Here is a 115,343-nt window from a genome sequence, read left to right on the forward strand (position 1 = left end):
GTTGGGGTGAAGAGGATGAGCAGAAGTGCCTAAAGGTTTATTCCAACTGCTCTAAGGTGGAGCTTTTCCTTAACGGGGTTAGTTTAGGCGTGAAACAGCGAGATTCCAAAGACTTTCCATGTGCGGGTCTACGTTGGAACACTGCCTTCAATCCTGGCATGAACCATGTGCAGGTCATCGCTGAGAAGGAAGGCATCATCGTGAAAGATGAGATGACCTTCAATTACCAGACAGAGACATGGGGGGAGCCAACGGAGCTTCAGCTCACGTCAGTGAAGCAGGATGATGGTCGTATCTATGTGGAAGCGTGTATGTTTGACGAGAAGGGTGTTTTTTGTCCGGATGCTTCTCATTTCATTCGTTTTGGACTTAGCGGCGATGGCAAGCTGCTTGATGGTCTTGGTACGATCCATGGCTCGAGGCTTGTACAGCTGGCAACTGGACGTGCGGGGATTTATATCGATCCACTAGGTGGAAGTGCAGCTGCCATCGGTGAGACTGCGTTCATTTCTGCGGGGGGACCAGCCATGGCTGCGGTCAAAACAGGCAAGGTAGCTCATCTACCGACTTCGGTAGTCAGCGCGAAGTGTGAAGGCATGGCTACTGCTTTTATCACTTTATAATAAAACCAAAGGAGCGAATCGAATGGAGAACAAGACAACGATTCAAGCTGACAAGTGGAAGAACGCGGCAAGCATGAAGGAAGCACTGCCCCTCGTATGGGAAGCGCTGCAGGTTAAAGTAGATAGAATGATCGAGCAGTTCGGGGATAAATCTCCGCATGTGGCTAAGGCAGACGGTATCTACGATGACATGCGGCACGATTGGTGGACATCCGGTTTTTGGCCAGGCATCCTATGGATTATGCACGAAATGACCGGCATGGAGCATTACAAAAAAGCGGCATGGAGCTGGGACGAGAAGTTTGAAAAGAAGATGATCGAGGCTAACAACTACCATCATGATGTAGGCTTTCAATTCTTGCCGACGGCAATTATCAAATACAAGCTGACAGGTGATCAGGACGGTAAGCGCCGGGGGCTGTTCGCGGCAAACTTCTTAACGGGACGCTTCAATCTGGCTGGTCAGTTTCTGAGAGCTTGGAATCAAGAAAAAATCGGTTGGTCTATCGTAGATTCGTCTATGAACCTTTCCATCTTGTTTTGGGCTGCTCAAGAGTCGGCTGATCCACGGTTTGAGCATGTAGGCAAGGCGCATGCTGATACGGTGGTGGATCACTTTATCCGAGAAGACGGATCTGTGAATCACATTCTTAGCTTTGACCCTAGGTCGGGTGAACTCATCGAATCTCTTGGCGGGCAGGGGGCAGGACCTCACTCTTCTTGGAGCCGTGGGCAAGCATGGGCGCTTCATGGTATGGCCAATACATACCGTTACACAGGCGATGCCAAATATCTCCATGCGGCTAGACGCGTAGCGCACTATTTTCTAGCTTGCTTGCCTGAGGATTATGTAGCGCATTGGGATTTCCGCGCAGCCGAATCATTAGAGGGTCTCCCGCGCGATACGTCTGCGGCAACCTGCGCTGCGTCTGGTTTGCTTGAGCTGGCTGATGCACTCCCATCCGTAGAGGGCGCGCTCTATCGACGGGCAGCAGAACGGATCCTGCTTTCCTTGACCCAGAACTATGCGACATGGGATCAACCGGAGCATGAGGCAATCCTGCTTGGCGGAACTGGCAATTTACCCGCTGGGCAGAACATTGATGTTTCCTTGATCTATGGAGACTATTATTACGTTGAGGCTATTGCAAAGCTGCTAGGCTGGAAGAATCGAATTTTCTAGAAAACAGGCATGTGACCTGCTGATTTCATGATGGAATTAGCAGGTCACAGGTCAATTGCTTTTACATGTGTAAGGCGTAGAAGGATAGTAGCCGCAGGGGAGGAACCTGATGATGGGGATCTTAAAGTTAAAGAAGGAACAATGGAAAGATTACTTTGATATGGACAGAATTCTCCATGATGCGGAGGAATCGCTTCACGCCCCGATGATCCATTTAACAGATCATATTGCTTTTGGAAGTCCAGGAGGTTTGCATGATTATTATTCGAATGGAGACTACTGGTGGCCTAATCCGGATACGAAGGATGGGCTGCCGTATATTCGCCGCGATGGTGAAAGTAATCCTGGCAATTTCGATCATCACCGGAGCACGCTGCGGCTTATGAGGTCGCATGTGGTTAGGCTGGCTTCGGCCTATCGGATTACGGAGGACGAACGGTATGCGGCAAAAGCGATACAGCTTTTGAAGGGGTTTTTCTTGGATGAACAGACCCGAATGAATCCGCATCTGCTGTATGCCCAAGCGATTCCTGGCGTATGTGAGGGAAGGGGAATCGGGATTATCGATACACTTCATTTGATCGATGTTACGGTTGCCGTTGAAGTTCTACAAAGAGCATTGAGTTTGGAGGAATCTACAAGGTTGGGCATAGTGGACTGGTTCTCCAATTACTTGAATTGGATGAGCACGCACCATCAAGGTATGGAGGAAAGGGACGCGTCCAATAATCATGGGATCTGCTGGTTCGTGCAAGCAGCGGCATTTGGACGGATGACTGGAAATCAACAAATGCTTGTCTTTTGCCGGGAACAATTCAAGACTCGTCTGCTGGCTGAACAAATGGATCAGAACGGCAGCTTGCCGAGGGAATTGGCGCGAACTAAGCCTTACGCCTATTCCATCTTCGCATTGGATAATCTGGTCACTCTCTGTCATATCCTATCGACTCCGAACGATAACCTATGGGATTATCAATTACCCGATGGAAGGGGAATCCGGAAGGGAATTGAATTTCTGACACCATATTTGATGAATAAAGCTGCATGGCCATATAAACATGATGTAGAATGCTTTGAAGAGTGGCCTGTCGGGATATCATTTCTATTATTCGCGGGGCTTGCTTACGAATCTGATGATTTGCTGAAGCTGTGGCACGAGCTGGATAAAAGCCCGACGAGTTCAGAGGTGCGTCGAAATATGGCCATCCGACAACCACTGCTTTGGTTATAAGAATGTGGAGGCAAGGCCGCGAAGGGATGTCTGGTAACTGAGGACACTCCCTTTTTTTACGTTTACATCCATATTTGAATAGCCAGATTAGGTAATGAGGGTGTGGAGTTTCGATTTTAAAGATGAATTTACGATTATGAAGATTTATTATCTCCATGATTTATATAAAATTGAGGGAGAGTGCGCACTCGAAGACAATGAAAGGAGCTTAAAGGTTAATAGGGATTGGTTGATGTGAAAATGAAATCAAGGGAGATGTATGAATGGGAAAAGGAAAAAAAGCAGGCATTGTTATGTTATTGGTTAGTTTGTTTCTTGCCATGATCCCTTTTTCAGGTTATGCGGCGGACGCTAAATTGTCGGTTGCGACATCAGGCGTGACTGCGAGTGCGGATGATGGGAATGTGCCTGCTAATACGGTGGATGGAAGCTTAACCACACGCTGGTCTGCTAACGGCAATGGGCAATGGATCAAGTACGATTTGGGTTCGAGTGTCAAGGTCTCCTTCATTAAGATTGCATTTTTAAGCGGGGATACAAGAACTTCCAGTTTTGATATTCAAACTTCCACCGATAACGTGAATTTTACAACAGTTCAGGCTAACGTGACCAGCAGTTTGAATACAAGCTTACAGACTTTTGACTTCCCTGATGTAACGCCAGTCCGTTATGTGCGTATTGTTGGACATGGTAACTCCGTCAACGCATGGAACAGTTATAATGAGGTAGAAATCTATGGTGTTGCTCCTGTTACTCCAGGTGTTCCTGTATCCACATCAGGGGAGTTAACTTCGGCCTTAAGCAGTGCAAGCGCCGGTACCACGATCGTACTTGCGAATGGGACTTACACACAAACTGGCCCCTTCGTCTTGAGCAACAAAAACGGCACAGCAGGCAGCCCTATCACGATCAAGGCCGCTAATCCAGGGCAGGCGATTATTTCTGGCGGGGCTTCTCTCCAAATTCAAAACTCGTCCAATGTCGTTATCGAGGGGCTTAAATTTACAAATACCGGAAATACAGCCCTTCTCTTAGATGGATCCAATAACATTCGAGTTACTCGAAATCAATTCGCACTACAAGCAACTGGAGGAAACCTAATCTGGCTTCAGGTTAGCGGAGTCAATAGTCATCATAATCGAATCGAACATAATGACTTCGGTCCCAAGAGCGACACGGACCCTCTAATTGCTTATCAAGGCGATGGTAACGGGAACATCTCTCAGTATGACGTCATCGAATATAATTACTTTCATGATGTGGGTCCATGGGTTGCTAATGGCAAAGAAACGATACGCCTCGGATTATCGGGAATCTCCTTGTCCAATGGGTTTAATACCATCCAGTACAATCTATTTGAGAACTGCGATGGCGAACCCGAAATCGTTTCTGTAAAAAGCAGTAATAACACAGTTCGCTACAATACTTTCAAGACCTCCAAAGGAGGACTCACCTCAAGACATGGTCATAACAACTCATTTTACGGAAACTTTTTCCTTGGCGATGGTGTAGAGACGGAAGAAGCGGGAATCCGTATTTATGGAAACGACCATAAGATATACAACAATTACATGGAAAATCTTACTGCTAACGCCATTATTCTAGACAATGGTAATTATGACGGAGGTACGAGTGGGTACCCCTCAAATCCAACGGCGGATGACTTGAGAGCGCAGTGGAAAATTTACCGAGCGCAGGTCGTAAACAATACGATTGTTAACAGCACGACGGGAATTATTGTTGGTTCTAGTAAAACGTATGCTACTCAGGACAGCAGAGTGGCTAATAATATCGTTAGAAATTCCACGGGAACCCTCTATGATGAAGTTGTGACCACCAACACCCTATTCGAAGGGAATATGGGTTTTGGCAGCACAGTAAGCAATAATAGTTCGAGGACGGCTGCCCAAATTTGGGGAATAAATCCTTTGCTCACAACTGTAAATGGGTTGCAAAAATTGTCAACCAGCAGTCCAGCGATAAACGCTGCATTGGGAACCTACACCTTTGTGACTGAGGATATAGATGGGGAAACACGCTCCGCCACTGATATTGGAGCAGATGAACGCTCTTCAAGCACATCCTTCGGGAAACATCCGTTGGTGGTAACAGAGGTAGGACCGAATGCGCCTTAAGTAACAAATAGATAGTTACCGAGATGGCTTAAAAAAGATCGCAACAGCCTTAGGCTGTGCGGTCTTTTTTCATTATAAAACTTGATAAAGTGGGACAAGGCAAGTAGAGTTGAAACGTAGGAGATGAAAGTAGGGGGTTATTTGATTTGAAAAAACTGGGTATTGTGATGCTGATCGTCTCTGCGATTGCTCTTTTGTCGGCATTTACGATTCCATTCTTCGTTCATACCGGAAGTGGGATGGCTGGTTGGATCGCTGGTCTTCTTATCGTTAGCGAGATTGCGTTCTGGACAGGCGGCATCATTCTTGGTAAAGAAGTGGCGAGAAAATATAGACGGTACTTAAATCCTAAAAACTGGTCGCGAAAACAGAAAAAATCGAGTAACGATGGAGAATAAAAGAAAAGGTACTTCCAGAAAAATTTAGTTATTTTCTTATTTTCAGGTATACTATAACCTGCAGATGAAGAAGGGGTGGTCCAATGTTTACAATGACAAGTTACACTGTGGAATTAGTGAAAGATCCATTTGGGATTTTGACCGGGCAGCGATATGAATTTCTCATTGATATTGAAGTTGAGGAAGATGATGAGCTTTACTCCGAAAGCGGATTATATATTAGAGCGATCTATAGCGTGGAAGAAGAAAAGTCTGGGATTATGAAGTATGAGCTTTACGAGAAAACGACACAACTCTATTTGGATTTTGATTTAGAGGATGATGAAGTTGCCGCAGTAGAAGCGTTTTGCAAAGAGCACGTTCATGAAGGAAATGAATAAGTAAGTGAATAAATAAGTGAACAGCCATTCGAGATGCGAGCATCTTGGATGGCTTTTTAAATAATCAATAAAAGAAAAAACCCTCACGCAGTAAGGGATTTTTTCAAGCTAATCTTCTCATCCTTGAAGGATGTCTTCCACCTTTTGTAACACATCTTCCGTCAAGCGGATGCCGCTAGCTGCGCAATTTTCAACGACTTGCTCAGGGCGGCTAGCGCCAACGAGGGCACTTGCTACATTGTTTTTTCTGAGAATCCAAGCGATAGCCAGCTGAGAGACCTTAATGCCAAGCTCATCGGCGATTCCGGATAATTGTGACACTTTATTCAATAATGCTTCGTTTAATTGCTTATCGCTCCAATTCTTGCTGCTTGCTCGGCTATCGGCTGCGAAGGGTTGTCCTGCACGATATTTGCCTGTAAGAAGCCCCTGTGCAAGCGGCGAAAAGACAACCTGACCGAATCCCTTGGCCTCGCCAAGTGGGATAATTTCTTTTTCAATGTAACGATTGAAAAGGTTGTAGATCGGTTGATTAACAATCAGCTTATCTAATAGAAGCTTGTCAGCAATTGCATATGCTTCGACAATCTGAGCAGGTGTCCATTCGCTCACACCAATGTAGAGTACCTTGCCTTGTGTAACCAAATCGTCCAATGCACGCAAAGTTTCTTCTAGCGGAGTTTCAGGGTCATAACGGTGGCAATAGTAGATATCAATGTAATCCGCATTCAGTCGACGTAGACTGGATTCGGCCTGTTCTTTAATATGCTTGCGGGATAAACCGCGATCATTAGGACCATCGCCCATCGTATTAAAAACTTTTGTAGCTAGAACATAGGATTCCCGTGGATAGGAGGAGAGTGCTTTGCCCATCACTTTTTCTGCTTCACCACGTTCGTATACGTTAGCTGTATCAAAGAAATTAACACCCAAATCATAAGCTTGTTCAATAGAACGGACGGCAGGATCTTCCCCGACATAACCACCGTATGTGAGCCAACTGCCTAGACTGATTTCACTGACTTTGAGACCGCTGTTACCGAGTTTGCGATATTGCATGTTTGTTAACCTCCTAGTGCAATATGGGATAAGAACTATCTATAGTATAAAGATATTCCCTGGTTTATGTAAGAACTGACAAATAGGTGATTAAGTTACCTGGAGGTACGAGGCATACTTCAAGGTAAGTACATATCGTGATCATCAAGGGGGATGAAGGCTATCTGCTCTGTAGCCAAGAGATAGCTTTTCAAGTAAAATGACTGTGAAAGGAGGAGATATTCATGTTAGCTTCCCTATTTGTTGGCATCGTAGCCATAGAGCATATCTACATTCTAATTTTGGAAATGTTTTTATGGACAACACCTCGTGGTTTGAAAGCCTTCGGCTTGACGAAGGAACAAGCCACGGAAACCAAATCACTTGCTGCTAATCAAGGCTTATACAATGGATTTCTTGCGGCTGGTCTTGTATGGGGACTCGTTCACCCTGATGCATCCATGGGTCGTTCCATTGAGATCTTCTTCTTAATCTGTGTCATTATTGCTGCCTTGTATGGCGGGGCAACTGCAAAAAAGTCGATTTTACTGGTACAGGGTTTGCCTGCGGTCATTGCTCTTCTTTTTGTCCTTCTGTAAGATCACAATACTACATAAGTAAACAGTCATTTACAGACATACATAAGTAAGGTTTTATCGCAATAAATAAGGGAAGTCCCTATAGCTACTTGGGACTTCCTTTATTTATTTAGCCAATTTAGGCATACTTCACTACCTTATTTTTGCCACTTGTTTTTGCTCGATACATGGCTTCATCAGCCTGTTTGATGAGCGCCTCGGCGCTTAGGCCATTCTTATACTTGCTGTAGCCGATACTTGCGGTTACAATCGTTTCCTTCTCAATTCGACTGCGAACGCGTTCTGCAAATGCATCCATTTTGACACTAGGATCAGTCACCATGACGACCATCTCTTCGCCACCGTATCGGCCGGCAATGCCGCATTCTTCGGCTTCTTCTTTCATAATCAGCGCAACCTGCTTGAGCACATCGTCCCCCATCTGATGACCTTGGGTATCATTTAGCTTCTTGAAATTATCAATGTCGCTAAACAAAATGTACACAGGCAAATGCCGTCCAACATATTGCGCAACGCGGTTATAGAAAAATTTGCGATTATATAGACGTGTAAGCCCGTCCGTTATGGATGAATTATAAATGGCCTGCATAAGCTCTACGACACGTTCAAATAGCAGCATAAACAATAGAAAATAATAAATAATCGGTAAGACATTGGCTGCAATGGATAACACAGGTTGAACGTTTCCATACATATAGGCATTTACAAGGTGGACAGATTGAATGAAAAAGTAAACCGTCAGTGCCAGTTGGTATTTGACCTGTTGTCCGATGTACGGTGGGATCGTGTAGAAACATAGGAAGATCAGCACAAATACATAGAGCTCAAGACCAATATCCTGAAGCAATCTAACTTGCTCTTGCGTGCCGCTATACATATTTGGCACACTGAAATGAAGAATTGAAACGACAAAACCCATAATCATTAAGCCATAGAAGAATATGTACTGTTTACGATTCGTGCGATTGTATAATTGATAGATCCCCATGTTAATAAGGATGAACGATATTATTTTAAGCATTAGCCGCATATAGGCGGTTAAACTTGTATCCATATCGCTAAGTGTTAAATATAACTGGAGAAGGTAATGAATGCCTACAATAACTAGTGAAATGGTCATCGACATGTAGCCTTTTTTGCGACGGTCTAGAAATAATCGAAGAGAGATCACGAACATAAGGGCAACAATGACAACGATAATGGCATTCGATAATAATGAAGCTAAATCACCGAAAAGCAGATCAACAACTTTCATACTTTCCTCCAAAATCCCCTGTTTTTCGACATGTAATGAATCTATTATAAAGGAAAATGCGAGAGAGGGATAGAAACGATTGTAAGGGCTCGACAGGTGTTCTCTTTTCTATTCGGCGCACACAAGTTACAATAAGAAGGTAAGCTCAAGGATTTGGGAGAGGGGCTCATGCAATGAACATATTGCAAGCATTGTTTTTCCCCCCGGAACAGCCGGGTGGGGTGTCATCCATGGTTCCCTATATATTGGACCGTTTTAATAAAAAAGGCTGGGAAATGGAATTATTTTCGCTACCTAAGCGGATTCGTGGCAAGGGTACTGAGGAAGTGGAGTTCGCCACTTTTGATTGGCGGAAGTATGCCGGAAACCCGATCGTTGATAAATACATTCAGACGTACAAGGATTATGTTTGGTGGACGAAGTTGAGAATTTCCAAAAAGTATGATATTATCCATGCCCATCATCCGATTGCGGCACTTGCCATGAAGCAGATTTATCCGGAAACACCCGTCATCTTGACCATTCACTCCAGTTTTGAGAGAGAACTTATTTTGAATGGACGTATTCAGGAGAATGGCGTGGAGCATCAATTCCTTACTCAAATTTACGGAGAGCTTGAAGCGAGAGTCGATCAGATGATCACGGTCTCTAACTCGTTCAAGCAATATATGGCGGAATATATGCAGGATAGTGAACGGATAGGCGTTATTCCAAATGGTTTTGATGAAAAGCGTTTTCGTCCGATTTCACATGAAAATCCAGTTACGCAGTTCATAACCGTTTGCCGTTTAGTGCCTGCCAAAGGGCTCGATACACTGTTGATTGCTTGCGGAGAGTTGAAAAAACGCGGTCATCCCTTCGTTTTACATATTATTGGTGATGGACCAAGCCGAGAAGAACTTGAGAAACTGGCGATTCAGCATAATATTTACGAAGAAACAATTTTCTACGGCTATATGCTGCATCCAGAAGAATTTATGCCGTTCTTTGATGTATTCGTTCTGCCATCGCGCGCGGAGGCATTCGGGTCTGTATTTGCGGAGGCAGCACTATGCTGGTTAGCGTTGATTGGAACCGACGTCGGAGGGATTGCTGAGCAAATCGAACATGGACATAACGGCTTGCTTGTGCCGGTTGGTGATGCGATGGCGCTTAGCCATGCTCTGGAAAAAGTCGTCATTGATCCTACTTTCCGCTACAATTTAGCACGAACTGCTTGGGAGAAGGCGAAGAAAACCTACTCATTGAACCGAGTGCTTCGGCAGCTGAAAAGTGTGTATGAAAGTTATCAAGCCGCTGTACAACCAAATGACGATGATAGTGCGGATAGTTAAAAAAGCTGAATAGGAAGGCGTTAGAGCGATGAAACGACTGCGGTTTATGCATGCCGCCGACCTGCATCTGGACAGTCCGTTCAAAGGCATGTCGGCGCTGCCTGAACGGGTTCGTGAGCGAATACGAGAATCAACGTTTGAAGCGCTCAAGGAACTCGTGGCTTTAGCGATACAAGAGCAGGTAGATTTTGTACTCATTAGTGGGGATGTATATGATTTATCCGATCGCTCCTTGCGCGCTCAAATTCGCTTCCAGAAAGCATTGGAGCAATTAGAAGAGCAAGGAATTCCTACTTACATTATTCATGGTAATCATGACCCGGAGGATGGACGTGCCGCGAAGCTGGATTGGCCGGCAGCAGTCCATTTTTTTGCGTGCGATCAAGTGGAGACGATTAACGTGGAAAAGCCGCATCGCGGCGTCATTGCCCAGATTCATGGCATTTCGTATCGAAGCGCTGGGGTAACGGATAATTTAGCTGTTAAATTTAAAGTCGGCCGAGAAAAGGTATGTCAGATCGGCCTATTACATACGAATGTCGACGGTGATCCCGGTCATGACAATTATGCCCCTTGCAGCAAGCAGGATTTGCTTGAAGCAGGTATGAACTACTGGGCGTTAGGCCATGTACATACGAGGAACGTGCTTCATCAACAGCCGGCGATTGTTTACCCAGGGAACCTGCAGGGCCGAAGTATTCGGGAAACAGGACCACGTGGGTGTTACATTGTCGATATGACTGAGTATGGACGAGCTGAGCTCACCTTTCATGCGTTGGATCAGGTTCGTTGGTTCCTAGAGCGGCTGTCTGTGGCAGGCATACAGACAGAGCAGGAATTGAAAGACCGGCTCGGTGAGCAGCTTGAGCGGATTAGAGCAGAGGCGGACGGCAGAGATGCCGTCGTCCGACTTGTTCTGGAAGGGCGCAGCGCGGTGCATAGCTTGCTGCGCAAAGGGCGGGCTCTGCAGGAGCTGACCGCCGAACTGCGTGAGGAAGAAGATGAGCGGAGCCGCTTCGTCTGGGTGGAATCCATTGAGGACCGAACGGCAAGTGAACTCGACCTCGAGGCCTTACAGCAGGAGAAGAGCTTCCTTGGCGACCTCCTGCGGTATTCGGCTGCGCTGCAAGGCGACGACGAAGCGCTTGCTTTGTTTGCAAGCGAGGCGCTGGCCGCGCTGCAGAGCTTGCCGCAAGCAGCCGGTGATCCGGCTGCGGCTGAGCCTGAACGGCTGCTCGAGTGGCTGCGCGCCGCACAAGAATTAGCCGCGGACCTGTTGTCCGCGGATGGGGGGTGACATGGATGAGAATCGTATCCATGCAGGTTCAAGGTTTCGGCAGCCTGCGCGAGCGGCAGCTTGATACCGATAGCCCGCTGGTGCTGTTTTATGGCGCCAACGAAGCGGGCAAGAGCACGCTCATGGGCTTCGTCCGCGCGGTGCTGTTCGGCTTTCCAACTCGTCAGAGCCGGTTGGAACGATACGAGCCGCTGGGCGGCGGCGCCCATGGAGGAGCGCTAACCCTGCTCGATGAGCAGGGTCAGCTCATTCGTGTCGAGCGCTACGATGCGCCCGCCGCAGGCGGCAGACGAGCCTCTGCGGGGCTCGTCAAGGTCACCCTCGGTGATGGCACCACCGGGGGTGAAGACCTGCTGAACACGCTGCTGGGCGGCCTATCGGCCGACCTCTTCCGCAGCTTGTTCGCTTTCGGTTTAACCGAGCTGCAGGAGCTGCGCACCCTGCAGACAGACGAGCTCAGCGGCTATCTATATAGCGCTGGGCTTGGTGTGAGCGGCTCGGCCATTATGGAGGCCGAGCGCAAGCTGACGGCGCAGGCCGACAGCCTGTACAGACCCCGCGGGCGCAATCAGGAGATGAACCGTCTCCTGAAGGAGCTTGAGGGTCTGGAGCAGTCGCTGCGCCGCAGCCGGGACCCCGCAGCCGACTACGATCGGCTGTTGGCGGAGCGCCGCTCCGCGGAGGAGCGCATTGCTGCCTTGGAGGGGCAGCAGGAGTTGCTGCGCGCGGAGCTGCACAAGCTTGGCCTGGCCGGCAAGGCGCGCAGCGGATGGATCCGCTTGCGTCAGATCGGCCAGGAGCTGGCGGCGCTGCCTGCGCTGGCGGGCTTCCCCGAGCATGCCTCGGCAAGGCTTGACGCGCTCGAGGCAGAGCTGGAGCGCATCCATGCGGAGCGCACTCGGCTCCTGCTGCGGCAGGAAAGCCTAATGAGCCAGCTACGCGCCATAGAGCTTGTGCCTGATCTGCTCGAGCATCAGATCGAGCTGAATCATTGGCTGGAGCAAACAGCCATATATGAAGAGAATAAACGCAGCGTGGATCAAATGCGCGTGGAGCAGGAGCACCAACGTGCGCAGGTAGACAGGCTGCTTAAACAAATAGATGTTCACTGGGAGGAGACAGATTTAGCCTCTTTCTCGGTAACGATTTCCCTGCGTGAACAGGTACGAGCTTACAAAGCACAGTTTCATAAGTGCAAGGACAGTGAGCTGCGCGTCAGAACAGAGCTGGAGAGTCTGCAGCAGCAGGTCAAACGCGACCAAGATACGGTAAGGAGCTTGGAATCCGATTTACATAAAAGCGGGGTAAGAACAGATAGTTCAGCCTCTCCCGGTTGGGGAGGAGCAGACCCATCTTCTGCTTTGCAACTTATAGCGAGAGATTATGCGCGCTGGCAGCAGCTTGTGAGAGAGCTTGCACATCAAAAAGAACGCGATGCTGTGGAAAACCAGTTTCAGCTTACTCTGGAAGAAGCAGCGAAAGCTGGCAAAACGGCCTCGAGGAGACTTCGTCAGCGCTTCATATTCATATCCGGCCTATTGGCCGTGTTGGCGCCATTATTGCTGTTATGGCAAAGCAGCTGGGTGGCAGCTCTCTGCGCTTTTCTTTTATTTGCTGGTACTGCACTCTATATGCTTGTTTCTGATCGTGCAGCGACAGAGAATCGCTCTTCCCGAGCGATGACTTCATCCCCGATCAGGGATGAAAGTCTGAGCGATGAACTTCGCTTGCTGGAGCGCCGCCTGCAAGAACAAATCCAGACTTTTGCCCAGCAGCAAACGGGCTATGTTGAAGCTGCGGCAGCATCAACTGCTACTTCGGTGGGCCGTTCCGCATCAATCCCTCTTGAGGTGCTCCAGCCTCAACTGGATGCATGGATGCGAGAAGCTGACCAAAATAAACAACAACGCAGTGAGCTGCTTCGTAAACTAGAGAAGCTGCAGGATACGAAGGAGATGCTGCAATCTCTTCGGCAGCAAGAAGATCAGCGCAGTGGCTATTTCGAGCAGCTTGTGATGGAGTCAGATCAGCTCCAATCGGATTGGAGTCATTGGCTGCAATCGCTTGGACTAAGTTCGCAGTTATCAGTGGACGCTCTGCTAGAAACATTCCAGACGATTGAGCAAGGGCAGGAAAGTCTTCGTCAGCTTCATAAGCTGGAGTCCAAGCTTGAGACATTAGTAACGAACATCGATCACTATGAAAAAACAGTCGGTTCACTTCTTCGGTTTTCACCAGAGGTACGTCAAGAACCCGTATTCGCGCTCAAACGCTGGAAAGAGCAGGAGCAAGAACAACTGAAGCTGCTTGCGGAGAAGAAGCATGGCGAACAGCTTTATTTGGAAACCGAGCAAGAGCTGCAGCTTCTACAGTCAAACGAGCAGCGTACACAAGCTCGGTTGGAACAACTTTTACAGGAAGCCTCTGCAAGTGACGGTGAAGAACTTCGTATTCATCAGAGAGAGCAGGAAGAACGAAGGAAACTGACGGAAGAACAAACATTGCTGGAATCCTCGCTCGAAACGTTACTCAGCCGCTCATTACTTGCCAGCTACACCGAGCTATTGGAAACCCATGGAGAAGATGATATCGCACTTCAAATGGCATCCCTCCAAGACCAATTAACCGCTACTGCCCATGAAACGAATGAACTTCGAGAGGTTGTTGGTAAGCTATCAGGACAAATTGAGAAGCTGGAGACAGGCTCAGAACATGCAGACCATCTTCTTCAAGCCGAAGCTTATAGAGCGACCATTCGACAGCAAGTTGATCAATATGCTGTAGCTTCATTCGCTTCACTGCTAATGAAGAAAGCCCGCGATGTTTATGAGCATGAACGGCAGCCCGGCGTTCTTCTGCGAGCATCGGATTACTTTGCGAAGATGACGAACGGTGCCTTCACCCATGTCAAAGCGCCATTCGGAGAGCAGCGTCTAGTCGCAATACGAACGAATGGAGAGTCGCTTGATACGAGTCAGCTTAGTCGGGGAACGGCAGATCAGCTCTACTTATCCATGCGCTTTGCACTCGTCGAGGAGTATGCTGGAAAGGCTATTTTACCGCTTGTGATGGACGATATTCTCGTCAATTTCGATGAGGAACGGATGGAGAACTGTTTGCGTGTCCTTGCAGACTTAAGCAGCAGGCATCAAGTTCTGCTCTTTACCTGTCACGGCCACGTGCGAGATGCGGCAGCAAGAGTTATTCCCGGAAATCGCTTAATTCGTTTGTAGAAGCGTTAACAATGGAGGAATCGAAAGTGGAATCAGGAAACGATAAGAGGAAAGACCATCGGGAAATTACCTATCAGGTCGGATGGAAGAAGGGGAAGATCGAATGGAATGAAGGGGCATCGGAAGCTTTAGCGGTCAAATCATCCTTGGAAGTTGAGTGTCATGTTGGAGAAAAGCGTCTCCAGCTGTTTTGGCTTCCAGCCATGAGTCTTCCAAGCTGGCTGCTTCTCCCCTTACTTTATTCGCTTCCAGTCTTCTGTTTCCTATTAACGCTTGTTCTCATTTATGGGTTGCGTCATGGCTAGCAGCAAATAAGGGTTGAATAAAGAGGGGGGATCAGCTTTATGAACATGATATTAGCCATTATAGGTGGCCTGCTGGGCCTTTTTGTAACAGGGGTTGGCATATATACAGCTTGGATGGTTCATCAGCTTTGGAAGCAGCAGGGAGCAGCACCAAAACCAGCAGGTCAGGTGGAAATTGCCGTCAAATACTTTTCAAAATGGACGGTCATTGATTACGCAGTAATCTTATTATTTATCATCGGTCTTTTACTGTTGTTAGCCGAGTTATTTGCGGTTTGGCGAGATCAAACGGTTATTGCCAATTTCCATTTCTCCTACCTGCTCACAGGAATCATTATTTCTGCTATGGGCATGCTTCTGTTGTTTGTACGATTGGTTGTCGTACTTGGTTTTATTCAGTCAGGAGCCCTACATCGCACGGTTACGGTTGCGCCAGATCATCAGAACGAGCCAGATAACACTGATAAAGCCAAATAGGGGATACAATGCGGAAAGTAATATTTTGAATCCTATTTGACTGATTAAATAGCTTAGCCCAAGGATACTGACGAGGATTACCTTAGGGTTTAGTTTCACGCGCTGCTGAAGCTGCTGGGACAAGCCGTAAGCGTCAGCAATAAAGGTTGTGAAAATTTCACCGTATATAACGAGTAAATAAGCAACTTGCGGCACGGACCCTAGTCGGGTAATAATATTTCCCATTGGGATCTCGAATTGTGCGATACCTGGCATTTGCGCAGAGAGTGCGTAATGTGCAGATAACAGAAGCAGACCAATGCCTGTACCGCCAAGGAGTCCGCCCCAGTATAGAACAGATCTGTTGCGGATGGATGCTCCCATTGGAACGAGTACGGCTTGGGCCATCGCCAAGTTAAAGGCGGTATAGAGGAAAGGTGCGAACCATATTTTTTCTAACGGATCATCGCTTGTAATGCGCAGCCAGTTTCCTGAAGATGGCGAATGCCACGTATAAACGACGATGACCAAGCTGAAGAGCAGCATGATGGGAACGACGATTGAATTCACTGTCATAATAGCGCCAATTCCGCGGGACAATACGAAATAGGCGAGAACTAATGTCACGAATAGTCCTGTTTGGTAAGAGAGGTGCAGCTGTTCTTCAAAGACCGTTCCGCCCCCGGCGAGCATGACGGTTGTAATCCCAAAAAGGACAATCATCATAAACAAGCTAATGGCATTACCAATTCTATGGCCAAAAATGGCCCGATTCAAATCCTCATAAGATGCTGCCTTCAGATCATGAGCCATCAGCATGAGTTTAATGCCAATCCAGATGAAAAGGATGCTGGATAAAGCAATCGTCAATGTGGCTAGCCAGCCGTAACGTGTGAAGAACTGCAGGATCTCCTGTCCAGAAGCGAACCCTGCTCCAACAACCGTTCCAATGTAGGTAAAGGCAACACGGACGATCTGTGAACCTGTTCGCATAGATTGCCCCGCTTTCTTTCGTTTGATATAGTACAAGGTATGTTCGTGATCCCATGTGCATGACTGGAACTTGGGGCAAGCTCTCGTTTCTGCTAAAATGGGAATGAATAAGAAGAAGTACAATGCGGGAGTGAGTCTTTTGTGAAGGAATTTCTATATGATTTCATAAGTCATTATGGATATATTGCTTTATACCTTTTGCTATCTGCCGGAATCGTTGGGGTACCCGTACCAGATGAAACCCTGATGGCTTTCGTGGGTTCGTTAACGGCACTTGGAGGTCCCTTTGATTTTGGAACAACGTTAATGGTGATATACGCAGGCACGATGACAGGGATGATTGTCAGTTATTTAATCGGTCATCGTGTGGGTAAACCGTTTCTTTATCGGTATGGCAAATGGTTCAAACTAACACCGAACCGGATTGAACGGGCCGAGGGTTGGTTTAAGAAGTATGGGCTCTGGACTGTTTTCTTTGGGTATTTCGTGCCGGGGGTTCGTCATTTCACCTGTTATTTGTCAGGTGTAAGCGGGGTCAAGTTTTATAAGTATTTGTTCTTTGCGGGTACAGGAGCGCTGCTGTGGTGTACAACCTTTTTAACATTAGGGCATTTTATTGGCAGCAATTTGGAGGGTTTATTTCAATTAATTCATAAATATATGGGAATAAGCTTAGTGACTATAGCGGTTATAGCCATTATTGGAACGGCCATTTACTTCCGATTCCGGAAGCGGAGAGCGGTCTGATTCCCATACACATGAAATAAGACCATGAGTGTCATCCTATAAGAGGAGCAATCATGGTCTTATTTTGTATTCTTTGCGGATTAATGGTTAGCGAAAAGCTTAATCGATTGGATGGTGCTCTCATTTGGATCAATGTCGAGCTTAAGTAGTGTTCCTTGCGACTTGTAGGAGAGAACATAGGTTGAGTTGGTGTCCGGTTTGCCTAGAATGGCAATAGCGTCTTGGACTTTCTGACCAAGGCGCAATCCGCGAAGTCCAGGATCAATCTCCGTGGAATGTACATCAACGAACTCAAGGACATCCTTCTTATTGAAGCCTACGGAGAAATCCGTGAAGTCATAGACTTGAATGGCGTCCTCATCTGCATCCATCACGAATTGTTTCTTCGCCTTCCCAAAACGTTCGAGCACTACGTCTTTACTCGTTCCGAGCTTCAAGCCCATCAACGTTGGTTTCTCTTGTTGATACGCATCCTCTGCTTTAATCTTCGGCTTGGCAGTTGGCTTCGCACTCGCAGATAATTGCGGGATGTCCGTTAAATCCGTTTTGGACGTGCCTGCGACTTGTGCCTCGTGTTTGGCCGTGTCTTCCGGTGTTGATGAAGGTGCTGCCGTTGCTGTTGCTACTACGATCGCAGGGGGTGTGCTAACTGGACTCGAGCTATTTTGTACATGGTTAGTTGGATCTATAGTAGGCTGTCCGGAAGGAGCAGATGACTCTTGGCATCCAGCTAACAGTATTGAAGCAAATGCTACTGGCACAAAGCCAAGCATGATAGGTCTAAGCAGGTTGTTCATCGCCATCAATCCTTTCTGCCGAATAATTGGTGTGAATAATACAACATTACTAATCATACTGTTTTCTGGTTCTATTTCAATGCATCAAGTTACCCAAATGTGAGCAATTGTAGACAAATTTCAAAATGCTGAACCCTACATACATATAGACACCTTATACAGAGTAAAAGTTTCACTTCAAAAGAGGGATAATCACAAATTGGGACTTGAAACCTACTTCATCAATATGGTAACTTACTCATAATAGACAGGTTTAGGGGGCTAGAATCATGGAATTGTTAAAACAGCGGATCCTAGAGGTCGGTGTAGTCGTATCGGATCAAGTACTCAAGCTGGATGCCATACTTAATCATCAGGTTGATCCTGTGCTCATCATGGAGATGGGGAAAGAATTTGCAAGATTGTTTAGAGAAACGAAGCCTGACAAGGTGCTTACCGTAGAATCGTCCGGTATTCCGATCGCCTATACGACAGCTTTACATCTTGAGGTTCCCATGGTATTTGCACGTCGGAAGAAGACGTTGACTATGGATCAAGATACATATAGTGAGCGTGTGCCTTCCTTTACCAAAGGGATTGTTACGGACATTATGGTATCCTCTCATTTGCTTCACAAAGGCGAGCGAGTTCTGCTGATCGATGATTTTATCGCTAATGGAGATGCAGCACGCGGATTAATTCGCATCATTGAAAAAGCGGAAGCTGAGCTTGTTGGTGTAGGGATTGCGGTAGAAAAATCCTTCCAAGCTGGTGGAAGCTCCATTCGAGAGCGTGGAATTCGTGTAGAATCCTTAGCTCGGATTTCCTCACTGGCGAATGGTCAAATCACTTTTGACTGATTTTACAATTTGTTCAAGTCTTCCCTCAAACCGATTTATCCTTTATAATGATTACATGGTATGAGAGGAGGCTGACATCTATGGGTATCGAAAATGGTTCCATTGAATATTTTATGACAAAGCTTGGGGAAGCCAAAACACATTTTGAACGTGCGCTTGATTGTAAGCATACAGAGTTTGATGACCTGTATCCGTATATGATCGAACACCCTCAATTTTTCTGGTACAAACGATATGTAGCATGGTCCGAGTTGTTAACGATCGTAAAGCTCTGCACAGAACTGACAATCGAATGGGAACAACATTTCTCCGCCGCACAAGTGGAGTATATTCAGAAGCGCGTAATGTCTAGCAAAGTCCTTGATTTCTGGTACGAGACGAATGATTCGAAGGAACATGTTAGTTAATTTATGCCCATATAAGAAAGAGGCCAATGGATCCGAAGAGGATTCGTTGGCCTTTTTCTATGATATAAACCTGCTAACATGCATAAAAACTCCAAACCTACAACTTTAAGCGCCGTTTCCGCGCTCTCAGCTCTAAAACAAACCTCTACGCCGCCTGAGAGCGCCAAAAAGGTGCTCTCAGCCCGCTTTTCTGCTCCTAAGGTACGCAAAAACTCCAAACTTAAAACTTTAAGCGCCGTTTCGGCGCTCTCAGCTCTACAATAAACCTTACGCCGCCCGAAAGCGCTCAAAAGGCGCTCTCAGCTAGCCTGAGATCTATGTAAAGCATGAGGTTCCTGCGCTTAAATCCTTTTTCCTGAGGAAAGGTTGGCAGAAGAAACACGAACCAGCTAAACCAGTAGAAGTTGCACCGTCAGAAGGCGTCTATGTAAAAAAGTCTAAGCGTAATAAAGGGTAATATAACCAAATAGACACCAATTTTTTTGGAAAAGTGACCTACTTTTGATTAGAGATCAACTGTTATGCTCACTGCCTAAAAAACAAATATCTAAATATTGTATTCAATTTATATTTTTCACATCGAAGGCTTTATCAGCTTTCGTGCAACGTTAGCGTTGAAATAAGAATCGACGCTCCTTCAAAGAACCAGAGGCAGTCATTTTCGGATTGAAGGGAAAAATGGAGTCAGACGCATGCTTAGACTCAAGATTTAGACTTAGACTCCATTTTGTAAAATGTTCATGCTTTCAATATGCCTTTTCGTTTGTTCGGAACCAAGCTTGTGAAGGGTTCGATACACTTCAGTTAAATAATAATCGTATTCCTGATTGGCCTCATTGGAGTAATAGACTTTCCAAGGAAGCCATGAAGTTGCATAGCTGCCTTGTGAGGAGTTATCGGTTTCCTCGAAAAGCTCTTGAAGCTTATCAATTTCTTCTTCGGTTGCCGAGATCTCGAATTCGAAATTAAGTGCATCTTTGTCTTCCAGAACTTCCCCCGTGCCAACGTTGATGTAGTACGTTTTTTTATCCACTATAGAACCTCCCATGGAGTAAGTTTGCGATTTGCGTTAACTTTGTTTCGTCATTAGTTAAGTTAACCTCAGTAAAGCGGTTTTATGTAAAGTTTGAACTAAATGCGAATTGGTGTATGCTTAAGAAGTACATATGAAATGTTGGAGGTAAGATGATGATATCTGAAGAACAGCTTGATCAATATAGAGTTGAAAGCACATTATTGCGTGTTATTCGGGATGTCAGCCCAACGAATGATGTGCGTGGAAGTGTAGTTGCTTGGGATGATGAGAGTGTGTTAATTCGCAAGAAAAACCGCAAAGTAGTCAAGCTCGCACGCAATTATATCTATCAACCATACGAGAACGAAAGACCTCCTGAATTCATGCTTCCGCAGGATCCCATCGAACCAGATGGCGTTTCTGATGACGAATAAGGATTCATGGATAGAATCAATGGAGGTTCCTATCTCTGGGATTCGCATGGACTTGGTTAGTTCTCCCCAAGGTGCTTACTTGCAGATTTGCAGTGAACATCCGCTGCGAACGCTGAATTCTTCGCCATGGGGCGGTGGATTCGGCACGCATAAGGTGATGATGAATCGGCAAGTGGACAAGCTGTATAATGAGGCTGATCCGCTTCGTGAGATGGATGAATTCATCCAGCGTGAGGGTTTGAATCCTCAAGAGACAGCAGGGATGCTAACCGCGGCGAAGGTAAAGGACGTTGGCTACAGCAGCGTTACCTGGGAAACGGGCGAAGACGATGATATCAGCGAATTCGGTCAGAAACTTGCGATGAAGCCAGAGCAGGAGTCACTTCATGTTTGCTCGTGGGTTACGGTGGGGCTGGGGAATAAAGCAAGAGCAGGAGCTGAGCTCCCTTCCGCTTCCCTTTACCCTGGAACAATTAACACAATTGTCGTTATCAACGGTTGCTTAACCGACGCAGCCATGGTTAATGCTGTCATTACGGCAACCGAGGCTAAAGCAGCGGCTCTTCAAGCATTAGGCATCCTCGTTGAGGGCCAGCCAGCGACAGGAACGACTACCGATGCCGTACTTATTGCTGCAACATGCCGAGGCCAGACCTATCGTTACGCGGGTACAGCGACCGCGCTTGGTTACTTGATCGGAAGAACGGTATACGAAGCCATCATACATTCAGGTCAATTGTATGAACAAACGCCCTACTAATCCGTGTGGATAAGTAGGGCATGTTTAATTGGGCTGGGTCTACCATTTTCATAAATGATTCAAGCTTAGTTATTTATGTTCTACGGAAAACTCCGTAGGCAGCAGCAGTTGCTATCGCGCCTAGTCCAGATTCATCCTCATCTTCACTTTTGTAGTTAGGATCATGCACAATGGCTTCAGCTTCACCTTCTGTAAGATCCCTTTGGTTGCCTGTATATTTCGGTTCCAAGGCGTTGATTTCTTCCTCATTCATGAGTCATTCCTCCTTTGCGAATAGGGTTAGGAGTGAAGGGATGAATTATTCACGAATTGTAAAAAGTATCGTTGACTAGCTCTCATTTCCCGTGTTATATTAAGTTTTGTCGCAGCTATTATGACTTTGTTCATAGAGCAGCCGCATACGCGATCATGGCGGAATTGGCAGACGCGCACGGTTCAGGTCCGTGTGGGCTTACCCCCGTGGAGGTTCGAGTCCTCTTGATCGCATACCAAGCAACAACCCTTTCAGATACGTCTGAAGGGGTTGTTTTGTTTTATGAAACGCTGTTCATCTTTTTCAATAATATAGCGACTTTCATGAAAACTAGGTATAATACATAGTATAGATTGTACATCATTACAAAGGGGCTGATGTTTCATGGATAGAACGATTACGGTTACGCATTCTGGAAGTTTTGCTCATGTGCTTCAAACGTTTGCTATTTCCCTGTTGGTTTCCTTCCTAGGGACATTGATCGGTGCAATTGTCGTTCCACCATCGATGATTATGCTTTTCATCATTGCTGAGGTAGTCATGTTGGTGGCAGCAATCATCATTCGTGTTCGCGGCAAACATATCGGCTACGGCTTTCTTTATGCATTTACTGCGATTTCAGGGGTTACTCTGTACCCAGTCATTATGGCGTATGGCGGTATGCTGGGGGCAAACGTCGTATCTGGCGCATTCTTCGCGACTGCAGCAATTTTCGGCGGACTTGCCTTCTATGCTCATCGTTCGCAGCGTGATTTCAGCTTTCTAGGCGGCTTCTTGTTTGCAGGAACGATTGGGCTCGTGCTCATGAGTGTGGTCGGTATGTTCGTTAACTTTGGTTCTGCGATGAACCTAGTATGGTCGATGATCGGCATCTTGATTTTCAGTGGTTGGGTTCTCTATGATGTGGCTCAATACCGAAACGGTGTATCCGCGGAAGAGGTTCCACTCGCAGCATTAAATATTTATCTCGATTTCATTAATCTCTTCTTGTATATCTTGAAGTTCTTAGCCTCAATTGTTGGATTAAACAGGGATTAAACAGATCGTCAGAAACACCAAAAAGCACTTTCGTATCTCACCGTAGGGTGGGAATCGAAGGTGCTTTTTTTAATTTTAAGCTATCTTAGGAGATCGAGCTTAGGCTTGACCTGAACTTGAACGGAATGAAAATAGGAAATATCTCCGCGGAAGCTTCGATTAATTTCGAGCAGGGTATGCAGGATTTGGATGAGTTCAGCATGTTTCAATCGAACGGTCGCTGTTTCCTCCTGCTCGGATCTGATCAATTTGACCTCGAGTAGATGATTGGATTCATCCATTTGAATCTCTAGCTGCTCCGTTAGCAGCATCTGTTTCCACATACAAGCCAACACCTCTCTCTCTCTACTTGCTCTAGTGTATGCTTGGTTAACGTGAATAGAAGTGTAAGACTAAGCTATGATCAATGGATTTTAAAAGAAACAAGCACGATTTGCTTTTTCTGTTCATACAATTTAATGATCCTATAAGGGGAGAGAGGAGATGACCTATGGCGGCTTGCAGCACATGGACGTATAGAGGGATTTCGTCTTCGGTATTCAAAGCCTTACAACAAGTCGGCAGAAAGCAGGGCTTTACGATTCCTAATGCAGCACAAGGCAAGTTCATGATTACGGTGGTTGGCATGAATGTCGGATTTCAATATGCGTGGGATACCAACGCTCATACCTTGTTATTGCAGTGTGATAATAAACCGATGCTGTTAGGCTGCAGCACGATTAAATCTTTTGCAGACAAAATCATTGCGGAGAGTGGCGGCAAACTCGGTTAATACCCTATATCCACCTGTCTTTGGCTAGTTTAAGCTCCTGTCTCTGTGGTTAAAATAGGGATAGAAGGCAGGTGGACATATGGCAAAAAGCGATGATCTGGTTAAGTACATAACACAGCAAGTCGTTACGTATATAGAAACACCAAGGGAAGTTCGTCAGCAGGTCAAAGCCATAAGCAAGGAACAGCGGGAAAGCTGGCAAACACGCTGGTTCGGCATGCTGCCGCTGGCCACAAGGATGCTGATTGATCAGGCAAAACCCAAAAAGATAAAATAACAAAGCCTCTTCACCTATAATCGGGAGATACTTCATCCTGATGATTGGTGCGAGAGGTTTTTTTGTTTATATATCGAATATAGTCAGGACGAACGTACTACCAAAAATTGGGGGAAGAAGTCATAATGAAACTTGAAAAAAAACAATAAGCTTGTCATGATTGGTGATTCCGTTACGGATTGCGAACGATCAAGACCGATTGGCGAAGGATTATTCGGAGCTTTAGGTAAAGGCTATGTTTCTATCGTGGACGGGCTGATCAATGCAACGTATCCAGAGCTTCAAATTCGTACCGTCAATGTGGGTACCAGCGGCAATACGGTACTTGATCTCAAAGCCAGATGGCAAACGGATGTCATCGATTTGAAGCCAGACTGGTTATCTATCATGATCGGTATTAATGACGTATGGAGGCATTTTGACGTACCGCATCAAAAGGAAAAGCAAGTGGGCATTGAGACTTATGAAAAGACGTTAAGAGAGCTAGTCGAACAGACACGTCCTCTTGTCAAAGGGCTCGTAGTGATGACACCCTTTTACATAGAGCCGAATCCGCAAGATGCTATGCGTTCCAAAATGGATCAATACGGGGCAGTCGTGAAACAGATAGCCGAAGAAACGGGCTCCCTTTTCGTGGATACACAAGCTGCCTTTGAACCTGTACTCCAGGCTTACTACCCAGCCTACATCGCTTGGGATCGTGTACATCCGAACAACGTAGGACATACCGTTTTAGCTAAAGCTTTTCTGAAAGCTATTGATTTTACTTGGAAATAACGCGCAAAGCCTTAGACCTCTGGATTCAGCGGTCTAAGGCTTTTTTTACGGAAAAATATGTCCTAACTTTAAAGCATTCTCCAGCAGCACGTAACGTGATCCGACATGATCTAAAGTCAGGTAGGTATCCCCAGCTACCCATTGTTGATAACCAAGAATGGCGAGCGGCAGCGTGACTTGCCCATCATAGAGCTCGGTGACATAGGTTAACTTGGCTTGAGGGTTTAAAGCCTTTTGAAGTTCGCTCAGTTTGGTCACTGGAAGCGGCTTGCCTTTGACCCATGGGAGTCGATCATAAGGATCAAAGGCAGGATATAACGCCGTTTGAACTTTGCTCGACAGATCGGTTGCTTCTGGCTGATCCTCTTTGATCCTCGGGGTAGGGTCCTCTTTGAGCGGAAGCAGCTCTCCGGATTTGGCATCCAAATAGTACGTTTGATCTTGCAAACTTATTTTCCACACAGCGGTTAGCTGGTCCATGTAAAGTCGGTCTAAAATAATCGTTTCATTTTGAACAAAATCGGAGTAAGAAGTAGTAGTTGGAATGAGTTCCTGCTGTACCAAAGAACGATACAGCGTGGTCAAGCTGAATAGCGGATTGTTGCCAGTTCCGTATTCGGTTAATCGGAAGGACCCGTTATCAGTGGCATGTACGATCATGTAGCCAACATCCTGTCCATGATCGGTGAGGATAACCACCCAACCATGTGTGCCTGGCCCGAGAGGATAACTGTTCCAGACTGCCGTCTGCCAGCTTTCAAACCCGGATTCTCGAGCGAGAGTTGTTCGCCAAGTGTTGATCGTAGCGGTCAAAGAGGATTCGCTCCGCAATTCTGGTAATGGCTTCGTCTCTATGTTACTAGCTATCGTTTCCCTTGCCGTCTGCGTATAGCTTGTCCGTTCTACGGAGTCGCCTGCAGAGGTTTGGAGCGGTATGAATAATAAACTGCCCACACTAATGAAGCAAGCCGCCGTCCATGTTGTCCACAGCTTCATCCTCGTTCACCTACCTATCGTTAACCTCTAGTGGTATGAACCTATTAACCTATTGTAATTCTTATGCCTTAAAAAGATTGTTAGAACCTGTAGTGTTAATTTTGCGATGTTTTAGCGACTGACGTCAGTTCCTGGGTGTTCGCCCAGCATTCAAATGAAACAATCCGCAATTGATGACAGATACGACAATACGAGGCTTGTGCTGCCAGTCGATTTCTTGCAGACGGTTGCGGCATTGCGTTTCGATTTCGTTTCTTTTGTCAGGCTCAGCGCTCAGCAGGAGACCGTTGTAATAAGCTTCCACACGATCAATTTCGCTGCGGTGCTGTTCGTTAGCTTCATCGGCCCAAGTATGATCATACGCACTGACTTTACGCTCGAGCATCATTTCAAGAAAATTAATGGCTTTCGGCAGTGAAATTGTATCAGGTAAAATATGACTATTCGCAGGAAGCTTCGGAGATAGGCTCTTGGTAAGCATATGTTTATGAAAATGTTCCCGAATTTCACCGCTATTCAGTTGTATCGCGAGTGAGTGAATCTCGCTTCGTTTGCGGTCGCAAGCAAGCTCTACCTTGTAATTCACGCAGAACCAGGTGTCATAGACAAGTGCGGCATGATAAGTAGCACTCATCGGGAATGGTTCCTCAAACAAATGTACGAAGCGTCCGCGTTCACGGACAATAGTGAACATTTGTTCCAGACGCCTACTGCCGAAGGTCACTTCGTCCTGCGGAAGCCGTTGGGAGATGACTGTCGTAGGTACGAAGCCGAAATAGCGGCCAAGAATGCTGTCTGAGTTTCCGTCAGGTGGCTGGGGAGCTAGTCCCTGGCCATGACCTTGGCTCTGGCTGGGCCCTCCCACGTTAGGTGGGCTTTTGACAGTTGTTGCGGTGGCCTTCGTTTTAGTCTCTAGCTTCATCTGCTCAGGATCGAAGATGAACTTATAGGTCATCGTTTCGGCTGCAGCCCCTGTACGTTCGACGAAGCTCCAATAGTAAGGGCGTCCTGTCATCTCTCTGTCTGCTTCAGGAGAGAGCTTTGCAGTGACGTAAGCTGGTGATTTCTCTAGAATTGTGCAGTTATAAGCTTCAAGAAAGCGCATGACGAACGTGTGAATGTTGCGTTTGTTCATGGCCTTACCTCGATGTTATGCGTACTGCCAACGGCATCAAGAATGCTTTGAAAGGCTGCTCCATATTGTGGGTTCTGTTCAATTTCCGATTTGACCTCAGTAAACGAATGACCTAGCTCATCGATCTTTCTGCGTATATCTTCGCTTGAACCTGCCTCCATGACCATGCGGAACAACGATGTTTCGAGTGAGCCTTTCTTTTCGATCTTCTCGAGAATGGTATCGAGTTGTCCGATAACCAGCTCAAACATATTGATTTTCTCATGCAGCAAAGAAAGAATATGCTCTTCAATCGTGTTTCTGGTTGAAAGGTTATAGATGTTGACATCATGCGTTTGTCCGAGTCGATGTACACGGCCAATTCGCTGTTCAACACGCATTGGGTTCCATGGCAAATCGAAATTAATCATGTTGTGGCAAAACTGTAGATTAATTCCCTCGCCGCCAGCTTCTGTTGCAACAAGAACTTGTACACGATTGCGGAATAAATCCATCATCCAATCTTTTTTACCGCGATTCATACCGCCTCTATAAGGGACAGCTGTTATTTTATGTTCCTTCAAATAATTGAGAAGATACTCTTGGGAGGCGCGGTATTCGGTGAAAATGATGACTTTATCATTAATATCTTGTACGAGCTTCATCGTGGTCTCTGCTTTGGTGTTTGCTTTGATACTGCGAATTAGCTCAACAAGCTCCCATATCTTGGCGCGTTGCGGTGAGTCTTCGGCTGTTTTCTTGAACAAATTGACGAGCGTAATGAATACGGCGTCCCGGGAACTGCAAACTTCGCGCTGGAGAGTGATAAGTGAAAGCATACTGCTGAGATCACCGGCGCTCTCTTGGTACCTGGTTCGAACGAAATTCGTTACCCCATCGTAGAGTGCCTGTTCATCATTCGAGAGTGTGAGAGGAATGTTCCTAACAACCCTTTTCGTATAATGAACACCGCCGTCGCCGCGACGATTACGAATCATAACCTTGGATAGCTCCTGTTGAAGCTGGCCCTCGTTTTTCGGTGTCCTTTTCCCAACCACATAATTGGTTTTGAAGCTGCTATGAATCCCAAGTTGACCTGGCTTGAGCAGGGTGATGAGATTGAAAAGCTCTTTCAGGTCGTTCTGCACCGGCGTGGCGGTGAGCAGTAGGCAATACTTTTTACGCAGCTCGTTCACGAAGGTGTAATTGGTCGTTTTCTTATTTTTGAGCTTGTGGGCCTCGTCGACAATCAACATGTCATATTCAAGACCCATGACAATTTCGCGATGCGGATCACGTTTGGCGGTGTCCATGGAGGCAACAATGACATCGCTTTGCTTCCACATATAGGCTTTTTTATGAGCAACAGCTGGAATGCCGAATTTGCTATTCAATTCCCGGACCCATTGCAGCACAAGAGAAGCGGGTACGAGGATGAGTGTTTTGCGGACCAAGCCGCGGATCATGTATTCTTTTAAAATCAAACCAGCCTCAATCGTTTTCCCAAGCCCAACCTCATCGGCCAAAATAGCCCGGCCACGCATCTCATTAAGCACACGTTTCGCCGTATCAATCTGATGAGCCATAGGTTCAAGCTGCCCTAAATGAACGAGGCACTGCATCTCGTCAAACGTCGAAATAAGCCCCGATTCTTCCGATTCGTAGGCTAGCTGGTACAGCGTCCAGTCGTCCCAAGGACCACCGCCGCGCACACGATTATCCAGCTCAGTAAACCAGTCCCTCTCAAAGTGCATATCAAGCTGATTATGAATGGGGCGAATGTTCTCTTGCTGTTCATGTTGACGCATCGATGTGCCCTCCTTAAGGTTTTGCGTAGCAAAACTGTCTTCGTAAGCGTGAGCTGAGTTCGTATAAAAATGACTTTGCAGGCATGAGCTGAGCTTTCATGAGATATTGAGAGTGAAACAGAACTGGGTTTCAGAGCCGGAAGTTGGCTCCAAGCTGACCAGTTTTACGTCGAATACGTGTTAGTATGTCCAGAAGAGGTGCTTTCATAACTTATCCATTGAAGTTGACGTGAAACTGTTTAGGATAAAAAGTCCACTAAGTGGCGCGCGACACTAACATCGTAAGTATGTACGATTTTATGATATGATATAGGTTGTCTTCGGATAGCAAAGTGGGAAAGGGTGCAGAAAGAGATGACGACATGGCGATTCATACATACAGGAGATCGTTCTCCTGCTGAAAATATGGCATTAGATGAAGCAATATTGACCGCCCACAGTGAAGGAATCGTTCCTCCAACGGTGCGTTTCTATGGATGGAATCCGGCAACGCTGTCGATCGGCTATTTCCAAAAGGCATCGGAAGTCGATCAGGAAGCAGTAGTAAGTGAGGGAATTGGCTTCGTACGGCGTCCAACCGGGGGGAGAGCGGTTCTACACGATAAGGAGTTGACGTATAGCATTATCGTTGCAGAGGACTATCCGGGCATTCCGCGTAATGTGACAGAAGCCTATCGCGTGCTGAGTGAGGGGCTTTTACAAGGATTTCGGGCGCTTGGACTAGGTGCAGAAATGGTGCAGCTTGCGAGTGATGAGGAGAAGGAGAAGTACGCATCCGCTGGATCAGCGGCTTGCTTCGATTCCCCCTCCTGGTATGAGCTGGTTGTTGAGGGACGCAAAGTCGCCGGCAGTGCGCAGGTTCGGCAAAAGAATGTCGTGCTGCAGCACGGCTCCATCCTGCTCGACATGGATACCGATCAACTATTCCGCATGCTGCGTTTCTCAAACGAGAAGGTTGCGGAACGGATGAAGATGAGCTTTTCGAAGAAAGCTGTGGCGATTAATGAGCTGCTTCGGGCGCAAGGGAAAGAGGCGGTGACGCTTAGTCAGGTGGAGGAAGCGTTTCGTCGTGAGATCGCGCTGGGGCTTGGTGTGGAGCTAGTAGAGGAATCATTGACACCTTATGAAATTGAGCTTTCTGAGCGGCTTGTGCGCGAGAAATATGGCACGGATGAGTGGAATTTGCGTCGTTAAGCGAAAGCGCGTGCGAAAGTGCAAAGAAGCACGAACCTTTCTAAGAAAGGTTCGTGCTTTTGTTTGTTTGGAGTTTTGTGACATCATATATCTATTGAACTTTATTGTACAAAAGTACGTTCAAACTCACTATGCAGACTGCGAGTAATCGGACCTGGCGCGCCGGTTCCAATTGCTTTGCCATCAATCTGTAAGATAGGCGTAATTTCCACGGTAGTTCCTGTGATAAAAGCTTCATCTGCCAGCATAAGCTGCTCCGTCGTAAAGGACTCTTCTTTAACTGTGATTTTTTGTGAGTGAGCTAGTCTCAAAACGACAGCCCGGGTGATACCATGAAGGATCAAATGGTTAGCTGGGTGCGTGTAAAGTACGCCATCTTTGATCATCATCAAGTTAGAAGCGCTGCATTCTGTAACAGTGCCGCTGCGATGCAGTACGACTTCTTGCACGCCGTGATCGAGCGCTGCTTGTTTGGCCATAATATTTGGGAGAAGATTAAGCGTTTTGAGATCACACCTCAGCCAGCGGATATCCTCTAAAGTGATTGCATTAATACCATTATGTATTGTAGCGATGGGTCTCCTTACCTCTGTGCAGTAGGCTAGCAGAATAGGCTCAACTTGAGCAGGGAATGGATGTGCTCTGGGAGCTTCGCCTCTGGTGATTTGCATATAAACAGTGCCTTCATTTAGACCATTCTTTTCAATAAGCTGCGTGAGAATATGACCGATTTTTTCAATTGAAAAAGGTAGTTCTATCCGCACATCACTTGCGGTTCTTTGGAGCCTCTGCATGTGAGCAGCTTGCTCGTAAATTTTCCCATGATACACACGGAATACCTCATATATCCCATCTCCAAAATAGTAACCACGATCATCCGGTGAAAGAAGAACGTCCTCCTTGTTGACGAACTCATTTTTAAAAAAATACATATCAACATCTCCTAAGTAAATCCTAGATTTCCATAAAATATCATCGAACAAATGTTCTGAAAAGTAATGAAATGTGTTATTATAAGTTATAGGTTAGCAGAGGAATTAGCGAACGTCAAAACGAGCTGTATAGCCTATCTCATCTTGCTTGGTTGAATGATTAAATATGGTTATTCTGGCCGCGAAAAAGAGAGAATTAGTAAGTAAGGATTAGCTAAAATGATTAAGGGTTGTCTTAATAACGAAATTTGGTTCTTTAGCTATTAGAAGATCAATATATAGTGAGGTATAATGAATTTCGCACACCACATATTGTAATTTTACATAAACTTCATAAAGTGACTTTTATTTTAGTTGTAGCTGAGTATGTAGCTTATTGGGAGGGAATTATGGATGGGGATTGTACAGTCTAATAAGAAGCTGGATGGATTAAGTGAGAAAATATTTTTGGATCGTTATGCACTCAAAAATGCGGATACAAGTGTTGCCAAGGTGGGCGATACTGTTCTCGTTTTGACGAAGGATGACCCTAAATTCCCAGCCAAAGAAGTTGGCGAAATTGTCAGCCGTAATGGCGATACTGTCAAAGTAAAAACACGAAGTGGTGAGACTGTTGAATCCGCAGTGGAAAAGCTCACTTTAAATATTGAGAAGACACCGGAAGAAATGTGGAACCGCTTGGCCGGTGCAATGGCATCCGTAGAAGCAACCCCTGAGAAACGAAAAGAATGGACAGATAAATTCAGATACATCCTTGATGATTGGAAGCTTGTACCAGGTGGACGAATCGCAGCAGGTGCGGATGCAAGTGATGAATTGACCCTATTTAACTGCTATGTTATTCCGTCTCCACACGATAGCAGAGGCGGAATTATGAGCACACTCTCTGAAATGACAGAAATTATGTCACGCGGCGGTGGAGTTGGTATCAACCTGTCTTCGCTTCGTCCACGCCGTTCCGTAGTGAAAGGTGTTAATGGTTCATCCAGCGGGGCTGTTTCTTGGGGAGGTCTGTTTAGCTATACAACAGGATTAATCGAACAAGGAGGCAGCCGTCGCGGAGCACTTATGCTCATGATCAACGACTGGCACCCTGATCTTGAGGATTTCATCACGGTGAAATCAACGATGGGTCAAATTACGAACGCGAATTTATCCGTTTGTGTAAGTAACGCATTTATGAAAGCCGTTAAAGAAGATCTTGAGTGGGAGCTTGTTTTCCCAGATACAACTGACCCTGAATACAACGATAAATGGGATGGGAACTTAGATGCTTGGAAAAAACTAGGTAAAGCCGTCAAGCCTTATCGTACTGTACGGGCACGTGAAGTTTGGCATACAATCATTGAGTCTGCTTGGAAATCAGCTGAGCCAGGTGTCGTATTCCTGGAATACTACAACCAAATGTCCAACAGCTGGTACTTTAATCCGATTATTTGTACGAATCCATGCGGGGAGCAGGGGCTTCCGGCTTGGGGTGTCTGCAACTTATCTGCTATTAATCTATCGAAGTTTTATGATGCGGAAAAGCATGACGTGGATTGGGCAGATTTGGCCAAAGTGGTCCGTTATTCGACTCGCTTTCTCGATAACGTTATCGATAAGACGCCTTATCATTTTGAAGAAAATCGTACGAATCAACAAGGCGAGCGCCGCGTAGGTTTAGGTACTATGGGCTTAGCAGAACTGATGATTAAATTGAAAATTCGGTATGGAAGTCCGGAATCCCTGGTGTTTTTGGACGAAATCTACGGTTTTATGGCTAGAGAAGCCTATCTGGCATCGGCTGAAATAGCTGGTGAAAAAGGGTCTTTCAAAGAATTTATTGAAGATAAGTTCCTTGAGAGCGGCTTTATGAAAAACATGACAAAAGTATTCCCTGAAATTGGCAAAGCGATTAAGCAAAATGGCATGCGAAATGTGACTGTGATTACCCAAGCACCTACTGGAAGTACGGGGACGATGGTGGGTACATCGACAGGCATTGAGCCTTACTTTGCTTTTGAATATTATCGTCAAAGCCGTCTTGGCTTTGATAAACAATATGTGCCGATCGCACAGGAGTGGAAAGATGCAAATCCAGGTCAAGAACTGCCTGACTACTTCGTAACCTCCATGACGTTGACTGCAGAAGATCATATCCGAGCGCAAGCTGCGATTCAAACATGGGTAGACAGCTCGATCTCAAAAACAGCGAATTGTCCTGCAGACTTCACCGTGGAAGAAACGAAACGCTTGTATGAATTGGCTTTTGATCTAGGTTGTAAGGGTGTAACCATCTACCGTGATGGTAGCCGTGATGTGCAAGTATTGAGTACTAGCGCAGATAAAAAGGAAGATAAGAAAGAAGAAACTGCACCTGTGGCTGTTGCCGCGGAAGCCGTGAAAGATGCAGATAGCTTTACTAATCTCTCAGGCAAGCTTGCTGTAGATGTGGATGCGAAGACAGAGCAAGTATTCGATAAACAATATAAACGCCGTCCACAAATTCTACGCGGTGCAACGTATAAAGTGAATACACCATTCGGGATGGCGTACATCACTATTAACGATATGAACGGTACGCCGAGTGAAATCTTCCTCAACGTAGGAAAAGCAGGATCCGACGTGTTTGCGATGTCTGAAGCACTCGGTCGTGTGTGCTCCTTGTTCTTGCGCTATGGGGATCATGGCGATAAAGTGAAGCTGCTCGTGAAGCACTTGAAAGGCATTGGCGGGTCTGGCGCCATTGGCTTCGGCAACAACCGAGTCGAGTCCATCGCGGACGCGGTAGCCAAAGCGCTCGAGCAGCACGACGAAGTGATGAACGAGCAAGACGACGCGCGGAACTACGTGACCGCGACGAGTGAAGTGCTGGATGCGCCAGCACCGGTAGTGGAAGTGGGGCACACGGGTCATGGCAGTAGCGAGGCTAACGCCGCGCCGAAGGACCTGTGCCCGTCGTGTGGATCGGCTTCGCTGGTGAACAGCGAAGGGTGCAAGAATTGTATCAACTGCGGGTATAGCAGGTGTTCTTAGGATTGAGCCAGGGCGGAAGCCCTGGTTTTTTGTTGTGTGGTGTCATAAAAACTGAGAAAATATTTCATGTTTTTGAGAAAAAATTTCTAGAATTAATGATAAATGTATAATTATGCATGGTTATGCACTGATTTGTGCCCTGACCGTTTCGTATTTTAAGCGTATGTTCAGTCAATCGTCGAGTAAGCTTTGTCACGAACACGTCACTCCTAAGGTTTTGAGGGCAAAGTTTGGCAAACTGGTATAAGTAAGGGATTTTCGTTAATTATGGTATCGAGCTTTTGTGAGTTAGTATTATGTGGTTTGAACTATGACAATGTTGTTGGGGAGCTAGCATGCAGGAAACTGCATGCTTTTTTTATATGTGCGACGGGTCATTATACCCATAAGAGAAGTCACAATCGATAAATGAATTCCTTGATTTTTGGATAACCGCCTTCAATTTCAGCCACGGTAGAAAAAACGCCGAGCTGTTGAAGAGTTGTGGTAAGTGGGAGACATTATACCCTACGGAGTGTTCGTTTGACCGCACCTCGATAATTGTTTTTATTTCGTTAGTTATTGTTTAAAAGTAAAAAAGTCGGACATACTAATAAATTAGAAATAATGGAAGGTGATTACTTATTAAAGCCATTGAATTAATTGATCCAAGAGTGTCTAGTTGCATTGAAAATGTGTCCGGAGTACAGAAGGAAAATCATTTGTTAGTTGTTCTTAAGCCTTACAGTGATGAAAGTATATTCGGATATCTTTTACGTACTTTCAAAAAAAATAATTATAAATTTTCTTTATATAAGGAATTGACAGGATTCAAAAAGATGAAAAAGTTCTTCTTTCCAGACGAATTATATAAGTTATCAAGACTTTTATTAAAGGAACAGAATTTACTAGAATGTCATAATTTTTTTCTAAGTGCGACTGAAAGAAGCGTTGATGCAGTTCATGATGCTAATCAAATTCACAGTTATTTTGTAATGATGGAAAAAATCAAAATATGTTGTTCTTGTATTAATTCAAAGAACTACTATAAGAAAGTTTGGGACGTAATTGGATTTACTTGTTGTCCTGAACATCAAACTTTATTAATTGACAAATGTTCTATTTGTAACATTTCTCTTACAATCTCTGTTCTCAAGAACGATTATATCTGTAAGTGTGGCTTCGATTTGAGAAATTCGGTTCAAAAAAGTATTTCTCTAGATGAATTATTGATTTCACATATTGTTTTGGAATTATCACAAAATAGAATTCCGATTTTTTTGAAAAAGCTTGAGGTTAATATCGGATATTCAATTGATTATTTTTTAAATGATATATATTTGATTGCAAATCAAATATGGTTTATTCAAGAAAATACGAAATTAATTCCAAAGATATTAAGCAACGAAAGGATGCATCTATTATTAATGGAAGTTAATAGGGTTTTAGAGAATTGGCCTTGTAATTTTAACCATTTTCTCGATAAAGTAAAGCAATTTAATCATAAAAGATTAGTGGAAGAAAAGGGGATAGCCTTGGAGACTGCTGGTGGACTTAGGGTGGATTTTGGTGAGTTTTATTCTGAGCTTTATAGAAATAAAAGATCCAATAGCTTTTTAAGAAAACAGTTTGAACACTATATTAAATCCAATCTCCAAAACTATCTAATGAGTTTTCAACGTAAAAGAAGAGATTCCTTTTATTTACTAGAAGAATATTTACCTCTCCACGAAGCAGCAAAACTTTTAAATGTAACTCGAGGTACAGTGAGAGCTTTACTAAAGCATAAAATATTATCAGGAATTGAGTATGAAAAAAATAATCTATATTCTGCTGCGTATATAGAACGATGTAGATTATTCGAGGTGATTGAGCAAATACAACATTGTTCTTCATTAAATGAGATGATGGATAAGTTTGGCTTAAACAGACCGGTTTTATTACACCTACTAAAGTATTTGGATTTAAAAAGTTATCTAAATACAAAGGAACATAGGTACCTGCATGTACTATATAAAAATGAGGATATTAACATGGCAATAAAAAAATTTAGAAATGTGTGTATTGAAATAGACCAACAAAATAATTTGATCTTTTTTAAAGATATATTGAAGAAGATTTCGATGTACTCCTTAACAACAGAACAGATATTTAACTTAATAGAAACTAGGAAATTACCTGTTTACCTAAAGAAAGGTGACTTATTCGCATTTAACAGGGTTTTGTTTAATGAGGATGAAGTAATTAAATTATTTAAATCAGTATATTACATAAAGCAAGTACAGAATGAAGTCTACTCTACAGTATCCGCAGGGAAGATTTTAGATAGTCGTCCTGATGATGTAGGTTTTTGGGTGGAGAAAGGGTTTATCAGAGGGGTTAGAAAAAATAGAAGAATTGAAATAAGTAGAAGTGAGATTGATAAATTTACTTGTGAATATGCGATGCAAGATTATTTGAAGTTAAAATACAGAAATCAAATTCCTCCTAGAAAAATTACGCATATCTTATTAAAAATGAACATCAGGCCAATATCCGGACCAAAAGTTGATGGAGGAAGAAAATATCTCTTCAGGAAAAGTGACCTACCTGAGTCTCTAAATTTGAAATAACTGAAGAAAAATTCGGTTCATGTTACGAAATTGCAATAGAACATAAATTATTAGTATAGCTCCTGACACCGTCAGTGTATCCGGACGTCTGATACCATCGCGCACTTCCACGCTTATCGATTCCAAAACATTAACGTAATCTGGACAGATATCATACTAATTATGTTGAAGTCATATTAAAGGTTCAAAAAGGAGAACTGAAACCAGGCAGCAAGGTAAATTAATCAAAATGGTTTAAATCAGTATTTCTTTATATGGACCTGAGAGCTGCGTTCTTTGAAGAGATAAAATGTGTTTATTCTAATGAGCATTCATTGAGTGAGGCTGCTAGAAGTTTGAAAATGAGCAATGGACATTTATCTTATGGGTTAAACATTAAATGGAAAAAAGGATAGTACTGATTATGTTTATCATTTTGATAAATGTAGGGAGCTTTTAGATTTTATAAAAAACATTATGGATTAATGTGTATGGAGAAGGCATTTCACCATGTTTTTTGGTGGGATGTCTTTAATTTTGTTCTTTTTTGGGCTTAGATCGTACTTGTTCTGCTTTACACGATTGACTTCAGAAAGATCTTTAAATTCTTTATATTTGGCTTTTAATATATCTTTCTATTTGGTAGGGGATTATGGTACTGGAATAAGTTTAAGTCATTCTATTTAAGTCAATACTTTTATCATAAATTATGAAATCAACGGAGGTGAAAATCATGCCCTACAAACCAGCTCGAAAAATCAAGCCGAAAAGAAAAGGCTTCCGCGGGAAAGAACCATTTTTAAAAACTGGCGATATGATTCATTGGGAAAGTTTCCTTGAAAGAAATTTTATAAGATTAGCTGACTTTGATCAGCGTGTTATAGAAATTTTTTATCAACCGGAGTGTATTGATTATTTAGTGAATGGTAAGAAGCATAAATATTACCCTGATTTCAAATTAATCTTAGAAGATAATCGTGTCTTATTAATAGAAGTTAAAGCTCTTCGATTTAAAAATCACCCCAAAAATATCATTAAATATGAAGTGGGGCGACAATTTTGTAAAGCACGCGGGTGGCATTACGAAGTATTCACAGAAAATGAGATTAATCCCAAACATCTTCAAGCTAACCTTTCTTTGCTTCGTCATTTAGGAACCCAAGAGGTATCAGACACAATTATGGATCGTATTCTGGAGAAACTGGGATTAAAATCGAAAATGTATCTTTTTGAATTAAGGGAATCTTGTGCTGAAATAGATGAAGAGAGTTTCTATAAGGCAGTTTATCAATTGATTTACCTACAAGAGATTTCAACAGATCTAGTTAATGTAAAGCTATCTGACGATTCGATTTTAAGTTTTTCAGTCGAGGAGGAGATAAGTTCATGCTCATAGATTTCAAGTATGGTACGCAATTTCGAATTGAAAAGAACACCTATGAAGTACTCCGGCACAGAGATGATGATGTTGAATTGCTTAATATAACAAACGACACAAAGGAATTACTGTCTCTTAATGATATCTTGGCTGCTTACAACGAGAAAAGGTTAATCATTCTGCATGAAGGTCAAGAATCTAACGTAATTGAATACAGTACAAAGGATTATACTGATGTTCAATTAGATATTATGGATAAACGGTATAAGGCAATTGAGCCTATTATTGAACGTAAAATAAGCCCATCTCAGATAAAGGAGTATGCTGAAAACTATCCAGAGGAATTAAAACCAAATGGCTCGATTTCTCCCGCGTCAATTTATAGATGGTTAGATTTATGGTATAAGCGAGAGAACAAATTAGACTTAATTCCACAAATAAGGGGGCCAAAAGATCATCGAGTCTCTAAAGATGTAATGATTGAAGCTTCTCGCATCATTTTAAAATATGGAAGTAAGGCGGAATACGTTTCCATTAAAGATGAATATAATGTACTTGAAGCTGAAATAAAAAATATTAATTTGACCAGAGAAGTTCATAAGCAGCTGGAGATTTTTTCAGAATCGACATATCGAAGAATACGGAAGGAAACGGTTGATACATATGAGCGAGATAAAGAGCTCATGGGGAAAAATCAAGCCGATTTAAAGCACAATGGTGTACATTCAAATGCAAGAGCAACACGGCCTCTTGAATGTATGGAATGTGATTGGACACCAATTGATTGTTTAATTGTCGACTTTGAACTTGACGAGTTATATCGTCCATGCCTTATGTATGGAATTGATCAGGCTGTGGGTGAACCGATGGGATTTAATATCATCTTTAAAAAGGAGCCTAATGCTGGTGATTGGAAACAATTAATTTTACATTGCATACTACCAAAGACTGGATTTAAAGAGTTGTACCCACGAGTTGAGAAGAATTGGACGGCTTATGGTGTCCCTCAATCCATACTTTTGGATAATGCAAAGGTGAACGATGCAAAAGAAGTAGAACGAATTTGTTCGGAACTTCGTATCGGCCTTAGATATTGTGAAGTAGCATCCGGTCATCAAAAAGGTTCCGTTGAACAAGCGCTAGGAAATCTAAATCACAAAGCATTTCAAGGATTAGTCGGTTCCCTTTTTTCAAATCCCACAGAAAAAGGACAATATGACTCAGAAGCGAAAGCGGTAGTCGATATTAAAGGTTTGTATCATATCGCACACATAGCAATTGTTGACATGGTCGCCAACAATTTTAATAGAGGGCTGAACATCCAAGGGGTTCCAGAGCATTTATGGGCTAAAGGCTTACAAGAAATGAAGATTCATCCTCAATTACCTGCAAATCGTCAATATTTAGAATTACTCTTTTCCTCAAAAAGTGATACTCGGACCGTCGGACCTCGTGGTATTAAACTCATGGGCCATCACTTTTTTAGCGATGAATTAAATGAACTAAGAAAGCGATTGGAACGTGAAGGTAGAAGTCGTGAAGTATTGATTCGCTTTGGCTCTGATTTAAGGGTTATTTATGTAAAAGACGAATTCAATAAACGTTATATTGAAGCCTTTATTAAAAACGGAGGCCTAGATCGGAAAAAGATCGACAAGAATCACCTGATCCATGCAGAACTGCTAGAATATCTGACAAACAAAGATGGAAGTGCATATAACGAGTACGATTCTTCGCTGCAGGGTAGGGCTAGACTAAACATTGAAGAGATTCAACAAGAATGCAAATTAGAATATCAAGGAATTCGTAGAAGGCAAAGAAGGGAAGAAGCGGAAAGTGAGACTGTAGCCAGTGCAATTAAAGGTGTACCAATCGAACAACTTCCCGGACTTCCAGAAACTATGAATATATCGATTTTAAAACCTGAGGAGAGTCGCGGAGGTATAAAACCATCTAAATCAGCTAATAATCATGATGAATCTATTATTGAAAAACCTGAACCTGGTGCCTTGCACGTTGGCAACGTAGATCTAGATAAAATTGCAGACAGTTGGGGGAGTGGTCGAAAGGAGATAATTTAATTGGAATTTGAACGTTTAGAAGGAAAAGCACCTGATTCGAAGGAAGTGAAGAGACGTGTTGAGCATGTAAAACAGATTATTGTTCACCACCCTAAGTATGAAAATCTTCTTGAGGAGATGGAAACGATCATGGACTTGTCGGATGACTCCGTCAGTCCAGATTGTTTATACATTTTTGGCCCAACAGGAGCGGGGAAGAGTACGGTAACCAGGGAATTTACGGCAAGATACCCTCGTGAAATTAAAGAAACGGATGATCGAGAATATACGTATATTCCAGTATTAAGGGTAGTCGTTCCTCCAAAAGCAACACCGAGAATGCTTGCATCAAAGGTGCTAGAAGTCATGGGTGATCCCTTCAGCCACAAAGGATCCGAAACTGAGTTGACCAGTCGTATCCATCACTTTGTTAAGGAACTTGGGATTAAAGTCATTATTTTTGACGAGTTCCAGCATCTAATTGATGCAGACACCGAATATGTGCTAGCGACAGCATCAAATTGGGTGAAAACATTTACTGAAGAAATTGGCATTGCTGTTATTCTCTGTGGTATGCCGGAATCAGTAAAAATTTTTATTAGCAATCCCCAATTGGATCGAAGATTCTGTAACAAAGTTGCGTTAGAAGCTTTCTCATATGGTACCGTTGAGGAGATTCTTACTTTTAGGGTATTTCTTCAAAAAGTTGATAAATTGCTTCCTTTTGCTGAATTAGCTAATCTAGCTGATCCGCGAATGGCAGATAAACTGTACTTTATTTCGATGGGGATACCTTTCTACGTAATGAAGTTACTTGAATATGCAACCTATATTGCTGCTAAAGCGGGCGCTGATAAAATTACTGAATCACATTTGGCGAAGGCGCTTATGAAAGTAAAACAAGTGGCTAGACCATTTGTTGCAAATCCCTTTGCCGACCCTATTTTTGATTTAGAAGCAGCGCTTAGAACTGAGAATGATGCAATGAACAAGTACAAAGAGAAACTGATGATAAAAAGGAAAAAGGGTAGAAACTCACAGAAAGTTCAAGGACCCTCGCTAAATGTATAAAGGTTAATAAATTAAACGGCGGCCACCCAGGCCGCCGTTTAATTTTTATCAAAAACTTCCATCAATATGTTCTTTGCTTTTGTCACTTCTTTAGGACTAATCGAAAGGAGAAGCTCAATAATTTGTTCTAAATCAGAAGATCTCCCTTTTTGGTTATTTATTCTAGTATAAGAGAAGAGTTCAATTACCCCAACATTCAATGCATGTGCAATCTTTGTAAGATTAAGCACAGAAATATTAGTTTCCGCTCGTTCTACTCCCCCAATGTAGGTGTAGTTTAAGTTTGCCAACTCACCTAATTGCTCCTGTGACAATCTTTTTTCTTTCCGTAAGTCCCGTATCCGTTTACCAATTAATTTTAAAATTGATTCAGACATTAGCTACACCTCTAATTGAAGTGTAGTCAACCAGAATACAGATAAACACGAGAGATGGATAGTATTTTTAATGAAATACTATATATATGTATGATAAAACTATCATTTGGAAATAATAGGACTAGTAGATTAATAGGAGGTGTAACTAGTGTGGAAAAATTAATTGATTTATTTCCACTTGAGCATGCTGAGGTAACTGAGGAAGGAATTGTATTTAAAGGATGCACTTATTCTTGTAGCATTGCCATACGAGAACAGTGGTATGGAAAATTTTTAGGTGATATTCCTATTTACGTAGATAATTTCGACGAAGGTTATATCTTAGTCTTGTTGAAAGATGGCAGTTTAACAATAGCATTACGTGTGACCAAGCCTGTGGATACGAATCAACAAAGTATTGAAAGTTATCAAGCACAAATACGTTCACTAAAAGAGCAACTCAAATATCGTAAGAAAAGGCGCTGGAAACAATGATTAAAGAATATAATAAACAATTGCTAATCCGCCCTTTTATAGAAAGTGATGAGAGTATATCAGGCTTTCTCTATCGAGTATCCAAGATAAATAGATACCGATTTTCGTACCTCTACAATTATCTGCACTTATCAATTTATGAAGCGCAAAATAATGAATTTACTCAAGAAGCATTACAGATGTTTACTGTGTTAGTAGATAGAGAAAATGGTTTTCTTAATGAGAGAAACGGGTACAACTTAAAAAGTTTTTTAGGATCAGAAATGTATTCCAAAATTATATTGAAAAATAAGGTCAAATATTGTCCGATCTGTATACAGGAAAAACATTATCATCGAACAGTTTGGTGTGTTGTTCCATTTCATTTATGTGTCGTGCATAAAGTAATTTTGGTTGATCAATGCCCACAGTGCAAACATAAGTTAACTTTGTCAGCTTTTATGAACCGAGAGTGTGAAAAATGTTTCTGTAAATTTGAAAACATACACTCCGAGGCGATTGATAATTTCTTTTTTTTGGAATCCCAACAACGAATGCAAAATGCCTTATGGGAAAAGGATAGAAATGTCATTTCTAATTGTAATTTTTTTCAGTTTATTCGGTTGGCGTATTGCAGCTTACACTTACTTGTTGGTGGAATTGACTATACCGCGATGTTGTCTGAGAATTTGTCTTTTTTTCATAACCAATCAGAAGGTGTTAAAAGTGGTCTGAAATTAGCAGTCGGACTATCAAATGTGTATTGGATGTATTTAGATTTCCCAAACAACTTCTACTTTGTTATGGATGACTTTTTAAAGCGAAATGTAGGAAGTAAACGATATGAACGACTTAATGCCTTTGAGAAAATACTTGAGGAGGCCGATTTCTATTGGGTTACAGAGGCATATGATGCCTATTTTATTAATCAAATTGATGAAGGTAATGTCCGGAGAGATTTTTCAGTATTTAGAAAAAATCCGAACTTACTAGAGCATAGATCTAGGGTTAGAAAGGAAGAAGTAAGACAATTTACAGGAATTGCTTATGAAAAATTGCATGAATTAAATGATTACAATGAGTTGCATATCGAAACAAAATTTACAAACGGCCAGAAAAGATACTTAGTTGAAAAATCAAAGTTAGATAACTTTTTAAGTATCAAGCAATCTTTGATATCAAAGAAAGAAGTTGGATTAATTATTGGAGTTATACCAGATACTGTTCAAAAGATAGTTGATGCTGGCTACTTAAGTCCTATCCGTGTGGCAAATTCTCCGAAAGTAGTGTACCAAATTCAAGAAGTAAATAGTCTTGTTAAGGAGTGTCTTGGTGTAATAGTTGAAGAAATAAGTTCCTCAATGATTAATTTCCATCATGTTTTATCTAAATATGCCAAGCATTCTTTTACAATTCTTGAGATTATTGCTTTTACACAATCCGGGCAAATCAAGCCTTACCGACTAAGTGAAGGTAAAACATTAGCTGAAAACTATTATGATGAGGAGCAAGTTAAGGTTTGTAGGGGAATTATTAAAAAAAGGAAGCAAGAACAAAATGGAATTTGCTTTAATGATGTAATGAAAAACCTAAAAGTTGGAGAGAAGAGATTATGGAAAGTGTTGAAAGAGCAAGGTATTGAGGCTGACTTCACTTTGATTTGGAAGGATGGTAGGAAAAGATATTACTTCAAAGAGGAGACTATTCTAAGGATTAAAGCATGCATAAGCAAGTCAACTGAGATTAATGAATTAAATGCTATAGAAGGGATCTGAAGAACTTGAGCATAGAAGAGGTGAAGAATTTCATTACAGATGGTTCATATGTGAGACTTAAGCATGCAGAAAGGAAGCTACGATTATTAAAAAACATCATACGCGACGAGCAAGATATGCTAAACAAGAAGAGGATGTTGTGGAGAGAGCATGGTGTAATTGGAGAATTTATTACGAGTAAAGTCTATGAATACAATCGTTTGGAATTGAATGAGCTTCTATATGATTTAGGAATTCTGCCGTTCATTTCTCAATTAAATAGTAACTTATTATCCGCCGAGGAGCTTCAAATACTTAAACCAATTCAAGTAAGTGGAGAAAAGTACATACGTTATTCACCAAATATATTAGGTAAGATAAATGGATTCGATCAGGATGCTTATTCTCTGTATATTAATGAATTACTTTTATCTAATAAAGTAGAATTATGGAAAAAAATATTTCTAGAAGTAGAGTTCCTAAGGTCCGCCTGGGAAAACAAAAGAAAATTAGCTGTTGAATCATGCGGGGCATTTTCTTCAATTGCTTTTGAGTTGGGAACCCTAACATTATTAGAAACTCCAGCTTGTTATAAGGTTAAGAAAGCGGTTGGATATTTAACTAAAGAGTCACTTTTAAAATGTGCTGTTATTGATGTACAAAAAATAGTTGAGTTTACTGCAAGAGGTATATTGAAGATATCGGAATTGAATAAAATTAGGAAAATAACTGATTTCCAAAGAAAATACTTTTTAATAACTTTAGAAAAAGAACATAGAAAGCGATTGTTCTGGCACGCTAAGCTAGAGAGGATATCCAAGTTAACCTTGTAAAGTAAAATGCTGCATAAGAATTGAAAGGTACAATTTATTTATTGAGAGATGTTTTGAGATTAGTAAGTGAATCGGGGACTGACTTCTTTTTGCGAGTTTCACCACACAGTGTTCATAGAAAATCTCATTCGTCTACGATCGCTGAAGAAACACGCTATGATAATAAACGGACAATGAGTGCAATGTAATCACTTTTATCAACATCCTAGGCAGCAAGGCGGACGATGTGGTTGGCGAGATGAAATAAAGTTGTTTAATCTGAAATAAAGTTATTTAACGTGAAATAGAGTGGTTTAATGAAATTTGCAGTTGTAAACAAAATGATTAGGATAAATGCAGGGATATGAGGATAAGGGCAAAGACTGACGCGTCATGAAGGCAAGAATTATTAAAGTATAGCAAAACATTTGGGTTTAAGTGACTCCTATTGTGATGTGGAGTTTTATTTGTTTCAAGTTCGTTATTATTAATTTCCAGTAGGACTTAATGGGTAGTCTCAACGTCGACAAGATAGGCAAGAAAGCATGTCATAACGAAAAACACTAGCACAACAATAAGCAATAAAGATTAAACCCTCCCAATTCTAGCAAAGCTAGAGATAACTTATACTTGGGAGGGTTTTATTATGACATTGAAGGATTTATGGATGCTGTATGAAGCTGACAAACGTATTCTGGGATTCAGCACGCATACAATGAAAGCATACTTTCTTCAACTAAAGATGTTGGTTCGTGAACTGGGTGATCTGGAGATTGAAGAAATTTCTTTAAACTTGCTAAAAGACTACTTCGCAAGGGTATCAGAGCGGTTAAAACCTAGCAGCTTGGGCCATCGGATTCGATTTGTACGCTCCCTTTTTCGCTTTGCATTTGAAGAAGGACATATCACACGCAATCCTTCTCTCAAGCTGAGAGAGCCAAAGATGGACAAACGTATTCCAAAATTTCTAATTGAGGAGGATGTTATTCATCTTAAGATTACCTGTCGATCCCATCGTGAGCATGCTCTGTTGGAATTTCTATACTGCACGGGCTGCCGCGTTGGAGAAGTGCAGAAAATAAACATTGAGGACGTGAACTGGGAGAACTGTTCTGCAATTGTGAATGGTAAGGGCTCTAAACAAAGAGAGGTTTATTTTACTACCGAGTGTAAGGTTTGGTTAAAAAGATACCTAGAGAGCCGTGAAGATACCTGTAAAGCATTGTTTGTTACCGAAACGAATCCGACCCGTCGATTGGCAATTCCAACAATACGTTGGTCTTTAAAAAAGCTAGCACAACGCGGGAAAATTACTGCTAATGTATATCCTCATCGATTTCGCCACACCTATGCCTGTCAATTGCTAGATAACGGTGCACCGCTAGAATTTATTCAGGGTATGCTTGGGCATGAAAAAGCATCTACTACACAGATTTATGCGCAGCTGCGCGGAGAGCGTAGAAGAGAATTATATCGCCGATATTTTTAGGGAATTTTATTTGTTACTTCTCAAGTAATGGGTAGCATAGTTCAACAGCCCGAGGTCTTGGTAAAAAGGGTAATATAGGTTTTTGATGCTATAAGAGGGATATAATAAGAGAACTAATTTAGCTAAGGGGTAAAATATTAATGAACAGAGGCAAATTACAAAGCAAGTTTTTAAACGGCGAGATAAATGAAGTAGAAATAAAAAAGATTGAAAACGAATTCGTTGAGGCGATTAAAGAAATTGGATTTGAATTTGATCAAGACATTGTACTTTTTGAAGAACATGAAAAGATATTTAGATATATTAAAGATGGGAATTTATATAAGACTACAGATGTCCGCTTCTATTTATGAAGATGAATATACTCCGCCTTTAACTAGTTGGGGTGAATGGCATATAATTGACGATATTTCTAACTTGCCGGTATCGTCTATAGCTTATTACATTTCTCCAGCCGAAGAGACGAATGTCACATCGCCTGAAGGAGATGCAACAGCTTGTTATGGTTTTTGGATGGAGGGTGTAGACCAAATACCTGAATTCATTAAAAAATATAAGCAGTTCAAATAGAAAAAAATGCTAGATTTCGGATTTACATTCGATTCAACTGAACCCAGAAATTAACCAAGACATTGTTGATTATTACAGCGGTATAAGTATCGCAATTATGTTGAAGAACAAGAGATACAACAAAAACTGTTACGCCGAGGGACGGAGAACGATAGTTCAACTCAAAACGGCAGCCGCGGGGCAGCCGTCATTACGAACGGGCAGGATAGGCTGATAAAGAAACACCTTTAATAAAGAATCAGTAGAACCGATAACAAGGGTAGATACAACTGCTGCTGATCAGGGAAAATCATCCTCACAATAGCCCGTATCGTGCAGATATTAATAATTTGGGGGATACATACACCATGAGTGGTTACGCTGGGATCGAATTAATAGATCCTACTGAGAGATTAAAGCAACATGTACTCACAAAAGAACTTTGGCAGAAATTACGTGAACTGGGTTTAAAAACAGGGGATAAAGGGATAATCAATGGAATTTTCTACTCAAAATCATATGAGCAAGCAAAGGTATTAAAGGCAAGTTTCAATGATTGGGACGTAAGCATTCAAGAACAAAAAGAGGACTTATCGCAAATAATACAAATTACAACTCCAATAAGCAGATTGAGTATTGAAGCTTTGTTAGAACTAACGGATGTTTTCTTGATAGTCGCAGCGGAGACGGACACAAAATTTGATGGGCTTGAATTAGAAGTTAATAAAATTAAAAGGTTAAATACCCCTTGGTGGAAGTTCTGGTGATCTGAGAAATAATGTCAATCGGATTGCATCTCAGTTAAGCTCTAACGGAAACAAGAGTTCAATAGTAAGATGAAGGCAGCCGGTCAAAGTTGATCGGCTGCCTTTGCAATTAAATCCAGTTTTAGAAAAAAGCGAATCAATACTATGGGGATATCTGGTAATATGGATAACTCAGGGGTTTGCACCTTGGTTCGGACCCATTGCTGAGTGATGGACCGACCGCATTGCTGCCCCCACGCGCTGCGAACGCTTCGTGAATGCCGATAAAAATCGGCATCCACAGCCAAGCTCACCACTGCGAGGCCCCGCGAGCAAGCTCCTTGCGGACGATCGGCGCGACCTTCGTGCCGAGCAGTTCGAGGTGCGCAGCAATTCGTGGTGCGGCATCGTGCTGACGTCCACGTGCAAGAGGAAGCGCGTTAGGCCCAGATTCTTGCGAAGCAGCACGATCTTCTCCGCAACATACTCGGGATCGCCGACGTAGAGCGCTCCGCGAAGGCTGCGGGCGGCGTCGAACGATTCGCGGGTGTATGGCGGCCAGCCGCGATCGCGGCCAATAGTGTTCATCTGGGCTGCCGTCGACGGGTAGAACAAGTCGGCAGCCTTCTCGGTCGTATCCGAGATGAAGCCGTGTGAATGCGTCGCGATCTGCAGCTGGAACCACGAGTGAAGATTTGCTTGAATACAGGAAAAGGAGCTGCCGATGCAGCTCCTTCTTCATTTTTATGGATTTGTCATTGTTATGTGTTGTTATGATCAGATGTCCACCATTGCGTTCCGAAACGTTTTATTATCCGTCCTTTAGTACTTTATCTGAGTCCTCAAGATTTTTGAAAAAAATGATCTTATCATCGATTCTCTCCAGCGTCTTTTCAAGCTCTGTCATTTGATCGACAACTTTCCTGCGGTATTTTTCCATGAATTCTCTTCGAGCTGTTATTGTAGGGACTTCACTATTGTTGAAGGCGGTATACTCCTGCATCTCCCGGATGGGCATCCCGATCGCTCGAAAGTAATTTAAAACTTGGAACCAAACGATATCGGACTCTGAATACTGACGATATCCATTTTCGTCCCGTACAATACCATCAATTAAACCTATTTGCTCATAATATCGCAATGTATGAATGCTTAGTTCAGTCTTTTCAGAAACTTGTTTGCTCGAAAAATAATTTTCCATTTTTTTATTATACATTGATTCGAAATGTATTGCTATCGAGTGCGCTCTATACTTTATCATTTCACTTGAAAGTAATGATTTTCATTTTAGGAGGAATTCTTTATGCGTGTTTTTGTCACTGGAGCTACTGGATTCGTTGGATCAGCTGTTGTTCACGAGCTTCTCGCCACGGGGCATCAGGTCGTCGGGCTTGCCCGCTCGGACAAGGCAGCCGAAGCATTGAAAGCCGCTGGAGCAGACGTACACCGAGGTGCCCTGGATGACCTCGACAGCCTGCGTGACGGCGCCGCCATAGCGGACGGCGTCATTCATCTAGCCTTCATTCACGACTTCTCGAACTTTGAAGCCGCCGCCGCGACGGACAGGCAGGCGATCGAGGCGATCGGATCAGAACTCGAGGGATCGGGCAAACCTTTCGTCGGCGCCTCGGGTACGCTTATGCTCCCATCGGGACGACTCGGGACGGAAGAGGACGCTCCGCTCCCGACTACGCCTCGGCGCTCCGAGGAAGCCGCTATGACGCTGGTTCAGCACGGAGTGCGATCATCGGTCGTTCGTCTCGCACCGACTGTACACGGTCCGGGCGATCATGGCTTTGTCAGGACCCTTATCGACATCGCCCGCACCAAGGGAGTCTCTGCTTACACCGGGGATGGGTCCAATCGCTGGTCGGCGGTTCATCGCTTCGATGCGGCGTGTCTGTTCCGGTTGGCGTTGGAAGCCGCACCGGCGGGCTCAATTTTGCACGGGGTGGGTGAAGAGGGTGTGCCATTCCGTGATATTGCCGGCGTAATCGGTCGCCACCTGAACCTGCCGGTTGTCAGCATTTCTCGTGAAGAGGCTGACAGCCACTTCGGCTGGCTTTCCTTCGCCGTGAAAGCCGATAACCCGACGTCAAGCGTACTGACCCGGGAGCGATTCGGCTGGCGGCCAGTGCACACAGCACTGATCCCGGATCTCGAAGAGGGTCACTACTTCAACAGTTGAGTAATTTCGCTTTCCCAAGCCATGGTTTCTTCTTTATCAATCATTTTCTTCCCCGTTAGGTGGGGCTTAATAAGCAACATAGAAGGAATTTATCATTTCGATAAGGGACACGATAGTTCAATCACCGCCTTACTAAGAGGCGGTTTTCTTTTGGTTCAAAATCAGCATTAAGATTTAACATAGGCTTATTTAATAAGGAATGATTAATTATTAATTATTAAGGATAAAGTAAAAACTGGATAAAGCCGTTATTTTTCTTCTAGAGCAAAGTCACTTTCATGCCATAAAAATTTTACAAAGGTTGTGTGTTTCTTGAAACTTATATTGGTTTCAGTTGTATTAGGAACTTTACTCTTATCTGGTTTTTTTACGATTTTGGCATGGTCCAGTGACAGTGGAGATTATGTACTTCTTCTGATATCTTCATTAGGCGTTTTTATATCAGTAATGTTAATTATGCTTGTAGTATTTAAGCGGAATCCCTCATTATTCAAAAATTTTAAAATTTATCTTTTGGCTATGTTAGGTCTCCTGTGTTTAGGAATTTTCACTTACCATGTAAGAGATTTGAGAGTTTATTTAACGGGGAAGCCGATGGTTACTGAAGGTTTGCCTTCAACTGTTAGTACCAGACAGAGCCGAACTGGAAAAATTTTTGCGGATGTGGAAGTTAACGGTTTTCATGCAACGTTGAATAGCCAACCTCCACTATATGAGGAATGCGTATATCGAATTACATACCTGCCAAACTCCAGGTACATTACTAAAATTGAATATCGGATGCCTAGCTGGCTGTATTACTACCAGATCGATCAAAATTGCATTTTATGTAAATATAGCAGCTCGCCTTCTCCCGTTATTCCATCTTCGTGACCCCGTTCAACCCCAAGACAAAGAGATATCCAACAGCAAGAAACTAAAATGAAGTAAAAAATGGTTTTGAATCGATTTAACTAACGGGTACCGAGGGAGTTGAATGACAGAAAAAAGCAGGCCAAGACTACCTCGCGACCCATGTTTGTAGAGCCAAGAACGATAGTTTAAGGGCTCTATAAAAACGATGAAGGAGTTGCTACAGCAACTCCCATTGGCATGCTCAATAAAACGGGGATTTTGCAGATGTCTACGCTTGCATTCATTAGAAAAGAAAAAGCACCGCAATTGTTTGAGGTGCTTACTCACTGTGTTCAAATGAATTTAGTTGTCTGCAATGTGGGCAAAAGATGTTGATGAAATATGTATTTCCCCGTTTTTCCAGGATCCTGGCCTGATGCTTATCGATCGTTGCAACTGTATAACGTGGCGAATTCATAAGTTGAGCAACTATCGACATCCATTCGAATTCTTTTGAACAATCAACGCATGTGTGCTTCCCGTCAATTCTCATGATGAATCACGACTCCTTGTATATGTGTTTTCAATCTCTGTCAAGGGTGGAATCCCTTTTCATATTCAAATTACTTAAACTTATTTTCGTAGTGCCTATTTCTGCTTTGCCTTCCTCGATTTCTTCTGGATAATTCAAAGTAAAATACCCTTTTCCAATTCGTTCAATATCATCGTCAGTTGCTGGCCTAATTACAAAAGCTCTGTCCTTGATCCAAATGACTTCTTCATCATCGGTATCAATTAAATAATCCTCAAACGGTAAATTGACGGCTTTCATAATAAACTCACTCCTAGCTGAAAAGTGGTCTTGGGTTCCCATTATAACCCTTGACGATTAACCCTAGATGAAGAAAAAATAACGTTTCATTACAGATAGACGAACATTAATTTTAATTCGTTCATTTTAAAAAAATCATCCAGTTTTGTTTTGTTGTTGAGCTAACGAAGGAACGATAGCGGAATAAAAGACAGTCAAAGACTTTAATTACTACGGTCTTTGACTGTCTTTTTTGAGTAAATTTTGGTATATCACCTTCAGGTAGATATGAAAAGATTCTTCTGTGTTTTATAAATACAACTTTTTCCATATGTGTGCGTATACAGATACAAAAATCTATGGAGGTTATCACATGAAAAAATTTACTATGGGTGTAGTTGTAGGGGGAATTCTTTCACTAACTTCAGTTGTTGCAGCTTCTGATTCAATACAGGCATATTTATTTCCAGCATTTTTCACAATCAATGGTCTAAATGCCCCCTTAGACAAAGAATATGCTGTTCTTAATTATCAAGGGCACGCTTATGTCCCTGTCCGATTTTTGGCTGAGCAGCTAGGGGCTTTTGTTGATTATTCAGATGAAGGGATGTACAAGACCATTACCATTAATCATTTTCCTTCAAATGTAGCCATACTTACAGATGAAAAATATTCCAATATTCACTTTGGTTTGCTCGATTTGTACTTAGACGGCGGATATACGGGCATAAGAGGATTATTAGCTTTAGATCATGAGATGGACCCGAAAATCAAAACCGAACATGACATTGAGTTTAAACTGCATTTTTATGATGCGAACGATAAGCTGATTGGGACGGCATCAGGCACGTCAAAATCTGGTGGCTCTAACCAAAAGCAAACCATAAGCACGGGCGAAAATAAGTATGTTATGGCTGGCGAAGTCGGGGATTTCTCTAAATATGAAAGAGTGAGTTTTGAAGTCACAGCCTTCAAATAATCCGCCTTGTCATTGAACTAACAGGCAGATTACGTTAACAAAAAAATAAAATCGGCACAATTATATGCCGATTAACCAAATGCCAATATGCAAAAAGGGTACCCCTAAAAAAGTCATGGATACATAATAGTATATAAAAAAATTCAACATAAGTCTATTAATTTTTTGGCAAAAACTGTATGTTATTTATGCGACCGCGGCGCAAAACGATTAGGGATGCAGAGAGAAGACCTGCATGGTTACTCTCAGAAAAATTACGTTGGAAAACCACAACGGTGCTTCGTTGCGTCCCCCAAGCGAAAGGAAGGGTAACGATGATTATGACACAAAAAGAAATGCTGTTCATTGTGCAATCACAACTTGCTATTGACCTGAATTGCTCTATCGATGACCTGAACGGCGAAAAGGATAGCATTATTTTTGTTGAAGCTAAACAAAATCCTGGATGCAGACCATATCCAAGGAAGGCACGTTATTTTGAAATCCTGTCAATGGGAAAATCAATTGTAGTATCGGCTACACCCGAACGGTTGTTAATTGCCAAAACACATATGCAAGGTAAAAACAGGGATACCGTATTCTCCCTGCCATTTATCAGAGGTCTTTACTTGCATTTTCTGCCTGATGTAGAAAGAATAAAGCCAATGACACCGCCGAAATTATTTTCATTTGAACTGATTAAGCGAGAAGAAGTCTTCAGTTTATTTGATGGTACAAGATTCAATGAAGCTATTATATTTGATAGGAATCTTCCCTGGCAGACTGATTTAGTTATGCTTGCAAAGCAAAATGGGGAAATTGTTGGTGTGGCAGGAGCAAGCAAAACTTGTGCAAAAATGTGGCAAATTAGCGAAGAAGTATTACCCGAATATCGTAATTTCGGATTGGCTAGTTATCTTGTAAACAGGTTAACTTTTGAAATATTGGGACGGGGAGAGATACCGAGTTATGACTGCATCTCCAGTCACATTGCTTCACAGAGAGTAGCTCACCGAGTAGGGTATTATCCCGCATGGGTGACTGATTGGCGAGTCAATTTTGAAGGATTAGAATCGTAATTTTATATCCAAAAGATTAAACTAACGGATAACGTTAGTTCAATCCAAATAAGGAACAGTTCTACCACTGAATTGCTCCTTGTTTTCATTAAATCAATAAAGGATGGGAAGAAATGACTGTATATAAAAAACCAACAGTAGCAATTTCCGAAGTGGAAGAAGTATTACGCAAGCATTTTAGTTCGGATGTGACGGTGATAACGCCAGTAGAAGGTTTCGGGAATATAAGCACTGTATTCTCCTTCATGTTTTTTGACAAGGAATACGTAATTAAATTCTGCGATTTAGCAGGGAGTTTTAAAACTGAAAAATTCATTTCTACCCTGTTATCTTCTCAGGGAATTCCGTTTCCTCTCTGTAAGGAACTAGGTAAATTTAAAACATTGAACTATTTGATTTCAGAAAAGATAAGTGGACAAAATCTGAACAGTTGCTCTTATGAGCAACAACTCAGAATGCTTCCAGAGGTCATTCAGATTCTAACACAAATGAACCATGTGAAGTTAGGTACAACAAAAGGTTATGGCATGATAATTTCGAGTGGTGATGGTGCTTATAGTTCTTGGAAGGAACATATTATTGCTACTTATGCTGAAGAACAAGCGGATAGCTTTTGGGAAGGTTGGCACAGCTTATTTAAAACATCCTGCCTAGAGAAAGATGTGTTTGATGAATGTTATAATAGATTGTTAGCTTACTCTACCTACAATGAACCATATCGTTATTTTATTCACGGTGATTTCCACCAGTACAATATTTTATCAAATGGACAACGAATAACTGGAGTCATTGATAGTAATGGTAAATATGGAGATTTCCTTATTGACCTTGCAACTTTAGACTGGCACATAAAAACACACTTAAAGCTCGATGTGGTCCAAAGATACCAAAGTTATCAGCAAGAAGAGGGTATTACCATACCAAATTTTAAAGAAAGATTAATAGGTGCTAAATATTATAATGGATTGATAGGATTACGCTTTTATGCAAAGATGGGATGGAATGATTCTTATTTCGAGATCCGTGATGAGCTATTAAGTTTAATTTAAATCCGAAAGTGATTACTCATTGTTAAACTAACTGGGAACATTAGTTAAATAACATCCAGAGAAGGCTGCCGACATCAAACGATCGGCGGCCTTCTCAGCTACCGGGCAGATTCAGTCAACATATCATTATCAGCGCAAACGATCACGGCTAATAGTAGCATTAGATTATTACACAAGCGATCGCTTCTAAATCGGAATGATGTTGTAACTTCAACCGGATTTATTCGTACATTCAGTAAGCTCATGGGGATGACTCCCGCCCATTACCGAGATAAAAAGGGATTGCACTAATCCTTATGGAAGATTATGTTATAATTATAGTTGAAAACGTTTCTGGGAGGGGATAGGAAAATGAACCCAAGTAAGAGACTGAATGAACGATTGACACCACTACTTAAGAGTGTCATGGAAAAGGGGCCTGTCGGCTGTGCCTGTACCGTTGTGCGGCGGGGAGAAGTTGTTTATCAGGAAACCCTGGGTTATGCGGATTTGGAGAAGAAGAAGGAGATCACTCCTGATACAATCTACCGGATCTATTCGATGACTAAGGTAATTACCTGCGCAGCGGCACTCATGCTTTATGAGAAAGGACTTTATCTGCTTAACGATCCGTTGGAGGAATACCTGACGGAGTTCAAAAATCCGCAGGTGTACCGATATAACGAATATGGTACCAAGTCTTTATCCCCTGCAGTGGGTCCGATCCGGATCAAGGATCTTTTCACGATGGCCTCCGGGCTTACGTATGGTGGTGACGGCACGGAAACCGAACGGCAAACCCGTACAATCATGGAGAACGCTGCAGCGACCGTAGACATGCAGGCTTTGTCCAAAGCGTTGGCAGAAGTTCCGCTGGCTTTCGATCCCGGCACGCACTGGAAGTATGGTACAAGCCACGATGTCTTGGCAGCATTGATCGAAGTGCTGTCCGGACAAACATTCGGAGAGTTTCTGCAGAAGGAAATTTTCGCTCCGTTGGGAATGACCGACACCTCATTCCGGATATCGGAGGATAAGCGGGATCGTTTATGTACCATGTACGATCTTGCAGAAGACGGCACGCTTACTCCTAATACCAGGATGGATGCCCGCTATCAACCGGGAAGCCGTCATGAAAGCGGCGGAGGTGGCCTGCTTTCGACGATCGGCGATTACAGCCGATTTGCGCAGCTGCTGGCGAAGGGCGGGGAGCTGGACGGGGTGCGGATTCTTAGCCCGAAAACGGTTCATTTGATGGCGACCAATCATTTAAATTCGCAACAGATCAAGGATTTTAACTGGCCGCAAATGAGTGGTTATGGCTATGGTTTGGGGGTCCGTGTTATGACCGATCCTGCAGCCGGCGGCATCAACGGCTCAATCGGTGAATTCGGCTGGGCCGGTCTAGCCGGGTCTTACTTGTTGATCGATCCTAAGGAAGAATTGTCCGTCGTGTACATGCAGCAGCTGTTGCCGAGCCTTGAGCCCTTCATTCATCCTCGACTGCGGGCTGCCATTTACGGGGCATTGGACTAAGTTCGGGGTTAACGGTGGCGAGAGAATCCATGGCGCTATAATCACAGCAAATGATTCAAAAACTGAGAAGCATCGAATTAGATAATCCCTTCCTTTATTGAGACACTGATAAAAGGCGTTCACTCTACTGGGTGAACGCTTTTTTAGTAGGTTGGAGTGATGATTATTCTAGATGAAGACTCTTTGTTAGGCGGGTTTGTAAAGTGATGGCCGCCCCGGCGACTAAACTAACGGTCAGTTTAATGGAATCCTGTGGTGTACATGTTTTGTAAAATATTGTAAAATAATCGAAATTGTTAGAGCAACTTTTACTTAATCGTACCGTCTAAATGTTAAAGTGGTAAATAAAGGGAGTGATGAATTTTGAAAAAGTTTGTTTTAGGTCTAATTTGTGGAATTGGTTTAACTGCAACAACCGCTGTATATGCCTCAGACACAATACAAGCGTATTTGTTTCCTGCCAAGTTTGTGTTTAATGGCGTAAGTAAACAATTGGATAGTAACGAATATGTAGTGTTAAATCATAATGGTCACGCCTATGTACCAGTTCGTTTTGTTTCTGAGTCCATGGGTGCTCTTGTTAAATATGAAGACACTACCAAAACGATTACAATTGAACAAACAAATTTAAGTGAAAAACTACCTTTGGATAAAGACTTTTTCTCATTTGCTTCAGAAGGCAAAATCAAAGGAATTGAATTTGGAATTGGGTCCAATAAATATGATGTCGTTCAAAAATGGGGAGAGCCCCAAAAAACAGGAAGTTGGCAAACGCAATATTATTCATGGTTTGATTATTATTATTACTTTGGTAATCCCGATGAGAGTGTCAGCGCAATTCGAGTAGTTGGAGATACAGTCAAATATACAGTTAATGAATTAAAAAAAGCAATTGGTGAGCCGAAAGATGAAGGTTTAAACGACCTTGAAAGTGGATGGTATCTGAATTATGAGGCGGGGGATTACCAAGTATTCTTTAATGCGGATACTAAAAATGGCGTAATTAAGTATCTGACATTAAAAAAGAAATAAACCAATAAATTAAAATGCTTAATGCTACACACTGCACTAACGCAGAACATTAGTTCCATAAGATTGTACCATCTCGGCTACAGGTGAATTGCTCTGTGGCTTATTCCAGTAATAATAGCATGGTTGAAAACATTACCGTATATGTTCCAATAAAGGAGGGGATAGGAATATGAATCCGGATGTCCAAAAACTGGTGTCTGATTATTTTAATGGTCCGTTAAAACAACAAAGTATTTACCCCTTTCTTTCAGAAGCTTTAGATGCAGCTTTAATAATAGTAACTGGAAGTTACTCGTTTGGAATGTCTAACGAATCATCAGACCTCGATATTGAATTAATAATTCCCAATGAACTGCACACTGCTTTAGTCGAATTGGCGGGTGGGGTCCAACATTTATGGGTTCACGATGAGAATCATCATCCCTTAGTAGATATTAAGATCCGACCTTTGACTTGGCTCCAAAACCGATTGAATGGAAGTGATCCTGAGGTACTTTGGATATACCAACATGCTATTTCTATTCAGGATCATGAACAAATCCTTTCGCAACTTAACACTGAAGCGACCAGGCGATTTCGATCAATAACCTTGGGTCTTATCATGCAATGCTATAAAGATTTTCGTACAGGTGTAACTGTTCCTGCATCGCGAGAAACGTTGGGAAAAACAATTATGATGACCAGATCAATTGAAGCGGCATTGGCTTTACCTTTTCTCTCAAGGGGAGAGCCTTACCCTTATCCGAAATGGAAAAGTATTTGGTTAATAAACAGTCACAAACAAGGAGCGACTATCGTGTCTCTCTGTGAGCAATGGTTAGCTGGAAAACAAGTTTATGAAGCATTAAGAGAAGTAATTAACTCAATAATGATTGAGTCAGGATATCATGATTTAATCAAACACTTCTGGAGAAAGATCTAACAATCGATTACTGAGGGACGGAGAACAACATTTGAACAAAACAAGGAACAGATCTGCCGTGGCAGCTGCTCCTTGTTTTTATTGGGGTAGTTTATTTGCGGTCTTAAATCAGGTGCTAGGAGTTTCGGATCATGAATTCTGTGTGTTGCGTTTTTTTTTGTTTTAAGAAAATATGTATTTACTGCAGATGGTCGCTCAACTCCCTCAGAGAATAAGGATTTTCTCACGAATGCTCGCTCATTCGCAGGATTTCAATATGCATGTTAAATAGGAGTTCAGGTGTTTGGGTAGTGTATGGCAGGCAGTTCCGTTAGAGCGCATGCGGGAACAGAAGGTGCTGATGTATTTACAACATCTTCCATAATAAAGTTATACTGCACGCTTCTCTCCACAAGGTCCTTGGGGATTCACTCTCCCAAATCTCGACGGGTCTATGCCCTCACATTCCTTCGTCCTATCTTTCCAAGGTGTGGAGTCCGATTAACGTTAACGGAACGGGTCTATGCCCTAAAGCTGAACAATCTCGGTACTCCGTGCTTTCTTTGTGAGATCCTACGAATGAGCCAATCTACGTGTCAGGGTTACGATTTACTATTTATGCTGCTAATGGTAGCTGTGCCTTATCCATTGAAAATGTTTGCCCTTCTCTCGCCATGGCTACAAGCATCCGGGCCAGTTTCCCAATCAGCTTCATCATGGACTGCATTTTCGTCATTCGTTTCACTTCGGTATTATGAGCATGAAAGGCTTGAAACGCTTCATTGAAAGATAACAGGTGAAACACTGTGAAGTAGAGATGCTTACGCAGAAGTGAGTTGCCTCGTTTGGTGAGCTTGATTTGCCCCTTATACTTGCCTGAACTTCGTTCTGCTAAGTTCAATCCTGCCTTCCGTAATAACTGATTTCCGTGAGACAGCTTACGTAAGTCCCCGCCAAATGCCAAAATAGCAGCCGTTGCAGGAACAGAAGCACCCACAGATCGTACGAGATCTGAACAAGGAATTTCAGGAAGTACCTTTTCAATCATCTCGTCCGCTTCATCAATGATTCCGCGAATTCTATCATACTCTTCGATGAGGTGCGTTAACTCCCATTTGTCTTCTTCAAGGGCAATAGTGTCACCCACGCTATGTCTAGCGAGTGATTGAAGTTCCATCGCCTTGTTCTTACCTCGCACCCCGCCAGGTCTGGCCATATACTCACCCCAGATCTGTACTATTTGCTCCGGAGTTAGCTGCAATAGGTCAGAGGGGGCTGGGAACCGGCGCAAAGTGGCCAAGGAACGATCGCTAAAAATATCATCAAATGCTTGTCTGTATTCTGGAAAACGGATATCGAGCCAGCGGTGGATTCTATTTTTAATCCGTCCTGATTTAACAACCCAGTGCTCTCTGTTTGTAACCATGACCCGTATACGGCGGAATGCTTCATCCTTTGGAGCGAAGGGTGTGTAGAATCCGCGACTCACCGCATCGGCGATAACCAGAGCATCCTTTGTGTCGTTCTTGGAAGGTGAGTTATCTCTATTTTCCTTATTGCGTTTGGTTGTCATTGGATTGACAAGAGCCACATCAATTCCTTGATCTACCAACCAGTTGGCAATATTGAACCAGTAGTGACCGGTGCTTTCCATTCCCACAACGAAGTCATTCATGCCGTGCATCTTCTGTAATTTCCGAATACTGTGTTTTAAATGCTCATAGCCGGCTAGGTCATTGGAGAATAGAATAGGGCGCTTGGTGAGGACAATACCTCGAAAATTAATGGCTTGTGCAGCATGCTTCTCCTTGGCAATATCGATGCCTATGACCAGAGTGGTAGTGGAGATTCGTTCTACACGTTGATTTTGAGAATTAATTGGATTAGACTTCATAATAATGCCTCCTAAGGTGAGTTCTGAGGGCTGCAACCCAGTACATACTCATCCTAGCGAGGCGTCCCTTTTTTCTGCAAGTTCAATCTACTAACACCTACAGGAATGTTAACGGGCAGGATTGTTAAGAATAGGTAATGGTCATAATGATTATTAAGTTGTTGAGACTAAAAAACAAGAGGGGTGAGCCTCTGTTGAGAACTTTACTCTACGTGATTTTAGGTTGCATCGGAGGCATGTTCCTTGTTTTATTACTTATTTTTGCTAAGGCTTTATTTAATGCAGGTATTGAGGCGATATTTCCGCATAGTAATGCTCAACTCATTTTGGGGATTATTGTATTAGGTTTAGTTGTTATTTATTTCATTTGGAAGAAAAAACGTCACTAATGGGAAACAATGTATAGGAGTTGCTATCAGGCTCCATAATTCGTTTGTTGAAGTAACGGAAACGATATTTGAAAATTCAAAGGCGCTGACTGGCTCTTTTTTTTCTTTTCCATAGCACCTCCACCGCTTGAATATAAAAATCGCAATTCCAACATATGGTATAAAGTAAGTTGGAAAGGATATAAATTCATAATATCTATATCAAGTTAATAATAGCGGGGGGATAGAATGAGGAAATCATCTTTCATAGTTTCAGCAGTAATATTTGCAGGGGTACTTATAGCAATTGCCATTTTTGCAAAAGAACCAATTAATATTACACAATCAATTTCGATTGGAGTAGAAAATACTGACCATGATTTGAATGAATTGGAACGAATGAATATGAAATTTGAAACTCCAACAACTCAACCAAAAATTAATGCTACACTAGCTATTGAGAATGCTGAGAAAACCTTTGGAACAATGTCTAAGGACATACATGTTGAATACCAACTAATTACTTCTCCTTTTAGATTGTTTTCTGACGAAGCCATCACAAAGAATCCAGACCTTAAGAAGAATGGTATTGAAAAATTACAAGCATATATTATTTCTTTCAGGGGCTTGAACATACCAAGTAGTGGACCAAAATTAGATATACTAAATAATGCTCCAGTTGAGCAACAGGAGCATCGCAAAAGTAATAATGAATTTAATGTCGTTGTGGATGCAACAACAGGTGTAACTATTGAAGCATTTTCTTATCGTTAGAATAGTAGCATTTTTATTACATCAATTACAGTAGATAGTTTAACTGGGGAGATGCTCGTCAGCAATATTGCTACGCTAACGGAGAACGATAGCTTCATAACGGGAGTTTAACGTAACAAATTTTCCATAGATCCGTCAAATAAAGAAGGTAGGTTTTGTTTACGAGGAGGAAAAAAATATTGAAAAAGTTAGTTTTAGGAGTAACTTTAGTACTTGTCTTATGTATGATTAGTGGTTGTAATGCTTCGTCTGAAGCCGAAAAGGGGAATTATATTATTTCTAAGGAAGACCAAAGAATCTTAGTGGCGAAGAATATTTCTCGGAAGGATTCTGAAAGTAACTTTACTGCCCTCAAAAATAACAAAGTCGAATTCGTCAATTATATTGTTGAAGATTCCCAACTCTATAACGAACTTAGAGTAGGCGAAAAAGTTAATGTAACTCCCAAAACAAATGACAAAGGCGAATATATTGTGATGCAATCTGATCCCCCTCAAATTGTAGCTGATAAGATAGAAAGACAAAAGGACTAATTAACCCCAGGACGAGGCTGCCGGTATGATCGGTGGCTTTCATTACGTTAACGGGCAGTTTAACGTGGTGGCAGCCCGTGGTAAAGTTGAACTAATGGACAGTAGAGTTGATTTTATCCAATCTATACCTATCTATCCGAGAATCTATAATATAAAATTAAAAGGGTAATTTCGGGAGGTAGTAAATATGACTTTAGGAATAGATGTTAACGACACAATTAAAGGTCTATGTGAAAAAGGCGTAATTGATTGCACTACTAAAGTTCTTAACAAGATGAATGGAACTACGGAAGGGTTTGTATACACTCTTACAGTCAACGATAATCCAAAATACGTGTTGAAGCTCGATAGTTCAGAAAATATTTTCTTGGTCGAACAATTGTATCAAACATATACAAATAACACACTATTACCTAAGATTCTCTATACTGATCCTGCGAAAACGTACATTGTATATTTCTATACTGCTGGTACAACGCATTATAATCGTGGTGCAAAAATAAATTGGCTGACTCTTTTGATCAAAGAACTTCTGAATCATTACGAAATCTATCAGCAAACTGATAAGTGGGGTTTCTGGTTAGAAGATCCGTGTCAAACTTGGCGTGACTTCATTGATCGAGGTGTGGAATACGCCCGAATTAATGTGGGCAGCCTTTTACCTGTTGAGGATTACTATAAAGTGAAATCATATGTTGGAAACATATCGACGGGTGAAGAACATGAAAGGTTTTTGCTTCACGGTGATTGTGGTGTCCATAATTTCGTGTTTGATCAGAACACATTAACAAGAGTAATTGACCCTTCACCTATTGTTGGACCTGTATTATATGATTTTATTTATGCATTTTGCTCCTCACCTGACGATTTGAACCTAGAAACTTTAATTTCAACTTTCACTTTGTTAAATCATGAGCCTATTGAGAGATCAAGGCTTATCGAAGAAGTAATAATTCAGCTATATTGTCGCATCGGAATTTGTTTAAAACACCATCCACATGATTTAGCGGATTACTTAAAGGCTTGGGATTACTGGAAGGTCCTTTTGCCTTAAGTATTTATATTCCTCAGGAAATGATGCGATAAGGGGGCAAATTGATTTTCAAATGGTACTTGTTAAACTAACGAGGAACTATAGTTGAACAAACGTAAAAAGGCTGCCGCGTGCAGCCTATTGTGCTAACGGGAAGTAGAACGTGGAAATACTCTTCTTTTTTCTCACCTGCAGCAACTTTATTTAATGATACTTAAAAAGGGATCATTTCGGTTAAGGATGATTCTTTTTTCTATTTTTTAACATTATGCTCAAATGAACTGAGAATGTTAAAATAATTGTGCTTCTCGTAATAATATGCGACCTTAGGAAGGGATTCCAAAATGAAAAAAAGCTTTAAGAGAATTACAATTGCCATATTATCAGTAGCTATACTTGGAGTTACCTTCAACCAAGCAGAGGCAGTCACTATTACTTTTAACGATGTGTCTCCTAGTTTCTGGGGTTATTCAAATATTCAATGGGCTATCGAAAATAAGATTGTAGATGGATATCCTGATAGCTCATTTAAGCCGAATCAAAATGTTGAACAGGCAGAATTTATAGCTATGCTTATCCGCGCTTACCAACCCAGTGATTATGATCCTACGTCAGAAACGGGAGAATGGTCAGCACCTTATATCAGATATGCCAATAAAATGAAATGGAAAGTTGTTACACCTTCATCTTTAGGTGGGCATACGAGTCCTGTATATTTAAATAGGGGGATGGTGGCACAATATCTTGCAAACGCTACTGGTAAAAATTACAGTACAGATGATTCCATACAATACTTGCTAGATCTTGGACTATCAGAAGGCAAGACAGATAAGAACATAAACGGATTCCAAAAAGGTGATGAGGTAACAAGAACAGAAGCGATTACGTTTATTGAACGATTGAAAACGCAAGTGAACACACTTCAAGCAAGTTCTTTGATTGAAGAAAAATATGACTCGATGGAAGACTCTAACGCGGCCAAAGATATTAGTATTTGGGTAAAGAACAAACAGTTGCAAATAGACAGCCCACCCGTTAACGTTGAGGGCACGGTGCTGGTTCCGCTTCGCGATATCTCAGAATCTCTCGGTGCGTCAGTCGAGTGGAATCAGGAACAAAAAACCGCTATCGTTACTAAGTGGTCAAAGAAAATTTCACTGACTATCGGAGAAAAGACAGCATGGGTTGAGAATAGTGCCGTTGATGAGGAGTTCTACGTTTGGTTTGAAGTTTCGGTCAGAACTATAAATAATCGCGTATATGTACCGTTACGGCTCATTGCAGAGCAACTCGGATACAAGGTGGACTATAATGGCAATATCGTATCTATCCAATCGCCGTATGCAGGTCGGTACAATGAGAACTACTTCGCTCAGATCCTCTCAGGGGACTTGGAAAGAAGTAGATCTATCTTAACAGCTAATATGGGTGCATACGGTTTACGCAATTATGAGAACCCGCCTTTGAAAACTATTCAACCTGCTTCCAGAGTGGCGTTCCTGTTTCCTGAGGGAGAGGCGCTGCGGTTTTTTATGATCGAAAACAATGAAACCATCACTTTTTTTGAATATAAGGATGATTTTTTTGTGGCAACTTGGCAGGCTAACGTCGAACAGATAGAAGGTAACGCCGCTCAACAATTGTTTACGGATAAGCTTAAGGACCGTACAGGATCGACACCAAAAATCAACAAGCCCTTTCTCTATTTCTACGTTGAACCTTACGGGCTTACGGTCCATCGTTCAGGCCGCATTGATGTCGATGGAAAGTATACAGAGACTGGATACAAAAACGAGCGCGAAGATGTGACTAATTCATTTGGAACGATTTCACTCGTACTTCCGAATGAGGCGCGAAAGGAAATCGTAACAATACCACAAAGTTGATATCCCACGGATTGGTTTTAATAGATGGCATGACCGAGTTTCATTTTAACGAAAAACGATAGGTAAATAAGAATACCACAACAGGCTACCGCTGACTTATTTCGGTAGCCTGTTCCACTAACGGGCAGGATAGTTGAATGACTTCGCGAATAACTTAAGTCATGACGAATTTACGAAGTTCGCAAAAAAGACGTTAGCCGAAAGAAGTTCTTGGTTTAGGAGGAGTCTATATGATATTAGAAAAAGTTATAAATAGAATTGTAATACAAAGTGAATATAAGGATTTTGTTGATAAGTATATGAATAATATACTTACCGAATTTAAAGGTAAGATTCATAGCATTTATATGTGTGGCTCGATTCCAAAAGGAACTGCTAAACCTTTTAAGTCAGATGCAGACTTTACTATTGTATGTGTAAATCCCAAAGATATTGATTACGAAAGATTGTCAAATATTAAAGACAGGCTTTTGGAAGAATATCCAGTAGTAACTAAGATTGATACGATAATTTGCTCGATTGACGATGTATTAAGTAAACCAAATGAGTGGGGTTTTTGGGTTAAGATAATTTGTGTTTGCATATATGGCCATGACGTTGGTGAAAAAGTACCACCGATAATTATTTCTCCAGAGTTCATTTTAGACTTAAATACAGAGACCAAGGAGGAAGTAGATCGTATACATAGTTTACTTTCTAATGCTAGTGATAACACAATGAAAACTAGATATATTAAAGGTTACTCTAAGAGATTAATTCGTGCATTATACTCTTTGGTTTTAGAAGATACAGGTGTATGGCAAGATGACATTATTAAGATGAAGAATGCCATATTAAACTATTGTGAGATTGACTCCGCTTTAGTTGATTATCTGTATGCTTGTTACTTGGATAGTAATGTACTTGTTGAAGAGTTTCTGGGAATTGCAGATGAAGTATATAGCTATTTTGAGAACGCCTTAAATGCAATGGCTGCTTCCAGAACTTCCTTCGGCTAACACCATATTGACGCTCCGGGTCACTCTGAGAAGCGAGTGACCACATCCAGCCCCCTAAGCCCGTCGGGACGTCACTGCATTAGGTGTTCGGCAAGCCTCACAACTATAAGCAGCGACTCTAAGGGGCCAGGACGTCGTCAATACAAAACGTTATCTGAAATCGCCAAGAGAATTTGGAGGGACAAGTATGACAGAAGAATATTGTCTATTTAAACCGACGTCAGATTTTATCATGAACATAACGAAAGAAAAGTACCTTCGAATAATTGAGGTAAAGCAATATCTTGTTTCCATGCTGAAAGTAGAAGAAAAGTTAAATTTACTTATTGAGAACTATTTAGAGCTTGAAAAAGATATCTTAAATGTTTCATTTAATAAGATGATTTCACCGATATATTCAACGGATTGGACATTAGCAGTCAGTGATATTCATTTAATAAATCGCAGAATTATTAATTTCCTAACAACCTCAAAGCTGTATTTGGATCAAATATCTCACGATATTAAAGAGTTAAGTAGTGATCCAAGCATACCATTACTTGTTGAGAAGTTAAGAAACACAGAATATGATAACGTTCTAGGCTATAGAGTGATAGAGGCTTTAAGGAATTATGTTCAACATAGAGGACTTCCAGTTCACATACTTTCATTAAATATGAGTAAAGTCGGAGACCTTTCAAAACATGTGATAACACCATTTTTGAAGATTGATGAGCTAAAAAAAGATGGAAAATTTAAGGCTACTGTTCTTAAGGAATTAGATCAACTAAATGATAAGGTAGATCTTAAACAAAATATTAGACAATACATAAACTCAATAACAAAAATTCATTCATCAATCAGAGAATTGCTTTCAGAGAATGTTCAATTGTGGGATGCTGAATTCATGTTAATCTATGAAGAGTTCAATAAAGAGTATGGAGATACGGAATCACTAGGGATTGGGGAAATTTACCTAGGCATTCGTCGGAATATAACTTACATAATGAAAGAACCAATTAAACGCCGTAAATGGCTTGAACAAAAGAATCGTGAATTAATTAATTTGGAATCCAGATTTGTTTCAAGCGAATTAACTTGATGGGAAATCCAGGGAGTTGGCGACATCAGATAACACCATGTTCACGCTTCGGGGCATTCGCCCCTTCGTTTAGCTACCCCGAAAATTACTCTTAGCACACACCCAAAAAAGGCAGCACGAAACTAAGCCCACTATGCTGGCGACCAGAGATAACAGTTTTATTCGTAACAGTGTGATTGAAAAAATATTGCATGAAGGGGTTATTTTTGAAGGGGATGAGGATTGCTTCTGGACAGATGCTTACTTTACGAGTCCAGATGAAGTCGAAGCATTAATGAAACAGTATGATGTTACTGCTTCTGAACATGTCGGTACGGATGGAATCAGCCATACCATCCACAATGATGTCGATAAGCTTGACGCATCTCAGTTTGAATCATGGATGAATTATCACTTGCGGACCTGCAGTGAGAGAAGTATTTTAGGCTTAAGGAGTCATGGTTTATTCATCTGCCAAAAGAATTAAAACATAAGACTATTGAGCTAACTGGAGACGATAGCTTCATAACAAAGATCAAACAGGCTGCCGGTGATAAACTCGGTGGTCTGTTGTGCTAACGGGCAGTTATGCGTAATAATTCTCTTGTTTATATGGATAATTTTGTTGTACAATATAAGAACATTAGTTCTTATATATGAATTGAGGAGTTGAGTTAAGATGCCTTATCTTAAGTTTGATAACTTAGAAATGTATTATGAACAAATGGGTATCGGTGATCCAGTTTTGTTTTTACATAGTGGCTTTTCAAGGGGAATATTAGCTTTCGCCAGTCAAATACTTGATTTTCAAAGGAAGTACACCTGTTACTTTCCAGACTTTAGAGGGCATGGTCGAACCCAGAGTTGCAGCCTTGAATGGAGTACCCCGCAGCATGTTGAAGACATCATAGAATTTATGGACCAACTACATATTTCCAAGGCACATGTTATTGGATATGGTATGGGAGGAGGAGTTGCGCTCCATTGTGCTGTCAGTCATCCTCACAGAATTGCATCATTGACGTCAATAGGTCAATGTGGTTTTGTCGCATCCAAAGGATCGGAAGAGTTTGAACCGGAGTGGCTTTTACAAAACGGTCGCAATGATTTTATCAATTCCATGATAGAAAGGCATATGGACGCACATCAAGGGAACTGGCAAGAATTCTTGCGGCAAAAGGTTAAAGATTGGCAGACGTATCCGCGGCTAAATGACGAAGAACTAAGCAGCATCGCCTGTCCCACTCTCTTTATTGCTGGGCAATATGACGAGCTCGCACCTGAGGATGATCTAAAGCGGGCAGTTGCTCTGATCCATAACTCTCGTTATGTGATAGTGCCAGGTTCCAGTCATAGACCCCAGATGAGTGGAGAAAATCCTGTGTTTGTCAACAATACCATATTGAATTTTATAGAAACTCAACACTCATGAGGCAGGGGGAAAAATGATGCCATACCTACAGGTTAAGGACTTGGAGATGTTCTACGAAAAAATGGGCTTGGGGGAAATTGTAATCTTTCTGCATAGCGGGTATTCCCGGGGCATCTTGGCTTTCGCGAGTCAAATGTTAGATTTCCAAAAGAAATACACCTGTTTTTTTCCTGACTTCCGAGGACATGGCAGGACAAAATGCGAAAGTCTTGAATGGTCTACGCCTAAAATTGCTGATGATATTGTGGAATTTATGGATAATATGGATATCTCAAAAGCCCATTTGATTGGTTACAGCTTGGGAGCAAATGTCGGTCTGTATGTTGCCGTTAATAATTCCGATAGAGTAGCTACTCTTACCACTATTGGTTCAAGCGGTTTTTGTGATCCAACTGGTGTTGAAGAATTTGAACCAGAATGGCTTGTTGAAAATGGGAAGCAGGATACGATTAATCAAATGATAGAAAGGCACATGGAAGCACATAAGGGTAATTGGCAAGAACATATGAGACAATCCGCACGAGATTGGCGTCTATACCCGCAACTATCAGAGGTACAACTCAGCAGTATTAAATGTCCGGCGTTATTTATCACTGGTGAACATGACCAATTTGTCGGCGAGGAAAAAATCATACACTTGAGTTCCCTTGTTAAAGGATCAAAGAATCTTATTGTCTCGAATGGCAGCCATAGACCTCATATGTTAAGGGAAAACCCTTCATTAGTAAATGATGCGATTCTTCAATTTCTAGACGCTAATTCAATGTAAGGGATTCCTCTTCATCATATCAGGATAGATCGATGGGAATTGGAGTTACGCTAACGCAGAACGATAGTTGAATAAGAATACCACAACAGGCAGTTTAGTTTCATTCCCAGAAGACGATACTAGGCAAAAAAGGGCTTTCGGAGAGTGAAAAAGAACTGACCATTTGTTTGGAGGATAAGCATGGCTAGGTTTGAAGTTGTCTTTAAAACAGAACCAACGGAGAACATTGTTGAGATAGTTAAAGAGGGACATATTGATTTTGATTTTTGGGGTAAGTTAGATATTCAAATTGATGGACAATCCTTTTTTATTAATTTCCGCTCAGAGTATTATGATAAGTATTATGAAGGTACTTCTTCTATCTCCAATCAAGGAATATCTACACCTGTTTTCCCGATGCTGGAAGCATTTATTAAAGGGATTGTTAACCTGAAGAAAGAAAAAGAGGTTGTTATCGAAGAATACACTGGACAAATCAGCAAATCACTCGTATGTGTTGATTACGGCAACGGAGAAAATATTATCTTTGCAGTTCGCGAAGGCGAAGACTTTTTTTCTGAAAAATATATTTGGTACGATGGAGAAAAAGTGTCAATTCAAAAGGAAATTCCTATTTCTAAAGTGAACATTTTAAAAAAAGACGACTTTATTTATGGGTGTTTTGAAAGTGTTAACGAATATCTGTCGTCCTTAATTGATAAATACCCAAAGCTAAAGGAAATACCCTATTTCAGGGAATTTGTAGAAGGTACAGGTTTGTAATATTACTCTGGTCTTTGCTGAATTTCCGTTCCGCTAACGAAAGAACTATAGTTGAGGAGCATGCTTAGTGGCTGCTCCTCTTTTTTATTCATTCAAGTAACGGGCTGGCAGTTTAGTTTAACAGTTGACTATTTATTGTCCCTCGTAATTAGTCCGAGAATAAACAGGACAACCCCAATTAGTGGAATTATTACTTCAAACAGATGCAATCTTATATGCATATTGTTTTGAACGTAATACATCAGTACAAAGAGAAAAATACCTGACAGCATTAATTTGTTTGATGGCATTAGTTGATCACCTCAGTCCAAGTTTATCATATTGCACGAATGAATGTTAAGGTTAAGGCTAACGAAAGAACTATAGCGTAATTAATCTTCAAGTCAAAGGCTGCCGAGTAAACTGGCAGCCTTTTCTCAACTAAAGGGCAGAATTGTGTAGTGGATCAAGGCTATCGGTATTGATCGACAGTTCTAGTTGTTCGTCGGGCAGCAGTTATGTGTAACAGAAACTTTTTGGGAATTCAGCTTTAGAGATACGACAGCGGTTGATGTCAACAAATTGGCGTTTGGCGTTGCCGGAAATGACACAGGCACCTTATATATTGACAATGTAAGAATAACGAAGTAATACTAGGCCGACAGCAAGAAGAAGCTAGCAAACCCTGCTGGCTTTTTGCATTTTAAAACTAATAAAATCTCAATTTCAACTTGATATAATCTTCACTTCATCTTGATATGTAACCATTATATTTATACCTGCAACAGCAAATAAAACAATGAAAAGAGGTAATTAAAATGGTAAAGAATAAAACAAAATTATTTACTGTACTTGGTATCTCAGCAGTACTATTAGTGGGAGCGGCTAGTGCATATGCGGCCAATGCAGCCCAAAAAGAAGTAATTGAGGTAGTACAAACAACTGACAAAGCACCAACTCCTCAAGAAATTGAAGCCGTATTAAAAGGTGAACCAACACCTTCAACTATTAAAGTAGAAGGATTATTTTCAAAAGATGGTAAGCCTGATCATACGGCAGATTTTTTCCTAAACGATGAAAAATTAATTTCGTTATTAAAAATTAGCGCACAAGAATTAAAACAAGAATTAGCAACAGGAAAATCTGTCGTTGAGATTGCAGCGTCCAGAAATGTTTCAAAACAACAATTGCTAGATGCCATTGGAAAAACACAGGTTGACGCACAAATTCAAGCTGAAAATAAAGGTGAAGTTCCTAAAAGCGGCAGTACGATGGAAAAAGATATTGCAAAAAAAGTGGAACAAGTCATCGAACATAAAACGGATACCCAGTGGAGTAAATAAATCGATCAATTAAAGAAGGAACAGTTCTGCCGATGGGGGCAGCTGTTCCTTTTTTAAATTATCTTCACACAATCTTTATTTGGCTATGTTACAACTAAGTAGGTAAGAATGGTATTCATAAGCCTAGTAGGAGCAATCAGATGCAAAAAACTATTTTAATTGTAGAAGATGAAGATATTCTGCGTGAAATTATTAAAGATTATCTCATGAATGAAGGCTATCACGTATTAGAAGCGGCCGATGGGAAAGAGGCTTTATTATTATTTCAAGCCCATGACGTTCATTTAATTATGCTTGATATCATGTTGCCGGAGCTCGATGGTTGGTCTGTTTGCAGACGAATAAGGAAATCTTCGAATGTCCCGATCATTATGTTGACCGCGAGAGTGGATGAAGATGACACATTGTTAGGGTTTGAGCTTGGTGCAGATGATTACGTAACGAAGCCATACAGTCCAGCTGTCTTATTAGCCAGGGCCAAACGACTGATCGATAGCAGGAATAGGGAAGAACGACAATCGGACGCCCCCGTGTCTCAAGCCAGCAGCGATACCTTATCTACAAATGGGATTCAGATGAATCTTTCTTCTCGATCCTTGACTGTAGATGGGGAACAAGTCCACCTGACGTATACAGAATTCCAAATCTTAGCCTATCTCATGCAAAATAAAGGCATCGTCATTTCGAGGGATCAGCTCATCTCAAAAATTTGGGGCTATGAATACGAAGGGGATGATCGTACAGTGAACACACATATCCGTAACCTAAGAAGTAAGCTGGGAGATAAATCGAAGCTGATTACGACGATTGTGAGGACAGGCTATAAGTTCGAGGGTAACGCATGAGAGCGAGTATTGTAGTTAAACTATTTTCGCTGACCACCCTGTTATGCCTCTTCATCTTAACTACGATTTATCTAGGGCAAACGATATTTTTTAAGCAATACTACGCAAACCGAAAAGTGAACGACATTCAAACGAACATCCAATCCTATAAAGAAAATTATTTAAAAAGTAGCGGGGATGTACTTACCATTCAGAAGTTGGAACAGGATTTTTATAGGCAAAATAATGCATGGATTACGACATTAGATAGCTTTGGAAACTTAAAAAATGTGAATGATTTCTATGTGGAAGTCAAGATGGATACAGCTAAATCTAACGCGGAATTCTCTGGTAAAACGATGACCTTTCCGCTTTATCATATGATGAACATCAATGAGATTTTAACAAGCACCCCAAGTCAAGCGAAATCCCTTCTGACCTCGAAAGCACGCGTTGCTATTTCAGCGTATAAAAAGGATCTGGCGTTAATTCCATATCGTGTTCAATTAGTAGAAAAAGGAAACATCATGTGGGAGAATGAGAAAATTTCCAAAAAGATATACGATCTTCAAATGGATATTAAATATAATAAGTCAGAGAAAACCTTACTTCCTGAGACTGTACTCAACGGTACGATTACCAAAATTCAATTCCCAACTGGCAAGGAATCCTCAAGCTTTATTTACACCAATAGTTTGTTTATGGACAGATTGAAGGATTTTCAAACGAATTTAATATTCGATGGTACGAAAATCAGTGATACGTCCTTGCAAATTCTTGATTTTACACAAAATGACGTGAAATACAAACTGTTCATTGACCCGATCCAAGATCAAGATGGGACCACTCGTTATATTTTCTCCATGGCCTCACTACAACCCGTTGATGAAGCGGTGCAGATGCTCCAAGATTATTATGTGTACTTAATTGGGCTAGTTATGCTTCTTATTGTTCTTGCTGCTTGGTATTATTCGAGAAAAATCGCGAACCCCTTGCTGCAAATCAATAGGACGACTAAGCGGATGGCAAGTTTAGATTTTTCGGAAAAGATTGTCATTCGATCCAATGATGAAATTGGCGACTTGTCTCAAAGTATTAATTCGCTATCCCAATCCTTGCACTCCTATATCGAACAGCTGCAGAAGGACATTGAGAAAGAAAAGCAATTGGAAAATACACGAAGAGAATTTATTTCAGGGGTATCTCACGAGCTAAAGACGCCGCTAAGTATTATGAAAAGCTGCATTTCGATTCTGAAGGATGGCGTTGCTACACATAAGAAGGATTATTATTTCGATGCCATGGATAAAGAAGTGGATAAGATGAATCTTTTGATTGTGGATATGTTGGAGTTGGCCAAGTTTGAATCAGGCACCTATATAATGAAGATGGAAACGTTTAATATCGATAAGCTTATCGAGGATATTTGTGAAAAACTATCCGTGGAGTTCAGCACTAAACAACTTCATGTGCAAACCGAGCTTGCAGCCGTTGCAGTCCTGGCGAATCAACATCGGATCGAGCAAGTTCTTACAAATTTTCTAACCAATGCGATTCGCTATACGCCAGAGCAAGAGCACATTTTCATTTCGATAAAGGAAGAACTAGATGAGGTTAAGGTGTGTATTGAAAACAAGGGGGCTCACATTCCAGCAGATCAGCTAGATAAAATATGGGACCGCTTTTATCGAGGAGATGCGGCACGCCACCGCGCACAAGGCGGAACCGGGTTAGGTCTTGCCATTTCGAAAAATATTTTGGAGTTACATGGAGTGCCCTACGGCGCGGCGAACACAGAAGACGGGGTTTTGTTTTTCTTCTGTTTAAATAAACAAGGTTAATACGTAATAACCACTTTTCATGTCGTGAATTTTTAACGTCATGAAAAGTGGTTATTTTTTTCGCCTAATCTTCATCTCAACTTTATTTTAACTCCGCCTTACCTTCATCTGCCTCTATTAAAATAACTCTATGAAATGAAAGTTTCCGCTAGATAGAGTTAGATTACTGGGAGGAGAGTTGTTTTATGAAAAAAAATATGATGCTTGCCTTATCTACGATCCTGTTACTTGTCTCGGCCTTATATGCATTTAATGTACAAGCAAATAGCCTTACTAAAAAAGAAAGTGTTAATAGCGAAGCTATGCATAAAGAAAAACGCATTTTAGAAGGGGAAACGATTGTCATAGATGCTGGGCATGGTGGCAAAGATGTGGGTGCGACGGGTCAGACGGGCATTCATGAGAAAGACATTACGCTTCAAACAGCCCTTCATATAAAACGAGAGTTAATAGAGAAAACGGGAGCAAACGTCGTTTTGACACGTGATAAAGATGAATTTCTAACTTTACCTGAGCGAGTTGAACTTGCAGACAATCATGCAGCAGATCTGTTTGTTAGTATTCACTTTGATGCGTTTACAAGCAATGATATAGCGGGCATAACAACCTATTACAACAAATCGGAAGATAAACAAGTAGCAAAGATGATACACGAGCAGTTATTCAAACAAAAGATAGATACAAAAGATCGAGGAGTTGCACAGGGTGACTACCACGTACTTAGGGAAAACAGTAGCCCTTCCCTTTTACTTGAGCTAGGCTATTTATCCAACCCTGAAGATGAACAGCGAATTCAAACGCAAGCCTTTCAAGACAAAGCAGCAACTGCAGTTACTGCCGGCATTATTGTTTTTTTTAATAAACAAAAGTAAATGGATGAACAGTTGTTAAATTGATTTTCAACCTATTTCAAAAATACTTCCTTTGCAACCATCATGTCAGACATCGCCTTTGGCCAACCAGCGTAAAAAGCAAGATGAGTCATTGCTTCAATAAGTTCTTCTTCGGAAAGACTGTTTTGTTTTGCTAATTGTAAATGGGATTTCAGTTGTTTTGTATTTCCGCCAGTTAATAAAGAAGAAACGGTAATTAAACTGCGGTCACGCGGGGAAAGCTCCTTACGCGCCCACACATCTCCAAACAAAACATCATCAGTCAATTGCACAAGCTTTGGCGCAAAACTGCCCAATTTTTTCAGGGCAACAGTAGGTTCTTTTGAATTAGACATGCTTTGTCCTTCTTTCGTTTTACTTACTTGGGATGTAGCGGCGAAACATCATGTTAGTTTAAATTGTAATATTCTTCATCTGTTACAGCTTCTAACCATTCGGTGGTTCCTTTTTGAACATTTGTACTTACTGCGAGATGGGTAAACCAGCTATCCGCTGTAGCGCCATGCCAATGCTTCACATCTGGAAGAATTTTTAATACAACACCTTCGTGCAGCACTTGTACAGGTTTGCCTTCTTCCTGATAATTTCCTTTGCCTCCCGTAACAAGCAGAATCTGCCCGCCGGGATGCTTATGCCAATTATTTCGTGCCCCCAGTAATAACTGAGGAAAATGCCTGAGTCTAAGCCTAGAAAATGGATGAAGATACGGATTTACTAACCGTTTGATGAACTTTCAACATTTCAACAGATGAAGTGATTGAATGCCTGAATAGGGGCGATGGAACACTACTCTCGAGTTATTGAAGAAAGGATAGATAATTAATGCAGTTTCAGGATGTTAATGAAATATATTATCCACAAGAATTTGAAGTTAAAGTTTTTTCTCGACCAGTTAAGTTAGATAAAGAATTTAACTCGATATGATGAAAGAAATCTTCCTGAACTTATAACAAATTGGACTTACCATAATAAAAGTAAGAAGGTAAAGCCTTTTAGATTAATCGAATTTATACCTATGCAACAGGGTTTTGAGGCAGAGATTAATTAAGTGAGAATAGATGATGAGAAAGACGTGTTAAAATTATTCTGTCAAGATATCTTAGATATATTTAACTGTGAAAAAACACTTATATTATAGTGGAACATTAATTTATTACGCTAACGCAGAACGAGAGTAAAATAACAACTTGAGAAGGCAGCTGACCCAATTGGATCGGCTGCCTTCTCAAGTAACGGGCAGTAGAGCGTGGTGGTAATACGATACTCTTATTAAGAAAACTGTAGGAAAAAGTAGTGGAACAAAGGCTTTTTCTTTTATGGTACGTTTCCACGCAGTGTTTCTAAACACAAATTAAAATTTGAAGGTGGTAAGATTTCTTATAAGTTGAGCAATTTTAAATAGTTATACGTATTCTTACGACCGGTGGAGCGGCAAATGCTGCATATGCTTGTTACTTTTGAAGTAATACTGCCGTGTCTTAGGTAGTTGATGAAAAATCTTCTGTGTAAGCAAAAAATCCGCCGCACATCAACGGCGGTTTTGCTCGAATAACAACACTAATTAACTGCTGGATCAATATTAACAGAAGCAGGGAATAAGAATGTAACCGTAGCATCCGGTGAAAAAGTAGCCGTAAGGACACCATAGTTCTTTACTAATACTGCAACTGTCGATGATATCGAAGGTCCTGCTCCACTAATAAGAATTGTATCGATTAACCGCATCATATTAGGTGGATCTAGGCTATTAATAGTAATCGCCGATGTGTTGGGTCCTGTAGATCGATATAGACCTTTGAACGTATAATCCGCTGAGTTTGCAGTAGGAAGGTTGTTAATGTTAATTACTTCCGTTTCCGACTCCACCTCATCCACATATAATTTGATCCTGCCTGTACTAGAGGTATTTAGCGCGTTGTTTGATGTGCGAATGAAGTCAATATCAGCGATAAAACTTGCATCATTAGCAAGTAGAATACCAGTTCCCGTATTAAGTCCGGTCCCGTTTTCGAGTTGTCCTCCCTTTGCCCTTAAGGTACCTGCAGTTACAACTATGGCTGCTGTACCGGCAAGGGTTACGCCGCCAGGAATAAAAATACTATCGAAGAAAATGTCTGAAATGGCCGTAGAATTATATTGAATACAAACACCACTGACTCTAAAATCTTTGATATGTGCTTCGAGATTGGCCGAATCCTGAACAGTTATGGCTGTATAATTCGTGCCACCCTGAAGAAGGTTACCAACGATTCGAGTGATGACGTTCCCGCTTAGCAAAACGATATTTTGATCTAAACTAGGCTGAAAGACAGAGATCTCGTCAAAAGTAAGTGCTACATTGCCTGAACTCGCTTCTAAAGCACGTGTGCCCAATTGAATTTTATCAATGTTGCCATAGAAATTGCCTCCGGAGACTAAAATTCCTATAGAAGAAGGCGTAAAAGTGTTGAACATGAGCCCTCCTTCTATGTCAAGATTGCCATTCACTAGTCTTATCATCTGTGATGGAAAGAAAGCATCCATTCGATTGAATCTAATGTTTGCATTACCTGCTTCTTGAAGTATTAAGCTGGATCCGGCAAATGTAGGATCTGCGTTTATATTGCTGGAGAGTTCATCTACATAACAACGGAGGTTTGGATTGCCACCACCAGAAGAGAGATGGATACAATTCCCAAAAGCAGATATCACATTAACATTCGCATCGACTTGACCATCCGTGATTAGCAAGGCTGTATTTAAACCGTTACCACGATCGAATGTGCTGATACGTTCTCCAATCATGTTTAAATTTCCGCCGGTCCCTATTGTAATAAGCCCATTTACCGATCCAGATATTTCCTGGAAATTCAGGAATAGAACACTGTTGTTTTCAACACGTACGGATGGAATGGTTAACCCGTTTGTGGTCATCTGCATCACAGTCACCTTGTGACTACCTCCGGCTACGTTGATATTTCCTGCCTCGCTAGAAATGAGATCCACCTGTAATCTCATTTGCCCATTTTGAAGATCGATGGCCGGGTTCACCGTCTGGAAGGAATTCATTGTTTTGACATGGATAACTGCCTCACCGTTCTGCATAAGAATACATCGATCTTGACTAAATATTCTATCGAAATCACCCGTGAATTGCGTATTCCCATTAATAACGAGTGCCGGAGCTGCTGAATTAATCACGACCAATATATAAGAAAATAAACTAATATTACCGGCTTGGAGCGAGACCCCTTGGGAACTGCCTACCAGAGCAATGGAGTAACTAATAAAGGTTCCTGTAAATGTCGGAGTGACATCTATAATTAAACCAGAGTTGGACTGTATGTTGCGTGTTCGCATTGTGATAGCTGTTGTCTGGGTTGCGGCACTGTTGGACACAACAATAGCCCTGCCTCCACTATTAATCATGGTTACTTCAAGGCCAATACTAATCGTTTCTGTCCCCGTAAAAAGGATGAGGTCATCTGTACCGGTGATATCATTCGATATTTCAAAAGCTTTCAAAAACAGCACACCACTAGCAATCACAACCGCAGAGCCTCCGATGAAGTTGTTCGTGATACTCTCCCTAACATTAATGGTATAATTCCCGCCACCTAGGAGACTGATCGTGTTACCAACCGTATCACTCATTGATTCACATTCAAAGTGGACCGTGCTGGCTCCTGTACTCTGAAGAATGGAACTACCTGCAGCTGTTGCTCCATTAGTCAGAAACTGTCCCTCACCAAGCACATCAAAGGCGATCACTGCCCCCAGATCATCAAAAAGATTTCCGACTGCTATCACTATGGCTCCCTTTTCAAATACCCAGTTGATCCCGTCTTTAGCCAAATTCGTCTCCGTATATACTCCGGGACGTACAATAATTGTCGTGCCCGAAGGGACACTAGCCACAGCTGCAGCGGCCGTCTGCCAAGGTTTTGTCTCGTCGTCAAGCATGGCGGTTGCATTGTTACCATACACAGGATCGACAAATGCCGTCTGATTCACAAGTAACTGAGTAGGACCCGCAGGGCCGATAACACCTTGTGGTCCGGTTGGACCTTGAATGCCCTGAGGTCCATCTAGACCTGGAGGACCGGTAACACCTTGTGGCCCGGCTGGGCCTTGAATGCCTTGAGGTCCATCTAGACCTGGAGGACCGATAACACCTTGTGGCCCGGTTGGACCTTGTATTCCTTGAGGTCCAATTATACCAGGGGATCCTGCTAAACCTCTCAGCCCGACTGGCCCTGCCGGTCCAGTTACACCTTGCGGACCTTGAGGTCCCGCAATTCCTCTACGTCCCTTCCGACCGCGGGGTCCAGGAACACAGTGTACTTTTCTCAAAAACCGACGGATTGTTCTACGAATGAAGGGCTTTAATTCTTCCTCACACGTTTTGCAATTAGATGGGCTAGTGGCTATTTTCTTTTTTACAGAAATATACTTTTTCTTTTTTAATGAAGAAGATTCTGTGTTCATCTTTTTAATCTCTTCCAAAACGTACACTCCTCCTCCAATGCGGATGTGTATATCCTATGATGGCGAGGAGATTTGCGGAAAGGCTTATACCTATTGATCTGTTACCATTATAATTTGTAATTGAGTTCCATCATGAGGGAGAAGTACCAATCGACTTCTAAAAATAAGCTCATCATTGCGCTAACGAAGAACGTTAGTTACATACACAACCAAGATGAGGCTGCCAGCATGTTCGGCAGCCTTTGCTCAACTAAAGGGCAGTTTTGTTGAACAAGTTGTAAATTTAACATTTTAAAGTAAGAGCATTTCTTTGTAATGAGAAATGCTTTTTATTTTTGTCAAAATTAAAATGATATTTCAATACAATAATAATATAATAAAAGACAATATGTATTTATTGTAAAACAATAAATCATATGCTAAAATCATGTTGTCATTAAATAAGTGAGGTGTTTTAAATGAACGTTAAACGAGGTTCAACCGCTTTCTTAAAGGTAATTATTTTTCTGGCTGGAATTGCAGTGCTTGCTTTGTGTATCTGGTTGCCTGAGATAGCCGTTAGAGATGCAAGGGTACATCCAGATACGGCTTACTTCCTAATCCCCTTTTTAGTATGTGCATACGGATTCTGTATTGCGTTTTCTGTTGCGTTGTATCAAGCATATAAACTATTAACCTACATCGAAAAGAACAATGCTTTCTCTGAATTATCCATTAAATCTTTGAAGATTATAAAGAAATGTGCTTTTACAGTCATTTTCCTCATTTTGTTAGGAATAGTAAGCTTAAAGGTGCTTGCTAAAGTTACAGAAAGTGATGATGGTGCAGCAGGTCCTATATCATTATGTCTAATGGGTATTTTAGCAACAAGTATCATCGCAGCCATTGTGGACGCACTTCAAAAGCCATTAAAAAATGCCCCAGATATAAAGTCAAAAAATGAATGATTAACGGATATGTAAGAATTTGGATTGTCAGCCAGGTGATATTTTGGAGTACAAAAGCGACGAAGACACTCAATAAAAACAGACAACTAATTTATTTAACTAACGGTGAACGATAGTTGAATGAATATCCAGAACTAGGCTACCGGTATAATCGGTGGCCTCCATTTCGTTAACGGGCAGGATAATGCAAAAAGGAATATGGAAAATCATAAAGCATTGGTATTACTATCGCAATTAGTTCGAAGTTAAGAGGGAGATAAGTAATTATGATTAAGGCAATAATATTTGATTTTGATGGCCTTATTTTTGATACAGAAACCCCTGAGTTTAGAGCATTTCAAGAGATATATGAGGAGCATGGATTAGAACTGAAAATTGAGATGTGGGGCCAATGGGTAGGAACAGACAGCAGTAAATTTAATCCTTATGATTATCTTGATGAATGTGTTGGTAAACCATTGAACCGAGAGGAAATTCGCTCTTTGAGAAGAGAGAAGTATGGGAACTTGATAATTAAAGAAAAAATAAGACCTGGAGTAGAGGAATATTTGAAAGCTGCTAAGGATTTAGGATTAAAAATAGGGTTAGCTTCAAGCTCGACCAAGGATTGGGTTACCGAATATTTAAAGAGTTTAAATGTAGTTGAATACTTTGATTGTATTCGTGTTCGTGATGATGTTAAAAAAGTAAAACCTGATCCAGAACTGTACCTTCAGGTTTTAAATTACTTTGGTATCGAGCCTAAAGAGGCAATTGCTTTCGAGGATTCTCCAAATGGTGCTCGAGCTGCAAAGCAAGCTGGGATGCACTGTATTGTAATTCCCAACGATATTACGAAAGAGTTAAAATTCGATGATGTAGACATAGATTTAAGATTGATATCAATGAAACAAATGAGTTTAAAATCACTAATTGAACAATTCAACTACCCTGAAAATCTCACATAGCTGAGAGCTAAAAATGGCAATACGAAATTAGGCGCAGCTATGACGTTTTTTTCAAAAGGCTGCGTCTTATGTTTTAATATGAGTGAGGTATTATGAGGCGTTGGGAGCAGCGATTGTTACTGTAAAGCCAAGATTCTCTAACCTACGAACGGATTGTTTGACGATGAAATCTTGCTGACGTTTTTCAAAATAATCAGCACCTAAATCTCTGTAATCTTCGTTGCGAGTTAAGAGATGATAGGCAATCTTCATGATGGCGTGTGCAACAGCAACAGCCGCTTTACGACCACCTTTGCGTGCTGCGATTCGCCTGTATAGGGCTCCGAGATAATTGTCAGATCTGCATACGGATTGTGAAGCTTCAAGAAGTGCCGATCGGAGATATTTGTTTCCTTTGCGAGTTTTCGAGGGTTTTCGTTTACCGGCACTTTCGTTGTGTCCTGGCACAAGACCGATCCACGAGCAAAGGTGGCTGCACTTGGAAACCGTGAACCGACATTTGTTCCAATTTCGGCTAATATTTGTTCAGCGGTACGTCTGGCAATCCCGGGAATCGTATCTAGTCGATCAATGTCTTCTTGAAAAGGGTCTAGCCGTTTGGCTACCTCCGCATCTAGATCCGTGATTTGTTCATTGAGAAAATCAACGTGAGTAAGCATCGTTTTTAGCATGAGGCGTTGATGTGCACTCATTTTACCCCGAAGTGAAAGTTCAAGTTCTTCCTTCTTTTTCTTCATGACTCCGCGTGCGAAGCTGGCTAGTTTTTCAGGGTCTTCTTCGCCATTAATCATCGCATTCATCATGTCACGACCGGAAAGTCCCATAATATCTGTGGCGACAGCAGCAAGTTTAATGTTAGCTCCTTCTAGGACCTTTTGTACCCGGTTATGTTCACGAGCTCGTTCTTGAATTAAACTTCGACGATACCGAACCAACTCGCGCAACTCACGTTAGTTACGATCTGGAATATAACTGGCAGTAAGTAATCCGTGACGCAAAAGGTCTGCGATCCATTCGGCGTCTTTCACATCCGTCTTCCTCCCAGGAACAGCCTTCATGTGCGCCGCATTTACGACAAGGTATTGAATGTCCTCGGCTTCAAGCAAGTTGACGATAGGTTTCCAAAAGACGCCTGTACTTTCCATAGCTACATGCGTACAGCGATGCTCTTTCATCCAGTCGATCAGTTGAAGCAGATAGACGGTGTGGGTGTGGAATGTCTTAATCTCCTTTCCTTCAGGTGTAACGATACAAGCAGTGATGGTTTTTTTGTGAACATCTAAACCGCATGCACGTTCAATAAGTACTTGCATGTGAATCACCTTTCTACGGCCAATGAATTGAGGCTGGTGCAGCAAACCAATAAAGGGTTAATCTACCCTGCGTGCTTCCCAAGAGGGAGCAACAGTCCGTGGTACACCGGGGTCGCTGTGGTCAGACTAACGGTAGGGCTCAAGGCACCATAGTTCAACGACCTTCCTCGCCAACCGTACTATTATTATAAAACCTACTAAATAAATTTTCATTATTCCGTGGTGCCCCGTGAGGGGCATGGATGGCTAACGGGAAACGATAGTTTCATACCGAAAGGGCTGCCGCGTGGTAGTCCTTCGTTCCGTTAACGGGCAGGTTAGTTCCAATGACCGGGTGAAAGCACCATTATTTGGTACAATCTTGGGAATTAGATATAATGATAACTAAAGATATTAAGGAGGCCAACCATGGCTTGGAGTGATTTAAAATTTTTTCCTAACGAATACAATGATGTGATTAAGGCCATTGATGAAAAGATCATAAGATTACTTATTGAGCGTAAAGGCATCTCGAATGGCAGAAGATTCTTTCCACCAAATGAAATTGTGAGTGCATGGGCAGTTGAGTTTGATATGGATATTCCCCAAATTAATGGACTCATTCACAGTCTTGCAGAGAGTAACCCACCCACTTTACCCAACGGACCTGGCAAATTACTTAATGTCCTGCCCATCATGAAAAAGTCAGATATCGATGGTTTTGAATATGAAGTAACACATTCAATGCAGCATGAGAACGGTAGTATTGTGTTTATTGAAATTAACAAATCAAATGATAATGAGAATGCCGGCCACATTCGCCCGAAATTACTTTTAGATGTAAATGGAGAACAAGAATACATCGTACGTAAAAATGGTGCTCATGGTGGCGGTGGACATACGCAACTGAGTTTTATGGTTATTCCGCGTCTTCCCGATAGTATCGAGAAGTTAAAGTTCAGATTGATTCCACATGCTCATCCAATGGAGTCTCCGCCTAAAGAGATAATTTTGGATAAAGAGATATCATTTGAATGATTAAGCTAACGGATAACGATAGCACTACGTTTGAGGTGAGGATATGCTCGAGGAGATACTGTCAGTTATAGCTGGTGTTACGATCTTTGAAGAAACTGCCGCTGTATTTGAAAAGGTGAAAATATATGCCGTCCCAGGTGCTGAACAGACCATGGATCGCCTTGAGGAGCATCTGGTAAGTATATCTTGATGCACGGGCACGTTAGTTCAATTCTAAACCCAGCGGCAGTATTCCACAGTCCAGTAATGCCGCTGGTTTTATCATTATTTTCCCAGTTCCAGCAGGCATTACTAAAATGTGAGTGAGCCGTCCCATTTGACAAACAAGAGTTTTTAAGATATTTTATATGCTATAGCATGTATTGATCTTATAGAGAGGAGAGCATATATTATGGAGCTAAATAATCTCACTGGTTTTCTTGTTCATCGAACAGATGTAAAAATGACTAATTTTTTCACGAAAATACTTAAACAATATGAAGTAACTCCTGAACAATGGGGGATTATCAATATACTTGACGCGGAAAGAGCAACGAGCCAGAAAGAGCTTGCTGAAGCCATTGATAGAGATCAAACCACTGTTGTGAGGATGATTTATTCACTTGAAAAAAAAGAAATAGTAAGAAGAATACAGAATGATTTTGATAAACGATCCCACAACTTGTTCCTTAGCGACAAAGGAATGAGTCTCAAAACAAAACTTTTGCCAATTGTAACGGCTGCTCACGATCATGTTACCAAAAATTTGAGTAAAGATGAACTTCAACAGTTACATGAGCTACTTAGCAAACTGTATTCAAGCGTAAAAGATGAGTAGTGCCTAGGCATCTTGAAGTGCGTGTTGCAATTCGAGATGCAGACACAACGAATTGAAGAGACCCAACTCAAATATCCATGTACTCGTATGAGTCCACCATTTATATGCTATAGCATATAAAATGCGAAAAATTAAAACTAGAAAGAGCGTGATTACGGTATGTTAGTTATTATTTTCCAAGTTATATTGGGCATTTTCTTCATGATAACAGGAACGAGAATAATCTCAGGTAAAATGGCAAATGAATTTAGTCGATTTGGTCTTCCGTCCATATTTAATTTCTTAACAGGGTTTATTGAAATAATATGCTCCATTGGAATGATAGTAGGGATATGGTATCCTATCGTAGCTTTGTTATCTGGATTACTTCTAGGAGCGACAATGCTGGTTGCAGTCTTTACTCTGCTTGTGATCGCACGTGATCCATTTAAAAAAGCGATCCCAGCAATAATACTGTGTCTGCTGTCTTTTACGATTGCCCTTTATCATTTAGATCTCTGAAATTGAAACGGGAGCTTGTACGGGAAACTATTGCTCAAACAGAACGAGACGAGGCTGCCGGTACAAACGGCAGCCTCCATTACCTAGCCATTATTCTTGGGTAATTTGATGATACCAGCTTTGCAGTTCTTGTCCGATGTAATGTGGGTTTTCCTCCACTAAATAATACCGTTGCTGTGGGTCACTTTTTTGTTCATTGAAGTAACGATAGTTGTATTTGGACACCGCGGCAGCAGGGCCAGAAAGATCAGCTGCTTTTCGTTGAACTATTGGGCAGATTAGTTAAATACGCATTTGTGGTAAAATATATCTGGAAGGTTGAAGAAGGGGGATCGAGGATGATTGATCGAAGACGAACAAAAACGTTACGTCATGAGGTTGAACAGGAATTACTAAATGTGACTGATACTTCAATATTGATTAATTTAAGTGCTGCTCTAACGAGCCTTTATCCTCATTTGGTCCCCATCCATGCATTTGCTTACGACGCTTGGGATAATATTGTAATCCCATTGTATTATGAAATGGTCTACCAATCCTTTTACTATAAGTACGGAATAATTATTACTTCAAGTGAAGTGCACCCATATATGTATACTCTTCCTTGCTATCGTGGGTTGCACCACATTGAATGCACATTGAAAAAGTCTTTCATTGAAGCATTCATTAACTTCGAATGGGTTCATGTAGAGAAACAAGATCTTGAGAATTACTTAATTATTTTTAAGTCGTTCGGTGATGGTTCCAATTTTTTGACTGGCGGTATAACCAAAGAACAAGCTTCCGAAGTCCATTTCAATTTTGTTGAGGTCGAAATCGTAAGTTCCAAGACTAGAAGTTCAATAGATGGCAACAAATATAAAACCATGTTTATACGTAAGGAAGATTTACATTTCGAATTTGTAGCAGAAGAGAAGATTTATTGGAATTGTTGAACTCCCTCGGTATGATTTGATTTCCTCACGCAAGCTCGTTTATTCGCAGGATTTCATCCTTTAGATTCGAAGGTGAATGAAAGTTAGCGAGATATATTAGGATGTGTCGTTAAAAAGGCATGCGGGAACAGAGGTGGGGTTGATTCACCCAATTCGTTCCAAATGCTGCACGTATTCTCCACGGTGCCCTTAGCGATTTTCACTCCCATGTCTCAACGGGTCAACAGCCCTTACATTCCTTCGTCACATCTATCCAAGGGGTGGAGGTCGGTCTTTCTAACGGAATGGGTCGGAGCCCTTTTGTTTAACGTATCCCGATACTCCGTGCTTTCTATGTCATCCTGCGAATACGCCAACTTGCGTGAGATATTGTTTATTTTTAAGCTGCCAATGCAACGATTTTATTTGGGTTGTAGGCTTCATCACTACGGGCCATTCCGACTAAGAGCCGAGCTAACTTTCCACATAACTTCATAATAGATTTCATCTTTTTGAGCTTTTTTACTTGAACATTATGGTGATGTAAGGCTTTAAATTCTTGGTTACTCATGACCATGCACATCGTTATTAAATAGAGAAAGTGACGCAGGCGTGGACGGCCTCGTTTACTGAGTGTCATTTGTCCCTTCCATTTACCTGAGCTTGCCTCGGTCAAATTAAGCCCTGCGTGGCGGAGTAGGGCGTTCCCATGCGCATAACCTCTAAGATCTCCAGACTCTCCTAAAACACCAGCTAAAGCAATTGAAACTTATACCTGTAATGGCTAGGATCTTGCCTGAATAGGGGATACGTTCAACAACGTCCTTGGCTTCTTTTTCGATCCTCTGTAGTTGTTTAGTGGCTAAGTCATGCTCCTCAAGGAGCTGCTCTAGATGGAGTTTGTAAGCATGTGTTGCCTGCTTTGATCCAACAGTTTGCTTGGCAAGATCGATTAGTAGATGAGCTCTACGCACACCTGAATGCCGTTTCATTGATTTCTGCCATCCTTTAATTACATCGCCAGGACTCAGTTTACAAAGGTCAGATGGGAGCGGAAAAAGCCGAAGGGTTAACAAAGCACCTTTGCAAGTTAAGATCTTAAAGACTTGTCTCAGTTCAGGGAAGACAATGTCGACCCAACGGTGGATCTGGTTAACGGCACTTACAAGGCGTTTTACGACTGTTTCTCGGTTAGCCATTAACACTCGCAGCTCCTCATACTCAGAGGAGTGGAAGCGGACAGGGGAGTAGTAGCCGTTTTTCACCATATCGGCAATAACTAAAGCATCTTTTTTATCGCTTTTAGAGCGTGTATTGTCGCGGTTTTCTTTATTCTTTTTAACTAGGTGAGGATTAACAAGTACGACTTCAATAGCTTGTTTTTGAGCCACCCGGCAAGGCTGAACCAGTAATGACCAGTTGGTTCCATACCAACGATTACTTGGGATAGCTTAAATGAGGCTAACAATTCGCGAATCCAACGGTCGAGGGACTTGAATCCATCTTCGTCATTACTGAACTCTAAAGGATTGCCGAGAGCGACACCACGAAAGTTAACTGCTCTAGCAACATGAGCCTCTTGAGCAATGTCTACACCTACAACAATGTGATTAACGGTAATGTTTTCAATGAGTTGATTTTGCTTATCTTGTGATTTAAACTTCATAGTAGAGCGTCCTCCTGGATGATGGAATTAAAGGGCTTTTGACCCGTAGCGTACTTCCATCGTACCGAGGCGCTCGTTTTTTTACAAAGCTGAAATTTATCCATCTACAGGAATCTAACGGAGAAAGATAGCTACAGTCGGCTATGACGATCGGCTGCAGCTTCTGTGCTAACAGGAGGATAATGATTAACACAAGGAGAAGACAATTCAATAACCAGGGAGCAGATCGCCGCGGCCGGCAGCTACTCCTTTTTTCGTTGAAGTAACGGGCAGGCTAACCGCTTTGACTTGAAATCATAACCTTATATAAAGAAAGAGCCGTATTTGTTGTCAAATACAGCTCTTTTTGGTTTTCAACCCCTGGTCATTCCATGGATGGCCCGAGAGACCCGTTCTCCAAGCTCGGCAGACGCCTTGTACAGGTAGCCGAGCACGATGTTTTGCGTTTCGCGCGAGACTTGGACAAGATCGCCGGTTAGGTTCGCAACCAAATGCTCTTGCTGCAGTGGCGCAAGCGATCGGTAGAACTCACCCGCTTGCATGAAGTCATCCTGCTTCGGGATGTCCGTACGCTCGAGGCGGCCTTCCACGAATCTTCCGTTGCCGCTGGTCACTTGGGAGTCCGGCGACCAGTGCTGCTGATGATTGATCGGAATGCTGCGGAAATCCGGACCAAGCCGTCGCCGCTGCGAATCCCAGTAAATGTTAGAGCGCCCTTGCAGCAGTTTATCGTCCGACAGCTCTGCGCCTTTCAGCAGGTTCGCAGGGGAGAAGGCCAGCTTCTCGACCTGTTCGCTATAGTTATCCGGATTGCGGTTCAAGACCAGTCTGCCGACCGGATGCAACGGATACTGCCGCTCATCCCATATTTTCGTATCGTCCAGCGGGTCGAAGGGGAGGGTGGCCTCGTCTTGAGGGTTCATCAGCTGCACGTAAAGGCCGTATTCCACCCCTTTGCCCGCCTGCAGGGTATCGAACAAATCCTTAGCGGCATAATCGGGATTCTCGCCTGACAGTCGGGAGGCTTCTCGCTGATCGATGTACTGAATGCCGGCAAGAGGCATCCAGTGATATTTGACGTAGGTGCGCATGCCTTGTGCGTTTTTCCAGACGTAGGTATTGACGCTGTGGCCCGGGATGTGGCGAAGGCTTTTAATCGTGCCGACGTCAGAGTACAGCCAAAGCACGAAGTTGGTGGCTTCCGGCGCCCGGGCGACGAAGTTCCAGAACCGCTCCGGCTCGGTTAGGTTATTGACGGGTGAAGGCAAGAGGGAGCGGATAAACTCCGGAAAGCGGATGGCGTCCCGGACGGCGAATACCGGGATGTGGTTGCAGACCAGATCGAATACGCCCTGGTCCGTGTAGAACTTGGTGGTGAAGCCGCGCACGTTGCGGGACGTATCCGGCGTACCCCGATTGCTGACAGCAAGCGAAAATCTGACAGTGACGGGGACCTGCAGGCCCGGATTTTGCAGGAAGCACAGCTGCGTGTAGGCCGGCATCGCGTTAACGGTCTGGAAGTAGCCGAAGGCGCCGCAGCCCTTGACATGTACGGGTCTCTCCAGCGGTTTCTCATGGATAAACGTCTCCAGTGTTTCGTGGAGTATACTATCCTGCTCCAGCACGGGGCCTCGACTTCCAACCGTCTGCGAGTGTTCAACATCCGGAAGCTCCCCCGGCCAGAGGCGTTTTCCTGTGTTCTCGTTCATCTCTCTACCTCCCAAGCCGCACTATAAATTGTATGGACATATTAAGGTATGAGGCGCTTGGCTATGAATATGACAGTGATCAAAGCATGAAAAAGGCACCCCGTGTGGGGTAACTTACGTTATTCCGCCAGAACATGAAAACGTCCAGTTGAATGTAATTTCCTAAATTGACGGCAAGTCTTTTTTTAAAATGGTTAAAGGAAAGGAAATGGAAAATTTACTATTATTCAACCGAAGAAACCCGCAAAACGGAGAAGGGAATTAAGACCAATACGAAACGTTTCAAGATAGCGGCAAGGAAATAATGGGGTGGTGGGGTGTTAAGCTAAACATTCCTGTATAGCCTAAGAAATGGGCTTTGTCAAAAAAGGAGCGCCTCGGTATGATGGGTTTGTCGACGGGTAGATACCAACACCATCAAGGAGGCGCTCTAATTAAGAAGTTTAAGCAATCAGACGGACAAAATCAACGTATTGAACGAATTACCACTTCACATCTTGTAGTGGGCATTGATATGGCAAAGGAAACACAAGTAGCTCAAGCTACTAATTATCGAGGAATTGTCCTTACGAACCAGCATCTATCATTCAAAAACACACTCCAGGGATTTGAAAAATTACATCGTTGGATGGAAGGCTTGCAACAAAAACATCGATTAAAGAACATCATAATTGGCATGGAGCCGACGGGACACTATTGGTACAGTTTGGCTAACTGGCTTGTTGAGAAGGGCTTAAATGTTGTTTTAGTTAATCCTGCAACGACGAAACGAAACAAGGAGAACCGAGATAATTGTCCCTCCAAGAGTGACCCGAAGGATGCCCTTGTTATTGCGGATGTTATTAGCCGTGGCTATTATTATGAATACATTCGGCAAGCGACTCATTTTCAGAGGTTACGGACCCTAATGAATGATAGAGAATTTTGGGTCACAAATAGTGTTCGGATGCAGAATCGGATCATCCGCTGGCTAGATATACGCTTCCCTGAGTATGCTTCTGTGTTTAAAGATTGGACCTGTCCACGATCCATAGCTACGCTCAAAGAGTTCCCGTCTCCGTTGGATCTAAAAGGTCAATCTACGTCAGAAGTTATTACAGGTTGGCGAAAATATATGAAACGAGCTGGCGGCTCCACAGGTATTCAGAAGGCCGCTGAACTACTCTCTAAAGCGGTTCAAAGCGTGGGGGAAACTGTAGCGCTGAATGAGGCCAAACAGGATCTGCATCGCTTATTAGAAGAGTACGAGCACATTGATAGTATATTGAACCAAATAGCACAAGAAATCGCAGCTTTACTTGGTGAGATTCCAATTGCTAGCCAACTTCGTTCCGTTAAGGGTTTGAGCACAATCTATATTGCAGCAATTCTGGCTGGTGCGGGTGATCTGAAGCAGTACGCTCACGGTCGCCAGTTGCTACGGAAGGCCGGTTTAAATTTAGCAGAGAGCATGTCTGGAAAGCGTAGGGGCCAGATCATACTCTCGAAACGAGGAGATTCCACACTTCGAAAATATTTGTATCTGGCTACCTTAACATTAGTGGGAACAAATCCTATATTTAAGCAATTACATGAGAATAATGTGCAAGTTAAACATATGAGTAAGCAGAAGTCGATATTTAAATTGCTTGGAAAACTGGCACGAATCTTAGTTGGCATGGTGCATTCCGAGGAGCCATTTACTCCTGAAAAAACGGTCATTCAGTATACTCAGGCTGCCTAACATCTTCGAACTAACGTAAATTGATTCATTCGCAGGACTTCGAAAAAAGAAAGCACGGAGGACCGAGTTCGTTCTTCAAAAGGGCACAGACCCATCCGCTAAACGCTATCGGTCTCCACACCTTGGATAGGTGTAATGAAGGAATGTAAGGGCGTCGACCCGTAGAGCCTTGGGATGGTCAATCTCCAGGGGATTGTGGAGTATGCGTGCAGTAGATTTTCGAAACGGGGAAATGTTCCAATGTTTCTTCTATTCCCGCATGCCTTAATAGGGTACATTACGGTCGCAACAACCTAGTATTCTTAAGATTACTATATTTCAAAGTGATGAAATCCTGCGAATGATTGAGTTTACGTGAGATAAACCCTTAAAACTGAGGGACGGAGAACGATAGCTTAATAAACAACTAAGACGCGGCTGTCGACATCGATCGGCAGCCGCGTTAAGCATTTAACAAAGAGTCTCCTTAGAAACTACAGCTTCCTGCTTTATACAAATATCGTGCGGGGGAAATACGACAGATTCTTGAAATGAGATTGATCCTTAATCGTTTGAAGAAGCTCTGTTTTGCTTGTCTTCAGCACTTCCCTGATGCTTGGAACTGAAGGTGCAAAAAAAAGACCCACATGTGATATGGGTTGACTAAGTGAAGGATGAGTTGTCTTAATATTAAATTATGTAATCATAACTGAAAGAGTGTTGGGTTTTCGGATCTACATTTAAGGTCGCTGCGATGACGTTTGCGAACGGCAGCGATAATATCGCGATTTTCATCCCGATATTCGCGAGCCAAAATCTATGCGCAAACATAACAACACTGGTAGTTTTCATTGTTATGGTCGCGATTTGGTGCTATCTAGGATACAAACTGGTTAAAGCGCCACTTATAGCAAAAGTGTTAGAATAATATGGTTATATTAAGGGTTGTCTGCTTTTTCTTATAAAGAGGGTGACCGAACACATTAGAACTTATTATTTGATGATCGAAAATACCGATCATTTGATGTATTAAAGGCCGCGAAAATCGTGGCTTTTTTGATTATGGGATTAAATTTTTGTCAAAACCAAATGGTAAGAACTTTATGCCATTCCCATTATCTCTTCCACTGTTATGTTTTAAAATTCTGTCCTTTCTTCGTCTGATATAAAAATGCATCCCCTAGAATTCATCGGATTAACAAGGGTTTTTATCCAATGTCTATTCTAAAGGCTGCACTTCAAAGTATCCCCGACCTTTTTCGTACTACCGGAGGAAGTCATTACTATGGATAATTCCGACAATTTATGTAAAGGGGGAAGATTTGGCATCTCCCTTATAAATTTTACCAGACTGGACTGTTGATGTTTACATAAAAACAATTCGAGGTCGTCTGGAGTGGTAAATGTGCACACTCCTTGTACATCGATGAGGTAAGCATGTAAAAACATAGTCCAGGATATTATGAGTGGTACAATTTACTTTAAATTTATTCTATATATTTCCCTTAAAAATTATCTGTTATACATTTCTGCTTTTAGAAAAATAATCTTGTGTATCTTTGCGTGATTGAGGGGAGAGAACTCGATTAAGCTCTTCATTCAACCATGTAAGTGACTTGTTGCGCAGCATATTACGCATACTATCTTCAGCCTCAAGCATTGCATGCTTAATCACACAGGGAGTAACTCGACAGCTCGCTGCAAACTCTTCATCACGGCAGAGCATGCTATTATTTTTGATGTTTTTACACTGAAAAATAGGAGCAGCCCCTTCCACAGCCTCAACTACATCCCAAAAGGAAATCTCCGAAGGTGACTTGGCTAATCTATAGCCTCCTTTTATTCCAGGGACAGAGATTACGATTCCAGATTTTGCTAATCTACTAAAAATTTTAGCAAGATAGCTCTCTGGAACTCCTTGAAAAGTGGAAATCTCTTTAACACTAATTGTAGAATCTTGTGGAATATCGACTAAATATACCAAGCAATGCAGTGCATATTCTACGCCTATACTATACTGCATGCAAACACCTGCTTTCTAAATTAAAAGGTTGTTATTAATATTAATCATCTTAGGTGGATTTAAAACCCTTGTCAAATAGGGAATTAGATATATTAAGCAAAATGACCTTTGATTTATTGGTTGACAGACATCCACTAAAGAGATATATTAGACAACGTTAAACCACGCTAAACCTTGTCCACTTTATCCGAGTATAAAACATTTAATATTTCAAGGAAGTGATGATCATTTAAAACTCTGTTGATTCTGTAGACGATGGGCGGGCGAGGCGGTCTTAATTTCAAACCAAAGTAATGAGCAGTGAAATTTTTTATTAAGGAGAGATCAATTTTGTCAACCGTTTTGTACGTAACTGCACATCCACTAGATAAGAGTGCATCCCATAGTTTGTCAGTCGGTCATGAATTTGTCCAAGCCTACCAGGAAGCGAACCCTATCGATGAAGTTGTTCATTTAGATCTTTATAAAACGGATATTCCTCAACTTGACGCCGAAGTGTTAAGTGGCTGGAAGCGGCAGTACAATTGATGAATTGAGCTCGAGTACTCGAGTTAAAGTAACACGTTTGAATGAAATTGTTGATCAATTTCTAACGGCAGATAAAATCGTCGTCGTCAATCCTGTTTGGAATTTTTTGTTCCCACCCGTACTAAAAGCCTATATTGATGCAATTTGCATAGCTGGGAAAACCGTTAAATATACACCTGAAGGTATTATCGGATTAGCAACTGACAAAAAATTGCTTAACATTCAAGCTTCCGGAAGCGTCCTCTCCGAGGGGCAATCGGCAGGATTCGAATTCAGCCATAGCTATTTGACAGCTATATGTAAATTCATTGGTATATCGTCAATAGAATTTATTTATATTGAGGGTACGGGAGCTGCACCAGATAAAGTAGCTACTATTAAAGAAAGAGCCACTCAACAAGCACTTGAATTAGCCAAACGTTTCTAAATGTGGAGAGACCGAGCTGGACACGGAGAGGCAACATGAAATACATTTTATTCGTTTTAGCTGGAGCATGCAGCTATGGCTTATTAGCTACTTTTGTAAAAAAAGCTTATGAGTCTGGTTTCCATGTTGGAGATGTGGTCGGCAGCCAAAGTTTATTCGGCGTGGTTATGCTATGGATATTAGTCTTCGTGACAAAGAGAACTTCAAGGCAATCCGCGGCGCTGCAAACAGTTAAAGTAACGAAGAGTCAAGCGTTAATACTTATGGCAGTTGGGACGACAATAGGCTTAACGGGAATTTTTTATTATACCGCGCTCCAATATATTTCGGCTTCATTCGCGACTATCTTATTGTTTCAATTTACATGGTTAGGAATCTTGTTGGAAGCAATTGTTGAACGTAAACTACCTGGAAAAAGTATAATTATATCGCTCATTATTTTATTTATTGGAATTATTTTAGCAAGCGGCTATTTAGGCGGGAGCAAAGAAGCTGTTTCATGGTTAGGAATTACTTTAGGCTTATTGTCTGCTGTGACCTATACGCTGTTCATTTGGTTTAGCGGGAAAACAGTCAAACAAATCTCTCCGATCACTCGAAGCGCAATTACGTTGTCTGGTTCATTTGTTCTCATCATGTTGTTGTTTCCACCACGATTTCTAATAAATGGAGCTTTACACGAAGCGCTGTTGCCTTGGGCTTTGCTGCTTGCTCTCTTCGGTATCGTGATTCCTCCTTTGTTCTATGCTATCGGCGTACCACGCATTGGAGGTGGACTAGCCACAATTTTGAGTGCGGCAGAACTTCCAATGGCTGTCATTATGTCGTATCTCGTACTGAATGAGGCTGTCAACTGGCTGCAATGGCTCGGTGTAGGGATTACGATGTTTGGTATTGCCCTGCCTGATATTATGAAGCGCTGGAATAGTCGCTCCCCAAATGTCGATGCATTATAAAATCGGAAATATGATTCTTGTCTCCATACGGAGCCATAAAAGTTAATGATACTATCTATCACAACTAAAAGGAGAAATGAAACATGGAAATCAGATTGGATTATATGAAAGTGCGTCCTCAATCTTTGCAAACCCTATTAAAATTGGAAGAGTATGTGAAGAAGAGCGGTCTTGACCACAAACTGTGGGAGCTGATTAAAATTCGTGCGTCGCAAATTAATGGCTGCGCCTTCTGCCTTGACATGCATACTAAAGATGCGCGCGCAATGGGGGAAACGGAACAGCGATTGTACTTGCTCAATGCATGGCGTGAAGCTCCGTTCTATACTGAATCCGAGCGCGCTGCATTAGCATTAACGGAAGCTGTGACCAGAATTTCAGATGGGGGCGTGCCGCAAGAATTGTATGAGCAGGTCCGTAGACATTTTGACGAAGAGCAGTTTGTTGATTTACTAATGGCGATTAACGGGATCAACAGTTGGAATCGAATGGCGATTTCAACGGGTATGGTACCTGGCGAATATCAGCCAACTGTACGTAAGTAACTTATAGTTGAAGGCGAACTCCCCGTGCATTCATGTTCGGGGAGTAATCGTAATCAAAGAAGGGAGGGAAAAATGAGATACAAGATACTTCTATTTGATCTAGATGATACGTTGCTGGATTTCGGCGCGAATGAAAAGGATTCGTTAACCAAATTGTTTCAGCAATACGGATATGCATTTTCGGATGAGTTGATTCAATTATATAATTCCGTTAATAAACAATTATGGGCCGAATACGAAAACGGAAATATTGCGCTCGACGTCGTGCTGAACTCCAGATTTTCAGAAACGATGTCTAAGATGGGGAAAGTCGTGGACGGCTTGGAATGGGAGAATCTGTATAGGGAACTATTGGGTGATGGAACCCAGTTACTGATGGAAGGCGCATTGGATGTCTGTCAGCGCTTATCCGCAACCCATCGACTGTTTGTAATCACGAATGGTATCACTCGCACGCAGTTCAAGAGATTGAAGCAGTCGGGGTTATATGATTTTTTTGAAGACATCTTTGATTCGCAAAGCATTGGCTATCAAAAACCTTCAATTGAATTTTTTGATTACGTGATGAACCATATTTCAAATTTTAATAGAAAAGAAGCACTTGTCATTGGGGATTCATTAAATACGGATATCAAAGGCGGACTTCTGTCGGGCATTGATACCTGTTGGATCAACAGAACGGCGCAAAAAAGTCCGGCAGAAATTAAAAGCACATATACGATCTCAAGCTTAACAGAGCTTATTCCCATCTACTAGGCTGTAAAATAATCGAAGTACCCCCTAAATTATCAGTTTTTGGTGACTATATCACAAAAAAGTGGGTATTGTTTTTCTTGTAACTCTTCCTCCATACTATCTTTCATAGGATGTTTTGTAAGGTAGTCAGGGCGTCTACATTATAAAAAAATTATAAAAGGAGTTTTATAGGATGGGAAGTTGACGGTAAAATAGCTGTTATAATCGGAGGTACAAGCGGTATCGGTCTCACGGCGGCACAACAGTTCGTACAAGAAGGTGCGTATGTTTTTATCACGGGACGTAGACAACGTGAACTGGATGCCGCTGTGAAGCAGATCGGTATGTATGTTACAGGCGTCCAAGGTGAAATATCAAAGTCGGAAGATTTAGATAAACAGCCTCAGCCCGATGAAAGCTCGTGCTTGACGGGGTGCACTTCAGATTTCTGGTACAGCATGTGGATTCTGGCGAAGCAGTGCCAGTAATTCCTTCTGGTCTACTGTAATGACCGTGGCTGCCACTTTATTACCCTAAACGACGGCAGGTATTCTGCCTTTTCACACGTAGTTGTTTATTATCGGATTTCGTTGCTTCTTCGCGGGATTCCGCTTTTAATGACACAGTCATAAGAAAAAGAACCTCCTAAGGATTTTGCTCAGCACATTCGTTTCAGCAGCGATGCTGAGTATGGTAACAGCTAGTTCATAGCCTACCCAACCTCAAGAAGTTCCATCCAATTTCCCCCTCATTTATGGTGCGGTTCACTGCGCTATCTGTAACGGGGGGTTTTAGAGAGAGAAATCCTTTGCGGGATGGCTCTTTCTTTGAAATATACATCACAATGGACTCCGGATATTGTCTTGATTCGCAAATATAGATGCCTAATTTTCGGCTACAGCCTTCGTTATTGCGGGGGATAATAAAATCATTCTTACGGGATATGTTAGTCCATGGATACCTATATCCATGGAGCTGCGTTGTTGCGGAGAATTATGGATTCAACTTCTGCAGCTGGCGCACCGGCGGCTTTTTGATGACCGAAGTTACGATACGATTCAGTTGGATCGCTTGTATTGTGAGGATAGCGCTTATTCCGATCTTGGACCATACGAATAAGAAATCAATTGTCCCGCCTGTGAGTGAGATTTTTTTGCACATAATTATTTTCTAACATATCCCATAGCTGCTCGGAAACGGTTTGCGGAGACAAGGGCATATTGTTTTTGATCCACCATTCCACGACGCCAATGTATGCGGATAACATAAATTGAACGGCAACCTCTTTGTTACCTTCCTATACATTTATTCTACTGATGGGGAAGATGGGTGGACATTTACTGCAGACAATGGATTGACTCCCTTCTTGTTTAGGTCACTTAATACAAAAAGTGTTGGTAACGTGTTTTGGGGTGCTATAAGGGCAGATAAAAAAGTAGCAACTGTAGAGGTCACATTTATTAACAGAAATGCTTCTGACAGTCTGATTAGAGTGACAATGCCAGTAGCAGATAATGTATTTATAGGTTATCCTACACAGGACTTTTTCGAGTCTGAAATATAACTATCCAGGGAATGGAAATTATCTGCGAAAGCATTCGATGATGAAGGAAATATAGTGGCTGTGACAGGTTCCTGAATGAGCGTACTGATGAATAAGTGATTAGTTTGGGAACTTTATTACGCTAACGAAAACGTTAGTTCAGCAAATTACAAAAAGAGGCAGCCTTCATTATTGGCAAATCGAGTATTTTCCGCAGGCTGACCCGGCTTATGTTTACCGGCCAGTAAACATAATCATCTTCATCATCTTCCAAAAGCATATTATTGAAAATTACACGACTTCAGGATTGAAGTAAGATTTACATTCCTTCGAGTAAAGTGTTAAAAACTGGATAGAATAATGGGTAGTTTCAGCATGAAGGACGTGAACGTTGTGAACAGGTCTGAGAAGTCAACTACCCGAGAAAATAAGCCTCAAATCAATAGCGATATTCCGCGTCAAAATATTGGCAAAAACATTACCGAGAATGAGCAAATCTTAAAGCATATATTTCAAAATTGTTCAGACATTCTATTTCGCGAAATGACAATTCAAGGCTCGACTAAACTGCTATTAATCTACGTCGACGGAATTATCAATGCCGACATCATCATGACAAACGTCCTTAAACCATTAATCTATGATGGGCTGCCTCAAGGACTTGGGACGATCGAAACGATCTCTCAAATCTGCGAAAAAAATCTTATTTCCATTTTGCAAACCAAAAAAGTCTCTGACATTGGGGATATTACGGAACACATTTTAAAGGGGAACATCGCCATATTGGTAGATGGAGATGACGTCGCCCTGCTTGGGAATGTCTCACAATTTGAAACTCGAAGCGTTCAAGAGTCTTCTGGGGAGATTACACTTCGTGGTTCCAGAGAAGGCTTTACTGAAAAGCTTCGAACCAATACCTCACTGCTGCGCAGAATACTGCCAACACCAAAATTGAAAATGGAATCGTTACAAATCGGAAACTTAACGAAAACAGAAGTCGTTGTTGTCTATCTTGAAGGTATCGTTTCCATGTCTGTTTTAAATGAAGTTCGAAACCGATTAAACCAAATCCAAATGGATGGCATATTGGAGTCGGGATATATCGAGGAATCCATTGAAGAGAGTCATTTTTCACCTTTTTCTCAATTAGGGAGCACCGAGCGCCCGGACGTGATTGCAGCTGGTTTGCTGGAGGGGAAATTGGGGATTATTACGGATGGATCTCCTTATGTACTTGTTGCCCCGATAACATTTTGGGGTGGATTACAGGCGCCTGACGACTATTATGAACGATTCCTGTTCGTGAATTTTAGTCGATGGATTCGATATGTATTTATATTCTTTTCGGTTGTTTCTCCCTCTATTTATATTGCTCTAACCAATTTTCATCCAGAGATGGTCCCTCCAAAACTGATGATTACAATTACCGCACTGCGAGAAATGTCTCCATTCCCGTCAGTGATTGAAGTTTTTATGATGGAGTTGATGTTTGAAGGTTTACGGGAAGCAGGGATCCGCTTGCCGCAACAGATCGGCCCCCTCGTAACCGTAGCAGGGGCATTGGTTATTGGTGAGGCTGCAGTGCGCGCCGGAATCATCTCAGCACCTATTGTGATTGTCGTTTCTGCTGCCGGCATTGCATCATTTGTCATTCCGCGGTATCGAGCCGGCTTTCCCCTGAGGATATTAAGATTCCCATTATTAATACTCTCTGGGACATTTGGTTTATTAGGGTTAGCCATCGGGATCATTGTGATTATTACACACCTGATTCAGCTTAGTCCATTCGGGACTCCTTATCTTGCTCCGGTAGCTCCGCTTATCCCACGTAGGCTCAAAGATGTGTTAATACGTCAACCGCGTAAACTCGCCAAGTATAACGTGCCTGAAAATGAGGCGGAACAACCATGAAGAGAATAGGAAAACTTAATATCATATTGCTTCTGATGGTAGCGATTCTAACGGGCTGCTGGGACCTTCGAGAACCGAATCAGCTCGCATTCATTAACAGCGCGTCCATGGATCTTACCAAAGATGGCAAATTTGAAATCAGTTCTCAAATAGCGATTCCTGCAGCTATAGGCGGTAGTCTAGACGGCGGCGGTAGTGCTGGAGATAAAAAAAGCTTTCATGTTGTGTCGGCTACGGGAAAGAATTTTATGGATGCTGGACAAAACCTTCAGACACAGCTTTCTCGACAATTGTTTTACGGTCATCGCCAGACAATCCTTGTCGGGCAAACGTTGGCCGAATATGGGATATCAGACTTTGTCGATATGTTTATTCGCAATCCGCAATCGGAGATGCGCTCAACGATTTATGTCGTTAAAGATGGACTGGCCAAAGATCTCCTTTCCCTGGAACCTAATTTTGATCCGTTCACTTCAACGGAACTCGTAAGTCAACAACATATCTTATTTATGAAGCCATACTATTACCGAAATTTTTTGACAGAAGCTTTGAGCCAAGGTACAAATCCCCTTTTACCTGTGGTAAGCATGACTCCCTTAAAGAAATACGTTTATTCCGGAGCTGCCATTTTAAACAAAGATAACGGTTTGAAATTAGCAGGATTCTTGAATACGCAAGAATCATTCTATACCAATTGGCTTACTGGCAAACAAGGGGGTTTTGTCATCACTTCATATGTCCCACAGGGAAAAGGTAACGTTAGCTTAAAAATGCAAAAATTAGATCAGCGTATACAAGTGAATCTCGTCAATGATCAGATACAAATCGACGTACTGCTTGCAGGTAAAGCAGCAATTGTAGAAAACAATGCAAACTTAGATCCGACCACACGAAAAGATCTGCAAATCATACAAGATGAATTCAGTCAAAAGACTCAAAAATCGATCCAGCAGCTCATTGATAAAGTACAGAAGCAGTACAAAACGGACATCTTCGGGTTTGGTGAAGTCATTCATCGAAAACACCCGAAAAAGTGGAAAAACTTAGAAAAAGATTGGAGCAACACCTTTTCTCAACTTCAAGTTTCGGTCAAAGTAGAAATTGTTTGCAAAGACCCGGGCCAAACGACTTCATCTATCATGGGCAGGCCTTAATCTATGTACAGCCTGTATGTCATCTTAGAGGAGTGAATGAATCATGAAGATATCCGGAAACCAACTATTTTGGATTGTTGTAACAACAGAAGTCATTACAATGCTCGGGTTAAGAATTTCACCTGCTATCATAATAGCCAAACAAGATGCGTGGTTATCGATGTTAATTGGGGGTGGCTTAGGGATAGCCTTATGCTTACTTGTTGTTCATTTGAGTATGCTCCACCCCAATCAAACATTGACTCAATTTAGCCAATCCCTTCTAGGAAAATGGCTAGGAAGATTAATTGTTATTCCGTTTCTCCTTGTATGGTATGTACTATCTGCTGCTTTATTGCGTTCATTTGCTGACTTTTTACATCTTGTGCTCGTTGATAGTACACCTATATGGATGATTATGCTGCTATTAATCGGTGTCACGATCTATTTGACTTATACTGCAGGAATTAACGGAATCGGTCGATTTTGCGAGCTCATGGGACCGATAATCATTTTAATGTTGCTACTCTGTATCATTTTAAACATTGGCAATGTGGATTTGCATCAATTAATGCCGATTTATTTTGATTCAGGTTGGTTGAACATCTTAAAAGGATCACTCGCTCCCGCTTTTTGGTTCGCAGGCCCATTTACCTTCCTGGTGATCATTTCTTTTATGCAGCATCCGCAAAAGGCGCTTTCACGATCTATTTTAGGAGTGGGTACTACCATTTTCTTAGTTTCTGTCTCCACACTTATGGTATTGTTGGTTTTTGGTCCAAATTTAGCAGCCAAAATAAGATTTCCTTACTTCATGTTTGTAAGAACGATTAATATATTAAATTTCATTCAAAACATCGATATATTCATTATGTTTATCTGGATTTTCGGAGTGTTTGCCCAATTATCACTATATTTGTTCATCGTTAGCTATGAAACGGCGAAATGGTTCAAGGCTAAGAAGTGGCAGAATATGATTTGGTTCGGCGCGCCGGTGATTTTTATTTTGGCTATTCTGATTCCGGATGAGACGTCTTTCACACAATACGACAAATTTTGGTCTTCCGTGATATTCCCCGTTTGTGGTATCTGTATTCCCCTATTATTATGGATCATCACGATCATAAAAAAGAAATCCGTGAGCCGCTAGAATTTGGAGATATACGTATTATGTCCAACAGACTGACCAAAGTACTATACTATTGGTATTCTAACAATGGGAGATGACTTCTTTATGAAAGCATTAAGACCGGTTCAGGCACTGAAATCTGTCATGTTTGGAATAATGATGGCATTCGTTTCGATAGGCGCGACGCCCTTTTTGGTTATTAAAAGCTTTACTCATCCGACATGAGGAAACAGCAGCTATGTTATGGACGGGCAACAGGGTATAACAGCTATGGAAAAGATGAATTCCCTCGAGGGGCACGGATCATTCGTTTAGAAGAAGGGGAGCACTCTTTTAAATCATGGATTCGGCTGGATGATGAAACAAAGCTTATCAATCAAGAGGAACATGCACCAGCGCATGTTTGGAAACGAATTTAAGCAAATGTGTCATCGATCATCCAACTAACGGAAAACTAAAGTTCAATCCCGCATGACGGCAACCACACTCGATTGGCTGCCGTTGTCAGTTGAACTAACGAAAACTATAGCTCAATAACACCTAAGACGAGGCTACCGGCATGATCGACAGCCTCGTTAAGCTATTGGATAGTTCAGCACAATAACTCGACACAAACCTAGTCCATGAGCAATTATTGAAGAAATAGCATTATATGGTATAATTTAGAAGAGCAACAACTGTACATAGATAGGGATGGTAAATTTGTTCGATTGGATTGAGGAGTCTATGCCAACCAACAGAAGTGCGAAGCAAATACTTGGTAGGCGGTTTAATTTGAAAAAGGTTTCACTTGAATCTCCTGCATATATGACTGAATTAGCACGATTGCTTTCAGCTGGCAGTGCGCTTCTTTCGGACAATATGATGAATGTCTATTCTGCGAAAGATGAAACTGTTCGTTATTTAATAATGAATGACATAGCACCTCATTTTGAAGATGTAAAAATTGTTTGCGTTGAAGATGAAATTGAAGTTGTTAATATGCAATACCTTAAACAAGAATCAAAAAAAATGTTTGACAGTACGAATAACGGAATAATTCAGGTTATACATGACTTATTTAGAAATAATGACATGAGTATATGGACAGATGGTAAAAAAAGAGAACTTACTCGTTACTCCGTTAAACTCAATGAGTTAGATAAGTATGATATTGACAATACAAATGACATTCAGGATTTTTTCACAAAAGGATATTTTGACTTAAATGAAGAGTTTGGCTTTATCCCAACTGGTTGGACATTTGTAGATGAATTGAAAGAGTCGAAAGCTTTGAGGTTCTTTGCCACCTTTATCCCCACTATAACATTAGTTGTTGATTTAAGTGACAAGCAAGTTGTTATGATACAGCTTTCTGGGGATTCTATGAAAGAATGATTTTTTCAATGTATTTTAAGATTATTAGTTATTTGAGGGGCTTTAAACACAACGCGGTTGCCGACATGGATCGGCAGCCGCGTTGTGCTAACGGGCAGATTAATTTAATAGATCGTAATAATCAGCAAGGGATATTTCATGAAATTAACGAATATAGTTCATACAGTTTTCTAAAGATAATTTTGCGACTAAATGAGTACTTATAAAAACTGACCTGAATTGGAGGTTAAAATCTTTGAATACTCATATTAATCCAAAAGATGGATCAACTCTTATTTGGGTACCATCTGGAACATTCATGATGGGAAGCAATGAATTTGAAGTTAGGCAACTTTGGACAAAGAACGAATGGCATGAAGATTGGTTTAATGCTCAAGTTGGAGGCAAGGATTGGGTTGGGGAGTTATTTCATCATGAAGTTGAAATCGATGGGTTTTGGGTTTATCGTGATTTAATAACGATTGGACAATATTATCTTTTTATGCAAGACACTGGACACCCTGCACCGGTTGATAATACGATTCACAGTCGACGGAACAGTGCTTGGCATGATGGGAAACCAGTTAAAGGAACAGAAAATCTTCCTCTAAGTTCTGCTTCTTGGGAAGATGCAGTGGCTTATTGTGATTGGGCGGGAGTAAGACTGCCATATGAAGCTGAATGGGAGTATGCAGCTAGAGGACCGGAAGGTAGAATCTTTCCTTGGGGAGATTCATTGGATCTACATGATTGCCGATGTGGAGACACTGTTGCAAATAAGTTCTTCAGGTCTAATGAAGAATGGCGTCTTTGGTTGATAGGGAGTGGTAGAGATCCTAATGGTAAATATCCTGACTCTTCATGGCTTGGACAAAGAGTAGCTCAAATTGAAGGGCCGACAGTTGTAGATTTATATCCAAAGGATATATCTTGGTGTGGTGTCCGTGGAATGGCGGGACAAGTACGAGAATGGTGTATGGATTGGTATGATCCTGATTATTATATTCAAAGCCAACGAAAGAACCCGCGAGGGCCAGAAAAGCATGGAAGTCGATCTGGTCACGCACCTTGCAGAATATTAAGAGGTGGTTCTTGGTCTAGTCCAGCATATACAAGCAGAGGATCTCAACGTTTGTTCTATCCACCGGATAGGCGTGATTCTAACGACCATGGTTTTAGACCAGTGATAAATTTTCGGATCTCCTGAGGTGAGGTATATGCTGGAAGAGATACTTTCAATTATTTTTGGTGTAGCATCCTTTCTAGTTTTTAAATTAAAATTGAGCAAAGACAAATTTTCCTGGAAAGATTACATATTTCAATTAATCGGGATTACGGTATTCATTTTAATAATAAAATGGATAATATTGCTTTTTTAAATTAAAAGTCCATTACCGATATTAATGATAATGGTCATCTAAGCTAACGGAAACGATAGTTAAACATAAAGGGTTCCACATATTAGTCATACATAATATGTAGAACCCTTTTTTTTATTTGATTTTCTTAAGTTTAGGTCTTTTCAGTCTAATACTTTATTTTCCTTGAACATAATGATGATATAGCCGTTCGCATTCTACGAGTTCAAATTACCAAATTGAAGTGTCTACGGCAAACGCTGGCGCATCGAAGTTTTCTTCCGGGTCGCTAAGCAGGAACTCGGCTTTGAGTCTTGCCATTCCAAATCCGAGGCACACCAGCATGCACATATGGAATTACTTTTTGCAACCGAAACCCTTCTTACCTATGCGTTATGGCAATTAAACAACAAAAAAACATAGTGATGATGAAGGCTACACCCACGGCGAAATGGTTCGTGGCCTCTTCCACACTCGTTGTCAGGTCCGTCGCAGAAACCGCAAAGGGTCTGAACGAATCTTCATCGATTTTGACATAGAAGCACGCCGCTTTGCAAGTCTTATTTCGGATTACTGGCCTCCCCAACTTTTCATGACGTGATGGCCGGTTTACTCAAACATAGATTCTCACAAATACCAATTAATCTCGCGAACTGCATAAGTCCTGTGAGTTTTTCAAGTCTCTCAATTATATGTGATATTTACACCTATGTTACAAGAAGTTAATATTTAGACAACAAAGTTAGTTTATTCTATAAAAGTAGTTTAATAGATAACTAATACCTAATAAGAAACTAACGATCCTTAAATATGTATCTAAAAAACCCCTTCAGTGAAGAAGTGAAGAAACTGAAGGGGTTTTTTAGATACAATTAATTAAATATAAAATGTAACAAGTACATTATCTTTTTTTCGAACATATCCACCTAAGTAGTCGTGGGCTTTAAATATGTAGCATCATACGGGGCAAATCATCTATGCAGCAAAAATGAGAAAGGGACAGCTTGTATGGCAATACGATTAGGGATAAAAACTTGATATAATTGACCAGTGGTTAAATAGTCATTGATCCCCAAGGACTATTTAATTTGAAAGGATAAGCATGCCAGTAAGCAAACTAACGGCGTTTATGTTGATACGGATCGATTCCAGTAGAATTTAATTTTATGAATGTCGAAATCAATGTGAAAAGTCACAAAACAGATAAGTGGAAATCAATGCTATATTTCTGAAAAATCAAAACTATCGCTCTATATGATATACATTTTTTATAGTCTAATATTAGGTTGAAAGGCTGATTGCTATAAAAAATACGGAGGTTGGCAAATGAGAACAAAGGTAACAAAGCGAATTACAGTATTAACTCTCATCTTTATAGTAATCCTGTCTCTATTTAGTAGTTTGGCTTCTGCCTCGCCTGAAAAGTCAGTAAAGGCAGAAGGGAAAACAATTGTATCGCTCGTTTTAGCTGCACCTAGAATTACATTCATAGATGAAGGGGAAGAGCGTCCTATCGCTTTGAAAGCACTTTATAGCGATGGTTCGATGGAAGACGTAACTAATTTAGCTAAATGGGAATCAAGAGATCCGTCGATTGCAAAGGTTGAAAATGGCGTATTAAAAGGGATATCACCAGGTGATGTTTCATTGAGAGTAACCTACTCAACTTTCCCACAGATAAACTTCTTTGCTTCTATAAGAGATGTTCCAGAAAATGTAACGGCGCTTCTACTTTCGGCTGGCAAGTTGAGGTTAGAAACCTCTGATAAGCCGGTTCAAGTATTTGCCTTTACAAGGGACCCCGAGAGTAGACAGGTTACTTCTTTAGGAAGTTGGACAACGACAGATCGTAATGTTGCTACAGTTAGTAAAGATGGTCTGATTACCCCAGTTGGAATAGGCCAAGCATATATATATTTTAAATACGATAAATTGGTTGATGCTGTACTTGTTAATGTTGTTAAGCCGGAGAAGCTTGTAATTGATGAACCTGCTGTTGAAATTTTGCCAGGTGCAAATTGGCCGGTTCAATTAACCGAAGTATTCAATAACGGAGAGTCAGAGAATGTAAATCCAAGTGAAGTGAAGTGGACTGTCGAAGATAGCAGCATTGCAACGGTAACGGATTCAGGATTAATCATAGGAGGTAAGACAGGTAAAACAATTGTGACAGCTTCCTATCGATCAGATGTTCTTCCTCCAGTTAAAATTGAGGTTACTGTCACCAATAAGCTTACTACTCCAAGAGTTATTGGTTTGGCTGCTTCTCCATCAAACCTCTCCATAGGTGTAGGTGATGAAGCGCCAATTGCAATAACAGCGATTTACAGTGATGGGAGCACGGAGGATGTCACAGCTTCCGTTCAATTGTACTCCGACAATTTCTACGTAGCTTCAGTTCAGCAAAATTTTGGTGGTACATCAAAGGTTATTGGTCAATTGAGTGGCGCAACCGTTTTGCATGCTATCTATGCTAATGGTCGTCACACTGTAGATATCCCGGTGGCTGTCGCGGATAAAGATGGTCAGAAGAAGGCTCCAACCCCTGAATCGATTTCTGTTACACCAAATATAAAAAATATGGTGGTACATCAACAGCAGCAATTGGAGGTAAAAGCGAGCTATACGGACAAATCTGTTGTAAATTCGACTCCATCTGCGGTTTATAAATCATCTAATCCTGATGTTGTTAAAGTGAATAAGGATGGCCTACTTACTGCTGTAGGTACTGGTACAGCCATAATTACCGTAGATAGCTCCGGTTACTCAAAGCAGGTTCCTATTGTCGTTTCAAAAGAACCTTCTAAAGATTTAGTGAATAAAATTGTTGATCTGATTCCTAGTGAAACTAACATCTCCTTTCGGTTAGCCGAGGGCATGCATTCGTTTTCTGTAAAAGCAAAATATCAAGATGGTTCAACAACTGACGTCACTTCAGATTCAAGATTCACATCACTAGACCCAAGCATTGTTACAGTTAAGAATGGTGTTCTTACAGCCGTTGCACCAGGTACAACTCAGGTCCTTATCAATCACGGGACAAGCACCGAAATCTTGAAGGTTTCAATCCTTTCTGAAAATAATGCATCTACGGGGGATTTAAAAATAGAATCATTGCTTGTATCCTCATTGGATGTTATTGTTCAAAAAGATAAGCTTTATCCCGTACATGTTTTAGCCCAATACAATGATGGAACTCAAAAAGAGATTACGAAGTCAATCCAGTGGATTTCAGAGGATCCTAATGTTGCTGGTGTTACAGACGGGAAATTTACTGGAAAGAAAATTGGTAAAACGAAAGTTAGTGCAACAATTGAAGGTTTCCCTTCTATTCAAATTCCAGTAAAAGTAACAGAAAAAGAGGGACCAGTTAATTTAGTCGGAATCACTAAAAACATACTGGGAATGCTAATACAGCCTGAGGCAGGAGCTCCTGTAGATGTGGACGCCTTTGCGGAATATACAGATCATAATATAGTTCAGGTTGATACTGATGGGAAGTGGGAATCTTCCGATGAGAAAGTAGCAACTGTTGATCAGAACGGGGTCATTAGATGGGTCGGCCCTGGTGAAGCATACATCTATTTCAATTATGGAGGTTTGAGAGATTCTGTTTGGGTAAGAAACACAAAGCCTGTAGCTTTAACGTCATTTCCCCGCAATGTGATGTTAGAACCTAATAAGTCGACGGACGTGTCTATAATTGCTTTCTTTGGTCATCCGGGCAGAGATGGTAATTGTGATTGTTTTGATGTTACTAGCCTAGTAAAATGGACGGTGGCGGACGAATCGGTTGCAACGATTTCTGCTGATGGACATATCATCGCTCACGCTGTTGGAAAAACGACGATAACTGCTACTGTTTTTGGTATGTCAACGACAATTAATGTTGAAGTCGTAGCAAAGTATCCTACATTTACATTGGGGATAAGCTCTTCGCCGGGTTATATCGTAAATTCAGCAGGCTCAACAAGTGAGGTAGTCATTAATGCAATGTCTAGCGATGGAACGGTAAAAGTCGTTACGGCTGATGTCACATGGAGTACGTCTAATCCGGAAGTAGCTGAAGTGACCGCTGATCATAAGATCGTAGCGAAATCAGAAGGAGCAGCTGTGATATTTGCGGAATATGATGGATTTAAAATAATTATTCCTGTTGTAGTAAAACCTAAATAAATAATGTCAATTATGAATTATTGATGATGAGATGAATTCTCCAGCCATATTCAATTTGAAAAGCCAGCGATTTGTTACGCTGGCTTTTTACTATAGTAAGTTTGGAGGCGATACAAATAGAACATTACATGAACCGTATCACAAATAGAAGCATCAGTTTCATCTCAAGCAAGAAATAAAGGATTTGCAGCAGCATCAAATATTTTTGACACATCTTCCATAGGAACATGCTTGTACGATAAAGGTAAGAGTCAGAATTTTATCCTCTAAACGTAATGGTTGGAATTGATTTTGTTTCGTTTAGGAGTTATATTTTAATTCAAACAATGTGCTAAGTAATGGTGAGCAGTAGTCCGCGTAAACCGCGGGCTTTTTTATTTATCGGCTCAAGTTCTTGTAAATTGACAATGTCAAGAACTTGAGTCGATTGCCGATTTGTGACAAGAACATTGTCCGAATGCCGACACATAAAATTTAACCGCTAAACTAACGGGCAGATTAATGCAATAAGACTTAAGAATTAAATTGTAACTTTTGTTTGTAAAGTAACGTCTATTTCTTTAGAGGTGAGAACATGATTAGGAAGTTTTTCTTCATTGTTGTAACTTTAATAATAATCCTTTCAGGTTGTTCTTCAGCCCCAAAAGCCGAGAACCGTATAAATGAATTGGAGTATGGTAAATCAGTACGCTTAAGTTTGGCGTGGAATGACAATATTTACGAGTTGGTTGATGAGTCAATACCAATCGATCAGATTGATAAGAAAATAGGGGTAGTGAATAAACAAGTTAGTCCGTACCCAACCAATAATGGTGAAGTCGGTAGAAATACCTCTGAAGGACCTACGATAATTGGGAATGGTGGAGGCAATTTATTTGCAATTAGAGGTGTAAATCAGCAAGAGCAATTAGCCATTGAACTCTCAAAAAATATTTACAAAAAATGCATCTTTTTCACTAAATTACCGTAGATTATAATTTTTTTTTGTTCTACTAACAAAGAACTATAGTTCAACTTCGAAATGGCAGCTGCGTGGTAGCCTTTCGCTCCGCTAACGGGCAGGATACTGGCAATGTATCACGAATGTAAAAATAAGGTAAACGAGATACGGAGGGGAAATGTATGACTGAGGATTTTTATTGCGATGAGGTATTAAGTGGTCGTACTTCTGTACAAAAGGTATTGGAGACGGAAAATGTTCTTGCTTATCATCACACTCGCCCTTTTTATCCCGTTCACATTGTTACGATTCCAAAGAAGCATATCCCAACTCTTCTTACACTGGAACAAAGCGACAATGAGCTCTTAATTGAGTTGATGGACGTTGTTAAAAAGGTTGCATCTCAGGTTCTGTCTGAGCATGGAGCCTGCAGGGTGCTGACTAATTTGGGGAAATACCAAGACTCAAAACATCTTCATTTTCATGTATTTTATGGCGAGCCATTACGCTAATCGTATTTGTTTTGCTCGCCGAACTAACGCAGAACGTTAGCTGCATAAAGACAGATAAACAAAGCAGGCGCCGCGGCAACCTGCTTTGTTTATTGAGGTATCGGGCAGGTTAGTGGAATAAGATGGTCCTTTTAGTCCATCCTTTTTTTGTAATTAAAGGATAGTATTTAATGGATAAAGACAAATAGGAGAGTGAGGGATTTATATATTGACGAAGATAGTCCGGTTTTTCGGCATAATGATACCGATATTGCTTAGTATTCTCGCTTGCAGTAATGATCAGGTTCATCATACCAGTATGCCAACAGCAAACTCTCGACATAGTGACCAGCAATCGGTCTATAGACCTGACTTGTTTCTTGAGAATATAGCCTTTCCCTTCGGTGAAGGTTTGGGACAACCACTAGAGTCAGGCACTCCTCCTTCTGAGGCAAAGCTTATCAAAAGCTTTGCTCTATCTCGCTCTGAGGCGGAAGTTCATATTTATAAAAGTGGTGGTGATGCCTCACCAATATATACGGGGTATCTCAAGGGGAAGAACTCGGAATGGAAGTTGGGTAACTTGACTAATTTTAATGAAAATCAAGCTTGGATTAATCCGATGAATTTCTTAACCGGGGATGTGTCTGGCGCGTCTATTGAAATCCCTTTTGGTAAAATAGGTGCAAAGAACGGGTTGGTGATTTATCATCACAAAACCGATTCATGGAAGATAATCGATTTTCAAGGACATACCGCCATTCCGATGGATCTCGACAATGACGGTGTCCCTGAATGGGTCGGAAACCAGACGGATTGGGTTCCGCCTGCTGTGGAGATCCATCGTTGGGTCGCAGAATATGATCGTTTCGAATCGACAGTTATTCAATGGGATAGTAGTCTCTTCCCTGATGAGGCTAAAGAAGAAGTTTTTTACTCATCCCTTTTTGTGGAGGAGGGGAAGCATTTCATTGAAATTGGCAACAAAGATGGTTACGCCTTTTTTACATTTGACCACGGGTTCTTAAAACAGTACAAACCCGCCGACACCAGAAGCCGTTTCTTGGAAATGCAAATGGCTCGACAGCATCATTAATTTTGAATATCATAATGCTCGTTGCACTAACGGGAACTATAGCTTAACGGGCAGTATAATGGTGAAATAAGGCAAGGGGGGACAGGATTGAAGAAATCTTTGTGGTGGATCATCGGTATCGTTGCTGTGGTGGTTGTAACGGCTTATTTTGTTTGGTTGAGGCTTCCTGTGCCTAACGTTAGGTAAGTCGATGCTATTCATGACTCTCTTACGGTAACCGCAGGATTGCGCTAACGCGAAACGATAGTTGAGGGGCTTGCTTCAAGGTAGCTCCTCTTTTGTTTATTAAAGTAATGAGAGTTTAAAATAAGTAGAATTTGAAACTTTTTCCTTATAATTTGCGTCTAAACTTCTGAAGAGAATTTATTAGCAAGTAATAACTTTTAAACCAACGGGTACACACGTTTGATATCACCTAGAAAATTCAAATTACGACTTCTATGCGTCTCAGAACGTTTGCTTACTAATAATTCGGTACTATTAGGAGATAAAAATATGAACAAAAAGTGGATTACTATTACAATTACTGGAGCGGTTATTGCAGGAATACTCTCCCTTACACCTGCATTCGCTACTTCTACTCCAAAAGAAAATGCAACGACCATTAAAGTAGTAACTGTACCAGCAGAGCAACAGCAAAAGAAAGAAGTCGTAGATCGATTGTACAAATCATGGGAAAATGGAATTATTAAGATTGAGGAGAGTAAAGGTGAAAAATTTAAAAAGGATGACTGGGATTTAATATACGGAGTTGATATTGACAGGCATTTCACAAACCAACTTTCAGATGTTGAAGCACAATCGTTCTTTATGGCACTAAACGAGGCTAAAAAAGCATATAAAACGGGTGACTCTCAATATGGAATTTTGTTGAGTAAAGATCACAAGGCAGCCAGAGTAGTATGGGAACGTTCTAACGGAAGCTTTCATATAGCGGATATCGTTTTAAAAATCAAATCCACGATATTGAATAAAGACGAAAATATATGGACACTGGTTAATCAAGAGGAACTGCAATAGGTAACGACCACGGTTCATAATTAAGCAATAATGAATCGTTCAACTAACGCAGAACGATAGTTGAGTAAATGTTATACGATTGAAATCTTATTTTCATCCGGTATTAATCATTAAAGGTTATAATAAAAACTGACCCCCTTTAAAATATAAACTTAGACCCGCAGCCCGTTGCTGTGGGTCTCTTTTTGTCATTAAACTAAAGAGCAGAATAGTTATATGTATATATTTTTTCCCTACCAATAAAGAGGATGAAAACATACCATAATATGGTATGTTATTATTGATGTGATTTTTATGGGAGCTAATTATTTAAGAAAAACCTCTGTTCTTAGTGAGTGGGCTTCTGGAGTTGGTAAGACTACAGTGATTTCGGAAGTGTATAAAGTATGTTCGGAGTACATTACTTTTGACCATGATACTCTACATAAGTCTCTAGTCGATTGGAAAATCATTATAAATGGAGGTATTTATATGGATAATGTTTGGGATGAAATAAACAAGATAGTTGAAAATTATAAAGTACAAAACCATTTGAGTGGCACTTTACTTGTGTCACAAGATGGTAAAGTATTATTTGAGAAAGCATATGGTAAGGCTAATATGCAGTTCGGTGTTGAAAATACTCTGGAGATGAAATTTTTTATTGCATCAGTCACAAAAATGTTCATAGCTGCCGCTGCTATTAAACTTCATGAAGAATCTTCAATTAATCTACATGCACATCCAGGAATTTATATTGATACGCTCAAACATGTGCATCATAAAATCACATTACACCATCTAATATCTCACACCTCTGGATTATATGATATTTATGCGATACCGAACATTCGATATGAAATGAGCAAGTTGAACAACGAAAAAGGTGATTTTCTTAATTATTTGAGTAATCAGGAACAACTGTTTGTCCCAGGTGTAGGATGGAAATATAACAGTACAGGTTTTATTATAATGGGGTATATACTTGAGGCAGTTACAGGAAAACCATTTGAAACCTTACTGAATGAAATATTTTTTAATCCACTAAATATGAAAAGTACCGGACTTCATAATCCCCGACAAATTGTTGTTAATCGAGCGTATGGATACACGATTGAAAACGGAGAATTTAGGAACGCAGATTACGATAAATTGGTTGAAATTGAAGCACCAGGTGAATTATATTCAACTGTTAGGGATCTCAATATATGGTGTGAAGCTATTTTAAACGAAACAATTCTATCAAGAGCTTCTGGAGATATTATGTTTACACCATATGCATCTGTAGATTTTGATCCTAAATTTAAGTATGGTTATGGTTGGTTTTTGGGTGAAAATTTCAGGTGGATTCCTGGAGGATCTCCGGGATATAAAGCAGACGTTTGGCAATTTCCTGAGAAAAAAGTGAATATAATCATGTTGTGGAATTACGAGAAAGTAAATTCATATGTGTTGTTTGAGAGAATAAGGAATCTGTTGAATTTATAAAAAGTATCATGCAACTCATCGTTAATGAAAACCCTAATTACACATAGGAGAATATTGAACCAGATTGAACTAACGAGGAACTATAGTGAGGGAGCTTGCCGCACGGCAGTTCTCTTTTTGTTCATCAAGTAACGGGAGGAAAATGCAACTATGATTAGTTTTTATGCGTCTATTAAAAAATAAAGGGGGAATTAATTTTGGTTCTCTGGGGAGTTCCTTTTGTAGCAATCACGGCTTTCCTATTGGGGGTATTTATATATTTTCTTTCTGCCCTTTTATTTCTTAAAAGAAAATCAACGAGAACAAAGCTTTTAAGAGTTATTTTCGCAATTATTGTCTCGGTTTCTTTTTTCTTAAAATACATGAACAATCTCGCGAACCTTGACTAAGCTAACGCAGAACGAAAGTGAAGGAGTTTGCCTCGTGGTGCTCCTTTTTTTGTTCGTTCAAGTAACGGGCAGTAGAGTGTGGTGGTAGCTTGAGTTTAAGCTATCACTTCTTCCGCTGTATGGGAGTTATACGCAACTATCAGTGATTTACGGCGTCTACATATTTGGGATTATTTTCTATTTTAATGGGATGGAGTAAAGATTTATGTTCATGGAAGAAGAGCAATGAACTATAAAAAAAGTTACTTCGTTTATGTGTTTCTAAATCGAGTAAGTGTTATCGAAATAATAGTTACAATGAATTAACTTTCGAAATTAATGAGGAGTGGAGACTATGAAGAAATTTATTTCTGGAATTATTGTTGGTGTTGGAATTTCAGCTTGTACAGTTACATTAGCGTCAGAAAGTCTACAAGCATTCTTATTTCCGAGTACAGTTACATTTCATAATAAAGGTGAAACTACAGAAGTTTCATTTAGCAATGATGATCCTGTAATTAATTATAATAATAAAGTTTATATACCCTTACGATTGTTCTCTGAGACGTTGAATGGGAAGGTAATTTACACAGCTCCTTCTGAATTAAGTGGAGGGAAAAATGTAATCGACATCTATTTAAACGATGATGATAAAAATATGATACGAGATAATGAAGGCATTGTCTCCATTAGCAATTTGGAGAGCACCTTCTCTGGAAATAATAGTTATTCACTATCAGGTTTAATAACAATAAACAAAGATCTAGAGGGAAAAGTAATCGAGATACACGCTTTAGATTCAAATAAGAAGGTAACTGGTTCCAGTGTGGAGATAACAATAGAGGGGCTTTCATTGGCAAAAGTTGGGGACACGCGGAAGTTCTCAGCACCCATTTTTTCACAAGGGAAAATAACCTCATTTGAAGTTGTGGTCAAAGATTTGTGGGGACTAACCAATTTAGAATATTTTTCAGATGGAATGATAAATAATGTTGCTGGCATTTCATTTGGTCCACCTTCAATAGATGAAAACAAAAAAGCTCTCATTTCTGGTCTCCAATTTAAAAATCAAAGCAAAAATGACTTAAATATCGAACCACTCTCCATCGAGTTTCAAATTAACAAAGTAATTGGTGATCGAAAGGAAATCGTCAAGAGTTATAAACTATCTGATCTCAAGGGTGAAATTCCCGCTATGTCATGGTATAAAGCTTACCTTCCAGCATGGGATTTAAGGGATCAAAACGGTGCACCAGTTGCACCTGGTAAATATGAAGTAAGTATTATCGTACCTAACTCACTGAAATATAATATTGAAGGGTCAGCTGTTACTGAAACGCTATATAATTTTGCACGGTACAAAAAGTGGGATATAGAGTTAACCCAAGATCAGATTAATAAGATAACAAATAATTAGTATGGGTTTATAGCGCACTCTTTTATTGGGTTTGTTGCTAAACTATCGTTCCGCTAACAGGCAGTTATCTATATTTCAACAAAAACTTTCAAAATCAGAAACAACCTGTGGTATATAATGGGTTTATGATCCCACCGAACATAGCGAGTATTTTATTAAGGAGTTGATACATTTGAAAAAATTTATTCTTGGATTAGTTGTAGGAACTTCTTTATCCATCACTACGGTGGTGTTTGCTTCAGAATCGCTCCAAACCTCTTTGTTTCCAGCATTTTTTAAAATCAATGGTCTAAATGCCCCCTTAGAGAAAGAGTATGCTGTGCTTAATTATCAAGGGCACGCTTACGTCCCTGTCCGATTTATGGCTGAGCAGCTAGGAGCTTTTGTAGATTATACAGATCAAGGGATGTACAAGGACATTACCATTAATCATTTCCCTTCAAATGTAGCCATACTTGCTGATAAAAAATATTCCAATATTCACTTTGGTTTGCTCGATTTGTACTTAGACGGCGGATATACGGGTATTCGAGGATTATTAGCTTTAGATCAAGATAAGGATTCGCAAATCAAAACCGAACATGACATTGAGTTCAAATTGCATTTTTATGATGCGAACGATAATCTGATTGGAACGGCATCAGGCACGTCAAGAGCTGATGGCTCTGACCAAAAGCAAACCATAAGCACGGGTGAAATCAAGTGTGTTTCGGCTGGCGAAGTCGGTGATTTCTCTAAATATGTAAACGTGGATTTTGAAGTCACAGCCTACAAATAATCCGCCTTGTCATTGAACTATCGGCGAACGTTAGTGAAATAGCGGTTGCTTCGGCAGCCGTTTTTGTTTTCCCGCTAACGGTCAGAATAGTTGGGAAATCCTATCAAGGAAAACATTTACAAAATGGAACATGTGTTCTAATATTGATTGGTGAGCTTTACTATTAAACTAGGAGTTGTTGTAGGTTGATAAAATTGTTTCAGTATAACTTGATGATTAGAAATGAATGGTTTGAATTGTTAAAACAAGTCCCATCAGAAGAATTGTTACTTAACCGCACAGGTGGATTAGGT

At 41.4% G+C, this 115,343-nt stretch carries 99 protein-coding genes, 1 tRNA gene and 12 pseudogenes (2 of these 112 running past the window's edge); 86 read left to right on the top strand and 26 right to left on the bottom strand.

Translation table 11 applies throughout. The features are described 5' to 3' along the window. From QFZ77_RS14435 to QFZ77_RS14460, 6 genes are all read left to right on the top strand, one after another. Window positions 1–623, top strand: the final stretch of a protein-coding gene (locus tag QFZ77_RS14435; protein ID WP_307440622.1) for a glycoside hydrolase family 2 TIM barrel-domain containing protein. Its footprint begins 1,885 nt before the window's first position; 623 of the gene's 2,508 nt are visible here — the last part of the coding sequence; the start codon falls outside the window, past its left edge; the stop codon is at window positions 621–623. A gap of 73 nt (window positions 624–696) precedes the next feature. After that, a complete protein-coding gene (locus QFZ77_RS14440; protein WP_373462743.1) occupies window positions 697–1,806 on the top strand; it encodes a glycoside hydrolase family 88 protein in 1,110 nt (369 codons plus the stop codon). Between the two features lie 109 nt (window positions 1,807–1,915). Next, complete coding sequence (locus QFZ77_RS14445) at window positions 1,916–3,037, top strand: alginate lyase family protein (RefSeq protein WP_307440628.1); 1,122 nt, start codon at window positions 1,916–1,918, stop codon at window positions 3,035–3,037. 263 nt (window positions 3,038–3,300) lie between these two features. Continuing rightward, entirely contained in the window at window positions 3,301–5,172 is a 1,872-nt protein-coding gene (locus QFZ77_RS14450; RefSeq protein WP_307440630.1) for a chondroitinase-B domain-containing protein, read from the top strand. A 146-nt stretch (window positions 5,173–5,318) separates the two neighbouring features. Then, window positions 5,319–5,570, top strand: coding sequence for a transporter suffix domain-containing protein (locus QFZ77_RS14455; RefSeq protein WP_307440633.1), 252 nt, complete (start codon window positions 5,319–5,321; stop codon window positions 5,568–5,570). An 83-nt stretch (window positions 5,571–5,653) separates the two neighbouring features. Then, window positions 5,654–5,950 carry a DUF6509 family protein gene (locus QFZ77_RS14460; RefSeq protein ID WP_307440635.1) on the top strand — a complete coding sequence of 99 codons (297 nt, stop codon included), beginning with the start codon at window positions 5,654–5,656 and terminating at the stop codon, window positions 5,948–5,950. A 117-nt stretch (window positions 5,951–6,067) separates the two neighbouring features. Here the strand turns inward: QFZ77_RS14460 and QFZ77_RS14465 are convergent, their stop codons facing one another. Further along, window positions 6,068–7,009, bottom strand: a complete 942-nt coding sequence (locus QFZ77_RS14465; RefSeq protein ID WP_307440639.1) for an aldo/keto reductase family protein — start codon at window positions 7,007–7,009, stop codon at window positions 6,068–6,070. A gap of 218 nt (window positions 7,010–7,227) precedes the next feature. Between QFZ77_RS14465 and QFZ77_RS14470 the strand changes: the two genes are divergently transcribed. Next, entirely contained in the window at window positions 7,228–7,587 is a 360-nt protein-coding gene (locus QFZ77_RS14470) for a DUF1304 domain-containing protein (RefSeq protein WP_307449517.1), read from the top strand. 118 nt (window positions 7,588–7,705) lie between these two features. Here the strand turns inward: QFZ77_RS14470 and QFZ77_RS14475 are convergent, their stop codons facing one another. After that, complete coding sequence (locus tag QFZ77_RS14475; protein WP_307440641.1) at window positions 7,706–8,842, bottom strand: GGDEF domain-containing protein; 1,137 nt, start codon at window positions 8,840–8,842, stop codon at window positions 7,706–7,708. A 173-nt stretch (window positions 8,843–9,015) separates the two neighbouring features. Here QFZ77_RS14475 and QFZ77_RS14480 point away from each other — a divergent pair, with 173 nt between their 5' ends. From QFZ77_RS14480 to QFZ77_RS14500, 5 genes are read left to right on the top strand one after another with little or no spacing between them, the layout of a single operon-like run. Next, the gene (locus QFZ77_RS14480) at window positions 9,016–10,176 is read left to right on the top strand and encodes a glycosyltransferase family 4 protein (protein ID WP_307440643.1); all 1,161 of its coding nucleotides are present in this window, start codon (window positions 9,016–9,018) and stop codon (window positions 10,174–10,176) included. Between the two features lie 28 nt (window positions 10,177–10,204). Then, entirely contained in the window at window positions 10,205–11,473 is a 1,269-nt protein-coding gene (locus QFZ77_RS14485) for a metallophosphoesterase family protein (protein ID WP_307440645.1), read from the top strand. A gap of 5 nt (window positions 11,474–11,478) precedes the next feature. Next, window positions 11,479–14,706 carry an AAA family ATPase gene (locus QFZ77_RS14490; RefSeq protein WP_307440647.1) on the top strand — a complete coding sequence of 1,076 codons (3,228 nt, stop codon included), beginning with the start codon at window positions 11,479–11,481 and terminating at the stop codon, window positions 14,704–14,706. A gap of 26 nt (window positions 14,707–14,732) precedes the next feature. Continuing rightward, window positions 14,733–15,011, top strand: a complete 279-nt coding sequence (locus QFZ77_RS14495; RefSeq protein ID WP_307440649.1) for a hypothetical protein — start codon at window positions 14,733–14,735, stop codon at window positions 15,009–15,011. 39 nt (window positions 15,012–15,050) lie between these two features. After that, entirely contained in the window at window positions 15,051–15,488 is a 438-nt protein-coding gene (locus tag QFZ77_RS14500) for a hypothetical protein (RefSeq protein WP_307440651.1), read from the top strand. On the opposite strand, the gene QFZ77_RS14505 is transcribed toward QFZ77_RS14500, so the two are convergent. Further along, window positions 15,420–16,460: a YkvI family membrane protein gene (locus QFZ77_RS14505; RefSeq protein WP_307440653.1), complete on the bottom strand. Its 1,041-nt coding sequence runs from the start codon at window positions 16,458–16,460 to the stop codon at window positions 15,420–15,422. The genes QFZ77_RS14500 and QFZ77_RS14505 overlap by 69 nt on opposite strands. Window positions 16,461–16,601: 141 nt before the next feature. Here QFZ77_RS14505 and QFZ77_RS14510 point away from each other — a divergent pair, with 141 nt between their 5' ends. Then, a complete protein-coding gene (locus tag QFZ77_RS14510) occupies window positions 16,602–17,207 on the top strand; it encodes a DedA family protein (protein ID WP_307440655.1) in 606 nt (201 codons plus the stop codon). Between the two features lie 80 nt (window positions 17,208–17,287). Here QFZ77_RS14510 and QFZ77_RS14515 read toward each other — a convergent pair whose 3' ends face one another. After that, entirely contained in the window at window positions 17,288–18,004 is a 717-nt protein-coding gene (locus tag QFZ77_RS14515; RefSeq protein WP_307440656.1) for a hypothetical protein, read from the bottom strand. A 269-nt stretch (window positions 18,005–18,273) separates the two neighbouring features. Between QFZ77_RS14515 and QFZ77_RS14520 the strand changes: the two genes are divergently transcribed. Together QFZ77_RS14520 and QFZ77_RS14525 are read left to right on the top strand one after the other, a co-directional pair. Then, the gene (locus QFZ77_RS14520; RefSeq protein WP_307440658.1) at window positions 18,274–18,843 is read left to right on the top strand and encodes a xanthine phosphoribosyltransferase; all 570 of its coding nucleotides are present in this window, start codon (window positions 18,274–18,276) and stop codon (window positions 18,841–18,843) included. Window positions 18,844–18,923: 80 nt separating this feature from the next. Continuing rightward, window positions 18,924–19,250, top strand: a complete 327-nt coding sequence (locus tag QFZ77_RS14525) for a hypothetical protein (protein WP_057306882.1) — start codon at window positions 18,924–18,926, stop codon at window positions 19,248–19,250. Window positions 19,251–19,965: 715 nt separating this feature from the next. Here QFZ77_RS14525 and QFZ77_RS14530 read toward each other — a convergent pair. Further along, the gene (locus QFZ77_RS14530; protein ID WP_307440662.1) at window positions 19,966–20,283 is read right to left on the bottom strand and encodes a hypothetical protein; all 318 of its coding nucleotides are present in this window, start codon (window positions 20,281–20,283) and stop codon (window positions 19,966–19,968) included. A gap of 152 nt (window positions 20,284–20,435) precedes the next feature. Here QFZ77_RS14530 and QFZ77_RS14535 point away from each other — a divergent pair, with 152 nt between their 5' ends. Next, entirely contained in the window at window positions 20,436–20,699 is a 264-nt protein-coding gene (locus tag QFZ77_RS14535) for a hypothetical protein (protein WP_373462602.1), read from the top strand. Beyond that, entirely contained in the window at window positions 20,689–21,459 is a 771-nt protein-coding gene (locus tag QFZ77_RS14540) for an adenosylcobinamide amidohydrolase (RefSeq protein WP_307440663.1), read from the top strand. Before QFZ77_RS14535 ends, QFZ77_RS14540 begins: the two co-directional genes overlap by 11 nt. A 73-nt stretch (window positions 21,460–21,532) precedes the next feature. Here QFZ77_RS14540 and QFZ77_RS14545 read toward each other — a convergent pair whose 3' ends face one another. Continuing rightward, complete coding sequence (locus QFZ77_RS14545) at window positions 21,533–21,712, bottom strand: hypothetical protein (protein ID WP_047685908.1); 180 nt, start codon at window positions 21,710–21,712, stop codon at window positions 21,533–21,535. Window positions 21,713–21,861: 149 nt separating this feature from the next. On the opposite strand from QFZ77_RS14545, the gene QFZ77_RS14550 reads away from it, so the two are divergent. Both QFZ77_RS14550 and QFZ77_RS14555 read left to right on the top strand, forming a co-directional pair. Beyond that, window positions 21,862–21,945: transfer RNA gene (locus QFZ77_RS14550), tRNA-Leu, on the top strand. Between the two features lie 151 nt (window positions 21,946–22,096). After that, window positions 22,097–22,750: a Bax inhibitor-1/YccA family protein gene (locus tag QFZ77_RS14555; protein ID WP_171691792.1), complete on the top strand. Its 654-nt coding sequence runs from the start codon at window positions 22,097–22,099 to the stop codon at window positions 22,748–22,750. 80 nt (window positions 22,751–22,830) lie between these two features. Here the strand turns inward: QFZ77_RS14555 and QFZ77_RS14560 are convergent, their stop codons facing one another. After that, entirely contained in the window at window positions 22,831–23,073 is a 243-nt protein-coding gene (locus QFZ77_RS14560; protein ID WP_307440669.1) for a hypothetical protein, read from the bottom strand. A gap of 167 nt (window positions 23,074–23,240) precedes the next feature. Between QFZ77_RS14560 and QFZ77_RS14565 the strand changes: the two genes are divergently transcribed. The 3 genes from QFZ77_RS14565 (at window position 23,241) to QFZ77_RS14575 (ending at window position 24,576) form a co-directional block, all read left to right on the top strand. Continuing rightward, window positions 23,241–23,522, top strand: coding sequence for a hypothetical protein (locus QFZ77_RS14565; protein WP_307440671.1), 282 nt, complete (start codon window positions 23,241–23,243; stop codon window positions 23,520–23,522). A 79-nt stretch (window positions 23,523–23,601) separates the two neighbouring features. Then, the gene (locus QFZ77_RS14570; RefSeq protein WP_307440674.1) at window positions 23,602–23,799 is read left to right on the top strand and encodes a YqzE family protein; all 198 of its coding nucleotides are present in this window, start codon (window positions 23,602–23,604) and stop codon (window positions 23,797–23,799) included. A gap of 156 nt (window positions 23,800–23,955) precedes the next feature. Continuing rightward, window positions 23,956–24,576 carry an SGNH/GDSL hydrolase family protein gene (locus QFZ77_RS14575; protein ID WP_307449523.1) on the top strand — a complete coding sequence of 207 codons (621 nt, stop codon included), beginning with the start codon at window positions 23,956–23,958 and terminating at the stop codon, window positions 24,574–24,576. A 45-nt stretch (window positions 24,577–24,621) separates the two neighbouring features. On the opposite strand, the gene QFZ77_RS14580 is transcribed toward QFZ77_RS14575, so the two are convergent. From QFZ77_RS14580 to QFZ77_RS14590, 3 genes are all read right to left on the bottom strand, one after another. After that, the gene (locus QFZ77_RS14580) at window positions 24,622–25,572 is read right to left on the bottom strand and encodes a hypothetical protein (protein ID WP_307440676.1); all 951 of its coding nucleotides are present in this window, start codon (window positions 25,570–25,572) and stop codon (window positions 24,622–24,624) included. Between the two features lie 124 nt (window positions 25,573–25,696). Further along, window positions 25,697–26,707, bottom strand: a complete 1,011-nt coding sequence (locus QFZ77_RS14585; protein WP_307440678.1) for a YqhG family protein — start codon at window positions 26,705–26,707, stop codon at window positions 25,697–25,699. Continuing rightward, complete coding sequence (locus QFZ77_RS14590; protein WP_307440679.1) at window positions 26,704–28,494, bottom strand: DEAD/DEAH box helicase; 1,791 nt, start codon at window positions 28,492–28,494, stop codon at window positions 26,704–26,706. Before QFZ77_RS14590 ends, QFZ77_RS14585 begins: the two co-directional genes overlap by 4 nt. A 354-nt stretch (window positions 28,495–28,848) precedes the next feature. On the opposite strand from QFZ77_RS14590, the gene QFZ77_RS14595 reads away from it, so the two are divergent. Beyond that, the gene (locus QFZ77_RS14595; RefSeq protein ID WP_307440682.1) at window positions 28,849–29,688 is read left to right on the top strand and encodes a lipoate--protein ligase family protein; all 840 of its coding nucleotides are present in this window, start codon (window positions 28,849–28,851) and stop codon (window positions 29,686–29,688) included. Between the two features lie 101 nt (window positions 29,689–29,789). On the opposite strand, the gene dat is transcribed toward QFZ77_RS14595, so the two are convergent. Then, window positions 29,790–30,620, bottom strand: coding sequence for a D-amino-acid transaminase (dat, locus tag QFZ77_RS14600; RefSeq protein ID WP_307440684.1), 831 nt, complete (start codon window positions 30,618–30,620; stop codon window positions 29,790–29,792). Between the two features lie 393 nt (window positions 30,621–31,013). On the opposite strand from dat, the gene QFZ77_RS14605 reads away from it, so the two are divergent. The 5 genes from QFZ77_RS14605 to QFZ77_RS14625 all read left to right on the top strand — a co-directional run bounded on the left by QFZ77_RS14605 (window position 31,014) and on the right by QFZ77_RS14625 (window position 40,717). Next, on the top strand, window positions 31,014–33,638 hold the full coding sequence (locus QFZ77_RS14605; RefSeq protein WP_307440685.1) for an adenosylcobalamin-dependent ribonucleoside-diphosphate reductase: 2,625 nt from the start codon (window positions 31,014–31,016) through the stop codon (window positions 33,636–33,638). A 701-nt stretch (window positions 33,639–34,339) separates the two neighbouring features. After that, on the top strand, window positions 34,340–36,229 hold the full coding sequence (locus tag QFZ77_RS14610) for a TniQ family protein (protein WP_307440687.1): 1,890 nt from the start codon (window positions 34,340–34,342) through the stop codon (window positions 36,227–36,229). 712 nt (window positions 36,230–36,941) lie between these two features. After that, entirely contained in the window at window positions 36,942–37,604 is a 663-nt protein-coding gene (locus tag QFZ77_RS14615; protein WP_307440689.1) for a TnsA endonuclease N-terminal domain-containing protein, read from the top strand. Further along, window positions 37,595–39,667, top strand: coding sequence for a hypothetical protein (locus tag QFZ77_RS14620; RefSeq protein WP_307440691.1), 2,073 nt, complete (start codon window positions 37,595–37,597; stop codon window positions 39,665–39,667). Before QFZ77_RS14615 ends, QFZ77_RS14620 begins: the two co-directional genes overlap by 10 nt. Further along, on the top strand, window positions 39,668–40,717 hold the full coding sequence (locus QFZ77_RS14625) for a TniB family NTP-binding protein (protein ID WP_307440693.1): 1,050 nt from the start codon (window positions 39,668–39,670) through the stop codon (window positions 40,715–40,717). It begins immediately after the preceding gene. Between the two features lie 38 nt (window positions 40,718–40,755). Here the strand turns inward: QFZ77_RS14625 and QFZ77_RS14630 are convergent, their stop codons facing one another. After that, a complete protein-coding gene (locus QFZ77_RS14630) occupies window positions 40,756–41,094 on the bottom strand; it encodes a helix-turn-helix domain-containing protein (RefSeq protein ID WP_307440694.1) in 339 nt (112 codons plus the stop codon). A gap of 150 nt (window positions 41,095–41,244) precedes the next feature. Between QFZ77_RS14630 and QFZ77_RS14635 the strand changes: the two genes are divergently transcribed. The 6 genes from QFZ77_RS14635 to QFZ77_RS14660 all read left to right on the top strand — a co-directional run bounded on the left by QFZ77_RS14635 (window position 41,245) and on the right by QFZ77_RS14660 (window position 46,918). Further along, on the top strand, window positions 41,245–41,568 hold the full coding sequence (locus QFZ77_RS14635) for a hypothetical protein (RefSeq protein ID WP_307440695.1): 324 nt from the start codon (window positions 41,245–41,247) through the stop codon (window positions 41,566–41,568). Further along, the gene (locus QFZ77_RS14640; protein ID WP_307440698.1) at window positions 41,565–43,322 is read left to right on the top strand and encodes a TniQ family protein; all 1,758 of its coding nucleotides are present in this window, start codon (window positions 41,565–41,567) and stop codon (window positions 43,320–43,322) included. The genes QFZ77_RS14635 and QFZ77_RS14640 overlap by 4 nt, the downstream gene beginning before the upstream one ends. A gap of 5 nt (window positions 43,323–43,327) precedes the next feature. Continuing rightward, window positions 43,328–44,134 carry a hypothetical protein gene (locus tag QFZ77_RS14645; RefSeq protein ID WP_307440700.1) on the top strand — a complete coding sequence of 269 codons (807 nt, stop codon included), beginning with the start codon at window positions 43,328–43,330 and terminating at the stop codon, window positions 44,132–44,134. 625 nt (window positions 44,135–44,759) lie between these two features. Then, a complete protein-coding gene (locus QFZ77_RS14650; RefSeq protein WP_307440703.1) occupies window positions 44,760–45,602 on the top strand; it encodes a tyrosine-type recombinase/integrase in 843 nt (280 codons plus the stop codon). 140 nt (window positions 45,603–45,742) lie between these two features. Continuing rightward, window positions 45,743–45,955 (top strand): hypothetical protein, encoded by a 213-nt coding sequence (locus QFZ77_RS14655; protein ID WP_307440705.1) that lies wholly within the window; start codon window positions 45,743–45,745, stop codon window positions 45,953–45,955. Window positions 45,956–46,519: 564 nt separating this feature from the next. Further along, entirely contained in the window at window positions 46,520–46,918 is a 399-nt protein-coding gene (locus QFZ77_RS14660) for a hypothetical protein (RefSeq protein WP_307440706.1), read from the top strand. 83 nt (window positions 46,919–47,001) lie between these two features. On the opposite strand, the gene QFZ77_RS14665 is transcribed toward QFZ77_RS14660, so the two are convergent. The 3 genes and pseudogenes from QFZ77_RS14665 to QFZ77_RS14675 all read right to left on the bottom strand — a co-directional run bounded on the left by QFZ77_RS14665 (window position 47,002) and on the right by QFZ77_RS14675 (window position 48,098). Further along, on the bottom strand, window positions 47,002–47,211 hold the full coding sequence (locus QFZ77_RS14665) for a hypothetical protein (protein WP_307440708.1): 210 nt from the start codon (window positions 47,209–47,211) through the stop codon (window positions 47,002–47,004). Then, window positions 47,208–47,587 (bottom strand): annotated as a pseudogene (locus tag QFZ77_RS14670) (LLM class flavin-dependent oxidoreductase); the annotation flags it as partial. The pseudogene QFZ77_RS14670 and the gene QFZ77_RS14665, both read right to left, overlap by 4 nt. 121 nt (window positions 47,588–47,708) lie before the next feature. Beyond that, window positions 47,709–48,098 (bottom strand): MerR family transcriptional regulator, encoded by a 390-nt coding sequence (locus QFZ77_RS14675; RefSeq protein ID WP_307440710.1) that lies wholly within the window; start codon window positions 48,096–48,098, stop codon window positions 47,709–47,711. A 102-nt stretch (window positions 48,099–48,200) separates the two neighbouring features. Here QFZ77_RS14675 and QFZ77_RS14680 point away from each other — a divergent pair, with 102 nt between their 5' ends. Beyond that, window positions 48,201–49,085 (top strand): SDR family oxidoreductase, encoded by an 885-nt coding sequence (locus tag QFZ77_RS14680; RefSeq protein WP_307440712.1) that lies wholly within the window; start codon window positions 48,201–48,203, stop codon window positions 49,083–49,085. Between the two features lie 1,417 nt (window positions 49,086–50,502). Here QFZ77_RS14680 and QFZ77_RS14685 read toward each other — a convergent pair. After that, window positions 50,503–50,751, bottom strand: coding sequence for a hypothetical protein (locus QFZ77_RS14685; RefSeq protein WP_307440714.1), 249 nt, complete (start codon window positions 50,749–50,751; stop codon window positions 50,503–50,505). Window positions 50,752–51,103: 352 nt separating this feature from the next. Here QFZ77_RS14685 and QFZ77_RS14690 point away from each other — a divergent pair, with 352 nt between their 5' ends. From QFZ77_RS14690 to QFZ77_RS14715, 6 genes are all read left to right on the top strand, one after another. After that, the gene (locus QFZ77_RS14690; protein WP_307440716.1) at window positions 51,104–51,709 is read left to right on the top strand and encodes a stalk domain-containing protein; all 606 of its coding nucleotides are present in this window, start codon (window positions 51,104–51,106) and stop codon (window positions 51,707–51,709) included. A 314-nt stretch (window positions 51,710–52,023) separates the two neighbouring features. Next, entirely contained in the window at window positions 52,024–52,767 is a 744-nt protein-coding gene (locus QFZ77_RS14695; RefSeq protein ID WP_307440718.1) for a GNAT family N-acetyltransferase, read from the top strand. A gap of 113 nt (window positions 52,768–52,880) precedes the next feature. Further along, complete coding sequence (locus QFZ77_RS14700) at window positions 52,881–53,816, top strand: phosphotransferase (RefSeq protein WP_307440720.1); 936 nt, start codon at window positions 52,881–52,883, stop codon at window positions 53,814–53,816. Between the two features lie 351 nt (window positions 53,817–54,167). After that, window positions 54,168–55,331 carry a serine hydrolase domain-containing protein gene (locus tag QFZ77_RS14705; protein WP_307440723.1) on the top strand — a complete coding sequence of 388 codons (1,164 nt, stop codon included), beginning with the start codon at window positions 54,168–54,170 and terminating at the stop codon, window positions 55,329–55,331. Window positions 55,332–55,694: 363 nt separating this feature from the next. Next, window positions 55,695–56,363 (top strand): DUF4309 domain-containing protein, encoded by a 669-nt coding sequence (locus tag QFZ77_RS14710; RefSeq protein WP_307440725.1) that lies wholly within the window; start codon window positions 55,695–55,697, stop codon window positions 56,361–56,363. Between the two features lie 169 nt (window positions 56,364–56,532). Then, entirely contained in the window at window positions 56,533–57,285 is a 753-nt protein-coding gene (locus QFZ77_RS14715; protein ID WP_307440727.1) for a hypothetical protein, read from the top strand. A gap of 595 nt (window positions 57,286–57,880) precedes the next feature. Here the strand turns inward: QFZ77_RS14715 and QFZ77_RS14720 are convergent. Continuing rightward, window positions 57,881–59,158 carry an IS110 family RNA-guided transposase gene (locus tag QFZ77_RS14720; RefSeq protein WP_307440730.1) on the bottom strand — a complete coding sequence of 426 codons (1,278 nt, stop codon included), beginning with the start codon at window positions 59,156–59,158 and terminating at the stop codon, window positions 57,881–57,883. Between the two features lie 194 nt (window positions 59,159–59,352). Between QFZ77_RS14720 and QFZ77_RS14725 the strand changes: the two genes are divergently transcribed. The 15 genes from QFZ77_RS14725 to QFZ77_RS14795 all read left to right on the top strand — a co-directional run bounded on the left by QFZ77_RS14725 (window position 59,353) and on the right by QFZ77_RS14795 (window position 73,632). After that, entirely contained in the window at window positions 59,353–59,547 is a 195-nt protein-coding gene (locus QFZ77_RS14725; protein WP_307440732.1) for a hypothetical protein, read from the top strand. A 228-nt stretch (window positions 59,548–59,775) separates the two neighbouring features. After that, entirely contained in the window at window positions 59,776–60,300 is a 525-nt protein-coding gene (locus QFZ77_RS14730) for a hypothetical protein (RefSeq protein ID WP_307440734.1), read from the top strand. 179 nt (window positions 60,301–60,479) lie between these two features. Beyond that, window positions 60,480–60,833, top strand: a complete 354-nt coding sequence (locus QFZ77_RS14735; protein ID WP_307440735.1) for a DUF3221 domain-containing protein — start codon at window positions 60,480–60,482, stop codon at window positions 60,831–60,833. A 187-nt stretch (window positions 60,834–61,020) separates the two neighbouring features. Then, on the top strand, window positions 61,021–61,887 hold the full coding sequence (locus tag QFZ77_RS14740; RefSeq protein WP_307440738.1) for a hypothetical protein: 867 nt from the start codon (window positions 61,021–61,023) through the stop codon (window positions 61,885–61,887). A 323-nt stretch (window positions 61,888–62,210) separates the two neighbouring features. Next, on the top strand, window positions 62,211–63,752 hold the full coding sequence (locus QFZ77_RS14745; RefSeq protein WP_307440740.1) for a stalk domain-containing protein: 1,542 nt from the start codon (window positions 62,211–62,213) through the stop codon (window positions 63,750–63,752). 230 nt (window positions 63,753–63,982) lie between these two features. Beyond that, a complete protein-coding gene (locus QFZ77_RS14750; protein WP_307440742.1) occupies window positions 63,983–64,750 on the top strand; it encodes a nucleotidyltransferase domain-containing protein in 768 nt (255 codons plus the stop codon). A gap of 187 nt (window positions 64,751–64,937) precedes the next feature. Continuing rightward, window positions 64,938–65,831 carry a hypothetical protein gene (locus QFZ77_RS14755; RefSeq protein ID WP_307440744.1) on the top strand — a complete coding sequence of 298 codons (894 nt, stop codon included), beginning with the start codon at window positions 64,938–64,940 and terminating at the stop codon, window positions 65,829–65,831. Window positions 65,832–65,964: 133 nt separating this feature from the next. Beyond that, window positions 65,965–66,297, top strand: coding sequence for a hypothetical protein (locus tag QFZ77_RS14760; protein ID WP_307440746.1), 333 nt, complete (start codon window positions 65,965–65,967; stop codon window positions 66,295–66,297). A 192-nt stretch (window positions 66,298–66,489) separates the two neighbouring features. Beyond that, a complete protein-coding gene (locus QFZ77_RS14765) occupies window positions 66,490–67,242 on the top strand; it encodes an alpha/beta fold hydrolase (RefSeq protein WP_307440748.1) in 753 nt (250 codons plus the stop codon). 13 nt (window positions 67,243–67,255) lie between these two features. Beyond that, on the top strand, window positions 67,256–68,011 hold the full coding sequence (locus tag QFZ77_RS14770) for an alpha/beta fold hydrolase (RefSeq protein ID WP_307440750.1): 756 nt from the start codon (window positions 67,256–67,258) through the stop codon (window positions 68,009–68,011). 180 nt (window positions 68,012–68,191) lie between these two features. Continuing rightward, a complete protein-coding gene (locus QFZ77_RS14775) occupies window positions 68,192–68,773 on the top strand; it encodes a hypothetical protein (protein ID WP_307440752.1) in 582 nt (193 codons plus the stop codon). Between the two features lie 797 nt (window positions 68,774–69,570). Next, the gene (locus tag QFZ77_RS14780; protein ID WP_307440754.1) at window positions 69,571–70,095 is read left to right on the top strand and encodes a hypothetical protein; all 525 of its coding nucleotides are present in this window, start codon (window positions 69,571–69,573) and stop codon (window positions 70,093–70,095) included. Window positions 70,096–70,235: 140 nt separating this feature from the next. After that, window positions 70,236–70,940, top strand: a complete 705-nt coding sequence (locus QFZ77_RS14785) for a response regulator transcription factor (protein WP_307440755.1) — start codon at window positions 70,236–70,238, stop codon at window positions 70,938–70,940. Next, complete coding sequence (locus tag QFZ77_RS14790; RefSeq protein WP_307440757.1) at window positions 70,937–72,760, top strand: sensor histidine kinase; 1,824 nt, start codon at window positions 70,937–70,939, stop codon at window positions 72,758–72,760. Before QFZ77_RS14785 ends, QFZ77_RS14790 begins: the two co-directional genes overlap by 4 nt. Before the next feature lie 185 nt (window positions 72,761–72,945). After that, complete coding sequence (locus tag QFZ77_RS14795; protein ID WP_307440759.1) at window positions 72,946–73,632, top strand: N-acetylmuramoyl-L-alanine amidase family protein; 687 nt, start codon at window positions 72,946–72,948, stop codon at window positions 73,630–73,632. A 32-nt stretch (window positions 73,633–73,664) separates the two neighbouring features. Here the strand turns inward: QFZ77_RS14795 and QFZ77_RS14800 are convergent, their stop codons facing one another. The 3 genes and pseudogenes from QFZ77_RS14800 to QFZ77_RS14810 form a co-directional block, all read right to left on the bottom strand. Beyond that, entirely contained in the window at window positions 73,665–73,988 is a 324-nt protein-coding gene (locus QFZ77_RS14800) for a carboxymuconolactone decarboxylase family protein (RefSeq protein ID WP_307440761.1), read from the bottom strand. A gap of 53 nt (window positions 73,989–74,041) precedes the next feature. Beyond that, window positions 74,042–74,305, bottom strand: a pseudogene (locus tag QFZ77_RS14805) (cupin domain-containing protein); the annotation flags it as partial. A gap of 905 nt (window positions 74,306–75,210) precedes the next feature. Beyond that, the gene (locus QFZ77_RS14810) at window positions 75,211–78,138 is read right to left on the bottom strand and encodes a collagen-like domain-containing protein (RefSeq protein WP_307440763.1); all 2,928 of its coding nucleotides are present in this window, start codon (window positions 78,136–78,138) and stop codon (window positions 75,211–75,213) included. A gap of 440 nt (window positions 78,139–78,578) precedes the next feature. On the opposite strand from QFZ77_RS14810, the gene QFZ77_RS14815 reads away from it, so the two are divergent. The 3 genes and pseudogenes from QFZ77_RS14815 to QFZ77_RS14825 all read left to right on the top strand — a co-directional run bounded on the left by QFZ77_RS14815 (window position 78,579) and on the right by QFZ77_RS14825 (window position 80,014). Then, the gene (locus QFZ77_RS14815) at window positions 78,579–79,067 is read left to right on the top strand and encodes a DUF2975 domain-containing protein (RefSeq protein WP_307440765.1); all 489 of its coding nucleotides are present in this window, start codon (window positions 78,579–78,581) and stop codon (window positions 79,065–79,067) included. Window positions 79,068–79,071: 4 nt separating this feature from the next. Then, a pseudogene (locus QFZ77_RS14820) lies at window positions 79,072–79,143 on the top strand (helix-turn-helix domain-containing protein); the annotation flags it as partial. A gap of 190 nt (window positions 79,144–79,333) precedes the next feature. Continuing rightward, the gene (locus QFZ77_RS14825) at window positions 79,334–80,014 is read left to right on the top strand and encodes an HAD family hydrolase (RefSeq protein ID WP_307440767.1); all 681 of its coding nucleotides are present in this window, start codon (window positions 79,334–79,336) and stop codon (window positions 80,012–80,014) included. 90 nt (window positions 80,015–80,104) lie between these two features. Here QFZ77_RS14825 and QFZ77_RS14830 read toward each other — a convergent pair. Then, window positions 80,105–81,327 (bottom strand): annotated as a pseudogene (locus QFZ77_RS14830) (IS110 family RNA-guided transposase). Between the two features lie 408 nt (window positions 81,328–81,735). On the opposite strand from QFZ77_RS14830, the gene QFZ77_RS14835 reads away from it, so the two are divergent. The 5 genes and pseudogenes from QFZ77_RS14835 (at window position 81,736) to QFZ77_RS14855 (ending at window position 84,597) form a co-directional block, all read left to right on the top strand. Beyond that, window positions 81,736–82,344, top strand: a complete 609-nt coding sequence (locus QFZ77_RS14835; protein ID WP_307440769.1) for a hypothetical protein — start codon at window positions 81,736–81,738, stop codon at window positions 82,342–82,344. A 79-nt stretch (window positions 82,345–82,423) separates the two neighbouring features. Then, window positions 82,424–82,534, top strand: a pseudogene (locus QFZ77_RS14840) (polyketide cyclase); the annotation flags it as partial. 201 nt (window positions 82,535–82,735) lie between these two features. Next, window positions 82,736–83,161, top strand: coding sequence for a MarR family winged helix-turn-helix transcriptional regulator (locus QFZ77_RS14845; protein ID WP_307440771.1), 426 nt, complete (start codon window positions 82,736–82,738; stop codon window positions 83,159–83,161). A gap of 159 nt (window positions 83,162–83,320) precedes the next feature. Continuing rightward, window positions 83,321–83,662: a DoxX family protein gene (locus QFZ77_RS14850; RefSeq protein WP_060647815.1), complete on the top strand. Its 342-nt coding sequence runs from the start codon at window positions 83,321–83,323 to the stop codon at window positions 83,660–83,662. Window positions 83,663–84,000: 338 nt separating this feature from the next. Next, window positions 84,001–84,597, top strand: a complete 597-nt coding sequence (locus QFZ77_RS14855) for a hypothetical protein (RefSeq protein ID WP_307440773.1) — start codon at window positions 84,001–84,003, stop codon at window positions 84,595–84,597. 379 nt (window positions 84,598–84,976) lie between these two features. Here the strand turns inward: QFZ77_RS14855 and QFZ77_RS14860 are convergent. Then, window positions 84,977–86,242: pseudogene (locus QFZ77_RS14860) on the bottom strand (IS110 family RNA-guided transposase). 353 nt (window positions 86,243–86,595) lie between these two features. Beyond that, on the bottom strand, window positions 86,596–87,951 hold the full coding sequence (locus QFZ77_RS14865) for a catalase (RefSeq protein WP_307440774.1): 1,356 nt from the start codon (window positions 87,949–87,951) through the stop codon (window positions 86,596–86,598). Between the two features lie 385 nt (window positions 87,952–88,336). Between QFZ77_RS14865 and QFZ77_RS14870 the strand changes: the two genes are divergently transcribed. Both QFZ77_RS14870 and QFZ77_RS14875 read left to right on the top strand, forming a co-directional pair. Beyond that, on the top strand, window positions 88,337–89,674 hold the full coding sequence (locus QFZ77_RS14870; RefSeq protein ID WP_483874774.1) for an IS110 family RNA-guided transposase: 1,338 nt from the start codon (window positions 88,337–88,339) through the stop codon (window positions 89,672–89,674). A 712-nt stretch (window positions 89,675–90,386) separates the two neighbouring features. Beyond that, a pseudogene (locus QFZ77_RS14875) lies at window positions 90,387–90,578 on the top strand (cadmium resistance transporter); the annotation flags it as partial. Window positions 90,579–91,172: 594 nt separating this feature from the next. Here the strand turns inward: QFZ77_RS14875 and QFZ77_RS14880 are convergent. Next, window positions 91,173–91,676 (bottom strand): RrF2 family transcriptional regulator, encoded by a 504-nt coding sequence (locus QFZ77_RS14880; RefSeq protein WP_307440776.1) that lies wholly within the window; start codon window positions 91,674–91,676, stop codon window positions 91,173–91,175. 330 nt (window positions 91,677–92,006) lie between these two features. Here QFZ77_RS14880 and QFZ77_RS14885 point away from each other — a divergent pair. The 5 genes and pseudogenes from QFZ77_RS14885 to QFZ77_RS14905 all read left to right on the top strand — a co-directional run. Next, a pseudogene (locus QFZ77_RS14885) lies at window positions 92,007–92,631 on the top strand (FMN-dependent NADH-azoreductase). A 35-nt stretch (window positions 92,632–92,666) separates the two neighbouring features. After that, entirely contained in the window at window positions 92,667–93,587 is a 921-nt protein-coding gene (locus tag QFZ77_RS14890) for an EamA family transporter (protein WP_307440777.1), read from the top strand. 83 nt (window positions 93,588–93,670) lie between these two features. Continuing rightward, on the top strand, window positions 93,671–94,132 hold the full coding sequence (locus QFZ77_RS14895; RefSeq protein WP_307440778.1) for a carboxymuconolactone decarboxylase family protein: 462 nt from the start codon (window positions 93,671–93,673) through the stop codon (window positions 94,130–94,132). 72 nt (window positions 94,133–94,204) lie between these two features. Further along, complete coding sequence (locus tag QFZ77_RS14900; RefSeq protein WP_307440779.1) at window positions 94,205–94,888, top strand: YjjG family noncanonical pyrimidine nucleotidase; 684 nt, start codon at window positions 94,205–94,207, stop codon at window positions 94,886–94,888. 167 nt (window positions 94,889–95,055) lie between these two features. Next, a pseudogene (locus tag QFZ77_RS14905) lies at window positions 95,056–95,265 on the top strand (SDR family NAD(P)-dependent oxidoreductase); the annotation flags it as partial. Between the two features lie 595 nt (window positions 95,266–95,860). Here the strand turns inward: QFZ77_RS14905 and QFZ77_RS14910 are convergent. Then, the gene (locus tag QFZ77_RS14910) at window positions 95,861–96,028 is read right to left on the bottom strand and encodes a hypothetical protein (protein ID WP_307440780.1); all 168 of its coding nucleotides are present in this window, start codon (window positions 96,026–96,028) and stop codon (window positions 95,861–95,863) included. Next, window positions 95,991–96,146, bottom strand: a pseudogene (locus QFZ77_RS14915) (TetR-like C-terminal domain-containing protein); the annotation flags it as partial. The pseudogene QFZ77_RS14915 and the gene QFZ77_RS14910, both read right to left, overlap by 38 nt. Before the next feature lie 639 nt (window positions 96,147–96,785). Between QFZ77_RS14915 and QFZ77_RS14920 the strand changes: the two are divergent. The 15 genes and pseudogenes from QFZ77_RS14920 to QFZ77_RS14985 all read left to right on the top strand — a co-directional run. Further along, the gene (locus tag QFZ77_RS14920) at window positions 96,786–98,321 is read left to right on the top strand and encodes a spore germination protein (protein WP_307440781.1); all 1,536 of its coding nucleotides are present in this window, start codon (window positions 96,786–96,788) and stop codon (window positions 98,319–98,321) included. Beyond that, entirely contained in the window at window positions 98,318–99,475 is a 1,158-nt protein-coding gene (locus QFZ77_RS14925; RefSeq protein WP_307440782.1) for a Ger(x)C family spore germination protein, read from the top strand. Before QFZ77_RS14920 ends, QFZ77_RS14925 begins: the two co-directional genes overlap by 4 nt. A 43-nt stretch (window positions 99,476–99,518) precedes the next feature. Further along, window positions 99,519–100,604: a GerAB/ArcD/ProY family transporter gene (locus QFZ77_RS14930; RefSeq protein WP_307440783.1), complete on the top strand. Its 1,086-nt coding sequence runs from the start codon at window positions 99,519–99,521 to the stop codon at window positions 100,602–100,604. Between the two features lie 681 nt (window positions 100,605–101,285). Next, window positions 101,286–101,960: a hypothetical protein gene (locus tag QFZ77_RS14935; RefSeq protein WP_307440784.1), complete on the top strand. Its 675-nt coding sequence runs from the start codon at window positions 101,286–101,288 to the stop codon at window positions 101,958–101,960. Window positions 101,961–102,195: 235 nt separating this feature from the next. Further along, window positions 102,196–103,146, top strand: coding sequence for a formylglycine-generating enzyme family protein (locus QFZ77_RS14940; RefSeq protein ID WP_307440785.1), 951 nt, complete (start codon window positions 102,196–102,198; stop codon window positions 103,144–103,146). A 409-nt stretch (window positions 103,147–103,555) separates the two neighbouring features. Beyond that, window positions 103,556–103,720 (top strand): annotated as a pseudogene (locus QFZ77_RS37800) (transposase); the annotation flags it as partial. 903 nt (window positions 103,721–104,623) lie between these two features. After that, a complete protein-coding gene (locus QFZ77_RS14945) occupies window positions 104,624–107,473 on the top strand; it encodes an Ig-like domain-containing protein (protein WP_307440786.1) in 2,850 nt (949 codons plus the stop codon). A 574-nt stretch (window positions 107,474–108,047) separates the two neighbouring features. Beyond that, window positions 108,048–108,443, top strand: a complete 396-nt coding sequence (locus QFZ77_RS14950) for a hypothetical protein (RefSeq protein WP_307440787.1) — start codon at window positions 108,048–108,050, stop codon at window positions 108,441–108,443. A gap of 152 nt (window positions 108,444–108,595) precedes the next feature. Further along, window positions 108,596–108,925, top strand: coding sequence for an HIT domain-containing protein (locus tag QFZ77_RS14955; RefSeq protein ID WP_307440788.1), 330 nt, complete (start codon window positions 108,596–108,598; stop codon window positions 108,923–108,925). Between the two features lie 208 nt (window positions 108,926–109,133). Next, window positions 109,134–110,000 carry a hypothetical protein gene (locus QFZ77_RS14960; RefSeq protein WP_307440789.1) on the top strand — a complete coding sequence of 289 codons (867 nt, stop codon included), beginning with the start codon at window positions 109,134–109,136 and terminating at the stop codon, window positions 109,998–110,000. A 495-nt stretch (window positions 110,001–110,495) separates the two neighbouring features. Then, the gene (locus QFZ77_RS14965) at window positions 110,496–111,020 is read left to right on the top strand and encodes a hypothetical protein (RefSeq protein WP_307440790.1); all 525 of its coding nucleotides are present in this window, start codon (window positions 110,496–110,498) and stop codon (window positions 111,018–111,020) included. A 471-nt stretch (window positions 111,021–111,491) separates the two neighbouring features. Beyond that, window positions 111,492–112,487 (top strand): serine hydrolase domain-containing protein, encoded by a 996-nt coding sequence (locus QFZ77_RS14970; RefSeq protein ID WP_307440792.1) that lies wholly within the window; start codon window positions 111,492–111,494, stop codon window positions 112,485–112,487. A gap of 723 nt (window positions 112,488–113,210) precedes the next feature. Next, a complete protein-coding gene (locus QFZ77_RS14975) occupies window positions 113,211–114,272 on the top strand; it encodes a flagellar hook assembly protein FlgD (protein WP_307440793.1) in 1,062 nt (353 codons plus the stop codon). A 172-nt stretch (window positions 114,273–114,444) separates the two neighbouring features. Then, complete coding sequence (locus tag QFZ77_RS14980) at window positions 114,445–115,050, top strand: stalk domain-containing protein (protein WP_307440795.1); 606 nt, start codon at window positions 114,445–114,447, stop codon at window positions 115,048–115,050. Between the two features lie 212 nt (window positions 115,051–115,262). Continuing rightward, window positions 115,263–115,343 (top strand): annotated as a pseudogene (locus tag QFZ77_RS14985) (DinB family protein) (it continues 353 nt past the right edge of the window).

This window comes from Paenibacillus sp. V4I3 (assembly GCF_030817215.1).
Classification (GTDB): Bacteria; Bacillota; Bacilli; order Paenibacillales; family NBRC-103111; genus Paenibacillus_E.

What these genes read in the sequence shown, in the direction of transcription:
- QFZ77_RS14440 (WP_373462743.1), top strand. Translation starts at nt 697, where the DNA reads ATGAAGGAAGCACTGCCCCTCGTATGGGAAGCGCTGCAGGTTAAAGTA.
- QFZ77_RS14445 (WP_307440628.1), top strand. Translation starts at nt 1,916, where the DNA reads ATGATGGGGATCTTAAAGTTAAAGAAGGAACAATGGAAAGATTACTTT.
- QFZ77_RS14450 (WP_307440630.1), top strand. Translation starts at nt 3,301, where the DNA reads ATGGGAAAAGGAAAAAAAGCAGGCATTGTTATGTTATTGGTTAGTTTG.
- QFZ77_RS14460 (WP_307440635.1), top strand. Translation starts at nt 5,654, where the DNA reads ATGTTTACAATGACAAGTTACACTGTGGAATTAGTGAAAGATCCATTT.
- QFZ77_RS14465 (WP_307440639.1), bottom strand. Translation starts at nt 7,009, where the DNA reads ATGCAATATCGCAAACTCGGTAACAGCGGTCTCAAAGTCAGTGAAATC.
- QFZ77_RS14475 (WP_307440641.1), bottom strand. Translation starts at nt 8,842, where the DNA reads ATGAAAGTTGTTGATCTGCTTTTCGGTGATTTAGCTTCATTATTATCG.
- QFZ77_RS14480 (WP_307440643.1), top strand. Translation starts at nt 9,016, where the DNA reads ATGAACATATTGCAAGCATTGTTTTTCCCCCCGGAACAGCCGGGTGGG.
- QFZ77_RS14485 (WP_307440645.1), top strand. Translation starts at nt 10,205, where the DNA reads ATGAAACGACTGCGGTTTATGCATGCCGCCGACCTGCATCTGGACAGT.
- QFZ77_RS14490 (WP_307440647.1), top strand. Translation starts at nt 11,479, where the DNA reads ATGAGAATCGTATCCATGCAGGTTCAAGGTTTCGGCAGCCTGCGCGAG.
- QFZ77_RS14500 (WP_307440651.1), top strand. Translation starts at nt 15,051, where the DNA reads ATGAACATGATATTAGCCATTATAGGTGGCCTGCTGGGCCTTTTTGTA.
- QFZ77_RS14505 (WP_307440653.1), bottom strand. Translation starts at nt 16,460, where the DNA reads ATGCGAACAGGTTCACAGATCGTCCGTGTTGCCTTTACCTACATTGGA.
- QFZ77_RS14515 (WP_307440656.1), bottom strand. Translation starts at nt 18,004, where the DNA reads ATGAACAACCTGCTTAGACCTATCATGCTTGGCTTTGTGCCAGTAGCA.
- QFZ77_RS14520 (WP_307440658.1), top strand. Translation starts at nt 18,274, where the DNA reads ATGGAATTGTTAAAACAGCGGATCCTAGAGGTCGGTGTAGTCGTATCG.
- QFZ77_RS14525 (WP_057306882.1), top strand. Translation starts at nt 18,924, where the DNA reads ATGGGTATCGAAAATGGTTCCATTGAATATTTTATGACAAAGCTTGGG.
- QFZ77_RS14535 (WP_373462602.1), top strand. Translation starts at nt 20,436, where the DNA reads ATGATGATATCTGAAGAACAGCTTGATCAATATAGAGTTGAAAGCACA.
- QFZ77_RS14540 (WP_307440663.1), top strand. Translation starts at nt 20,689, where the DNA reads ATGACGAATAAGGATTCATGGATAGAATCAATGGAGGTTCCTATCTCT.
- QFZ77_RS14545 (WP_047685908.1), bottom strand. Translation starts at nt 21,712, where the DNA reads ATGAATGAGGAAGAAATCAACGCCTTGGAACCGAAATATACAGGCAAC.
- QFZ77_RS14555 (WP_171691792.1), top strand. Translation starts at nt 22,097, where the DNA reads ATGGATAGAACGATTACGGTTACGCATTCTGGAAGTTTTGCTCATGTG.
- QFZ77_RS14560 (WP_307440669.1), bottom strand. Translation starts at nt 23,073, where the DNA reads ATGTGGAAACAGATGCTGCTAACGGAGCAGCTAGAGATTCAAATGGAT.
- QFZ77_RS14565 (WP_307440671.1), top strand. Translation starts at nt 23,241, where the DNA reads ATGGCGGCTTGCAGCACATGGACGTATAGAGGGATTTCGTCTTCGGTA.
- QFZ77_RS14570 (WP_307440674.1), top strand. Translation starts at nt 23,602, where the DNA reads ATGGCAAAAAGCGATGATCTGGTTAAGTACATAACACAGCAAGTCGTT.
- QFZ77_RS14575 (WP_307449523.1), top strand. Translation starts at nt 23,956, where the DNA reads ATGATTGGTGATTCCGTTACGGATTGCGAACGATCAAGACCGATTGGC.
- QFZ77_RS14580 (WP_307440676.1), bottom strand. Translation starts at nt 25,572, where the DNA reads ATGAAGCTGTGGACAACATGGACGGCGGCTTGCTTCATTAGTGTGGGC.
- QFZ77_RS14585 (WP_307440678.1), bottom strand. Translation starts at nt 26,707, where the DNA reads ATGAACAAACGCAACATTCACACGTTCGTCATGCGCTTTCTTGAAGCT.
- QFZ77_RS14590 (WP_307440679.1), bottom strand. Translation starts at nt 28,494, where the DNA reads ATGCGTCAACATGAACAGCAAGAGAACATTCGCCCCATTCATAATCAG.
- QFZ77_RS14595 (WP_307440682.1), top strand. Translation starts at nt 28,849, where the DNA reads ATGACGACATGGCGATTCATACATACAGGAGATCGTTCTCCTGCTGAA.
- dat (WP_307440684.1), bottom strand. Translation starts at nt 30,620, where the DNA reads ATGTATTTTTTTAAAAATGAGTTCGTCAACAAGGAGGACGTTCTTCTT.
- QFZ77_RS14605 (WP_307440685.1), top strand. Translation starts at nt 31,014, where the DNA reads ATGGGGATTGTACAGTCTAATAAGAAGCTGGATGGATTAAGTGAGAAA.
- QFZ77_RS14615 (WP_307440689.1), top strand. Translation starts at nt 36,942, where the DNA reads ATGCCCTACAAACCAGCTCGAAAAATCAAGCCGAAAAGAAAAGGCTTC.
- QFZ77_RS14620 (WP_307440691.1), top strand. Translation starts at nt 37,595, where the DNA reads ATGCTCATAGATTTCAAGTATGGTACGCAATTTCGAATTGAAAAGAAC.
- QFZ77_RS14630 (WP_307440694.1), bottom strand. Translation starts at nt 41,094, where the DNA reads ATGTCTGAATCAATTTTAAAATTAATTGGTAAACGGATACGGGACTTA.
- QFZ77_RS14640 (WP_307440698.1), top strand. Translation starts at nt 41,565, where the DNA reads ATGATTAAAGAATATAATAAACAATTGCTAATCCGCCCTTTTATAGAA.
- QFZ77_RS14650 (WP_307440703.1), top strand. Translation starts at nt 44,760, where the DNA reads ATGACATTGAAGGATTTATGGATGCTGTATGAAGCTGACAAACGTATT.
- QFZ77_RS14655 (WP_307440705.1), top strand. Translation starts at nt 45,743, where the DNA reads ATGAACAGAGGCAAATTACAAAGCAAGTTTTTAAACGGCGAGATAAAT.
- QFZ77_RS14660 (WP_307440706.1), top strand. Translation starts at nt 46,520, where the DNA reads ATGAGTGGTTACGCTGGGATCGAATTAATAGATCCTACTGAGAGATTA.
- QFZ77_RS14675 (WP_307440710.1), bottom strand. Translation starts at nt 48,098, where the DNA reads ATGGAAAATTATTTTTCGAGCAAACAAGTTTCTGAAAAGACTGAACTA.
- QFZ77_RS14680 (WP_307440712.1), top strand. Translation starts at nt 48,201, where the DNA reads ATGCGTGTTTTTGTCACTGGAGCTACTGGATTCGTTGGATCAGCTGTT.
- QFZ77_RS14685 (WP_307440714.1), bottom strand. Translation starts at nt 50,751, where the DNA reads ATGAAAGCCGTCAATTTACCGTTTGAGGATTATTTAATTGATACCGAT.
- QFZ77_RS14690 (WP_307440716.1), top strand. Translation starts at nt 51,104, where the DNA reads ATGAAAAAATTTACTATGGGTGTAGTTGTAGGGGGAATTCTTTCACTA.
- QFZ77_RS14695 (WP_307440718.1), top strand. Translation starts at nt 52,024, where the DNA reads ATGATTATGACACAAAAAGAAATGCTGTTCATTGTGCAATCACAACTT.
- QFZ77_RS14700 (WP_307440720.1), top strand. Translation starts at nt 52,881, where the DNA reads ATGACTGTATATAAAAAACCAACAGTAGCAATTTCCGAAGTGGAAGAA.
- QFZ77_RS14705 (WP_307440723.1), top strand. Translation starts at nt 54,168, where the DNA reads ATGAACCCAAGTAAGAGACTGAATGAACGATTGACACCACTACTTAAG.
- QFZ77_RS14715 (WP_307440727.1), top strand. Translation starts at nt 56,533, where the DNA reads ATGAATCCGGATGTCCAAAAACTGGTGTCTGATTATTTTAATGGTCCG.
- QFZ77_RS14720 (WP_307440730.1), bottom strand. Translation starts at nt 59,158, where the DNA reads ATGAAGTCTAATCCAATTAATTCTCAAAATCAACGTGTAGAACGAATC.
- QFZ77_RS14730 (WP_307440734.1), top strand. Translation starts at nt 59,776, where the DNA reads ATGAGGAAATCATCTTTCATAGTTTCAGCAGTAATATTTGCAGGGGTA.
- QFZ77_RS14740 (WP_307440738.1), top strand. Translation starts at nt 61,021, where the DNA reads ATGACTTTAGGAATAGATGTTAACGACACAATTAAAGGTCTATGTGAA.
- QFZ77_RS14745 (WP_307440740.1), top strand. Translation starts at nt 62,211, where the DNA reads ATGAAAAAAAGCTTTAAGAGAATTACAATTGCCATATTATCAGTAGCT.
- QFZ77_RS14750 (WP_307440742.1), top strand. Translation starts at nt 63,983, where the DNA reads ATGATATTAGAAAAAGTTATAAATAGAATTGTAATACAAAGTGAATAT.
- QFZ77_RS14755 (WP_307440744.1), top strand. Translation starts at nt 64,938, where the DNA reads ATGACAGAAGAATATTGTCTATTTAAACCGACGTCAGATTTTATCATG.
- QFZ77_RS14760 (WP_307440746.1), top strand. Translation starts at nt 65,965, where the DNA reads ATGCTGGCGACCAGAGATAACAGTTTTATTCGTAACAGTGTGATTGAA.
- QFZ77_RS14765 (WP_307440748.1), top strand. Translation starts at nt 66,490, where the DNA reads ATGCCTTATCTTAAGTTTGATAACTTAGAAATGTATTATGAACAAATG.
- QFZ77_RS14770 (WP_307440750.1), top strand. Translation starts at nt 67,256, where the DNA reads ATGATGCCATACCTACAGGTTAAGGACTTGGAGATGTTCTACGAAAAA.
- QFZ77_RS14775 (WP_307440752.1), top strand. Translation starts at nt 68,192, where the DNA reads ATGGCTAGGTTTGAAGTTGTCTTTAAAACAGAACCAACGGAGAACATT.
- QFZ77_RS14780 (WP_307440754.1), top strand. Translation starts at nt 69,571, where the DNA reads ATGGTAAAGAATAAAACAAAATTATTTACTGTACTTGGTATCTCAGCA.
- QFZ77_RS14785 (WP_307440755.1), top strand. Translation starts at nt 70,236, where the DNA reads ATGCAAAAAACTATTTTAATTGTAGAAGATGAAGATATTCTGCGTGAA.
- QFZ77_RS14790 (WP_307440757.1), top strand. Translation starts at nt 70,937, where the DNA reads ATGAGAGCGAGTATTGTAGTTAAACTATTTTCGCTGACCACCCTGTTA.
- QFZ77_RS14795 (WP_307440759.1), top strand. Translation starts at nt 72,946, where the DNA reads ATGAAAAAAAATATGATGCTTGCCTTATCTACGATCCTGTTACTTGTC.
- QFZ77_RS14800 (WP_307440761.1), bottom strand. Translation starts at nt 73,988, where the DNA reads ATGTCTAATTCAAAAGAACCTACTGTTGCCCTGAAAAAATTGGGCAGT.
- QFZ77_RS14815 (WP_307440765.1), top strand. Translation starts at nt 78,579, where the DNA reads ATGAACGTTAAACGAGGTTCAACCGCTTTCTTAAAGGTAATTATTTTT.
- QFZ77_RS14825 (WP_307440767.1), top strand. Translation starts at nt 79,334, where the DNA reads ATGATTAAGGCAATAATATTTGATTTTGATGGCCTTATTTTTGATACA.
- QFZ77_RS14835 (WP_307440769.1), top strand. Translation starts at nt 81,736, where the DNA reads ATGGCTTGGAGTGATTTAAAATTTTTTCCTAACGAATACAATGATGTG.
- QFZ77_RS14845 (WP_307440771.1), top strand. Translation starts at nt 82,736, where the DNA reads ATGGAGCTAAATAATCTCACTGGTTTTCTTGTTCATCGAACAGATGTA.
- QFZ77_RS14850 (WP_060647815.1), top strand. Translation starts at nt 83,321, where the DNA reads ATGTTAGTTATTATTTTCCAAGTTATATTGGGCATTTTCTTCATGATA.
- QFZ77_RS14855 (WP_307440773.1), top strand. Translation starts at nt 84,001, where the DNA reads ATGATTGATCGAAGACGAACAAAAACGTTACGTCATGAGGTTGAACAG.
- QFZ77_RS14865 (WP_307440774.1), bottom strand. Translation starts at nt 87,951, where the DNA reads ATGAACGAGAACACAGGAAAACGCCTCTGGCCGGGGGAGCTTCCGGAT.
- QFZ77_RS14870 (WP_483874774.1), top strand. Translation starts at nt 88,337, where the DNA reads ATGGGTTTGTCGACGGGTAGATACCAACACCATCAAGGAGGCGCTCTA.
- QFZ77_RS14880 (WP_307440776.1), bottom strand. Translation starts at nt 91,676, where the DNA reads ATGCAGTATAGTATAGGCGTAGAATATGCACTGCATTGCTTGGTATAT.
- QFZ77_RS14890 (WP_307440777.1), top strand. Translation starts at nt 92,667, where the DNA reads ATGAAATACATTTTATTCGTTTTAGCTGGAGCATGCAGCTATGGCTTA.
- QFZ77_RS14895 (WP_307440778.1), top strand. Translation starts at nt 93,671, where the DNA reads ATGGAAATCAGATTGGATTATATGAAAGTGCGTCCTCAATCTTTGCAA.
- QFZ77_RS14900 (WP_307440779.1), top strand. Translation starts at nt 94,205, where the DNA reads ATGAGATACAAGATACTTCTATTTGATCTAGATGATACGTTGCTGGAT.
- QFZ77_RS14910 (WP_307440780.1), bottom strand. Translation starts at nt 96,028, where the DNA reads ATGTGCAAAAAAATCTCACTCACAGGCGGGACAATTGATTTCTTATTC.
- QFZ77_RS14920 (WP_307440781.1), top strand. Translation starts at nt 96,786, where the DNA reads ATGAAGGACGTGAACGTTGTGAACAGGTCTGAGAAGTCAACTACCCGA.
- QFZ77_RS14925 (WP_307440782.1), top strand. Translation starts at nt 98,318, where the DNA reads ATGAAGAGAATAGGAAAACTTAATATCATATTGCTTCTGATGGTAGCG.
- QFZ77_RS14930 (WP_307440783.1), top strand. Translation starts at nt 99,519, where the DNA reads ATGAAGATATCCGGAAACCAACTATTTTGGATTGTTGTAACAACAGAA.
- QFZ77_RS14945 (WP_307440786.1), top strand. Translation starts at nt 104,624, where the DNA reads ATGAGAACAAAGGTAACAAAGCGAATTACAGTATTAACTCTCATCTTT.
- QFZ77_RS14950 (WP_307440787.1), top strand. Translation starts at nt 108,048, where the DNA reads ATGATTAGGAAGTTTTTCTTCATTGTTGTAACTTTAATAATAATCCTT.
- QFZ77_RS14955 (WP_307440788.1), top strand. Translation starts at nt 108,596, where the DNA reads ATGACTGAGGATTTTTATTGCGATGAGGTATTAAGTGGTCGTACTTCT.
- QFZ77_RS14965 (WP_307440790.1), top strand. Translation starts at nt 110,496, where the DNA reads ATGAACAAAAAGTGGATTACTATTACAATTACTGGAGCGGTTATTGCA.
- QFZ77_RS14970 (WP_307440792.1), top strand. Translation starts at nt 111,492, where the DNA reads ATGGATAATGTTTGGGATGAAATAAACAAGATAGTTGAAAATTATAAA.
- QFZ77_RS14975 (WP_307440793.1), top strand. Translation starts at nt 113,211, where the DNA reads ATGAAGAAATTTATTTCTGGAATTATTGTTGGTGTTGGAATTTCAGCT.